Raw genomic sequence first — 112050 nt, 5'->3', positions numbered from 1 at the left:
CTGACCGTGGCGGCCATCGTCATCGGCATCGTGCTGATGATTGCATCCGGCGTGCTGACCATGCGCGCCATCATGCGTCCGCTGTCGCAAGCGCTGAATCATTTCGACGAAATGGCCGCCGGCAATCTGGCCCAGCGCATCCACGTCGAACGCCACGACGAAATGGGCATGCTGATGAAGGGCCTGGAAAAAATGCAGCAACAGCTGGCCGGCACCGTGCGCCGCGTGCGTGAAGGCAGCAGCGCTATTGCCTCGGCCAGCGGCGAAATCGCAGCGGGCAACCTCGATCTGTCCGCGCGCACCGAACAGCAGGCCGCATCGCTGGAAGAAACCGCCGCATCGCTGGAAGAACTGACCGGCACCGTGCGCCAGAACGCGGACAACGCACGCCAGGCCAATCAGCTGGCGGTGTCGGCATCCGACGTGGCGCAGCAAGGCGGCCAGATCGTGTCGCAGGTAGTCGATACCATGGGCGTGATCAACACGTCCTCCGGCCGCATCGTGGACATCATCTCCGTCATCGACAGCATCGCCTTCCAGACCAATATCCTGGCGCTGAATGCGGCAGTGGAAGCGGCGCGCGCCGGTGAACAGGGCCGTGGCTTCGCGGTCGTCGCATCCGAGGTGCGCAACCTGGCGCAGCGCTCGGCCGCCGCGGCAAAAGAAATCAAGGAATTGATTACCGAGTCCGTGAACAACGTAAACGCCGGCGCAGCCCTGGTCGACAAAGCCGGCGCCACCATGAACGAAATCGTGGCCAGCGTCACGCGCGTGACCGACATCATGGGCGAGATCATGGCCGCCGGCGATGAGCAAAGCGCGGGCATCGATCAGATCAACCAGGCCATCGCACAGATGGACCAGGTCACGCAGCAGAACGCGGCCCTGGTTGAAGAAGCCACCGCCGCTGCCGCCGCAATGCAGGAACAGGCGGGCGAACTGGATGAGATGGTGAGCGTATTCCGCGTGTCCAGCACAGATGCAAATCGCCGTGTGGCACACCCGCAACCACTGCGTCTGGCCGCCTGAAGCCAGATTAGAATAGGCGCTTCTCTTGCAGGAGGAGCGCCCAGTGAAAATCTCTGCCACCGTCCGGAACTCATACAAAGTCCACGAAGCGCACGTCAGCACCGACGGCGCAGCCCAGTCGCTTGCAGTCCCGATGAAAGCAGCGGGCAAAGGCTCGGCCGTCAACGGTGGCGAATTCCTGATGCTGGCCCTGGCCACCTGCTACTGCAACGATCTTTATCGGGAAGCCGAGCTTAAACACATCGCCATTAACAGTGTCGAAGTCGAAGCCAGCGCCGACTTTCCCGGTCCCGGCCTCGCCGCCACGAATATCCGCTATTCCGCCCGCGTACTTTCCACCGCACCGGATGATGTTATCGAAGCCCTCCTGCGCCATACCGACGCCATTGCCGAAGTTCATAACACGATTCGCAATGGCGTTCCCGTCCGGATTATCTGACTCATTTCCGAAATAATAATTTTCGATGCGATCGGTCACCGGATATTTACCGAATCGGTAGCCCGTTTTTCATCAAAATATATTAATGCGCCTTTTTAGGACGCTCGCCTATAGTGTTATAGCCGGTACCAAGAAATAATAAACCGGTAATAACATAAAGAAGGGAGTAGCCATGAAAGGGAAAATTGCCCTGCTGGGCTTGTGCGCCTGCGCGCTTGTTCAAACAAGCCAGGCGCAGCAGTCTGACGTCGGACAAGTGATTATTCCGGCACTAAAAAACCTCGAAATCAAACGCGTTTATATGGCCCCGGAGGATTTCAAACCTTACAAGGGAGATTATAATCTCTCCAACGGAAAAACCATGGTGCTGCGGCGATTTAATGCCCGCATGTTTGCCCAGGTTGGAACTCAAAGTGAACACGAAATTGTCCCCACCGGCAATGGGAAATTCTCCGCGCTCGACCGCACCATGCAGATGGAACTGACTGTAGAAAGGGATGGCGATATTACTGGAACCATGAGTTATATTGATGAGGATATCCAGAAAAACGCAGCTGCATTGCCTGAAGCGACGATTATTACTGTCGCAATACGTTAGGAGGCCGCCATGCGACGGCTTTCGACTCTGCTCGCTTGCGGCCTGCTGATCGGCAGCGCCACGGCTCAGGAGACGGGCGGCACCGACCGGGTGCTCGTCCCCGCCGCACGATCCAGTGCGAAACCATACTTTCTCTGGCCTGACGATCTGGCCGATTACAAGGGCGAATACTATTTATCCAACGGCAAGCGGATGTACATCAACCGCATTGGCCGGCGCTTGTATGCACACATCGGCAAGCAGAAAGAACATGAAATCCGGCCGACGGGCGAACACCTGTTCGAAGCCATCGACGGAACCATGTCCCTGAACATCGTCATCTCAAGACAAGGCTACGTTAGTGGGCGTATCGCCTACATCGACGAAGAAGCCTCCCCAACCACGGCGAACTACCCGCCGCTGGTCTTCGTCTCGCTGGCCGCACGCTAGGCGTGGACAAAAGCCGCCAGGGCTTGTGTACTGGCGGCTTTAATTCAGCCGCATCCAGTCAACCGCTTCCATCGCATAGGGCGCGAACAGGAAATCGCGGATTGCGGTGATCTCATTGCCGCGCCAGTCGATCAGCACGAAGGCCGTCGGCTTTTCCGCTGCGCCGTCAAACACCAGCATTGCCGGACGCCCTTCGACCGCGCCCAGGGCAAAGCGCCACCGCGTCTCTTCCGAATAACGCGTGAAGTAGCGCTTGATGCTCTCGCGGCCTTCGAGTTTGAGCCTGTTCACCAGATCGAGTTTCACATCCTCGGCCAGCATGGCGCGGATCGCATCGAAGTCGCCGCTCTGGAACAGTTGAACATAGTTGGTGAGCTTTTCGCGGCTGTCCTGAGGCATCAGCGGCACGCGCGTATCGTCCGGCTGTTTGGCCAGTTCGCGCAAGGCGACCCGGCCGCGCTGCAGCGCCGACTTGGCGGCAGCTGGCGTGCAATCGGCGATGGTGGCGATTTCTTCGACCGAATGTCCCAGCACATCTTTCAGGATGACCGCGCAGCGCTGCAGCTCAGGCAGCTGCAGGAAGGTCTGGAAACCGACCATCAGGATTTCCGCTTCCGGCGGCGTTTCGGCTTCAATGTCCTCGGTGAGCGGAACCACATTGCTGCGGGCGCGCCTGCGCAAGAAGTCGAGGCTGGTGTTATGGGCTATGCGCATCAACCAGCCTCCGATATTCTCCACCTCTGCGCCCTCCTCCCGCGCCTGCAAGGCTTTGATCAGCGCATCCTGCAGCACATCCTCGCCGTCGACGGAAGACCCGGTCATGCGCGCGCAATAGCGGTGCAGCCGTGGCCTCAATTCCTGCAAGCGCTGTTCGAAGTCTTCCATTGCCCCTCACCTCACTTCATTGAAAACGGTCTCGCCCATCATCGACTCAAACTTTGCCAGCTCGGCGATTTGCGGAAAATAGGCCTTCATCCGTGCGTCAGCCCGCATCGCTTCAACCGCGTCCGGCGACTCCCACTCCGAATAAATGACGACACTCGCCCCATCCTTCGCCGCAATCAGGCGGCTCGTCTTCCATCCGCCAAGCGTGCTGACCACGCTCTCGATATTCCGCTTCAACAGCGCCACCAGCGCCGCCTGGTTCGCTGGGTCCACCTTCAGATTATTGATGAGAACAACAGATTGGTTTGCCATGATGTGCCTCCTTTAATGTAGACACAGCTAAGACGAACCAGCGCAGCAAAACGGATCGCGAAGCGCAAAAAAATTTATTCTTTGCCCGGCTTGATGATTTTGGAATGGGTCTGGTTAACGCCCATCAGCGCCGCGGAGCCAAAGTGGGCATGGTATTCGGCTACCATTTCGCCTTTGATGATGACCGGGTCGGTGGCCACAAGCTTTCTGGCCTCGTCGATGCTGTCGACCGCGAAAATGAAAATCCCGCGCGCACCCTCGACGCCATCCAGCGGCCCGGCATAGGCAAGCTTGCCTTCGTTGGCCAGGCGCTGAATATTGGCCATGTGGCCAGCAAACATCTCGGTGCGTTCCTGGCCGGCCGGCACCTTGTTCGGCCCTGTGCGCAGCACAACGAATACATATCGGCGCATGCCGTGATCGTCAGCGCCAAGGGACCTGGCCAGTTCCGCATCATATGCCGGTGGTGTTGGAGTCTGGGCTTGCGCCGAAAAGGCCAGTACCAACAGCGCCAATGCCGCGAAGATCTTTTTCATTGTTATCCCCTTTTTATGGTTGATCCAACAGATGAACGACCGCCTGGGCAAATGCGTCATAGCCGTCGCCATCTCTCGCGCACACAAACTTAACATAGTCGCGCAACACGGCCTTCTGCTCTGGCGAAAGCAGCCCGATCACACGGGGTCCTTGTCCCAACCAATACAGCACCCGCTCGACATTGGTGTCCGACGCCACGGGATCTTCTATGTCAGCGATAAGATAAGCCGGCAGGAAGTATGCAAACGCCTGCTCGGTGAAGACATTCGGCGCAAAGTCCAGGGCGCGCAAGCGCGTTGCACTGTGTCCGTGCCACGACTTTCCCGCGAAGTAAGCGGCGACGCCCTCATCCTCATTTGTAGGGCGCGAGATATTCTGCCGGTCCGGCGGCACAGCGTCTTGCCACGCTGCTTTGATGCGAATGATAAGGTGGTGGGATTCGAGCATTTTCTGCACGGTCATTCCCCTATTGGCTTATGTTGCGATAACTGGGCGACAAGAGAATAGCATGCTATGTCTCGCGCCAGTCCTCAGCCAATAAGGAATACTGCAATAAGTCGTGATGCCTGTTGCCCCAGTATGCAACTTGCCGAAGGCGCCCTTCTTCAACAAAGCCAAGCTTCATCAACAGCGCGAGCGATGGCAGATTCCGCTCGTGAACCTGCGCTTCGACGCGATTGAGCGCCATGGCATTAAAGCCCCAGTCAAGCATCGCTTCCAGTGCCTCACGTATGAGGCCTTGACCGGTTGCAGCGCGGGACAGCTCATAACCAATGCTGCACTTCTTCCAGTTCCGGTTCCAGGCGAAGAGACCGCAAGTACCGATAAGGCCCGGCTGCCCCTTCAGCTCAATCGCCCAACGCGTACCAGGATTCGGCTGCTGGCGCCAACCGGCGAACAATTTGATCAGACCCAGCGCGCCGTCAACATCCTGCAAGGGATCGTTGCCGAACCACTGCATATGCTCGGCGTCGGAATGAATCGCAAACAGCGCCGCTGCATCGCGCTCAGTGATCTCCCGCAGGTAAAGGCGCGGTGTCTCGATAGTTGGAAATTCGGACATTGGTCCTTTCGCTTTAGCCTCGCCGATCAGAGTTTGCTGTTCATGCAGCCTGCGCTCGTGCATTCGCGAAGGCGATCCTGAAGGAAGCGCGAACGTTCAACGGTTGATGTGGTCGCGCAGTCGAGGTTCACATAGAAGCCTTTCGGATCGCGCTTTGAGCAGTTCTGATTCCGCGACTCGATCCACGCAAGCTGGCTGGTCTTCAAGGACTTCTTACCGTTGTCATCCAGCTTGGCGTTCAGCTTTTTGTAGGTATCGTTCAGTTCCTTAGCGGCTTCTTGATAGATTTTAAAAATCCGATTAACAGCGAGAACACCAGGTTCTTCATGTTTGCCCCGTTAAATTATGTCCAAAAAGCCGGCGTATCATAGCCGCCTTAGTGCTGAACAAAACTCTCCAAAAATAACCAGCTGGCCAATCGACCGCGCTGAACAGAGGGCAGCAACCTAACTTGAGGGGCAAGTCTAATTCGCGCTAAGACCTGGTTCGGCGAAAAGATCCATACAACTGGTGTCGCGCCGCATCGGCAATAAAAAAACCGCCAGGCTTGCGCGCTGGCGGTTTTGGGGGAGCGGAGCTCGATTACTGTGCAGCGGCAGCAGCAGCTTCTTCAGCTGCGGCTTTCATCGACAGTTTCAGGCGGCCGCGGTCGTCGGTTTCCAGAACCTTGACGCGTACTTGCTGGCCTTCTTTCAGGTAGTCGGCAACGGCGTTCACGCGCTCGTTGGCGATCTGAGAGATGTGCAGCAGGCCGTCTTTGCCAGGCATAACCTGAACGATGGCGCCGAAGTCCAGCAGCTTCAGGACGGTGCCGTCGTAGCACTTACCCACTTCCACGGAAGCGGTCAGTTCTTCGATGCGGCGCTTGGCTTCCTGGCCAGCGGCTGCGTCAACGGACGCGATGGTCACGATGCCTTCGTCGGTGATGTCGATCTGCGTGCCGGTTTCTTCGGTCAGCGCGCGGATCACGGCGCCGCCCTTGCCGATCACGTCACGGATCTTCTCTGGGTTGATCTTGATGGTGATCAGGCGTGGTGCGAAGTCGGACAGCTCGGTCTTCACAGTCGGCATGGCCTTCTGCATTTCGCCCAGGATGTGCTGGCGGCCTTCTTTAGCCTGTGCCAGTGCAACCTGCATGATTTCCTTGGTGATGCCCTGGATCTTGATGTCCATCTGCAGCGCGGTAATGCCGTTGGCGGTACCAGCTACCTTGAAGTCCATGTCGCCCAGGTGGTCTTCGTCACCCAGAATGTCGGACAGAACGGCGAAGCGGCCGCCTTCCTTGATCAGGCCCATCGCGATACCGGCCACGTGGGCTTTCATCGGCACGCCGGCATCCATCAGCGCCAGGCAGCCGCCGCAGACGGAAGCCATGGAGGAGGAACCGTTGGACTCGGTGATTTCGGATACCAGGCGGATCGAGTAGGAGAACTCTTCCTGCGAAGGCAGCGCAGCAACCAGTGCGCGCTTGGCCAGACGGCCGTGGCCGATTTCACGGCGCTTCGGCGTGCCAACACGGCCGGTTTCGCCGGTGGCGAACGGCGGCATGTTGTAGTGCAGCATGAAGTCGTCGGTGTACTCGCCCATCAGCGCATCGATCTTCTGCGAATCGCGGGCGGTGCCCAGAGTCGCTACGACCAGTGCCTGGGTTTCGCCGCGGGTGAACAGGGCGGAACCGTGGGTACGTGGCAGCACGGAGGAACGGATCGAGATCGGACGCACGGTCTTGGTGTCGCGGCCGTCGATACGTGGCTCGCCTTCCAGGATCTGCGAACGCACAACCTTGGCTTCCATTTCGAACAGGATGTTGCCGACTTCAACCGAGTCAGGCGCTTCAGCGCCGTGGGCGGCAGCTTCGGCAGCCAGGTCAGCCTGCACTTCGGACGACATGGCGCGCAGCTTGTCGGTACGGGCTTGCTTGTCCTTGGTCTGGTAGGCTTCGCGGATCTTGGCTTCAGCGAAGTGCGCCACGCGGCCGATCAGGGCTTCGTTCTTGGCTGGCGCGGTCCACACTTGTTCAGGCTTGCCGCCATCGCGCACCAGTTCATGGATGGCGTCGATCACGACCTTCATCTGCTCGTGGCCGAATACCACGGCGCCCAGCATGATTTCTTCGGACAGTTGCTGTGCTTCGGATTCAACCATCAGCACGGCGGATTCGGTACCAGCCACCACCAGATCCATCTGGGAGGTCTTCAGCTGGGACGCGGTCGGGTTCAGGATGTATTGGCCGTTTTCGAAGCCAACACGGGCGGCGCCGATCGGGCCGTTGAACGGTACGCCAGCCACGCACAGGGCAGCGGAAGCACCGATCATGGAAGCGATGTCCGGATCGATTTCAGGATTCACCGACAGAACGTGCACGATCACCTGCACTTCGTTCATGTAGCCCTCTGGGAACAGAGGACGGATCGGACGGTCGATCAGACGGGAAGTCAGCGTCTCCTTTTCGGAAGGACGGCCCTCACGCTTGAAGAAACCGCCAGGGATTTTGCCCGCTGCGTAGGTCTTTTCCAGGTAGTCAACCGTCAGGGGGAAGAAGTCCTGGCCTGGCTTGGCGTCTTTACGCGCCACCACGGTTGCCAGCACGACGGTGTCGTCAACGGACACCATCACGGCGCCGGAGGCCTGGCGAGCGATTTCACCAGTTTCCAGGGTCACGGTGTGTTGGCCGTACTGGAAGGTCTTCGTTACTTTGTTAAACATGGGTAATCCCTTTCTATTTGCCGACAGATTTTCAGGAGCTGTCGTTGCACCTCACCACGGACGGCTTGTGGCCGTCTTTACTGCAATAAATACAACGTCTTAAAAGGCAAAATGCCTGCGGCAGCAAACTGACGCAGGCATTTTTTTTAAACCGGGTAACGCAAGAATTACTTACGCAGGCCGAGTTTAGCGATCAGGTCGCGATAACGGTTTGCGTCCTTGTTCTTCAGGTAGGACAGCAGGGACTTACGACGGTTCACCATCTTGATCAGGCCACGACGGGAGTGGTGGTCTTTGGTGTGCTCTTTGAAGTGGGTGTTCAGCTCGTTGATACGTGCGGTCAGCAGAGCAACTTGCACTTCTGGGGAGCCGGTGTCGTTTTGAGCACGGGCGTTATCCGCGATGATAGCGGCCTTGTTGATGTTTTCAACAGTCATGATTTACCTTTCACATGCGATGTACGGAGTCGTAACCCTGCACATCGTGAACTACGTTAATAAAGCTCCAGCCGGATGGCCAGACGCGGAAGTATAACCGTATTAGGCTTTCATGGCTACGGTTTATGACTAGAATTAGGCTCATGAAGGCCAAAACCTCCGCTATCGTTGCCATTCTGGCACTTTTACTGGCCGGCTGCGCCACTGCGCCCTCCAATCCCGCCGATTTTTCCCCGCGCACCGACGCCGCCTTCGCCGGCATTGCCCTCGGCAAGGACACGAAGGATACCATCCGCGCCACCTTCGGCCCGCCGGACGAAACCACCTACCTCGCCCTGCGCGACCTGCAAGTCTGGAGCTACCGCTACCGCCAGCAGGACGTGTGGTACTCCATGATGCACATCCACTTCGACCGCAACGGCATCGTCCGCGAACTCCAAAGCGGCCCCGACCCGGAGCGCGACGAACACCACTTCGGCTGGTAAATGGGATGCCACTCCACCCACGACTTGTCCTGCCCGATGTGCCCGCGCATCTGATCCAGCGCGAACATGACAAGCACCAATGCTCTTTCACCGACCGGGAATTCCGCCTTGGCCGCACGTCAGAGCTGGCGGCCCAGCTCTGGCGATCTGTCACGCCGGGTGCACGTGGCCGGCGCGTAAAGCCGCCGGCGCTCCCCTGGCCCATACTCACAAATGTGTTACGTCCCCATTTAAAGGTGGCGGGCCCAGGTCTGGCCGATGAGGTCTTTGCCGAAGCTGTGGTGGGCTTCTTCTTCGATCAATTCGAAGCCGGCTTTTTCATAGATGCGGCGGGCGTCGGTGAGGACGCTGTTGGTCCACAGGATCATCTTTTGGTAGCCGGCCTGGCGTGCGAAGCGCAGGCATTCTTCGACCAGGCGGTGGCCGATGCCGAGGCCGCGCGCGCTGGGTTCCACGTAGAGCAGGCGCAGTTTGGCGGTGTGTTCGTCATGGCGGACCACGAAGATGGAACCGGCTATCTTGCCGTCCTTCTCGGCGATCCAGCAGTGCTCGGATTTCGGATCGTATTCGCGCAGGTATTTGGCGACGATCTCGGCGACCAGCGCTTCAAATTCGGAGGTCCAGCCATACTCCTGCGCGTACAGCGCGCCGTGGCGATGCACGATCCAGCCCATATCGCCCGGCTGCGGATCGCGCAGCAAATAACTCGGCGCGGACTCGTTCAGCAAACTCTGGATCTGCCCCATGGCGTCGATCAGCTGATGCTGCTCCGGCGCCGACAGCCGCGCCAGCATGGCTTGCACTTCCCGCCGCGAGGTGTCGTTCAGCGGCGCAAACGTGTCCCTGCCCTGCTCCGTCAGACGCAGTTCCGCGACGCGCGCGTCGGCGGCCGAGCGCGTCTTGGCGATCAGGCCCTTGCGGACGAAACCGGCAATCACGCGGCTCAAATACCCTGCGTCCAGACCCAGTTCGCGGCAGAGGTCGGTTGCCGTCAGCGATGGGCGGTTCGCCAGCTCGTACAGAATGCGCACCTCCGTCAGCGAAAACTCGCTGCCCAGCAGATGCTCATGGAGCACGCCAATCTGACGGGTGTAGAAACGGTTGAATCGGCGAACGAGTTCAGCGCGGTCATCGAGCATGGCAAACCTCATTAGTAGCTTTAAGCAGATTATTACTTGACTTAAGCAACTAATCAAGCAAAAAAGAAGAAGCCCACCCGTTTTGGAGGCGGGCGGGCTTCAGCACCACTCGAGGAAACTTACTGGGCTGCTACGCGATCATTGTGCTTCTTGTGGGCGATAGCGCGGCTATCGCGGTTCGCCTCTCGCTCCAGGGCGCGGCGCTCTTTCTTGGTCACTTTGCCGTCGGACTTGGCGGCTGCTTCATCGGCATTCAGCTTGGCTTCGCGCTTTTCCAGGTTCTGGGTTTCTTTCGCGGTCAGCTGGCCGGAAGCGGCGCCGTTGGCGATGCGCGCTTGCTGGTTGGCTTCACGTGCATCCAGCTTCGGAGTGTTGGTCTGTGCGAAAACAGGCAGGGCCAGAGCGGAGAAGACGGCGGTCAGGAGCAGCTTTTTCATTTGTTATCCCTTTCAGTCAAAGTGAGCAAATCGCCCATGAGCAATTAACGCACCCAGCACTGCCGAGTTGACTGCAAAAGTGTTGCGAGTGTAAGCAATTGAAACCGCTTCAGGACTGAAGCTCAGGGGCCGCACGAGGTCCACTCACGCGGCGTCAACTGCTGCCCTTCGATCTTCGTCCACTCGCCGGATGCATTCGATAGCAGAAGCCCGCTGCTGGTCACAATCAAAGCGCTGCCATCGGCATTGAACTGGTAGCCGAGCATCGCGCCGTCATCTGCATCACCCGGCACGACACGCCTGTCCAGCGGCCCCTCGCTCTTCACATATACCAGTTCCTGCGGAACAGGAACGGAGGCAATGCGCGTAGCGACTGGCGCCGCGCCAATATACCGCCCCGGTTCACCGGCCGCGGCAGGGATGGCCTGCCAGGTCTTCCCGAAATCGACGCTTTGCTGCATCACCGGCATATCTTCGATCACGCGGACGGTGTACAGCCTGTCCCATCGATCCACCTGGTATTGTTGCTGCCACTCCTGCGACGAAAGCTCTGCGGCCTTCCACGTTTTGCCGCCATTTTTACTGACGTAATTTGCGTCATGCGAAGTTGCGACGATGGTGTCGCCGATAGCGGTCACGCCCTCACATGCGCTGGAACCGCTCCACGTCAGCACGGGTTCTTCGTCCACGACCGCGGAAGTTTTGTGCCCGTTGAAGTCCGTGCGTGTCAGCACGATGTGGCGCTTTCCATTGCGCTTCAGCCGGGACTTGTAGCTGATGAGACGCCGGTCGAGAATCCCCGTAGTCTGCCAGCGCCCATCCCCAGCGAGCCGGTCGACCATCAAGCCGTTGGCGCTACAGGCATACAGCCGCCCTTTGCCATCGATCGCTGGAATCATGTGTTCACCCAGCGACTCCCAGCTCCGTCCCATGTCCGGACTGCGATACAGCATATTGCTGGCGACAGCGTAAATCGATGCACCAACTAGCACCGGCCCTTGCTGCGGCACGATATCGCTGGGCCAGTTCCGGTCATCCCAGGTGGCGCCACCGTCGTCACTACCGCGTGCGCCAAATGTACCGAGGACGAGCAGTTCACCACGCTGACCGGCAACTGCCGAAATGATTTCATGCGAGTTGCAGGCCGTGCCGAATGCAGCGGATGGAATGGCACACGCCATTGCCGCCGCCATTCCGGCGACGCGATTATTGAACCTCATACCTGCGGATTGAGCCTTTCGATTTTTGAGTACAGTTTGTTCAGACCTGCCAGATAAGCTTTCGCGGACGCCACCACAATATCCGGGTCCGCGCCGACGCCATTGACGATGCGGCCCGAATGCGCCAGGCGCATCGTGACTTCGCCCTGGGACTGAGTGCCGGGGCTGATACCGTTAATCGCGAACAGCACCAGTTCCGCCCCACTCTGCGCCTTGCATTCGATGGCGTTGACCATGGCGTCGACCGGTCCATCGCCCGTGCCTTCGCAAGTGTGCTCGATGCCATCGATGGAAAACACCACTTTCGCATGCGGCAGTTCGCCCGTCTCGGAACGCTGGGACAGCGAGACGAAGCGATAGTGCTCGCCTTCCGCCGCAGCCTCTTCGCCCGACACCAGCGCCATGATGTCCTCATCAAAGATCTCGGCCTTGCGGTCGGCCAGGTCTTTGAAACGGCTGAATGCGGAATTGATTTCGGCCTCGGAATCGAGCTCGATGCCCAGCTCCTGCAAGCGCTGTTTGAAAGCGTTGCGGCCGGAGAGTTTGCCGAGCACGATCTTGTTGGCAGTCCAGCCCACGTCTTCAGCGCGCATGATCTCGTAGGTTTCCCGCGCTTTCAAAATGCCGTCCTGGTGAATGCCTGATGCATGCGCAAACGCATTCGCACCAACCACCGCCTTGTTCGGCTGCACCGCAAAGCCCGTAATCTGCGACACCATTTTCGACGCAGGCACAATCTGCGTCGTATCGATGCCGCATTCGAGGTTGTAATAGCCGCCGCGCGTGCGCAGGGCCATCACGACTTCTTCCAGTGCCGTATTCCCGGCCCTTTCGCCCAGGCCATTGATGGTGCACTCGATCTGGCGCGCGCCGCCGATCATCACACCCGCCAGCGAATTCGCCACGGCCAGGCCGAGGTCATTGTGGCAGTGGACCGACCACACGGCCTTGTCCGAATTGGGAATGCGCTCGCGCAGGCGGCGGATGGTTTCGCCAAACAGTTCGGGCACGGCATAGCCCACGGTGTCAGGGAAGTTGATGGTGGTCGCGCCTTCGGCAATCACGTTTTCCAGCACGCGGCACAGGAAGTCTTCTTCCGAACGGCTGCCGTCTTCCGGACTGAACTCGATATCGCCGGTGAATTTGCGGGCAAAGCGGATGGCCTGGATGGCTTGCTCCAGCACCTGGTCAGGCTCCATGCGCAGCTTCATTTTCATGTGCAGCGGCGAAGTGGCGATAAAGGTGTGGATGCGTTTGCGCTCGGCGGGTTCCAGCGCTTCGGCAGCGCGAGAGATGTCGCGGTCGTTGGCGCGCGACAGGGAGCAAACAGTGGATTCGCGAATGGTTGAAGCAATCGCGCGGATCGATTCGAAGTCGCCTTGCGAGGCGGCCGCGAAACCTGCCTCGATCACGTCCACGCGCAACCGTTCGAGCTGCTTGGCGATGCGGACTTTTTCTTCGCGGGTCATCGATGCGCCCGGCGACTGTTCGCCGTCGCGCAGCGTGGTATCGAAGATGATGAGGCGGTTATTCATGGTTGGTTCTCCCGGATGAAAAAGCCGCCTCCTTGAGCGCTAGCGGCGTTCGCTTTGATCCACAGGTTCGCTTGAAGTCTGCACGATGCTGACCGGCTTGCCCTTGGCCAGACGCGAGAAATACACGACGTAGCCGGACAGGCCGTACACCACGAACAGCGGGAACAGCACTTTTGGCGGGTCGATCGAAATCAGCGCAAAGAACAGCGCAATCAGGAACACCGCGATGAAGGGCACGGACTTGCGGAAGTTGATGTCCTTGAAGCTGTAGAACGGCACGTTGGTGACCATGGTCAGGCCGGCGAAGATGGCGATGGCCCAGGCCTGCCATGGATACAGCACGCCCTCCACTTCCATATCCGTCATCAGCAGCACGAAGCCCGCGATCAGCGACGCGGCCGCAGGGCTGGGCAAACCCTGGAAATAGCGCTTGTCCACCACTTCGATATTGGTGTTGAAGCGGGCCAGGCGCAACGCGGCGCCGGCGCAATACACGAATGCTGCGATCCAGCCCAGCTTACCCAGGCCTCGCAAGGAGAACTCATAAATCACCAGCGCCGGAGCGGCGCCGAAGGAAACCATGTCGGACAGCGAGTCGTATTGCGCGCCAAATTCGCTTTGCGTGTTGGTCAGGCGGGCGACGCGGCCATCAAGGCCGTCCAGCAGCATGGCCACGAAGATGGCCCAGGCGGCGTGCTCGAAGCGCTGGTTCATGGCCATGACAATCGCGAAGAAGCCGCAGAACAGTGCGCCGGTGGTGAAGGCGTTGGGCAGCAGATAGATGCCGCGTGAACGGGGACGCGCGCCTTCGCCGTGATGGCGGCGCGCAAATCGGCTGAACAGCGACTTACCTGCAGGGTTCTTGGCTCGGCGACGGGGGAATTTGGCCATACTCATCCATTTCTTATAGGTTTTTGCCCCCGTATTATAGCCGCAGCCCTGCACGGCGGACCGGATGATCCGCCCTACTTGAACTTGACTTTGCCCACGACGCGCATGTCAAGCGTAGTCTCGCCAGGCTCGAAGCTTGGCTCAGCGACTTCCTGGCTGGCGTCCTTGAAGGCGCGCGCGGCCATCATGGGAGCCGGACGGCCTTCGGCGGCGCCGGCGTAATTGCCGCTGCCTTCAAAGTCGATGGTGTCAAGCTGGGCATCGCTCAGCGGACGGCCCATGGCATTGGCAATCGACGCAATGCGCTCGTTCAGGTTCTTGTAGGTGGCGGCGATGCGCTGATCTTCCAGCTTTTTGGTCGCGGCCGGGCTCAGGCCAAAGGCGATGCCGTTCAGGGTCAGGATCTTCTGCGCCGACGACACCGTCTTCGGCAGGCCATCCAGTCTGGTGGTGGTCAGCTGCACATACTGGCCGACGCGCCAGGCGGTCGGCACGCGCGGCTTCTGCGGATTGGTTACAGGACGTGGCGGCTCGTCAGGATAGACCGGATAGGTGTAGTAGCCCTGGGTCTTCAGTTGCGCTTGCGGGTCTTCCTTCTTCAGAATTTCCAGGCCCTGCTTCATCTTCTGGTTCACGCGCGAAGCGGCAGCGGATTTGTCCTTGTCCTGCTCTTCGATGGCGAAGGTGGCCACGGCCTGGTCGTTCGGCGCAATGACTTGTCCATAAGCGGGCACGATCACCAGCGCGCCATTGGTCGGCACGGATTGCGCCATCGCGGCCTGGGCGCCCAGCACCAGTGCGGCAGCGGCTATGCTCTTCAATACGGTCATTATTGTTCTCCTTACAGGGTTTGATGAGCGCACTTTAACCGAAATTACGCGGACCACCAGGAGCAGATAGTGAACGTTTGTAACAGGAATGACATGTTTCCGTAGTAGGCTTACGCGGTTACCATTCCTGCTTTTGAATTCAGCCACTAATCACATGACCAAATATCTCCTGCCAGCGCTGGCACTGACCGCCAGTCTCGGTGCGCATGCCGCGCCAGTCAAACAAGAACCGCAACCGAAACTCGTCCTCGTGATCGCCGTGGACGGCCTGCCGCAGGAGCAGGTCACCCGCTACCGTGGCCAGTTTGGCGAAGGCGGTTTCCGCCGCCTGCTGGATCAGGGTGCGTGGTTCAACAATGCACACCAGGCGCATGGCGTGACCGTGACGGCCGTCGGCCACTCGGCGATCCTGACCGGCGCTTATCCATACGTGCACGGCATCATCGGCAATAACTGGATCGATCCGGTGACGCACGAAAGCGTGTACTGCACCGAAGACCAGAACTACAAATACGTCGGCAATGAAGTGACCGACAAGTCCGACGGTACCTCGCCGGCCAAGCTGCGTGTCGATACGCTGGGCGACGAACTGCGCTACGCCACCGGCCAGAAGGCCAAGGTGATCACGGTGTCCGGCAAGGATCGCGGCGCGATTCTGATGGCGGGCAAGACCGGCACGCCGTATATGTACATGGAAAAGAGCGGCAACTTCGCCAGCTCCACCTTCTACATGAAAGAGCATCCGCAGTGGGTGCAGCAATACCAGGCCGGCAAGCCGCAGGAACGTTATTACGGCAAGACCTGGCGCCCATTGCTGGCCGATTCGGCCTACGCGGGCGACGTGGGTGAACTGCCTAATGTCTCGCTGTACAGCGAAAGCGGCAGCCCGGATGGCCCTTACTACAAGCGCCTGAAGGAAAGCCCGTTCCTCGATGAGATGACGCTGGACTTCGCGCGCGCTGCGGTAGAAGGCGAAAACCTCGGCAAGAATCCGGCCGGCGTGCCGGACCTGCTGGGTGTGAGCCTGTCCGCACATGACCTGGTGAACCACGGCTTCGGTCCGGAGAGCGCGCTGTCGCATGATCACCTGCAGCGCCTGGACCGCATGCTGGCGGGCTTCTTCACCTACCTGGACAAGCGCATCGGCATGGACAATGTGCTGGTGGTGCTGACCGCCGACCACGGCTTCCCGAACGTGCCTGAATTCTCGTCCGGCACCCAGCATATCGAAGCGCAGCGTATCGATCCGAAAAAGCTGATCGGTGACCTGAATGCTTATCTGACGGGCAAATACGGCATCGACCAGATGGTCAACGCTTACGTAATGCCGAACATCCAGCTGAACTACCAGCAGATCGCAGCCGGCAAGCTGTCGCGCGAAGAAGTAGAGAACGTGGCCGCACGCTGGCTGCTGGCCCAGAAAGGCATCGCCGACGTCTACACCCGCACCCAGTTCGAAAACGGCGCAGTCGGCGGCACCCGCATCGCAACCCTGATGCGCCGTGCCTGGAACCGCGAGCGCTCGGGCGACCTGATGGTCGTCACCGATCCATACTGGTACTTCGGCAGCGGCACCAGCGGCACCTCGCACGGCGCGCCATACGCTTACGACACCAACGTGCCGCTGATGGTGATGGGCAAACAGTGGATCAAGCCGGGTGCCTACTCCCAGTACGCCGAAGTGGTCGACATCGCCCCTACCCTGTCCTTCCTGCTGCACGTGCGCCCACCAGCCGGCGCCGAAGGCCGCGTCCTCACCGAAGCCCTCCGCTAATCCCTCATCCCTTGCGCTGCGCCAAAACGCGCAGCGTAAGTCAACGATAAAGTCATTTGCCTGTTCCCTCACAACAGGAGAGGCAAATGGCTTACGTATGCTCAGCCGCCGCCGACTTACAGGCGAAACCCATGGTCGGCAACCACCAATGTGTCGCACTTGTCCGCACCTACGCGGGAGCTCCCGTCACCCTCGCCTGGCATCAAGGCGATGCAGTAGTGGGCAATAGCGCTGTCAAGGTTGGCACTGCAATTGCGACCTTCGTCAACGGACGCTATCCAAACCGGAATCATGGCAATCATGCTGCTCTCTATATGGGTGACGGACTTGGCGGCATTTACGTCATGGACCAATGGAAGGGAAAGAAAAACGGGATAATCACCAAACGATTCATAAAGTCGCTAGGGCGCGACAAGCAAGGTAACTTTATCCGCCCGAGTAACAATGCTGACGCGTTCTCGGTGATCGAATGAACGCACGCTCAGTTTATGCAGGAATTGCATGCCTGGCGCCGGCATTGGCATGGCCAATTCCGGACATCGTTGAGTGCCCTCGTTCGCTGCCCGCGGAGGCGATCAGGTTGGCGCCTCCCGCAGGTTGGCAGTTTTATGCGGAATCACCGCTGTACCTGCACAGCGCGGCACCAATGGTCACTCCACCAGAGGGGATGGGCCACCTGGTGGAAGATGCAGTACGCAAGCGCAAAGGCGAAGAGACATTTGTTTATCGGCTTGATGGCCCTCTTCTGGAAGGCAAGTGGATTCAGTGCGCTTACGGCGAATATGGGCAGTTGACGCTCTCGCGCAGGTTGGATGACGATACGCAGCAATGCAGCGTCACTTATCGCAAGGGAGAAAAGGCCGGGGAGAACCGTATCACGATCCTTTGCGAATAAAAAAAACGGCCCCGAAGGGCCGTTGAAGTTGGTACTTGGGACAATCAGTTCTTGGACTGATCGACCAATTTGTTTTTGGCGATCCACGGCATCATTGCACGCAGTTTGGCGCCAACTTCTTCGATCTGGTGTTCCGCGGTCAGGCGGCGACGGGAAATCAGGGTAGGCGCACCAGCCTTGTTCTCCAGGATGAAGGACTTGGCGTATTCGCCGGTCTGGATGTCGCGCAGGCACTGGCGCATCGCTTCCTTGGTGTCCGCAGTCACCACGCGCGGACCGGTCACGTACTCGCCGTATTCCGCGTTGTTGGAAATCGAGTAGTTCATGTTGGCGATGCCGCCTTCGTAGATCAGGTCCACGATCAGCTTCAGCTCGTGCAGGCACTCGAAGTAAGCCATCTCCGGCGCGTAGCCAGCTTCCACCAGGGTTTCAAAGCCAGCCTTGATCAGTTCAACGGTACCGCCGCACAGCACGGCCTGTTCGCCGAACAGGTCGGTCTCGGTCTCTTCGCGGAAGTTGGTTTCGATGATGCCGGCCTTGCCGCCGCCGTTTGCAGATGCATACGACAGAGCGATATCACGCGCTGCGCCGGACTTGTCCTGGTACACAGCCACCAGGTGCGGCACGCCGCCACCCTGGGTGTAGGTGTTGCGCACGGTGTGGCCTGGGGCCTTCGGCGCCACCATGATCACGTCCAGGTCGGCGCGCGGCACAACCTGGCCGTAGTGCACGTTGAAGCCGTGCGCGAAGGCCAGCACCGCGCCCTGCTTGATGTTCGGCTCGACATTCTCCTTGTACACCTGGGCGATGTTCTCGTCCGGCAGCAGGATCATCACAACGTCGGCGGTCTTCACTGCCTCGTTCACTTCGGCGACCTTCAGGCCGGCCTTCTCCACCTTCTGCCAGGAGGCGCCACCGCGGCGCAGGCCGACGGTCACGTTGACGCCGGAGTCGGTCAGGTTCTGTGCGTGGGCGTGGCCCTGCGAACCGTAGCCGATGATGGCAACGTTCTTGCCTTTGATGAGGGAGAGGTCAGCGTCTTTGTCGTAGAAAACTTTCATGGTCATTCCTTGGTGTGAATTCGTCTAATTAAACTTTGAGGATGCGTTCGCCGCGGCCGATGCCCGAGCCGCCGGTACGGACGGTCTCCAGGATCGCAGCACGGTCAATCGCATCGATGAAGGCGTCCAGCTTCGATTTGGCGCCCGTCAGCTCGATGGTGTAGGTCTTTTCGGTCACGTCGATGATGCGGCCGCGGAAGATGTCGGCGGTGCGCTTCATTTCTTCGCGCTCCTTGCCGACCGCCCTCACCTTGATCAGCATCAGTTCGCGCTCGATGTGCTGGCCTTCGGTCAGGTCCACCACCTTCACCACTTCAATCAGGCGGTTCAGGTGCTTGGTGATCTGCTCGATGATGTCATCGGAACCGGTGGTCACGATGGTCATGCGGGACAGGGTCGCATCTTCGGTCGGCGCCACGGTCAGCGTCTCGATGTTATAGCCGCGAGCCGAGAACAGGCCTACCACGCGAGACAGTGCACCGGCTTCGTTTTCCAGCAGTACAGAGATAATGTGTCGCATGATTACAGGTCCTCCGAGCCAAGCAGCATTTCGGAGAGGCCCTTGCCAGCCTTCACCATCGGCCACACGTTTTCACTCTGGTCGGTAATGAAGTTCATGAAGACCAGGCGGTCCTTCATGCCGAACGCTTCTTTCAAAGCGCCTTCCACATCGCCCGGTTTCTCGATGCGCATGCCCACGTGGCCATAGGCTTCGGCCAGTTTCTCGAAGTCCGGCAGCGAATCCATATAGGACTCGGAGTAGCGCGAACCATAGTCGATCTGCTGCCACTGGCGAACCATGCCAAGGAAGCGGTTGTTCAGCAGGATGATCTTTGGCGTCAGGTGGTACTGCTTGCAGGTGGCCAGTTCCTGAATGTTCATCTGGATCGAGCCTTCACCCGTGATGCAGGCCACGGTGGCGCCAGGGTTAGCCATCTGCACACCCATGGCATACGGCAGGCCGACACCCATGGTGCCCAGGCCACCGGAGTTGATCCAGCGGCGCGGCTTGTCGAACTTGTAGTATTGCGCTGCCCACATCTGGTGCTGGCCCACGTCCGAAGTGATGAAGGCGTCGCCCTTGGTGATGTCGAACAGCGACTCGACCACCTGCTGCGGCTTGATCACCAGATCCGAGGTCGCATAGGCCAGACAATTGCGGCCGCGCCATTCGTCGATCTGCGCCCACCACTTTTTCAGTGCCGGTGCATTCGGCTTGGCGTCGCCTGCGTCCAACTGGGACAGCAGTTCGATCAGCACATCCTTCACATTGCCGACGATAGGAATGTCGACCTTGACGCGCTTCGAAATGGAAGACGGGTCGATGTCGATGTGGATGATCTTGCGCGGGTTGGTGCTGAAGTGTTTCGGATTGCCGATCACGCGGTCGTCGAAGCGCGCGCCGATAGCGATCAGGACGTCGCAGTTCTGCATCGCCATATTCGCTTCATACGTGCCGTGCATGCCCGGCATGCCGACGAAGTTCGGATCGGAAGCGCGCGAACCGCCCAGGCCCATCAGGGTGTTGGTGACCGGGAAGCCCAGCTTCTCGACCATGCGGTTCAGTTCATTCGATGCATGCGCCAGGATCACGCCGCCGCCGGTGTAGATCATCGGACGTTCGGCGGCCAGCAGCAGCTGGACGGCCTTGCGGATCTGGCCCGCGTGTCCCTTGTCCACCGGACGGTAGGAACGCATCTCGATGTCTTTGGGGTAGTTATAGACGTGCTTGTGCATGGAGATATCCTTCGGGATATCGACCAGCACCGGACCAGGACGACCGGTCCTGGCAATGTAGAAGGCCTTCTTGATGGTCTCGGCCAGGTCTTTCACATCCTTCACCAGGAAGTTGTGCTTGACCACCGGACGCGTGATGCCGACGGTATCGCATTCCTGGAAGGCGTCCTGGCCAATGGCGTGGCTCGGCACCTGGCCGGAAATCACAACCATCGGAACGGAGTCCATGTAAGCGGTGGACAGGCCAGTCACGGCATTGGTCACGCCCGGACCGGAGGTCACGAGGGCCACGCCAACCTTGTTCGAGCTGCGCGAATAGGCATCGGCGGCATGGATAGCGGCCTGCTCATGGCGAACCAGGATGTGCTGGAATTTGTCCTGCTTGAAGATGGCGTCGTAGATATACAGCACGGCGCCGCCGGGATAGCCAAAGACGTGTTCTACGCCTTCCTCAGCGAGGCAGCGGACAACGATCTCGGCGCCCGTGATGGGAGCTTCGGTATTCATGAAACATTCCTTTCAAGGTCCATAGGAGATTGATCGGATGCTCTTGCCTATCGAAGTGGGCGTAACCCTGCACGTCCCCAAGCTTCCCTTCTTTCTGCGGTCACCACAACCCTTCCCCCATGCGTAGCTGGAGTACAAGCCATGGCTAAACGCAACTCGTTTGGCCGGAGTTTATGCAGCGGTTTCATCGCCTACCTCTCGCGCTTGTGGCACGGGTTAGAGCAAACTGCTGACAAATGAAAGCTGGTTCTTCAGTACGGCTTTGTGTGCCTGTGCCGAATAACCGGGGAGCTTCGTGGTGTGCAAAGCGTTCTATACGGTACTGCGTTGCACCATTTTGGTCAAGGACAATTATTCAAAAAGTATATTTACGGTGCAATTCTTTACAAAAACCTGCGAAATACTGCAATTTTTGTTACGATGGCGGACTGTCCAAACAGCTATCATCCGCGCAGTACCGTCCTTAAACGCATGGCCACAGACAAAGAACTATCGGATTTTCTCGAGAACGTCGAGCGGCGTGCTTTCAAACAAGCCGTCTATGCGGTGAGGCGGGACGAAGCGGCTTTGGACATCGTTCAAGATGCAATGATCAAGCTCGCCGAGAAATACGGTGATAAACCCGCGGCCGAGCTGCCCCTGCTGTTCCAGCGGATTCTGCAAACCACCATCCTGGACTTTTTCCGCCGCGAGAAAGTTCGCAATACCTGGGTTTCCCTCTTTTCGGGCCTCGGTCCGTCGAATGAGGACCATGAGGATTTTGATATACTTGAGTCTTACGAGGCCGAAGAAGGTTCCCAGGCTGCTGAGTCGAGCGCCGATCAGGTCGAGCGTGCACAAATCTTGCAATTAATTGAAGATGAAGTGCAAAAGCTTCCGGCGCGTCAACGAGAAGCCTTCCTCATGCGTTACTGGCAGGATATGGATGTGGCTGAAACCGCCGAAGCAATGGGATGTTCCGAAGGGAGCGTGAAAACACATTGCTCACGAGCAACTCACGCACTCGCCGAAGCGCTCAAAGCCAAGGGAATTAAACTATGAACACCGAAGACATCAACTTTGCCTACCGGGTGCGCCACGCGCTCAACGAAAAGCTCGACGATCTGCCGGCCTCGACGACCGATCGCCTGGCTGCCGCGCGCAAAGCTGCGCTGGCCCGGAAAAGGGCCGACGCACCGGCACGCGTGCGCGTGACCCGTACCGCCCCCGCCCTGGCTGGCGGCGCAAGCTTCTTTAGCAATCCGTTTACCTGGGTCCGAAATATGGGTGTAGCCCTGCCGCTGCTGCTGATTGTTGGCGGCATGGTCGGTGTCTACCAGTATGAGCAGCAGCAATCGATCGCCGAGCTGGCCGAAATGGACGCCGCCGTGCTGTCGGATGAGCTGCCGCTGTCCGCTTACCTGGATCACGGTTTTAACGCCTACCTCGAGACCCGCGAGCAATAAATGGCGCGTGTGAGCGGTCGGACAATTCGGATTGCAGCTGCCGTCGGCCTGACTTTGGCCGTGGCGGCTTGCACACGCCAGGACACCGTGCCGCCGCCGGCCGCGTCGTCCACGACCGCTGCCTCGGCGTCCGCCGCCGTTGGCGAAAAACCCCATTGGACCGACCTCACCCCTGCTCAACAGCAAGCCCTCGAACCGCTGAAAGACAGCTGGGAAGAGCTGGGTCCGGTACGCAAGCAAAAATGGATCGAGATCGGCAACCGCCTGAACTCGATGAAACCGGACGACAAGAAGCGCGTCCAGGAACGCATGGCCGAGTGGATCAAGCTGAGCCCGGCCGAGCGCAAGGCTGTGCGCGAAAACTACGCGCGTTTCCAGAAGATCACCCCAGGCCAGAAATCGGCGCAGTGGGAAGAGTATCAGCAGCTGCCAGAAGAGCAGAAAAAGAAACTGGCTGAAGCCGCTGCCGGCAAGAAGCAGCAGCTGGTCAAGCCGCCGACCCCGGCGCAAGCCAAGGTCAAGATGCCTGAACCGATCCGCCCGCATGGCGAAGGCCTGGTGCCTGCGCCGGGCTCGGTGCCGCCCGGCACTGTCGCCCCTGGCCTGACCGGTATCGCAGTGCAGGGCACGGCTATTCCAGCCGCGCAAGGCGGTCCGGTTCCTGCGGCGGGCGCACCTGCGGCGGGCGCCGCCGGCGCCGCGGGCGCGACGACTGCCGCGCCGGGCGCAGCCCCAACAGCTGCGCCGGCGCCAACCGCACCAACCGATCCGGCTGCTGCGGCGCCCGTGTCCGGCACCGTTCCAACGGCCGCACCGGCCCAGACCGCACAACCGAATGTCAGCAAATAACGCAACACCTTCCAGCGTTACCGTTCCCACTGTCAAACGCCGCCTGATCTCGATGATTTACGAGATCCTGCTGGCGTTTGCCGTTTTGTTCCTGCCCTTCCTGGTGTTCGAGATCGCCAGCAAGGCGAGCCACACGCCGGTGGCCGAACATATGCGCCAGGCGTTGTTCTTCCTGATCCTGGGCGCCTACTTTATCCATGCCTGGACCAAGAAGGGCCAGACCCTGGCCATGCAGACCTGGCGCATCAAGCTGGTGGTGCCGGGCCAGCACCATGTGCCGCTGTATGTGGCCGCCGTGCGCTATCTGCTCAGCTGGTTGTGGATCGTGCCGGCGCTGCTGGTGTCGTTCGCCCTCAAGCTGGAGCACTGGCATGCGCTGTATGCCCTGCTCGCCGGCGCGCTGCTGTGGTCCCTGACGGCCTTCATCGACAAGGACCGCCAGTTCCTGCATGACCGTCTGGCCGGCACCCGCCTGATCCAGCTGCCCAAGCCTGAGAAAAAGAAAAAGGCTGCGTAACAAGCGCGCGCTTCCCGACAGGCCTATACTCTGAGTAGGCTTCGACTCGGGGAGACGATCATGACTGCTGCAGATGCTGCATTCTCTGGTTCCGTTCCTGAACTGTATGAGCGCTTCATGGTGCCGCTCATATTCGATCCCTATTCCGAAGACCTGATCAAGCGCATTGTGCAGCGCACACCTGCCCGCGTGCTGGAGCTGGCCGCAGGCACCGGCGCCGTAACGCGCAAGATGATGCTGAAGCTGCCGTCCGACACGGTCATCATCGCCACCGATCTGAATCAGGCCATGATCGACCAGGCGCGCAAGCAGTGCAAGGCGGCGAACATCGAATGGCAGCAGTGCAATGCGATGGACCTGCCATTCCCCGGCGCCAGCTTCGACGTGGTGGTCTGCCAGTTCGGCGTGATGTTCTTCCCAGACAAAGCGCACGCCTTTGCCGAAGCACGGCGCGTGCTCAAGCCAGGCGGCACTTTCCTGTTCAATGTGTGGGACACACTGCAAGCCAACGAATTCGCCTGCACCATCAACGAGGCTTTGGCCAAGCTGTTCCCTTTCGATCCGCCAGGCTTCATGGCGCGTACGCCGCACGGCTATAACGATCCGGCCGTTATCCGGCGCGATCTCGAAGCGGCTGGATTCAGGAACATCGAGCACACCGTGCTGGCTGCACGCAGCCACGCGCCGTCCGCACGCATTCCGGCGACAGCTTACTGCCAGGGCACGCCATGGCGGGGCGAGATCGAAGCAAGGGGAGATTTGACGGAAGCCACGACGGCCGCCGAATGCGCGCTGCAGCGGCGCTATGGCAACGGGATTATCGAGGGCCAGATCCAGGCCCTGGTGTTCACTTGCGTGGCGTGAAGGGCACCACGTTCGGCTTGCCCACATCGGCATCATCGCCCAGCGCCAGGTCGCCACGCTCAAACGCTTCCAGCACTTCCTGCGCCAGCGGCAGATCGCGCTCCGGCACCAGCACCCGCACGCCGCCGATCGCCGGCGCCAGCAGCAGGTTGCTCTGGACGTACTGGTCATCCACCACGACCGCCGCAATGCCCGCCGCCTTCAGACAGCCGCAGACGACATGCGCCTCAGTCGGTATCAGATAGCGCGCCACGGTGCAGAATTCGCTGTGCATACTGTTTCCCCTCCTGAGGACACGATATCACAAGCGGCGATCAACCATAGGGGATGTAGTCGATCCCGTCTTTCATGCTGCCGATCAGGTTCACAAAATTTTCCTGGCTTTCGCTGAAGCCGATCAGCACTGCCGCGAGCGAAGCCTGTTTGTTATTGAGTATATTGACCCAGTAATCCAGGCCTGCCTGCTCCGGTTCACGGTGCAGCACATTCTCGTAGAAGTGCGTAATGATGGCCGTATTGCTCGGATTCGTGCCGTAGATCGAGCGGAATTCCGGCGAGTTGACAAAGCCATTCGCCACCGATTCCAGCGACATGCCCTGGTCCAGATAGTGAATGTAGAAGCCCAGTCCACCAAGATCCGGCGTGCGGTTGAACGCAGCCTGGTAGAGACGGTAAGCTTCACCTGCGGAACCGTTGAAGTCGAAGGCGACGCTCATGTCTTTGAAGCTGACACGCTCGATATTGGACAGCACATCCGCGCCGTCATTCCCATACAGATCCGTCACCAGGAAACGGTCGCCATAAGCGTGCACAGAGTATTCGGAGCGGTTGCCGTTGTAAAAGGCTTCGTCCAGACCCGCGCCGCCATCGAGATAGTCGTCGCCGCGGCCTCCGAACAGTGAGTCGTTCCCGCCGTAACCGAATATATTGTCGTTGCCCGAAGTGCCGTCGATGTTTTCACTAGCCGGACCGCCGTCGATATTGAAGCCGCGCAGCGTCGCCAGGTCTTCCAGAATACTCAAGCCCACGGCTTGCTGGTCGCTGTAATCGCCTTGCACCCACGATGCATCAACATAGAAAGTGCCCGTGTACGGCGCGACGAAGCTCACATGGTCTTCGCCCCAACTACCGGTGTGATCGTCTTCCGCAATCGCGCTGCCATGGTCATCGAACGCGAGCAGCGTTGTGGGATCGTTATAGCTGGTGGAGTGCAGCGAATAGACTGCGCCCGCAACCGCAGTAAAGCTGAACACCGCGTGGTTCTCGGCGCCGAAGTAGTTTGCACTGTACTGCGCAATGTTGTCGTAGCCGGGTGTGCTGCCGTAATACGCCGTCAGTGGCAAACGCGTCGCGTTCGCCATCTCATTGAAGGTCAGGTCGGCGTATGACGGAATCGTGCTGTAGCTCATGGCATTCTCCTGGTTGGCGAATTCATAGTAGCCAGCCGCACACCGCCGAATTGGAAGAATTACATTTTGTTTCGCGGCTTACAGCGTGTTCAGAATCGCTCGTACGGCAGCAGAAAGCGCCACTGCCCTTCCGGCAGGCCGGACATGGCGATGCGTCCAATGCGCAGACGCTTTTGCGAGATGGCGCGCAAGCCAACGTCGGCGCACAGCTTCGCGATCAGCGCCGGTTTCGGTGGCTTTACCGCGAAACGCAAGCGCCGTTCGTTTTGCCAGCTGACTTTGCCCGCACCCTGATTGAGCCGCTGCAAACCGCCTTCCGCGATCTGGCCTTCCACGTCGACGATGATTTCCTGCTCCATCGTTGCCCCTTCCTGCACCAGCTTGCGCTGCACGCGGAAGTCCTGCGTAAACACGAACAGGCCACTCGCGCTGGCATCCAGCGGCAAGCAGGCACTCAGGTTGTGCACGTGCCGCTTGAGGAAGCGTCCGCGCTGTGCATCGGCGCTGCGGTTCTCCGGCACGAGCAGGCTTAGCGCGTCAACGTTCGCTGGCTTGTGCAACAAAATCGTGACTGGCGCAATGTCGAGCAGCGTCGCGTCAGGCGCCAGCGTGACTTGCTGGTGCGGAGCGACGCGCGCACCGGGTTCTTCGACCACGACGCCGTCCACGCTGACGAAAGCGCCAGCAATATAAGTCTCTGCCTCACTGCGCGAGCAAGGAACCATTTCCGCCACGCGCTTGGCGAGGCGGATTGTTGCGTCTTCGGTCATTTGAAGTATTCGGTAATTACAGCAGCAACGCGCTGGAGATCCTGGCGGTTGACGTCGAGGTGGGTCACGATGCGCAGGGTGGGCGCCATCGAGACACGAATCCGCTCAGCGGCCAGCGCCTTGTTGAGGCCTTCGCCGGCTTCGCGCGGCAGCGTCACGAAGAGGATATTCGTTTGCGGCTGGCTGACCTGGATGGCGCCGGTCTTCGCCAGCTCGGCGGCGAGCCAGGCGGCGTTGTCGTGGTCTTCAGCGAGGCGCTGCACATTGTTCTGCAGCGCGTACAGCCCCGCCGCCGCGATCACGCCGGCCTGGCGCATGCCGCCGCCGACCATCTTGCGCCAGCGCTTGGCGTCTTCGATCAGTTCCTTGCTGCCGCACAGCACGGAGCCAACCGGCGCGCCAAGGCCTTTGGACAGGCAGACGCTGACGCTGTCGAAACCTTGCACGGCTTCGCGCAGGCTGATGCCCTGCTTCACGGCCGCGTTGCAGATGCGGGCGCCGTCGAGGTGGGTGTTCAGACCACGATCATGAGCCAGCGTCGTTGCCCGCGCCACGTAGTCGCGCGGCAACACGCGGCCGCCAATGGTGTTTTCCAGCGCCAGCAATTTACTGCGTGCGAAGTGCACATCGCGCGGCTTGATGGCCGCTTCGATGTCTTCCAGCGCGATGCTGCCATCGGCGCGGTTGAGCAATGGTTGCGGCTGGATGCTGCCCAGCACGGCAGCGCCGCCGCCTTCGTATTTGTAGGTATGCGCTTCCTGGCCGACGATGTACTCGTCACCGCGTCCGCAGTGGGCCAGCAGCGCGATCAGATTAGTTTGCGTGCCGGATGCCGCGAACAAGGCGGCTTCGTAGCCGAATTGCGCGGCGGCGTAGTCTTGCAGGGCGTTGACCGTTGGGTCGTCGCCGTAGACGTCATCGCCTACCGGCGCGGCGTACATGGCGTCGCGCATGGCGGCACTGGGTTGCGTGACCGTGTCGCTGCGCAAGTCGATCCAGCGCTCGCCGGGGACGGCCTGCGCGGATGCGCCGGCGGTAGGGTAGCTGGTGCTCATGGCGCTACCTCCGGGATTGCTGAAGCGCCCGCGGCGTCCTCCAAAACCAACGGCGAAGAGCCGGTGGCAGCCACGATGTGGCTGCCACCAGGTTCACGCTTCTGGTTTTCATCAGCGCCCGTGTAAAAGCGGCCGGACATCTCCTCCAGGCCGACGGTAGCCAGCACTTCGGCCAGGCGCTCGGCCGGGCGGCGGCGCGGCAAGTTCTTGTAGGTCGCGACGATCAATTCATTTTTCATCGAATGCTCCCACCCAACCAGCTCGGTCACAGTGACCTGATAGCCGTGCGCCTCAAGCTGCAGGCAGCGCAGGACGTTGGTGATCTGGCTGCCGAATTCGCGCGTATGGATCGGATGTCGCCACAACTCGGTCAGCACGTTCTTGCCTAAAGACTGGCCTTTATTCTTGCGCAGCACAGACGCCACTTCCGCCTGGCAGCAAGGCACCAGCACAATATGCTTGGCCTTCTTCTTCAGCGCAAAGTCGATCGCATCATCGGTCGCGGTATTGCAAGCGTGGAGCGCAGTGACGATGTCGATCTGCTCCGGCAGCTTGTCCGATGAAGTCGACTCCGCGACCGACAGCGGCAGGAAGCTCATGCCCGGGAAATCAAACTTGCGCGCCAGTTCCTGCGAGCGCGCCACCAGTTCCTCGCGGGTTTCGATGCCGTAGATATGCGACGCGTCGGACAGCGCCTTGAAGAACAGGTCGTAGATAATAAAGCCGAGGTAGGACTTCCCTGCCCCGTGATCGACCAGCGACACCGTCCCCTTCTCCGCACGCACATCATTCAGCAAAGGTTCGATGAACTGGTACAGGTGATAAACCTGCTTCAGCTTGCGGCGCGAATCCTGATTCAGCTTGCCATCGCGCGTAAGGATGTGCAACTCCTGCAGCAGCGCGACCGACTGGCCGGGCTTCACTTCAGGGATATCGGTCACGGTAGCGGGCAATGCACCGCGCGGCGCGGCCGCCTTGGTAGCCGCAGAAGCGGCAGCGGCGCCTTTCGCGCCGCCGTTCTTACTCTGCTTCATCGATCCACGCCTGCTGGATCGCTTCCAGCACCTTCTCTCCGCCACGCTTGTGGTCATCGTCGAAATCCTCCAGCTCGACGACCTTGTTGTGCAGGTCAGTGAAGCGGATCGTGGTCGGATCGACGTCCGGGAATTTGTCGTACAGGGCCTCGGCGATGGCCGTGATATCAGTCCATTTCAGCATGGTGAACTCCGTAATCAGTGGCCGCCTTCGCTGGCGTGGTTGATGGTGTACTTCGGAATCTCGACCACCAGGTCTTCATCCGCCACGACGGATTGGCAGGACAGGCGCGATTGCGCTTCCAGGCCCCAGGCCTTGTCCAGCAAGTCTTCTTCCGTTTCCGACGCTTCGTTCAGCGAGTCGAAACCTTCGCGCACCAGCACGTGGCAAGTGGTGCAGGCGCAGGACTTCTCGCAGGCGTGCTCGATGTGGATGTCGTTGTCCAGCAGGACATCGCAAATGGACTTGCCGGATTCGGTTTCGATCACGGCGCCTTCGGGGCACAGCTTGGCGTGCGGCAGGATGACGATTTGTGGCACTTCTCTTCCTCAGTTTATGTTGCTGGCCGCTCGCGGCGGATCGATGATCCGCCCTACGATACGGACCGGATTGCCCAAGTGGCCCATTCAGCTTGGTGTTATACGACCTGGTCCAGCGACTTGCCGGCCAAGGCCTTGCGCACGCTGCGGTCCATGCGGCGCGATGCAAATTCTTCGGTGCCGCGTGCCAGCGATTCGTACGCAGCTTTCACGGCGAGATGGTCGGCTTCACCGCTGCCGGATTTCACCAGCATATCCATGGTGGCCGCCATCAGCGCGTCGATCGCTGCGCGTTCCTCATCGGACAGCAGCGCCGCATCTTCTTCCAGCGCAGACTGGGTGGCCAGCATGATGCGCTCAGCCTCAACCTGCTCTTCGCGCAGGGCGCGGGCTTTCATATCGTCTTCAGCGGAGGCATACGATTCCTGCAGCATGCGCGCCACTTCGTCATCGCCCAGCCCATACGAAGGCTTGACGGTGATCGACGCTTCCACGTTCGAGCGCAGCTCGCGGGCGGAAACGGACAGCAGGCCATCTGCATCCACCTGATACGTAATGCGAATACGCGCAGCGCCAGCAGCCATCGGCGGAATGCCGCGCAGTTCAAAGCGCGCCAGCGAGCGGCAATCGCTCACCAGTTCACGCTCGCCTTGCAGCACGTGCACCGCCAGCGCGGTCTGGCCATCCTTGAAGGTGGTGAACTCCTGCGCGCGGGCGCAAGGAATGGTCGAATTGCGCGGGATGATTTTCTCAACCAGGCCGCCCATGGTTTCAATGCCCAGGGACAGCGGGATCACATCCAGCAGCAGCCAGTCGTCGCCCGCTGCGCGGTTGCCCGCCAGCAGATTGGCCTGAATGGCCGCGCCTAGCGCCACCACCTTGTCCGGATCAATGTTGGCGTGCGGGATGGTGTGGAAGTATTCGCCCACCGCGCGCTGCACATGCGGCATGCGCGTGGCGCCGCCGACCATCACCACGCCGTCGATATCGTCGGCATCGATCTCTGCGTCGCGCAGGGCTTTCTTCACGGCGTTCATGGTCTTGGCGACGAGGTGCTTGGTGATCTCGGCGAACTTCTCCGGCGTGATCTTGATGTGCACTTCCTCACCGGAGCTCAATTTGGCGTCCACGGTCACTTCGCACTTGGTGGACAGCAGCTCCTTCGCTTCGCGTGCTTTCACCATCAGCACGGCCGTGTCGACGTCGTTCAGCGGAGACAGCTTTTCCTGTTCGTGGATGTAGCAGAACAGGCGGTGGTCGAAGTCGTCGCCGCCCAGCGCGGAATCGCCGCCGGTGGACAGCACTTCGAACACGCCCTTGGTCAGCTTCAGAATCGAGATATCGAAGGTGCCGCCGCCCAGGTCATACACGGCGAACACGCCTTCCGACCCGTTATCCAGGCCGTAGGCGATGGCCGCAGCAGTCGGCTCGCTCAGCAGGCGCAGCACGTTCAGGCCAGCCAATTGGGCCGCGTCCTTGGTCGCCTGGCGCTGCGCTTCATCGAAGTAGGCAGGCACGGTGATCACGGCGCCGACCAGGTCGTCGCCCAGCGAATCTTCCGCGCGCTGGCGCAAGGTGGCCAGGATTTGCGCCGAGACTTCGACTGGCGACTTCACGCCAGCGACCGTGTTCAGCTGCACCATGCCGGGACCATCAACAAAATCGTAGGGCAGGTTCTCGGCGTAAGCGACGTCCTTCAGGCCACGGCCCATGAAGCGCTTCACGGAAACGACGGTGTTTTTCGGATCGGTGGTCTGGTGAGCCTGGGCCTTGTAGCCGATGTTGGCATGGCCATTCGGCAGATAGCGCACCACGGAAGGCAGCAGCGGGCGGCCGTCTTCATCGTTCAGCACTTCGGGAATGCTGTTACGTACGGTCGCAACCAGCGAATTGGTGGTGCCAAGGTCAATGCCTACCGCCAGGCGATGCTGGTGCGGGGCGGTGGACATGCCCGGTTCGGAAATCTGCAGAAGAGCCATTGTGAAACCTGTCTTGTTCTTTTACGCTTCTAGCGCGTCGTAGGCGAAACGCACTTCTTCGCCGAATTTTTCGAGGAACATCAGCGCGCGCACGCCGGTGGCGGCCGGGTGGAAGTCTTTCTCGTTGAGATGCTGCTCAATCTCGTGCAACTGCTGCTTGCGCGCCGCGCGCAGCTGGCCATCCAGCTTGTCGAGCAGCTCTTCGTTCTTCGTCGCGCGCGCTTCTTCCAGCTCTTCGCGCCACTCCATCTGCTGCATCAGGAAGTCCATCGGCATCGCCGTGTTGGACTCGACCTTCAGGTCCACGCCATTCAGCTCGCACAGGTAATGTGCGCGCTTCTGCGGGTTCTTCAGCGTCTGGTAAGCCTCGTTGGCACGGGTGGCCCATTGCATGGCGACGCGCTTTTCGGCGTCGGTCGAGTTCACGAAGCGGTCGGGATGGACTTGCGCCTGCACGTCGCGGTAGGCCGCGTCGAGCGCGGCCTGTTCGACGGCAAACTGCTGGGGAAGATGGAAAAGGTCGAAGTGGTTCTGCACGATCTTATACGCGGAAGCTTTCGCCGCAGCCGCAGGCGTCTTTCTCGTTCGGGTTGTTGAACTTGAAGCCTTCATTCAGGCCTTCGCGGGCGAAGTCCAGCTCCGTGCCGTCGATGTACGGCAGGCTTTTCGGATCAACGAACACTTTCACGCCGTGCGACTCGAAGACCGAATCCTCGGCCGCCGCTTCGTCCACGTATTCCAGTTTGTAGGCCAGACCCGAGCAGCCAGTGGTACGCACGCCAAAACGCAGCCCGACGCCCTTGCCGCGGCGCTCGATGTAGCGGTTGATATGCTTGGCTGCTCTTTCGGTCAATGTAATTGCCATAATTCCTCCGCGGCGACGCTGTACAAATTAAGCGCCGTGCTTTGCCTTGTAGTCGTTCACTGCGGCCTTGATGGCGTCTTCCGCCAGGATGGAGCAGTGGATCTTCACTGGCGGCAGCGCCAGTTCTTCAGCGATCTGGGTGTTCTTGATGGCCAGCGCTTCATCCAGCGACTTGCCCTTCACCCATTCGGTGACCAGCGAGCTGGAGGCGATAGCCGAACCGCAGCCGTAGGTCTTGAATTTTGCGTCTTCGATCTTGCCGTCTGCGCCGACCTTGATCTGCAGCTTCATCACGTCGCCGCAAGCCGGTGCGCCGACCATGCCGGTGCCGACCGTTTCATCGCCCTTTTCGAAGGAGCCCACATTGCGTGGGTTTTCGTAGTGGTCGAGGACTTTTTCCGAGTAAGACATTTCGATGCTCCTGTATCTTGAAAAATTCGTTGGCGCTTAGTGCGCGGCCCACTGGATGGAGTTCAGATCGACGCCATCCTTGTACATTTCCCACAGCGGGGACAGCTCGCGCAGTTTGCCCACTTTGGACTTCAGCAAATTCACGGCGAAGTCGATGTCTTCTTCGGTGGTGAAGCGGCCGATGGTGAAGCGGATCGAGCTGTGCGCCAGTTCGTCGCTGCGGCCCAGGGCGCGCAGCACATAAGATGGTTCCAGGGAAGCCGAAGTGCAAGCGGAGCCGGACGATACTGCGATGTCCTTCACCGCCATGATCAGCGATTCGCCTTCCACAAAGTTGAAGCTCACGTTCAGATTGTGCGGCACGCGGTGGTCCATGTCGCCGTTGACGTAGGTTTCTTCGATTTCCTGCAGGCCAGTGGCCAGGCGGTCACGCAGTGCCTTGATGCGGGAAATTTCGCTGTCCATCTCCTCTTTCGCGAGACGGAAGGCTTCGCCCATGCCGACGATCTGGTGCACCGGCAGCGTGCCGGAACGCAGGCCGCGCTCGTGGCCACCGCCATGCATCTGCGCTTCGATACGCACGCGCGGCTTGCGGCAGACGTACAGGGCGCCGATACCTTTCGGGCCGTAGGTCTTGTGGGCGGTAAAGGTCATCAGGTCAACCTTCAGGTCTTGCAGGTCGATCTTCATCTTGCCGGTCGCTTGCGCAGCGTCGCAGTGGAAGATGATGCCTTTGCTGCGGCAGAAGGCGGCGATTTCCTTGATCGGCTGGATCACGCCGATTTCGTTATTCACCATCATCACGGAAACCAGGATGGTGTCCGGGCGCACGGCAGCAGCGATCTGCTCGACGCTGACCAGGCCATTGTCCTGCGGGTCCAGGTAGGTAGCGTCGAAGCCCTGGCGTTCCAGTTCACGTACCGTGTCCAGCACAGCCTTGTGCTCGGTCTTCACGGTGATGATGTGCTTGCCCTTGGTCTTGTAGAAGTTGGCCGCGCCCTTGATGGCGAGGTTGTTCGATTCGGTCGCGCCGGAGGTCCAGATGATCTCGCGCGGATCGGCATTGATCAGGGCCGCAACGTGGCCGCGCGCCTCTTCCACGGCCGCTTCCGCGGTCCAGCCGTACATGTGGCTGCGGGAGGCCGGGTTGCCGAATTGTTCGCGCAGGTAAGGGATCATCTTGTCCGCAACGCGGGGATCGATCGGCGTGGTGGCCGAGTAGTCCATGTAGATCGGGAAGTGCGGTGCAGTATGGAACTCAACCGGTGCTACCTGCGAAACTTTCTTTTCAGGGGCGTTCATCTAATTACTCCAATTCGGTTAACCGAGGGCTGCCTGATTGTTGCCGTGCATGACCACGACGTTCTGTTCAGCGTTCTTTGCTTTCTGCTGGTCGACCAGGTCCTGCAGGGACACGGAGTCCAGATAGTCGACCATTTTTTCATTCAGCGTGGCCCACAGCTCGTGGGTCATGCAGCGGGCGCCGTTCGCATGATCGGCGCCGTGGCAGTTTTCCTTGCCGCCGCACTGGGTTGCATCGAGCGGCTCATCGACGGCGATGATGATGTCGGCCACAGTCACCTTGTCGGCGCGGCGCGCCAGGCTGTAACCACCGCCCGGGCCGCGGATCGATTCCACGATCTCGTGGCGGCGCAGCTTGCCGAACAGCTGTTCCAGATAGGACAGGGAAATCGACTGGCGCTGGCTGATGCCAGAAAGCGTCACAGGACCTTTGCCCTGGCGCATAGCCAGATCAATCATCGCAGTCACAGCAAAACGGCCTTTGGTAGTCAGACGCATCACAACCTCGGTTCAACTCAGTTAAAATATCGTTCTGCTCTCGCGATGACTCCCCGATTACTTGAACGATTTAGTCAAGTATAACAGAGTTGCGAAAAGCTTGCCGGACGCCCCTCAGGCGCCTGTGGGAAGGCTTGCTTTCGGCGGATCACTGATCCGCCCTACGTCGTCACGCCTTCAGCAGCCTCATCGGACCGAACAGGGCTTGCATTTCCTTATTGGCAATAAACGAGATGTTATACGGGTGCTCGCACACGATCTGCGGCAGCGCCTGCACCACCGCCAGCTTGTTCAGTTGCTCGGCGATCTTGCCCCACAGCACCAGCGTCGGCTTACGCTCGGCCAGCGCGCGCATCACGGTTTCGAAGAAAGGCAGCCAGGCTTTGGCATCTTTCACCGGGGCAATATGGGGACGGAACACCAGAGAGGCGTTCAGCAACAGGAAACCGTGGGTGGTCAGGCGTTCCTGCACCTCAGCCAATGTCTGGACCGCCGCGCCGGCACGCGCTTGCGCCGACACGGCCGCCAAGGCTTCGCCGTTAGTCTGGGCTTCGCTCAGCTGGCCATCTGCCACCAGCAGCATTTTCATGAAGTTGCGCAGGGAAGTTGCCTTATTGACCGGCTTGGACAGGCCGCCGCCCTCCTCCTCCGACCATAGCCCTTTCACAGCGCCGTCCATGAAGCAGACGCCGGTGGCGCTTTCGGCACGCGGGTAAGGGCCTTCGCCCACCAGCACGTAGCGCACCTTGTCCAGCGGCTGAGTGAAGGCAGCAAACAAGCGCAGCTCCGTCGGCAAATAGCTATCCACCGCCAGCTCCGGCAGATACGCCGGATTTGCCTTCTCCATCGCTTCCAGGCCCTCTTTCAGAACGGCGTGCCAGGACGAATCGGCGCGTTCAAGCGCCTGCAGGATTTGCGATGGGATGGTCATGAGAACAGCTTTGCCTTCAGGGAAAGGCGGGATTGTAGCGCAAACCAGCAGCGCAACCCTGGTGGCTGCCACATCGTGGCGGCCACCTGCTTCACGTCCCTGGTTTTGGCTGGCTATTTCGGCTTCTCATTGCCGTAGGTTTTCACGAGATAGTCGACCAGCGCCGGAATATCCTCATCCGGGAACTGGGCGCCAAAAGGCTTCTTCATCTTCTTGACGGTCGCCTCCCAGTAGGCGCGTGGCGACGTTGGCGGCTGCATCTGGGCATACTGCGCCGAGTGGCACAGCAGGCAATGTGCCTGCACCAGCTGGAAGCCGGGCAGCGCGCTCTGTTTGTAGGCTGCCGTCTCGGGCGGCAGCACAATCTCGGTTGCAGCAGCCGCGCCGCATGCGAAGGCCAGCACGCCGGCGGCGATGGCGATGAATGCTTTCATTGTCATCTCCCCTTAAGCTGCCACGATGCGCGTGGTTTCGACCGTATTGCGCATATAGCCCGCCGCATTCCACAGTCCCGTCATCGGCTGGCTCTGCCCGATGCGATTGACCGCGCGCACCATCAGCTCATGCGTGCCCTTGCCCGGCTTGAACGCCGCGCTCCACTCGCGGAAGGAATACTTGCCCAGGTCCTTGCCCAGCGTCGCCGACTGCCACGACTTGCCGCCGTCGGCCGAGAACGCCACCTCGGTGACGCCCTGTCCGCCATCGAAGGCTATGCCCTTGACCACGATCTGCTGGCCCGCCTTCACCCGCGCCCCATCCTGCAGGCTGGTGATGAAGGAGCGCACATTGAAGCGCCCGATCGGCACCGTGCGCGCCGGCGCCGTACCCGGCTGCACGCAGGCGCAGGCGTTGTCCGGAATGCGGTAGGCCGACGCCATCCAGAAACCATCAAACGGTTTATCCAGCACCGTGATATCGGACAAATGCTTGACCCAATAGGTACCGTAATAGCCCGGCACTACCAGCCGCAGCGGGTAGCCGTTCAGCACCGGCAGATCCGCGTCATTCATCTGCCACGCCAGCATCACTTCGCCGTCCAGCGCATGATCGATATTCAGGGCTTTGACAAAATCCGGCCCGTCGCCAGCGGGCGGAGTATCCAGCCCGTTGAAGGCCACCTGCACTGCGCCCGCCTTCACACCGGCCTTTTCCAGCACCGTCTTCAGCGGCACACCGGTCCATTTCGCATTGCCCATCGCACCGTTGGACAACTGCCCGCCATTGGCACGCGGCGAGAAATGGCCGCGGCTATTGCCCGAGCATTGATTGACCGCCACCAGCTCGACGGCGTCGCCCATCTGCTTGATGTCGGCCAGCGACAGCTCCAGCGCCGTGTTCACGTGGCCACCGATTTTCAGCCGGTAGGCCGCCGGGTCGATGGAAGTGGGAATCGCGCTCCAGTGATAGCGCACGAAGAAGGCATCGTTTGGCGTCAGCGCGCCTTCATTGAATACGGAGAAAGGTGTTTCCAGCTGGGGTGGCCGGCTGGTCAGCACAATCATTGGGCGTTTCTGCGGAAACGCCACCAGCTCTCGTTCGCCGTTGTCGAACGGCAATTTCACCGACGCTGAAGCCGCCAGCGCCGACAGCCCATGTCCGCTCAGGACCGAAGCTGCGCCGGCCCAGCCGGCATGTTTGAGGAAGTCCCGCCTGCGATACGCAACCATGTCCGCCTCCCCTTTGGTAAAAAACCAGAGGCGCAACCCCGGTGCCTGCCACGGCGTGGCAGACACCCGCTTTTGCCCCTGGTTTAAATAGGATCAGGCAACTTTATCACAGCCCGGACAACAAATCGTTGGCATTTAGAATCGCAAAGGCAATATCCGGATGGGCGTTCAGGCAACGGCGAATGGCGGCGGGAATCGATTCGCGCGTCTTGCGGCACAGGCCCGGCCGCTGCGCCAGCTCGATCTGGAAGCCGCGTACCGTGCGCACCTCATTCGGACCCGGCAGTATGCTGACGGTGATGCCCAACTGTTCCTGCAAGCGCTGCCCGACGCGCATCAATTCCGCGTAGCTGGCAATGGCTTCGATGCGTTCGATCAGCCGCTTCTCCTCGTCTTTCGTCAGACGCAGGATGCGCAGGTCGGCTTGCGGGTCGTCCAGCAGCAACTCGCGCTCGCATACACAGGCGCCAGGCGGACATTCTTTGCGGATTGGAAAAGCAGGCGGTTGCAGCATGACTTCACGGTTGGTCGCAGATTCAAGTAAGTATCCGTTGCAGGAACGGGAACTGTCAAACGCGCTCTCCTTGTGCCCCACGCCAACCTGTCTTAGAGTGCGTGTTCGATTATTGGTTACATCGGAAACAACGTGAGCCGACTTCCCCAGTTTCTCGCATCACCCGGTGAGCTAGGGCGACTAATCGCCGAATTCGACTGGTCCACCACGCCGCTCGGCCCGTTGGAGAACTGGCCGCAGAGCCTGCGCACCAGCGTCAGCCTGATGCTCAACACGACGCATCCGATCTGGATCGGCTGGGGTCCGCAAGCCACGTTTCTGTACAACGACGCCTATATCGCCGTGCTGGGCGAAGCCAAGCACCAGTGGGCATTAGGCCGTCCCGCCAGCGAGGTATGGGCCGAGATCTGGGATTACTGCACGCCGCTGGTCGATAAAGTCTTCAATAAGGCCGAAGCCACCTTCGTCGAAGCCGAGCAGCTGTTCATGGACCGCGCCGGCTGGCTGGAAGAAAAATGGTTCACCTTTTCCTACAGTCCGATTGCAGATGAGTCGGGCGGGGTCGGCGGCCTGTTCTGTCCTTCCGCCGACGTCACCACCAGCAAGCTGAATGCGCGCCGGCTGGCAACGTTATCGGCGCTGTCGGCCGCCGCGCTGGGCGAGCACACGGTGGCCAGCGCCTGCGCCGGCGCCATGTCCGCCATCGCGCAAAACCCGAACGACATTCCTTTTGCCGCGCTCTACCTCGCCGAGGCGGAATCCGACCGCCTGCAGCTGCGGCAGACTATTCACCTGTCCAACCCGCCGCCCCTGCCTGCCGATATGGCGCCGGGCCGCGATGCCGAATTGCTGCCCGTCGATCACATGCCCGGCTTGCCGCTTGGGCTGGCAGACCGGCCGTTGACGGAAGCCCTGGTCCTGCCGCTGGAAATTCCCGGCCAGCAGCGCCCCGCAGGCCTGCTCATGCTGGGCATCAGCCCTGTCACCAGACTGGATGCGCAGTATTACAGCTTCCTCGAACTGGTGGCAGGCCAGGTCTCAGCCGCGCTGCAGAATGCCACCGCCGCGGAAGAGCAGCGCCGGCGCGCGGAAGCTTTGGCGGAACTGGACCGTGCCAAGACCACTTTCTTCAGCAATGTCAGCCACGAATTCCGCACGCCGTTGACGCTGATGCTGGGCCCCATTGAGGACGCCATCAACGACAGTGCGAACCGCCTCGGCCCGGTGCAGCACGAACGCCTGCAGGTCGCGCACCGCAACGCCCTGCGCCTGCAAAAGCTGGTCAATACCCTGCTCGACTTCTCGCGTGTGCAAGCCAACCGCATGCAGGCCCATTACACCGAAACCGACCTGGCCGCGCAGACCGCCGACCTGGCCAGCTGCTTCCGCTCCGTGGTGGAAAGCGCGGGCCTGACGCTCAGCGTGGATTGCCAGCCGCTATCCTCGCCCGCCTGGGTCGATGCTGGGCTGTGGGAAAAGATTGTGCTCAACCTGCTGTCCAATGCCTTCAAGTTTACTTTCGAAGGCCGCATCGGCCTCAGCCTGCGCGAGCAGGATGGCCATGCCATGCTGGAAGTCAGCGACACCGGCGTCGGCATCGCGGCCCAGCACCTGGGCCGCATCTTCGAACGCTTTCAGCGCGTGGAAGGCACGCGTTCGCGTACCCATGAGGGTTCCGGCATCGGCCTGGCCCTGGTGCGCGACCTGGTCGAACTGCACCGCGGCACCATCGCCGTGCGCAGCGAGCCTGGCGTAGGCACCGCTTTTACCATCACCCTGCCACTGGGCCATGCCCACATCGCGGACGAGCAGATCGGCGAAGCGCCAGCCGCCACCGATCATGGTGCACGTGAAGCCTACACCCTGGAAGCCACGCGCTGGCTGCCCGAATCCCTGCCCGACCAGTCCTTCCTCGACCTTGCCGACGAAAGCAGCGTGCTCACGGTCGGGGCACGCGTGCTGGTAGCCGACGACAACACCGACATGCGCGAATACCTGGTACGCCTGCTGCGCCAGCGCTGGCATGTCACGGCTGTCAGCAACGGCCGCGAAGCCCTGGCCGAGGCGGCACGCCAGCGGCCCGACCTGATCATTTCCGACGTGATGATGCCGGAACTGGACGGCTTCGGCCTGCTGGCTGCCCTGCGCGACAGCGAGACCCTGCACGACATTCCAGTGATGCTGCTATCCGCCCGGGCCGGCGAAGAGGCGCGCATCGAGGGCCTGCGTGCCGGCGCTGACGACTACCTGGTCAAACCCTTCTCCGCCCGCGAGCTGATGACCCGCGTCGATTCCCATCTGGTACGCGCGCGCATCCGCCAGATCGAACGCGCCGATGCCGCGCGCATGGCAACGGTGTTCATGCAGGTGCCTGCGGCGATTGCCATCCTGCGCGGTCCAAGCCTGGTGTATGAACTGCTGAATGAGCGCTACAGCGAAATCATCGGCGGCCGCGACGTCATGGGCATGCCGCTGCGGCAGGCATTCCCTGAACTGGAAAGCCAGGGCCTGATCAACGAACTGGAACACGTCATGCGCACGGGGCACGCCGTACAAGGCCGCGCGCGCCGCGTGCTGCTGGCGCGCGGTCCATTAGGCGAAAGCGAAGAGTGCTACTTCGACTACGTGCACCAGCCGGTCCGCAATGCACACGGCCAGGTGGACCGCGTCGCCCTGGTCGCCTTCGAAGTGACGGAGCTGGTGCGGGCGCGGCGCGAAGCGGAAATCGCCAACCGCACCAAGGACGACTTTCTTGCCATGCTGGGCCACGAACTGCGCAATCCGCTCTCGCCTATCCTGATCGCGCTGGAGCTGATGCGCCTGAAAGGCATTGGCGCACTGCAGAAAGAGCATGCGGTGATCGAGCGTCAGGCCCAGCACATGGTGCGCATGGTGGATGACCTGCTCGACGTGGCCCGCATCGCCCAGGGCAAGATCACGCTGCGCAAGGAACGCGTGGAGTTGGCGCGGCTGGTCGCTCAGGCAGTGGAAACCGTCAGCCCATTGCTGGAGGAGCGCCACCACTATTTGCGGGTGGACGTGCCGGTCAGCGGCATGGAAGTCCAGGCCGATCCCGCACGCTTCACCCAGGTGCTGGTCAATCTTCTGACCAACGCCGCCAAGTACACCAACAGCGGCGGCCAGATCTCGCTGCAAGCCGGGGGCGAAGACGGCCTGGCCGTCGTGCAGGTGCGCGACAACGGAATCGGCATTGCGCCGGAAATGCTGCCCCAGCTCTTCGACAAATTCGTACAGGAACGCCAGGCGCTGGACCGTTCGCGCGGCGGACTGGGACTGGGCCTGGCCATCGCACGCAGCATCGCCAGCCTGCATGGCGGCAGCGTGAGCGCCAGCAGCGAAGGCATCGGCACAGGCAGCGAATTTACCGTGCGCATGCCGCTCGCTCCCGCGCAGGCGGGACAGCCGCAGCAGGCGCCTGCGGCCCGCGTCGACAATCCCGGCGGCTGCCCGCGCCGCCGCGTGCTGCTGGTGGATGACAATCCCGACGTGCTGGACGGCTTGCGTACCCTGCTTGAAGTGCACGGCCATCAGGTCGAAACGGCAGCCGATCCTGTCAGCGCCCTGCGCGCCAGCCAGAGCTTCACGCCCGATATCGCCATCCTCGACATCGGCCTGCCTGGCATGGACGGCTACGAACTGGCGGCCGAACTGCGCCAGCAGCCCGGCTTCGCCGAAACCCATCTGGTCGCCTTGACGGGCTACGGCCAGCCTGCCGACCGGGTACGCTCCCATGCAGCAGGATTTGCGGCCCATCTGGTCAAGCCGGTCAGCGCCAGCCAGCTGTATGCCCTGCTGAACGAGCCGGACTAGCACTTGCGGAGTGCCACAATGTGTAGCACTATTGGCAACCATGGCAACTTCACTGCGAGGTGCGTGTGGCGGCTCCGGATATTTCAAAACTGAAGATCGAGCGTGGCAGCCCCTCCGCTGCCCCGATACGGCGCCCACGGCGCTGGAAATGGCTGATCATCGGCGCCGTCGTGCTGATCGCGATCGGCGCTGTCGTGGCGCGCGGTGGCGGCGGCAAGGCCGATGTGGACGTGGTCACCGTGGCCCAGGCCTGGCCCTCCCAGAACTACACCCTGCTGAATGCCACCGGCTATGTGGTGGCACAGCGCAAGGCTGCGCTGTCGTCCAAGGCCACCGGCCGCCTGGAGTGGCTGGGCGTGCTGGAAGGCAGCCGCGTCAAGCAGGATGAAGTGGTGGCGAGGCTGGAAAACCGCGACGTCAGCGCCGCGCTGGGCCAGGCCCAGGCCAACGTCAAGGTGGCGCAAGCCAATCTGGAACAGGGCCAGGCGGAGTTGATGGACGCCCGCAACGCCAACCAGCGTGCGCAGGACCTGCTCCAGCAAAAATTCATTGCGGCTTCGGCTGCCGATGCGGCGCTGGCCCGCTACAACAAGGCCAAAGCCTCCATCAGTGCCGACCGCGCCTCCATCGCTGCCGCCCAGGCCAATGCCCGCGCCGCGCAAGTGGCGGTGGACCAGACCCTGATCCGCGCGCCTTTCGATGGCGTGATCCTGACCAAGAACGCCAACGTGGGCGATAACATCACGCCCTTCTCTTCCGCCGCCGACAGCAAGGGCGCGGTGGTCACCATCGCCGATATGGACACGCTGGAAGTGGAAGCCGATGTATCCGAATCCAGCCTGGCCAAGATCCGCGTCGATCAGCCGGCCGAAATCCAGCTCGATGCCTTCCCTGAACTGCGCTTGTCCGGCACTGTCTCGCGCATGGTGCCCACGCTGGACCGCAGCAAGGCAACCTTGCTGGTGAAGGTGCGCTTCAACGACCGCGATCCGCGCATCCTGCCCGATATGAGCGCCAAGGTGGCTTTCCTGTCCAAGCCGGTGCCGCCTGAAGACCGTGTGGCCGTGACCGCCGTGCAGCCGTCCGCCATCGTGCAGCGCGATGGCAAGTCGGTGGCTTTCGTGATCGTGGATGATAAAGCGCACGTGACGCCTGTCGCGGCCGGCCGCAAAGTTGGCGAGCTGGTCGAAGTCAGGGGCCTGAAGCCGGGTGATAAGGTGGTGCTCAAGCCATCCGAAAAACTGCAGAACGGCCAGCCGGTTGCCGCCACCAAGAAATGAGCGTCCTGGTCCAGATCGAACATCTGGTGAAGTCCTACCGGCGCGGTGGACAGACCGTGCCTGTGCTGACCGATATCACGCTCGATATCCAGCGCGGGGACTTTACGGCGCTGATGGGACCATCCGGTTCCGGCAAAAGCACCCTGCTCAACCTGATCGCGGGCATCGACAAGCCGGATAGCGGCGTGCTGCGCGTCGACGGCCTGGATATCGCGAACATGTCCGAGAGCGCGCTCGCGGCCTGGCGCGCTTCCAATGTGGGATTCATCTTCCAGTTCTACAATCTGATGCCGGTGCTGACGGCTTACGAAAATGTGGAACTGCCGCTGCTGCTGACTTCCTTGAGCCGGCGCGAACGGCGGGAGCGCGTGGAGCTGACCTTATCCATGGTAGGCCTCTCCGACCGCATGGACCACACGCCAAATGAGCTGTCCGGCGGCCAGCAGCAGCGCGTGGCGATCGCGCGTGCCATCGTCACCGATCCCGTGCTGCTGGTGGCCGACGAACCCACCGGCGATCTGGATCGCCAGTCCGCCACCGATGTACTCGCGCTGCTCAATCAGTTGAACCGGGAACTGGACAAGACCATCATCATGGTCACCCATGACGCCCACGCCGCGCAGCAGGCGCGCAAGCTGGTCCACCTGGAAAAGGGCGAGCTGCTGGACGCCGCCGCCTGACATCATGTATCTGCTCAAGCTGATCGCCCGCAACGCCTTCCGCCACAAGCTGCGCACGGTGCTCACGGTGCTCGGCCTGATGGTGGCGACGATCTCGTTCGGCTTTTTGCAGACCGTGGTCGATGCCTGGTACGCGGGCGCGGAAGGCGCGGCCGCCACCACGCTCGTCACCCGCAACGCCACCTCGCTGGTGTTTCCCCTGCCCTTGTCCTACGAAGCCCGTATCCGCGCCGTGGATGGCGTATCCGGCGTCGGCTACGCCAACTGGTTTGGCGGGGTTTATCAGGACCCGAAAAACTTCTTCGCCCAGTTCGCGATCTCCGGCAAGAGCTATCTGGACATCTATCCCGACTATCTGATGCCCGAAGCCGACCGCGCCGCCTTCCTGCGCGACCGCAAAGGCGCTATCGTCGGCCGCAAACTCGCCGAGCAGTATGGCTTCAAGGTGGGCGACATCATTCCGATCAAGGGCACCATTTATCCCGGCACCTGGGAATTCGTGGTGCGCGCCATCTACGACGGCGCCAAGACCACCACCAACACCGCCACCATGTTCTTCCACTGGGACTACATCAACGAAGCCATCAAGCGACAGGCGCCGCGCCGGGCCAACCAGATTGGCGTTTACGTGGTGGAGATCCGCCAGCCGGAAGATGCGGCTTCCATTTCTGCCGCCATCGACGCCACATTCCGCAACTCGCTGGCCGAAACCCTGACCGAGACGGAGAAAGCTTTCCAGCTGGGCTTTGTGTCGATGTCGGAAGCGATTGTGGTGGCGATCCGCGTAGTGTCCTTCGTGGTGATCGTGATCATCATGGCCGTGATGGCGAACACCATGGCGATGAGCGCCCGCGAACGGCTGGCCGAATACGCCACGCTCAAGGTGCTGGGCTTTGGTCCGGGCTTCCTGACCATGCTGATTTTCGGCGAATCGCTGCTACTGGCCATGGTCGGCTGCCTGCTGGGCGTTGCGCTGCTGTTCCCGCTCGCCGCCGGCTTCGCAAAACTGATGGGCACCATGTTCCCCGTGTTTGAAGTCGCGCCGCTGACGGTGCTGCAGCAGATCCTTGCTGCGCTGGCGGTCGGCGCCATTGCCGCCATCGCGCCCACACTGCGCGCCACGCGCGTGAACATCGTTGAAGGCTTGCGGAGCATAGGCTGATGAAAGTCCCCTTCTCCTACATCGCCCGCAATCTCTGGACGCGCCGCCTGACCACGATTCTCACGGCAGGCGGCCTGGCGCTGGTGGTCTTCGTATTCGCCACGGTGCTGATGCTGGATGAAGGCTTGCGCACCACGCTCGTCACCACGGGCGAATACAACAACGTCGTCGTGATCCGCCGTTCCGCCGAAACGGAAGTGCAGAGTGGCGTGGACCGCAAGCAGGCATCCGTAGTCGCCAGCCACCCCGCCATTGGCCTCGGCCCGGACGGCCAGCCCATGCTGTCGAAAGAAACCGTGGTGCTGATTTCCCTGCCCAAGCGCGGCTCGGACAAGCCCTCCAATATCGTGATCCGCGGCGTCAGCGAACGTGGCTCCGCCATGCGTCCGCAAGTGAAGCTGACGGAGGGCCGCATGTTCCGGCCCGGCGCATCCGAGGTGATTGCGGGCGCCAGCATCGCGCGCCGCTTCGTTGGCGCAGGCATCGGAGAAACCCTGCGCTTCGGCCAGCGCGAGTGGACCGTGGTTGGCCTGTTCGACGCCGGCAACAGCGGTTTCGATTCCGAGATCTGGGGCGATGCCGATCAGCTGATGCAGGCCTTCCGCCGCTCGGCGTATTCCTCCGTGATCGTACGGCTGGCCGACAGCAATGACTTCGAGCGCTTCAAGAAGGACATCGAATCCGACCCACGGCTGACGCTGGAAGCCAAGCGCGAACAGACTTTTTATGCCGACCAGTCCAAGGCCCTGTCCAACTTCATCAGCATTCTGGGGCTGGCGCTGTCCATCATCTTCTCGATCGGCGCCATGATCGGCGCCACCATCACCATGTATGCCTCAGTAGCCAACCGCGTCGGCGAAATCGGCACCCTGCGCGCACTCGGCTTCCAGCGCCGCAGCATCCTCGCCGCCTTCCTGACCGAAGCCATGCTGCTGGCACTGGTGGGCGGTGCGGCGGGGCTGTTCTGCGCGTCCTTCATGCAATTCCTGTCATTCTCGACTACCAACTTCCAGTCCTTTTCCGAGCTGGCCTTCGGCTTCAAACTCAGTCCCGCCATCGTCTCCAAGACCCTGATGTTTTCCCTGTTCATGGGCTTCATCGGCGGCTTCCTGCCCGCCGTGCGCGCGGCCCGCCTGAAGATCGTCGATGCCCTGCGCGCGGCCTGATACTACATTTTTGAATTGTTGTTTTGTTGCCACTAAGATTGCATTCTGGGAAATTACCCATGGTACACTTTCCGCCGGGCAAATGAATGCCCGTGCTTTTTGGAATTTATGCCACCTTCGCCCCTGCGCACTGCTGTTCTTCGCCTTCTGGCTTGCTGCTGGCTCGCGTTCGCGTGGCTGGGCTCCGCTGCCGCCGCCGATGAGGAGCGCCAGGTCCTGATCCTGTATTCCCTGGGCTCGGATTCCGTCTCGACCTGGCAGAAGCTGGTCCACAAAGGCCTGTACGATGAGCTGGGCCGCAGCACCCTGAGCAGCACGCCCGCCATTTTCGAAGAACGCTTCGACGCCAATCTGGTCGGCGAATCGCAGGCGCTGGAAGGCATGGCGCCCTACCTGCGCACCAAATATGCCGCCGTCAAATTCGACGCCATCGTCACCGAGAATTCCATCGCGGCCAGCTTCCTGGCCGCCCATCCCGAACTTTTCCCCGGTGTGCCGCGCCATTACGTGAACCATGGCCGGGAAGGCTGGCGGCCCACGGACGGCACGGGCTATGAAGTGCGCTCCGACTTCGCGCGCGCCATCGGCGTGATACCGGTCATCGCACCGGGCGTGCGGCGCATCGCGGTGGTGGGCGATCAGTCGCCGCGTTGCCAGGAATGGATCGCCGCCATCCGCAGCGTGGCCCAGGGCTTCAACAAACGCCTCTCTTTTGAATACTGGGACAACCAGACCTTCGACGACTTGCGCCGCGCCGCGCAAAGCCTGGACCGCAGCACCGCCGTCTTCCTGCTGACGACGAGCCGCGACAGCACGGGCGCGCAGATATCGTCCGGCGAACTGGCGCGCACACTGGCAGCCATCAGCCCTGCTCCCGTGTTCACCCATTCGGAATCGCTGGTGCAGCCCGGCGTGGTGGGCGGTTATGTCGTCAGCGGCGAAAGCGTGGGTCGCATGATTGCCCATATCCTGCTCGGCGAACCCGCCTCGCAAGAGCACGTGCAAGGCTACCTGTTCGACTATTCGGCCGCACAGCGCTTCCACTTGCGTAATTTGCCGGCCGATGCCGTGGTGCGCAATCGTCCACAGGATGTGTGGGCCTTATACCGCTGGCAGATCATCAGCGCCATCGCCCTGATCGTGCTGGAGGGCGTGCTGATTACCTCACTGTATATCGCCCTGCGCGACCGCCGCCGCACCAACGCCGCGCTGGCGGACGAACGCAACAACCTGGAAGACCGCGTGCTTCAGCGCACGCTGGAGCTGCTGATGGCCAACCAGAAGCTGGAACAGCTGGCCACCACCGATCCCCTGACCGGTATCGCCAACCGCCGCAAGATGACCGACCAGGTCTCGCATGAACTGGAACGTGCGCGGCGCTTCAAACATCCGCTGTCGCTGCTGATGATCGACATCGACCATTTCAAGCGCATCAACGATACCTTCGGCCATGAAGTGGGCGACAAAGCCATTGTCGCCGTGGCCAGGCTGCTGACGGAATCCATGCGCAGCACCGACCTGGCGGCGCGCTTTGGCGGTGAGGAATTCGTGCTGCTGATGTCGGAAACGAATATCGAAGTCGCGATGCGCGCGGCCGAGCGCTTGCGTTCAGCAGTATCAATGATACACGTGAACGCGGAAGACGGCGCGCCGGTGGCGCTGACGATCAGCGTTGGCGTAGCGTCCGCCGATCCTACCGGCATTCAAGACTCGCCGTCTTCGCTGCTGGTGCGCGCGGACAAAGCCTTGTACCGCGCCAAGAAGGATGGCCGCAACCTGGTGGTCGCGGGCCAGTAATTACGCTTCGGTGTCCGGCTGGTTGGACGGGTGCGCGGCAATGAAGGCTGGCAGATTTTCGCAGTTGGCCGCGATGCGCGAGATCAGCGGGAACTGCGCCATATCGATTTCGAAGCGGCGCGCGTTGAACACCTGCGGCATCAGGAAGCAATCCGCCATGGTTGGCGTATCGCCATAGCAGAAGCGGCCCACATCGCCATCGCGGTCCAGATGCGCCTCCAGCGACTGCATGCCCAGCACATTCCAATGCTTCCACCATTCGGTCTTGGCTTCTTCCGTAAAGCCAAGCGGGCCTTTGAGGTGCTTCAGCACGCGCAGATTGGTCAGGGGATGGGTGTCGCAGCCGATGATCTGCGACAGCGCGCGCACGCGGGCGCGGCCCACCGCATCCTGCGGCAGCAATGGCACCATGGGATGCACTTCTTCCAGATACTCGATGATGGCCATCGATTGCGTCAGCACCACGCCATTGTCTTCCAGCGCAGGAATCAGGGCGCTGGGATTAACGCTGGTGAAGGCTTCCTTGCGCTGCTCGCCGCCATCGCGCAGCAGGTGCACGGGAACGGCGTCGTACTCCAGCCCCTTCAGATTCAGCGCAATGCGCACGCGGTAGGCGGCCGAACTGCGGAAGTAGGTGTACAGCTTCATGCACGCTCTCCATAAGGACGGACGGTCTGTTCGATGGCGCCAAAGATAGTTTTGCCTTGCTGGTCATGCATCTCGATGCGCACCTGGTCGCCGAACTGCAGGAAGCCGGTCTGCGGCTTGCCCGATTCGATGGTTTCGTACATGCGCACCTCGGCCAAGCAGCAGTAGCCGACGCCGCCGTTGGCGATGCTGGAACCGTGCAGGCTGCCCTGCTTGTTGGACACCGTGCCCGAGCCAATAATCGTACCGGCACACAGCTCGCGCGTCTGCGCCGCATGCGCCACCAGCTGGGCGAAGTTGAAGGTCATGTCCTCGCCTGCATTCGGCTTGCCAAAAGGCTGGCGATTGATCTGCACTAGCAGCGGCAGGCGTACTTTGGCATCGTCCCAGGCCTTGCCCAGTTCATCGGGCGTAACGGCCACCGGCGAGAAAGCGCTGGCCGGTTTGGACGTGAAAAAGCCGAAGCCCTTGGCCAGTTCGTTCGGAATCAGGTTACGCAGCGAGACATCGTTCACCAGCATGACCAGACGGATCGCCTGCCCTGCTTCTTCAAGGGATGCGCCCATCTTCACATCGCCCGTCACCACCGCCACTTCCGCTTCCAGGTCGATGCCCCACTCTTCGCTCAGCGCATACACCGGATCGCGCGGACCGACGAAAGAATCGGAGCCACCCTGGTACATCAGCGGATCGGTGTAGAAGGACTCCGGCACTTCCGCTTTACGCGCCTTGCGCACCAGCTCCACGTGATTGATGTAGGCCGAACCGTCCGCCCACTGGTAGGCACGCGGCAGCGGCGAGTGGCATTGCTTTTCGTCGAAAGGCTTGGCGCCGGATGCGCTGCCCTGGTTCAGCAAGGCGTAAATCTGTTTCAGTTGCGGTGCGGCGGTGTTCCAGTTGTCCAGTGCGGCTTGCATGGTTGGTGCGATATTGGGAACGGCCTGGCACATTTTCAGGTCGCGCGATACGACGACCAGGCGGCCGTCGCGGCTGCCATCTTTCAGGGTTGCGAGCTTCATTTTATTTTTCCTGCGGGGCGTGCATCCAGGCGGCGTGCTTGGGCGCTTTTTTCGTTTTAGACCATTCTTCCAGCATTTCCCACTTCACGTCGTCCAGCTTTTTCATCATTTCCGGCGTGCCGACGTTGGCCGCCAGTTCCAGGCGGTGGCCGTTCGGATCGAAGAAATAGATCGACTTGAAGATGGTGTGATTGACGGGACCCAGCACGTCGATGCCGCCGGCGACCAGGCGCTCTTTGGCGGCCAGCAGCTCGTCCATCGAGTCCACTTCCAGCGCCAGGTGCTGCACCCAGGCCGGAGTGTTTTCATCGCGGCCCATGGTGGGCTGGGTCGGCAGTTCGAAGAAGGCCAGCACGTTGCCGTGGCCAGCGTCCAGGAACACGTGCATGTAAGGGTCCGGCGCCTTGGTCGATGGCACCTCGTCTTCGGCGATGGCCAGCACGAAGTTCATGTTCAGGTGCTTCACGTACCAGTCCACGGTCTCCTTTGCGTCCTTGCAGCGGTAGGCGACGTGGTGGATTTGCTTGATTTTCATGGCGGGGTCTCCTCAGTATTCCGACATTAAACTCCCGTTTCAGCTATCATACAAACGATATTTTCATGGCAATTTATTAGATTTCCTGATGAGTCCAACCGTTCGCCAGATGCGCGCCCTCGTTGCGCTGGCCCGCACCGGCAGCTTCACCCTTGCTGCCGAGCTGCTGCACGTAACCCAGTCCGCCCTGTCCGGCCAGATCAAGGAGCTGGAACAGTTGCTGGGCGTGAAAGCGGTGGAGCGCAATACGCGCCGCGTGCAGCTGTCGGAAGTGGGCCGCGAGCTGTATCCCCTGTTCGACAAGATGCTGCAGGACCTGGACGGCGCCATGGCCGATATCGCCAGCCGCAAGGCGCTGAAGAAAGGCATCGTGCGCGTGGCCGCGCCGCAGATGCTGAGCTGCACCCTGCTGCCGGAGGTGATTGCTTCTTATCGCGAGGCCTATCCGGGCGTGCAGGTGCAGCTGATCGACTGCCCGGTCGACAATGTCTCGCCGCGCGTTTCCAGCGGCGAGGTGGACGTGGGCATTGGTCCCGAGCGCGACCTGCTGGGCGATGTGGATGCGCAGCTGCTGTTCGAAATGCCCTTCATGGCGGTGTTCCCGGCCGGCCATCCGCTGGCCGCCCAGGATTGCGTGCGCTGGTCCGAACTGAATGCCCATCCTTTGATTGCACTGCAGGGCCAGTTCACCGAGCGCCTGCTGCGCGAGATGCACTCGCTCAGCCCTTATAACGAAGTGACCTTCATGACGACGGCCCTGGCCATGGTCGCCGCCGGCCTTGGTGTGACGGCCTGCCTGCCGTACGCCGCGACCATGGTGCGCCGCTACGGACTGGAAATGCGTCCGCTCACCGAACCCGAATTGATGCGCAAGTTCTTCATTTACACCAAGGCCTCGCGCACGCCTTCGCCCGCTGCGGAACGCTTCATCAGCTTCCTCGGCGAACACGCCCTATAATGATCGCCATGACTCACGACACCAGTGCAATCAACAAAACGATGGATATGTTCGACGGCCACCATAGCGTGTGGCTGTTCGGATATGGGTCCCTGATCTACAAAGCCGACTTCCCCTTCATCGACCGCCGCCCCGCCAGCATCACCGGCTGGACGCGCCGCTTCTGGCAAGGCTCGCACGATCACCGCGGCACGCCCGAGTCGCCCGGCCGCGTGGCGACCTTGATCCCGGAAGAAGGCGCGGTCTGCCACGGTGTGGCTTACCTCGTCACGCCCGAAGAATTCGCCCATCTCGACCACCGCGAGAAAAACGGCTACCTGCGCCTGGCCATCGACATCCGTTTCGACAATGACGGCAGCGTCGAAGAAGGCCTGGTCTACATCGCCACCGCCGACAACGCCGCCTACCTCGGCGACGCCCCTGTCGAAGAAATTGCCCGCCACATCGCGGCAGCCTCCGGCCCCAGCGGCCCCAACATCGAATATCTCCTCCGCCTGGCCGAATCCCTGCGCGACATGGGCCACCACGACGAGCACGTCCACGCCATCGAAGAACACCTGGCCGCGCTGAACAAGGCTTAAAACAGATCCATCTGCCCCGCTGCTGCGGCGGCTTTGGCGCGCGGACTGAGCGCGGGAACGATCAGAGGGCGCTTGAATTGGGTGCAGTCGAGCTGGCGGAAGCGAGTGCCGCGGCCAAGCATGCCGAGGCGCTTGGTGGCTTTGGCGATGCGCTGGTCGATCAGGTCGGCCCAGATACCTTCACCGTGCATGCGGTTGCCGAAGGTCGCGTCGTAATCCTTCCCGCCGCGCATATCGCGAACGCGGTTCATCACGCGCGCCGCGCGGTCGGGGAAATGGGCCTCCAGCCATTCCTTGAACAGCGGACTCACTTCCCATGGCAGGCGCAGCACCACATAGCTCGCCATCACCGCCCCGGCATCACGCGCGGCCTTCATCACTTTCTCGATATCCGGCTCGGTCACAAACGGAATGATGGGCGCGATACTCACGCCGACGGGGATGCCCGCCTTGGCCAGCGTTTCGACGGTGCGCAGGCGGCGTGAAGGTGCGGCGGCGCGCGGCTCCAGGGTACGCGAGATCTTGCTGTCCAGCGTAGTGATGGTGATCGACGCTGCGGCCAGATTTTTGGCCGCCATCGCGCCGAGAATGTCCACATCGCGCTCGATCAAGGAAGACTTGGTAATCAGGCCCACCGGATGATCGCACTCCTGCAGCACTTCCAGCACGCGGCGCGTAATCCTGTACTGGCGCTCGCAGGGCTGATAAGCGTCCGTGTTGACGCCCAGCGCGATGGGTTCCGGAACGTAGCTCGCCTTGGCCAGCTCACTGCTCAGCAGCTCGGGCGCATTGGTCTTGGCGAACAGGCGCGTTTCGAAGTCCAGCCCCGGCGACAAGCCCAGATAGCTGTGCGAGGGACGCGCGAAACAATAAATGCAGCCGTGTTCGCAGCCACGGTAGGGATTCAGCGATACATTGAAAGGAATGTCCGGCGACTGGTTGCGCGTCAAAATCGACTTGGCCGTTTCGTCGGTGACGTGGGTGCGCCAGGCCTTGGGCTCCTCTTCCTCGCGCTCCCAGCCATCGTCATACAGCTCGCGCCCGAACACCTCATAGCGCCCCTGCAGGTTGGACACCGCCCCGCGCCCTTTTTGCGCCTTCAGCGACTGCGGCGGCAGCATGACCTGCCCCTCGAATTCTTCGTCCTGCATGAGCTGCCTCGGATACTGTATATATATCCAGTATTTTAAGCCTCACAGCGGCCAGCCGCAAGCGCGGCGGCAGACAGCCCCGCCGGAGATGTGGTCGAACTGGTATCATTCGCACTCCTCCTGGGATGTCCCCCACCTTCAAAGAGCAATAAATGAACAAACCAACAACGCTGCCCTCCTTCGGGAGCCGGATTTCCCTCGCCATCGGTGCTTTTTTCAAGATCCTTGGCGACGCCGAATTCGCTGCCCGCGTGCGCGATGACCAGGTTGGCCCCGTCGCGGCCCCTGTTCCCGCACCGGCCCCTGCGCCAGCCCCTGCTCCAGCACCAGCCGCCGCGCCACTGCGCGAAGCCACGCCGGACGCAGCCCTGCAGCTTCTCAGCCTGCTGCAACGCGAAGCGCGCCTGATCGATTTCACGCAAGAGAATCTGTCCGGCTATGCCGACGCAGACATTGGCGCCGCGGCGCGCGTGGTGCACGAAGGCTGCGCCAAAGTGCTGCGCGAGCACTTCAGCATCGAATCCGTGCGCAACGAAGCCGAAGGCAGCCGCATTACGCTGCCGGAGGGCTTCGACGCGGCCGCCGTGCGCCTGACCGGCAACGTGGTCGGCAAGGCCCCCTTCACCGGTACGCTGAGCCACCGTGGCTGGCGCGCCACCAGCGTGCATCTGCCGAAACTGGCGGAAGCACATGACGCAAAAATCCTGGCGCCGGCCGAGGTGGAACTGTGAGCGATTCCCGTTACGCCATTGGCATCGACCTTGGCACCACGCACAGCGCCCTGTCCTATGTGGACCTGGGCGGCAGCGACGGCGAGAAAACCCAGCACGGCGTGTTGCCGATTCCGCAGCTGACCGGCCCCGGCACCGTCGAAGACTTGCCGCTGCTACCGTCCTTCCTTTATCTGCCGCACGCCGATGAACTGGCGCCCGGCGATCTGCAAATGCCATGGGCCGCTCAAGCGGGCCAGGTGACGGGCGAAATGGCGCGCAGCCGCGGCGCCACCACGCCGATCCGCCTGGTGTCGAGCGCCAAGAGCTGGCTGTGCCACCCTGGCGTGGACCGCCGCGCCGCCATCCTGCCGAACGATGCGCCGGAAGAAGTGCAGCGCGTGTCGCCACTGGAAGCATCCACGCGCTACCTGCAGCACCTGCGCAGCGCCTGGGACAAGGCGCATCCGGAAGCGCCTTTCAACGAGCAGGCCATCACGGTCACGATTCCCGCATCCTTCGATCCGGCCGCGCGCGAACTGACGGCCGAAGCCGCGAAGGCCGCCGGCTACGAAGCCATGACGCTGCTGGAAGAACCACAGGCTGCCCTGTACAGCTGGATTCAGGGCAGCGATGGCCGCTGGCGCAAGGAAGTGAAGCCGGGCGACATCATCCTGGTGGTCGACGTGGGCGGCGGCACCAGCGACTTCTCGCTGATCGCCATCCTGGAACGCGACGGCAAGCTGGAACCGCACCGCGTGGCCGTGGGCGACCATATCCTGCTGGGCGGCGACAATATGGACCTGGCCCTGGCCCATCTCGTGGCGCGCAAGCTGGCCGCGAATGGCACGCAGCTGGACGCCTGGCAGCTGCGCGCCCTGACCTACGGCTGCCGCGCCGCCAAGGAAAACCTGCTGGCCAATGCCCAAGCCGAGACCTGGCCTATCGTGGTGCCAAGCCGCGGCTCGAAACTGATTGGCGGCTCGATCCGCACCGAACTGACGCGCGCTGAAGTGACCACCTTCATCACCGACGGTTTCTTCCCGCTTGTTGAGGCATCGGCGCGTCCGGCTGTGCGACCTCGCGCGGGCCTGACCCAGCTTGGCCTGCCTTACGCGCAGGACGCCGCCATCACCCGCCACCTGGCCGCCTTCCTTGGCCGCCAGGTGGGCGCAACGGCTGAACTGGAAGGCTTCACGCCAAATCCGGCCCACACCTTCCTGCATCCGAGCGCGGTGCTGTTCAACGGCGGCGTGTTCAAGTCCGAGCTGCTGTCGCAGCGCGTGATGGATACTATCAACGGTTGGCTATCCACCGAAGGCGCCGAACCGGCGCGTATGCTGGGTGGCGCCGACCTGGATCTGGCCGTAGCACGCGGCGCGGCTTACTACAGCTATGTGCGTCGCGGCGCCGGTGTGCGCATCCGTGGCGGCACGGCGCGTTCCTACTATGTGGCGGTCGAATCCTCGATGCCGGCGATTCCGGGCATGGAGCCGCCAATCCAGGCGCTGTGCGTGGCGCCGTTCGGCATGGAAGAAGGTAGCGAGTTGGAACTGCCGGGCCAGGAATTCGGTCTGGTGGTCGGCGAGCCGGTGCACTTCCGCTTCTTCGGTTCCTCCGTGCGCCGTCAGGACCAGATCGGCGATGTGCTCGATTCCTGGAGCCCCGATGAACTGATCGAGCTGAATGAAATCCAGGCCACGCTGTCGCCGGAAGGCCGTCAGTCGGGCGATGTAGTGCAGGTGCGCCTGCATGCTTATGCCAGCGAAGCGGGTACGCTCGAACTGCTGGCGGTGGCCCGCGATGGCCAGCGCTGGAAGGTGGAGTTCGACGTGCGCGGCGCCGCTGAGGGGCAATGACCTATTTAGTCGGCATCGACCTGGGCACCACGAATACGGTGCTCGCTTATGCGGCGCCTGGCGCCGCCATTGAACTCTTCCCCATCGAGCAGCTGATCGCGCCCGGCGAAGTCGCGGCGCAGACGCTGCTCCCTTCTCTGCGTTACCATCCCGCTCCAGGCGAACTTCCCGGCAGCACTGGCGCGGCCGGCGATGCCGTGATCGGCGCCCTCGCGCGCAAGCTTGGCGCTCAGGTGCCGGGCCGCCTCGTCGCCAGCGCCAAGAGCTGGCTCTCGCATCCCGACGTCGACCGCACCGCCCCCATCCTGCCGTGGGGCGCCGACGCCGATGTGCCGAAAGTCTCGCCGGTCGAGGCCAGCGCAAGCTATCTCACCCACCTGCGCCATGCCTGGAATGCGCGCTTCCCCAAGCAGCCGCTGGAACGCCAGCAGATTGTGCTGACCATTCCGGCGTCCTTCGATGAAGGCGCGCGTGCCCTCACGCTGCAAGCGGCGCGCATGGCCGGATTGTCCGTGCGCCTGCTGGAAGAGCCGCAGGCGGCCTTCTACGATTGGTTGCATCGGCATCGCGATACGCTGGCTTCCGAGCTGGCCGGCGCTAAACTCGTGCTGGTTGCCGACGTCGGCGGCGGTACCACGGACTTCAGTCTGATCAGCGTCGCACTGCGCGATGGCCAGCCGGAGCTGACGCGCATTGGCGTCGGCAACCACCTGATCCTGGGTGGCGACAATATGGACCTGGCGCTGGCACGGCTGGCCGAATCGCGGCTGCCCGGCGGCGGCGGCGCGGCCGGGACGCGCCTGTCCGCCGGCCAGCTCGCGCAGCTCACCGAGCGCGCCCGCTCCGCCAAAGAACTGCTGCTGGCGCCGGACGCGCCCGAGCAGACCACGATCACCCTGCTGGGTTCGGGCTCGCGCCTGATCGGCGGCAGCCGCAGCGCCACGCTGACGCGCACCGAGGTCGAACAGATTGTCGTCGACGGCTTCTTCCCGCGCAACGAACAGCAGGAAAGCGCCAGGCGCTCGCGCGGCGGCATCGTCGAATTCGGCCTGCCCTATGCCAGCGATCCCGCAGTGACACGCCACCTGGCCAGCTTCCTGCGCCAGCACGCGACCGCCGCCCGCGCGGCACTCGGCCTGCCGGACGATGGCAAGCTGCCCGTGCCCGACACGCTGCTGCTGAACGGCGGCGTGTTCCACGCTGAAGCGCTGGCCAGGCGACTGGCCGATACGCTGTCCAACTGGCGCGGTGCGCCGGTGCGCGTGCTACACAACGATAATCCGGACGTGGCCGTGGCGCGCGGCGGCGTGGCCTACACCTTGGGCAAGCAAGGACTGTCGCCCACCATCGGCGGCGGTTCGCCGCGCAGCTATTACCTGTTGCTGGACAGCGCCCGCGCGCCTGGCGTATCGCGCCGCGCAGTATGCATCCTGCCGCGCGGTGCCGAGACGGGCCGTGAGATCCGGCTGGAAGACCGCAGCTTCGCACTGCGCCTGGGGCGCCCGGTGCGCTTCCACATTGTCTCGACCATCGCCGACGAGCGTCAGCCGCTGGCGGGCGAACTGGCCGATTTGAGGCCGGACGATTTCGTCCAGCTGCCGGTCGTCGCCACCGTTCTGCGCGACAGCGGCAACGCGTCGGCACGCAAGGAAATTCCCGTGCAGCTGGCCGCCTCGCTCAGCGAAGTCGGCACGCTTGAAGTGCATTGCGTGTCTGCCGACGAGCAGCGCTGGCTGCTGGAATTCGACCTGCGCGCCGGCGCCGCAGATGCCGCCGACAGCGAGTCCGGCGTAGCGGACAATGAACCTGCGCTGCCGGCACGCTTTGGCGAAGCGGTCGAGAGAATCGACCGCATCTTCGGCACCCGCGCGCAGCAAGTCGACATCAAGGAAGTGCGCCAGCTGCGCAGCCAGCTTGAACACCTGCTGAGCAGCCGCGAGAAATGGGAAACGCATTTGCTGCGTGGCCTGTTCGACGCGCTGGTCGAACGCGCCAAAGGCCGCCGCCGTTCACCCGAACACGAGCGCGCGTGGCTGAATCTGAGCGGATTCTGCCTGCGTCCCGGCTTCGGTCACCCGCTGGACGAGTATCGCATCGAACAGCTGTGGGCACTGTTCGAGCAAGGCGTGCAGCACCACAAAGACACCCAAGTCGCGGCCGAATGGTGGACGCTTTGGCGCCGGGTGTCCGGAGGTCTGTCCCCAGAAGCGCAACTGCGCTTGCTGGACGATTTCGCCTTCAACTTGCAAGCCGACGCCGCCGAGCGCGGGCGCCGTCCCATCACGCTGGTCAACGGCAGCGAAGACGATATGCTGCGTCTCGGTGCATCGCTGGAACGCATCCCGTCCGCGTACAAGGCCGAAATCGGCGACTGGATGATGGGGGAACTGGCCAAGGCGCCCAAGCTGGCCCTGAAGGCCGAGGCCAAAGCTGCCGCGCTGTACACCCGCTACCTGTGGGCGCTAGGACGTGTCGGCGCGCGCCGCCCCTTCCATGGCAGCGCGCACGACGTGGCACCGATTGCAACGGTCGAAAAGTGGCTGAGCGAGTTGCTGAAACTGGACTGGCGCAAGATCGAACCGGCCGGTTTTGCAGCTGCTCATCTCGCACGCATGACAGGTGACCGCACACGCGACATCAATGAAACGCTGCGTGCCGAAATCGTCCGCCGCCTTGAGACTGCGGGCGCTCCGCCAAGCTGGCCGGCACTGGTGCGCGAAGTCGTGCAGCTGGATCAGGCCAGCGAACAGCGCATGCTTGGTGAAGCACTGCCGCCAGGACTCAAGCTCCTGAGCTGATTGTGCCGCGCGCGGCCAGCGCCTGCTGCTGCGCGACGAACTGATCGAAAGCAGCGATCAAAGAATCGTATTTGTGCTCATCGCCTTCCAGCTGCGCCAGCGCGTAAGCTGTAGCTTCCAGCGTAGACAACTGATCGGGCTTGTGCGCTTTGCGGATCAGGTAATGCGAAGGCGGCGTATCGCGCAGCGGCAAGCGCGGCATGGCTTGCAACTGCGGGTTCAGGTAAAGCATCTTGCGGCTCTTGCGCCAGGTAGCGTCCAGCACCACCAGCGTCAACTCTTCCGCGCGCCAGGCCGGATCGAACGGAGGTGGTGGCGCGAGGCCAAGCGAGCGGTCGCCAGGCGTCTCAGGATAAAGCAATACCGCCCGGCGCGGCATCGGCAGCACATCAAACTGCTCGCCAACCATCAGCGTGCTGCCTTTCAGGCACATATGCAGCAAGCGGCCGCTGTTCTTGGCGTTCGCGACTTCCATTGGATGCTGCAGAATCAGCACGTCAGCCGCGCTCTGCACCGGCATCACGCAGCCGCAAATGCATGTTGTCGATGGCCGCAGACAGGCCGCGCATACTGCCCGCTTCATGCCTTCTCTGAGATCTCGATCAGGTTCAGATCCGGATCGCGCAGGTAGATGGAGCGGATCGGCCAGTTGGCGCCGGTCCGCATCACCGGACCCTCTTCGATCGCCACATGGGCCGCATTGAGGCGCTCGATGACCTCGTCCAATGGTATGGAAGCGATGAAGCACAGGTCCAGCGAACCGGGCGTCGGTACGTCAGCTTTCGGCAGGAATTCCTTGCCGTATTCGTGCAGATTGATCTTCTGCGAACCGAATTTGAAGGCCATGCGGCCTGCACCGAAAGTCTCCAGCTGCATGCCCAGCAGGCGCGTGTAGAAATCGACGCAGCGCTCCTTGTCGCGCGTGGTCAGGACGAGGTGGTCGAGATGATCGATCATGCGGAGGCTCCCGGTTACGGATGTCCCGCCATTGTAGCGGCTTGCGCTAGCCCGCGCCGAGCAGTTCGTCCAGCTGCGCTGCAAGCGCTGGGTCTTTGACCACGGAATGCAGCCATTCGTGCAGCGGCATATCGCCCCAGGCGGCGGCTTTTTGGGCCAGGTAAGCCACGGGGCTGTGCGGTTCCGTTCTGCGGAAGAAGTCAGCGATCTGCCGCAACTGCGCCAGGGCCTGGGTGCGCGTGCAGAGCGCGCCGCTGTGCGCGGAGGGCCTGCCGCCGGTTTCTTCGCCATCAACAAGTGCCACGTCGGGTTCCGGCGCCAGCAAGCCGATAAAATCGATCGCATGCTGCACAGCCTCGCGCGCCGCCGCGAACGAGGGGCCATCCGCGCCTAAGCGCGTATCTACGGCCTGCTCCAGCGCACGCAAGGCGGACAGGCAGTAATCGGCATCTTCCAGCAGCGCCACGTTGAACGCTTCGGAATTGCCACGTCGCCGCGCGTCCAGCTCCGCAATCGTGGGCTGGCCGGGCTGCTCCGCGCGCGACGCACTCTGGCGCGCGCGTTCGAAGTCGAGCATCGTGATGCTGCCATCCTCCGACACCGGCATGTCCTTGACCAGCTGCGGCGTTTGTGACAGCAGCCAGCTTAGATTGCCGATGCGCTGCTCGAAATCGTCCTCGCCGAGCGGGTGTACGCGCTCCCAGTAGCGATCGCACAAGGCGGCCAACAGTCCGAATCCATCCGCCAGCCCGCGGAACTGCTGCGTGCGCGCTTGCGCCTCTGTCAGCCACACGGCGAGCTTGAGGTCCTTGCTGCGCGTCTGGATCAGCGCCGCGCAATGGCTGGCCACGAAAGGCCAGTCGGCTTCCTTCAGCGCCACGGTCCACTCGCCCTGCTCCAGGCTCGGATCGTCATGCTGGCGCGCACGGGCGATGGCGTCCACTTCGGCACTGAACGACAAATCCTCACCACACGGCTCGGTCACGCTGATGGGAACCAGAAGCTGTTCGATGCTGAGCATGCGGCCTCCTTATTTGATGGTGAGCTTGAACTGGCCGTGGCGATTGGCGCTGGCCTTGATCTTCGAGACGGGCGCGCCTTCCGCGATACGCGCGAGCACCACGTCCGCGATATCCGGCAGCAGCGTGCCGTTCAGGATATTGTCGATATTGCGCGCGCCGGAATCGACTTCCGTGCAGCGCGCCAGCACCGTTTCGAGCAGTGCTTCATCCCAGCTGAACTCCGCATGGTAGTTGTCGCTGACACGCTGGCCAATGCGCCCCAGTTTCAGTGCAATGATCTGCGTCAGCACATCATCGGCAACCGGATAGAAAGGCACGACTTCCAAGCGGCCGAGGAAGGCGGGCTTGAAGTGGCGCACCAGCAGTGGCCGCACCAGCGCATCAAGCTGCTCCGGCGCCGGTAACTCGGCCCTGGTCTTATTGAGGCAAGCCTGCATGATCGCCGCCGAGCCCAGATTGGAGGTCATGATTATCACCGCGTTGCGGAAATCGATTAGCCGGCCTTCAGCATCCTCCATAAATCCCTTGTCAAAAACCTGAAAGAATAATTCAGCAACGTCTGCGTGCGCCTTGTCGATTTCATCCAGCAGCACCACGCTGTATGGCGCGCGGCGTACAGCCTCCGTCAGCACACCGCCTTCGCCAAAGCCCACATACCCCGGCGGAGATCCTTTCAGGCCCGATATGCTGTGCGCCTCCTGATACTCGCTCATATTGATTGTGATGAGTTTGCGCTCGCCACCAAACAGCACGTCCGCCAGTGCCAGCGCTGTTTCAGTCTTGCCCACACCGGAGGGACCAGTGAACAGGAACACGCCCTTCGGCCTGGACGTATCCTCCAGATTGGCGCGCGCAATACGCATGCGCCGCGTGACGGTTTCAATGGCATGCGCCTGACCCAGCACGCGCGATTCCAGCGCGGGGCGCAGCTGCTGCACGGTGCGTACCTCGTCGCGCACCATTTTTCCGAGCGGGATGCCGGTCCATGCTGCGATCACCGCGGCCACCGTGTGTCCATCCACTTCAAGCGGCACCATCGGCGCATCGGCCTGCATTGCACGCAGCTCCTGCATCAATGGTGCGACCTGGGCGGTGCCGCCGTTGTCACGCGAAGCTGCGATTTGAGCACAAAGCGCTTTCTCGCGTTCCCAACGAGCAGCCAATTCGCCATGCCAGGCCAGCAGGGTGCCACGTTCGTCGCGCAAAGCAGACATCCGCGCCTCGGGTCCGGCAACGCGGTGCGATCCGCTCCGGCCATTGTGCGATGGGACCAGCGACACGGCGCCCTCGGCGATATCACGCTCCAGCGCAGCGATCTGCGACGACAGCCGCTCGATCTGGCGCGCAGCATCCTCCAGTAAAGCCGGCGCCGAAGTTTGGCCCAATGCGACACGAGCGCAGGCTGTGTCCAGAACACTGACCGCTTTGTCGGGCAACTGGCGGCCGGTGATATAGCGATGCGACAGGCGCACCGCTTCCGTCACGGCCTCGTCGCGCACACGAACGCCGAAATGATTTTCCATCAGCGGCACCATGGCGCGCAGCATTGACGCTGTAGTCTGCTCGTCCGGTTCATCCACTTTCACCACCTGGAAGCGTCGCGCCAGGGCCGCATCCTTCTCGAAGTATTTCTTGTATTCGCTCCACGTTGTTGCCGCAATCGTGCGCAGCTCGCCGCGTGCCAGCGCAGGTTTCAGCAAGTTGGCAGCATCGCCCTGTCCAGCCGGACCTCCGGCGCCGATCATCGAATGGGCCTCATCGATGAACAGGATAATGGCGTGCGGGCTGCGTTTCACTTCATCGATGACGTTCTTCAGGCGGCTCTCGAACTCGCCCTTTACGCTGGCGCCGGCCTGCAGCAGGCCCATATCCAGCACGTGAATCGCCACACCTTGCAGGCTTGGCGGCACATCATTCGCCGCGATGCGCAGGGCCAAACCTTCTACGATCGCCGTCTTGCCAACGCCCGCTTCGCCGGTCAGAATAGGATTGTTCTGGCGCCGGCGAGTCAGAATATCGATTACCTGCCGGATTTCGGCATCGCGTCCAACAACAGGATCAAGCTTGCCCTCTCTTGCCTGCCGCGTGAGGTTGGCGGTGAACTGGTCCAGTGCCTGGGTAGGCCGCAGCAGCTGTCCCGCGGCGTCCCCCGCACGCTCGCTGTCCGGCGTCGCCGCCATCGATTCGCCTGAGCCGCGCAAATATTTCTGTGGCTTGTGTTTGAGTTCATCCACCGGGAACTGCCCGAAAAGCTGAGAGGCACGGGCGGCGTACTGCGCCAGCGAAGGCTCCGTCAGCAGCGCAAGCAGCAAATGCAGGCTGCGGATTTCACCCGGCTGCGGCAAGCCGAGCGACGCGATCAGCCAGGCATGCTCCAGCAACAGCTGCAGGCGCCGCGAGAAAACCGGGACTCGCTCATTACCGGTTTTGAAGGTGCCAAGCTCGCGCCGCAAGTCCGCTTCCAGCGTGGTCAGACTGATACTGCATTTGCGCGCCACGGTGCAGATATCGCAATCCTGCTGGCCCAGCAAGGCCACGAACAGATGCTCGATATCGACCTCGCCATGTCCCATGCCCATGCAAAGATTGGCGGCACGCGTTGCCGCGCCGCGCGCCGTTTCATTCAACTTTCCGATCAGTGTTTTCAGGTTGATGCTCATGCTCGGGCTCCGCGTTTGATCGAGTAATGCAACGAAGATGGCTGCAGCAAGGCGTTGAAGCTGACGGGTTCACGCGCGCCGGGTGCTTGCAGCACGGCGCTGATGGAAAAGTCCACGCGGTTCACCGTGCCCGGCCGCGTCTCCAGGCGGACCCGCACATTGCGCAGCCGCGGTTCGTGACGTTCGACTGCCATACGCAGACTGGCGCAAATGCGCGCCCGGTCCTCGCTGCTGCCGAGACACATGGCGGCAAAATCGGCCAGCCCGTAATTCAGCACCGAGGCTGCGCATTCGGGATAAGCGCACTGCAGATGCGCGGGCAACACGCTGCGTGTATTCAGCAGGTCTTCCAGATCGCGGCCGACCGCATCCTTCAAATGCGTGACGTCGCGATCGCCCAACAGCCGGTCGAACAGGCTCATTGCCGCGTCCTTTCAGGGAAAAAAAGGGCCGCGGGGCCTTTTCTGCCGCCGCGGCCAATGCCGCCAGCTCAAATGATGCGGTTGGTCGCCAGGTCCCAGCCGCCGGAGGTGTTACCGCCCGCGCCGCCAGAAATCTTCTGCTGCGTGTATTTCCAGCGCACGCGCGAGAATTTGAAGCCGACTTCCTCCAGCAGAATGTCGCCCTCTTCCACACCCGGGCTGATGCCACTGACCAGCACATTGTCGATCTCGATTTCAAAATACTTCACGCGCTCTCCTTGCGCATCAGCGCGCATGAACTCGAACTTCGCTTTCGGAATGGTGCGGCCCGCGGCGCAGGTCTGCAGCAGAATCGGCGAAGACAGGTCGGCCAGCTTGGAGATCACGATATCGCGATGCTCGCAGCGTTCAGCGGTGTGGCCGCCACTCGTCGACGAAGTGGCGGAACGCGGCTGCTCCACGCCCCAGTTGACCGATTTGCATTCGATCCAGTCCTTGTGGCGGTCATCGGCGGATTCGCCCTTGATGCCATCGATATACAGGTAGACGTCAATTGCCATTGCATGCTCCTCTTCTCTGGTGGGTTATCAGTAGTTGGTCGTTTGCGGCAGCTCCGCGACCAAACGGAGAGACACGGTCAGTTCGTCCAGCTGGAAATGCGGCCGCAGGAAGCTCACGGCGCGGAACACGCCGGGCCGCCCAGGCACCTCGTGCACCTGCACCGAGGCCTCTCTCAGCGGGAACTGCGCCTTCTGCTCCTGGCTCGCGTTATCGTCCAGCAGGACATACTTCATCAGCCAGCGATTCAGAAAGTCTTCGACGCTGGAGGCGGAACTGAAGCTGCCTACTTTGTCGCGCATCATGGCCTTCATGTAATGCGCGATGCGCGAAACGGCGAAGATGTATTGCAGCTGGGATGACAGTACAGCGTTGGCATTGGCCGCTTCCGAGCTGTACCTGCGGGCCTTCTGCGCCGATTGCGCGCCAAAGAAGGCCGCATAGGCCGTGTTTTTGCAGTGGACGAGAGCGATGAATCCGAGATCGCTCAACTCCTTTTCGCGGCGGTCGGTAATGGCCACTTCGGTCGGGCATTTGAGCGCCACTTCGCCCTCGTCCGTCTTAAAGGTGTGAGTCGGCAGATCGTCGACCAGTCCCCCGCCTTCCACACCACGGATGGCGGCGCACCATCCGAATTCCTCAAACGCTTTGGTCAGTTTCGCCCCGAAGGCATAGGCTGCGTTGCACCACAGGTAGCGTTCATGGTCCGTGCCGTCGACGTCCTCCACAAAGTTGAAGCCTTCGACCGTGGTGCCATCGACCGGATTGAATGGCAGGCGGCCAAGAAAGCGCGGCAAGGCCAGGCCCACATAGCGCGAGTCCTCCGAATCGCGGAAAGCCTTCCATTTGGCGTATTCGACGGTATCGAGCACCTTGGCGAGATCGCGCGGCTTGCCGAGTTCACCGAAGCTCTCCAATCCGAACAGGCCCGGCGCTGCCGCCGTGATGAAGGGTGCATGCGATGCTGCGGCCACATGGGACATCTGCTCGATGAAGTACATGTCCTCCGGCTGGCGTGTGATCTCGAAGTCGCCCAGCAGCGCCGCGTACGGCGCACCACCGAAAGTGCCGAACTCCTCTTCGTACACTTTCTTGAACATCACGCTCTGATCGAACTCCAGCGCGCTCTGAAAGTCGCGCACCAGTTCACGTTTGGTGGCGTTCAGCATGCGCACTTTCAGGCCAGGGCCGGTGGCGCTATTGCGGACAAGGTAGTGCAGGCCCGTCCAGCTTTGCTCCAGCTTCTGGAATGCCGGTGCGTGCATGATGGCGCTCAGTTGCGCGGATATCAGGCGATCCAGTTCCGCCACCCGTGCGTCCAGCGTGGCGGAAAGATTATGCGACACCGTCACCGTTCCCTGCACCACCTGATTCACCAGCTCCGCGATGATGTCACGCGCGCGTTCATGCTCGGCACTGGATTTGGCCACCTTGCTTTCTTCGACGATGCGATCCAGCAAGTCCAGCGATTCGGCCGCAGCGGCAGGCATTGCTTGCAATTGGGCGGACATATTATTTCCCCTCGTCCGTCAGCGAGGAAAGCTGCTCGGTGTTTTGCAACACGTCCGTCAGCAAGTCTTCCAGCTTGTCGTTGCCGGCCAGCTTGTTGCGCAAATCGGCCAGCTTGCTACGGGTATCCAGCAGTTTGCTGAGTGGCTCGACCTGCCGCACCACGGACTCCGGCCGGAAGTCCGCCATCGACCGAAAGCGCAATTCGACTGGGAATTCGCCCTCTCCAGTCAGGGTGTTCTTGACCTGGAAGCGCGCCACCGGTTCAACGCCGCATAGAACTTCGTCGAAATTGCCGTTGTCGATGCCGACGAATTTACGGTCCTTCAGGCGTTTCTGCTCCACGTCCGAGTTGCCGCCAAAGTCGCCCACCACGCCCACCACGAAGGGCAGCTCCTTGTTTTCCATCGCGTCGCCAATCTCGACGTCGTAGGTCATTTGCACACGCGGCGCCCGAACTTTGGTCAGCCGCTTTTGCACGCTATCGCCATTTGCCATGGTCTTCTCCTATTTGAGTGCGCCGAAGGGATCGGCGCTGTTGGACGGTGATGGGACGAGCGTCTTGCCCTGCACAGGAACACTGCGCGGCAGCGCCGGTGCACTGCGCTTGGCCGTTCTGTTGGCTCCCTGTTGCGGCACCAGGACGTCCTCGCCCAGACTTGAGCGCAGCAGCTTCGCCAGTTCCTGGGCCTCGCTGCGCACGGGACCACCAAGATTGTTTTGCTGGCTCAGGTCCGCCAATGCCTTGGTGGACAGGCGCAGGCCGCTGACGGCAATGATGCTATTTCCCGTGCGGTCGGTGGGATCGCGCTGCAATGCCTCCAGCGCATTCGAGATGGCTTCGCCATAGCTGCCGCGATCGAACTTCATTTGCGCCATCTGCACCCAGGGCGTCTTGTCGGCGGGCCAGCTGGCACCGGCATTCTTCAAAATGGCGTAAGCCTTGTCATGCTGGCCGCTTGCAGCTGCGCGGTCGGCATCGGCCACCATGGACTCCAGCGACGCGGCCGGCGAGTGATCGAGCCGCATCTGTTGGCCGTCCGAGGCGCAGGCAGAGAGCAGCGCAGCACCTGCCAGAACGGGTATCGACATTAGTCTCATCGTGAGTCTCCTTGTTCGCGGTGTCGCCCATTATTGGTGGGATGTGCACATCAGCGATTGCGTTGTCTCAAAGTCCGGAGCGCGTCTCTTTCACGCTTTGCGCCGCCGCAAAAGCCCGCAGCTGTGGTGAAGATTTAATTGACACCTGACCAGAAGGAGTCGTAATGAAGAAATCATTTGCCCTCATGCCGTTGCTGGCCTTATGCGCCTGCGGTGGCTTGCGCATCGCGGAACCGCCTCAGCGCCAGGTGGCGCTGCGTCTGCAGGCCGCTCCTGGTCTGAATTTTGGACCGCAGGACCAGCCGCTGGCACTTGTCACCAGAATCTATAAGCTGCGGCAGCTGGCGGCCTTCCAGCGCGCATCGTTCGACTCCCTGCTGAACGGGTCCGACCTCGGTCCGGATCTGATCGAAATGCGCGAAGTCACGCTGGTGCCCGGACAACACTACGATGCCCTCGAAAAGCTCGATCGCGATGCGGCCTATATCGGCGTCGTGGGCCTGTTCAATGCACCGTGTCCGCAACAATGGCGGCTCGCCTTTCCAGCCAGGGAAGCTGAAAGATCCGGTATCTCGGTTGGCCTGAATAGCTGCGCGATCAGCGCGGGTGCGGGCGCAAGCCCCGTCAGATAAGGAGCTTTCAATGAGTGCAGCATCAAAACTGCTATGGGCGGAAGGCCTGTTCCTCCGTCCTCAGCACTTCCAGCAGCAGGACCGCTATCACGAAGCGCGCTTGCATCAGACGGCGCAAGCGATCCATCCATACTTGTGGGGCGTTCAGTCACTCGAATGGGATATGCCGGCGCTGAAGAACAACCTGCTGCGGCTGGACGCCTTGTCCGCCATATTCCGCGACGGTGAGCTGATCGAAGCGCCCGACTGTGTGCCCTTGCCGCCAGCACTCGACCTGAGCGGCGTTCCCGCCAATGTGCAGGAGCTGACCTGCTACGCATCGCTGCCCCTGATGTCGCCGGACAGCAGCAATTACGAAGCGCCGGGCACGCGCTTCGTGCGCCATGACCGGGACACGCCTGACCTTTACTCCGAAGCCATGGCGGCCGAAATCACCTATCTGAAACCCGCCGTGCGCTTGTTGACCGATCTCGAGCCGCGCAGCGCATCCGACTGCATTCCTGTTGCGCGGTTGCGGCGCGTGGTGTCCGGCGGCTTCGAGCACGATCCCTCATTCCTGCCGCCGGCCTTGTCGCTATCCGCTGCACCGCGCCTCAAACAGCGACTTGAACAGCTCCTCGACGCGCTGCAGGCCAAGGTCAATGCCCTGCAAGGCCATATGCGGGAGCCCAGCCGTAATGTGATCGAATTCCGCTCGGGTGACGTGTCCAGTTTCTGGCTGCTGCATACGGCCAGCACCTCGGCGGCCATGCTGATGCACTATCTGCGTCATCCGCAACTGCACCCGGAACGCTTGTTCGAGGCCATGCTGGGTCTCGCCGGCGCCTTGATGACCTACTCAAAAAGCTATCAGCTCAATCAGCTCCCGGTCTACGAGCATTCATCGCCGGCCGACGGCTTCCAGCGCCTGGACGCCATCATCCGCGACTTGCTGGACACCGTGATCTCGGCCCGCTACTTCGCCATCGCGCTCACCGAGGACAAGCCCTGCTACCACCTCGGCAAACTCGATTCCGGAAAAATCGGTACCGATACGACGCTCTATCTGGCGATCGGCGCCGCACTGCCCGCGCTGGAGCTGGTGGAAGTTGTGCCTTTGCGGGTCAAGGTTGGGGCACCGGACGACGTGGAAAAATGCGTGCTCTCCGCCATGCCGGGTGTCAAACTGGCGCACGCTCCACAGGTACCCGCCGCCATCCCGGTCCGTCCCGACACCTACTACTTCGCGCTGGAGAACCGCGGCGTGCTGTATGAGCAGATGCTGAAGGCTCAGTCCATTTCCATCTACGCGCCCGCAGGAATCAAGGATCTGCGGCTCGAACTGATCGCGGTGACGGCATGACTCCCCAAATCGAACGGCGCGCCGCGCCGTCCCTGTTCGGCGCCGCAGCGAGCGCCGACGGCGTGCGCATTCAGTCGCTGCTGGACTTGATGCACGAGGGCTTCCACATGCTTTTCCTGCTGCGGAACGGCAGCGAGCCTCCCGCCTGCGAGGAATTTCTGGAAAAGGTCGGCAACTTTCTTAAGGACTTCGACCGCGACGCCCGCAACCTGCGGGCACACGGCGACGACATCGATGCTGCGAAGTACGCCTTCTGTGCAGCCCTCGACGAAATCGTGCTGGCATCGCATTTTCCGCTGCGCGACGCCTGGGAACAACGCCCCTTGCAGCTGGTGGAGTTCGGCGACCAGCTGGCGGGTGAGCATTTCTTCGATCGGCTCGAAGCGCTGCGCACCAGCGGCGGCGCACGGCTACAGGCGCTGCAGGTCTTCCATATGTGCCTGCTGCTCGGCTTCAAAGGAAAATACGCGCTCGACGGCGGCGATCGTCTTGCCTACATGACCGCGCGTCTGGGCGACGAAATCGCCCATATCAAGGGCAAGAGCAAAGGCTTTGCGCCGCGCGCCGACCGGCCCGACCAGGTGGTTCACACATTGCGGACTGGCCTGCCGCTGTGGGCACTTTGCTCCGTGTTTGCCTTGCTTGGCATAGGGGTCTTCATCGGTCTGAAGTCATCGCTGGACAGCAGTGCGCAATCGGCGCTGGCGCCCTACGCTGGCATCGTCAAGCTGGCGCCACGCCCGGCCAACCTGACGATCACCCTGCCCTAATCGGCAACGCGGAATTCGATGCGGCGGTTGCGCGCGCGGCCTTCCGCCGTCGAATTCTCTGCCACTGGACGATCCGGGCCCTGGCCGGAAACGGAGATCAGCGCGGTGTTGATGCCTTTCGCCGCGAGATAAGAGCGTACTGCTTCGGCACGGGCCAGACTGAGTGCCAGATTCGTTTCGCGCAAGCCTGTATTGTCGGTATGGCCAATGACTTCGACTTTCTTGCCCTTCACCTTCTGCAGCGCTGCCGCCATCTCGTCCAGAATCGCCTGCCCCGAAGGCCGGATCGCCGCCTGGCCACTCTCGAACTCGATGATGCGCCTGGCCAGCGCCGCGTCCAGCACTTCCTGCTCGGCGGCGCTGACGCGCAGGCCATTGTTGACGGTATAGCTGGGATTGAGGCTGGTCGCCATATCGCTGGCAATCTGCTGCCGTTGCGCCTCGTTAGCGACCTCGCCGCGGATACTGATTGTGCTGCCGTCGATGCGCAGTTGGCCTTTAGTCACTTGTTTCAGATTTGACGTAATCAGCTTCTGCACATGGCTGGTCCAGTCGGGCGGCATAGCCACCGTGCCGATGGCGATCTGGTCGACCACCAGATCGGTGCCGTACATATCGCGTACCTTTTGCAGCAACGCTGCCTTGGCTGCTTCGTCGGGCACAGTCCCGCTGACCAGAACCTGACCGGGATGCGGCGCTGGGACCTGCGCATGCACAATGAATGGAACCGCAAATAGAAGCAACAGGCGGCGCATATCGCACTCTCTCAGGAAAAGGTTTCACGGAAAAGCCGCAAGGCGGCGGCCAGCGGCAACTGGGGCTGCGCCAGGCAGGCAGCCAGGTGTTCGGCCTCCGGCATCGCTGCCAGCTCGCTTTCCAGCCAGTTGTTGTCCGCTACGACAATCTGCTGCTCGGCCGCGAATTCCGGATCGATGATCGCTTGCAGCGTGGCCGCATTGGCGCCGTTAAAACCTGCAACCAGCGTGTGCCGGCCTTCACGTTCGCACAGAAACAGCGCCAGTTCCATGTCTACGCCGCGCAGGAACACGCTGCCCAGCTGCAGCCAGAATGCACAACTCAGCATGCGCTCGCGCAAAGCGGCGGGCAGCGGCAGCACAAGGCTCTTCGACAGCCGCGCGCCTGAGTGGGCATGCATGGGCCATAGCAGCAGGCCAAGCGTGAGGACCAGGCGACGTGCACCACCCTTCATTTCCAGCATCGCATCCAGGTCGGCCAGCGTGGCCTGAGTCAGGAAATTATTCAGCTTTTGTATGCAGTCCTGGCCCGTCGCATCCACGTCTATCGCGCTCCCGGCAAGCCGCTGAAGCGCGGCGGCGGGATCGTGAGCGGATTGAGCATCCGCCGTGTGTTCCTCCAGCTCCTGCCAGAACGGCGCCAACACCAGCGGGCTGCCAGGCAGAAAGGCCAGCGGATCTTCCAACTTCATCGCGCTCATCGTCACGAAGGGAAAGCGCCGCTCGGACTGGTCCCGGCTGGCCGCGAGATGGCCCGCTATCGCCACCTTATTGCGTGTGCCGATGAAGGCGAAGTGCACCGGACGCATGGCATCGTAGTGCTGACGCCAGCGTGGATTGGGTGTCAGCTGATTCATCACATCCGCCAGCCACTGATCCAGCAGTTCCAGCAGCCGCCGGTCGCCGGCCGATTTTACGAAATCGCTGCGCGCTGGCAGCTTGCCAAAGTAGCTTATCGCGAGCTGCGTCATTGGTGTTCTCCGGTGATGGTCGCGACGGCAGTGATGGGCGGAGCGCCGACTATGGTTTCCGGCAGACGCAGGCCACGGAAGCCCTGTTCCTGCGGCGCCTGCGCAGTAGGCGACGCTTCGGGGCTGCTAATGATCCGCAGATCAACCGCCACACTGACGCCTCCTGCCGACCAGCGCAACTCGTGCACGCCGCCCTCCTTGCGCGTGCGCGTCGCCGCCTCAATCATGCGGCGCAGGCCGAACTGGCCAGGCTCGTTGAGAATCTCTACATTGCGTCCATCGAAGGTCACTGCCGTGATGTGCGCGCCCGGCACACCTTGCGGCCCCGGATGGACCATATTTGCCCACTGCGCCGGCGTGTTCCGGTAGCGCAGCTGCTGGCCATCGATGTCGATCGTGTACTCCAGCGTTCCCGGCGCGGGCGACGGCAGGATCTGGAACACCGTTTGCGCAGCCGCCGATGCCGCCACCCCGCCCGCACCGATTGGAGCGATCCATCCGGCAAAGCGCTGCACGGCTTGTGGCGCCAGCGTGATGCCCATGTCAGCCCAGGTGCGTGGCGCGATTACATCTCCGCGCCGCACAACCAGCGGCCCCATGGCAGTGTTGACGAATTTTGCAACCAGCCCATCCGGGCCGAAGAACTGCGCAATCTCCGCCTGACTGGCTTCGATATGCGCATTGGGCGTAAAGGGATATTTGCCCGCCAGCGAACGGTTGAAAGGCTCATAAACCTGCGCCAGCCAGGTCTTGTTGATTTCGGCCTCCGCCGGGCCGATGATGATGGAAAAGGTCTGAATCAGCGGCCGTACAAGGATGGGCCGGATCGCCTGTTTCTGCACATCGTTCATCCCCATCAGCATTTGTTCATCGACCAGGCGCAAGGCGTCGGCCAGTTCGGAGCCCGATCCCTCCAGCGTTTGCTGCATGAATTGGCGCGCGCCGGGACCGGGATCGCCCTGATTCTTCAGGCTATTCAGCCGCGTACGCAAGCGCGACAGCGCATCGAGATACGCGCGGATCGGTGACGCATCCTTGTCGCGCGGCGCGACCAGCTTGCCCAAGGCGGCGAATTCGCGGCCGACCGCGCCCACCGCTCGTTCGCCGGGCGTCAGGTTCACCTGAATATTCACGCCGGACGGCGCGCGCTGGAAGAGCCGCGACCGCAGCCAGTAGATCACGCCCGTTTGCGCCTGTGCCATCTGCGCGTTGAGTTCCGCCGGGTTATCCCAGGCAGTCTGCTCATAGACGGTGTTGAGCACCTTCGCGATAGGCGAAGTTTGCGGGTCGCCCAGCCGGTTCATCGCACCCACCGCGCCATTGAAATTGCCCATGTCGGCGATCGCGATGCCCTGCACGAAGGCTCGCCATTCTTTTACGTATTCACTTTTGTACATCTCCACCAGGTTCTTCTGAATTTGCTCCGGGCTTCCTTCCAACGACAGATCGTCTTTGCTGGAAGTCTTCAACACCCAATCCGTGCTTTGCAGCTCGTGACCGGCGGCCTCTTTGAACGCGCCCTCAACATACTTTTCCCATGCCTCGCGGGTGAAGGCGCCGGGAATCGCGTGGCTGCCGGCGATCACGGTCAGATCCTGTTCGCCAGCGATGCGCGCCACCGACATGCTCTGGAAACGCGTATTGGCGCGCGCCTTCACCTCGGCATAAACCCGGTCGCGTGCCGGCATGCCGCGCACGACATGGCGTAGATGCTCGCGCGCCGCGTCGACCAGCGTCAGCTTCTGTTCGATGCGCGGCCATGAGGAATCGCCCATCCGGCTCAGATAGAAGTTCAGCAATCGTTCAGCGCTGCGAATCATTTGCTCACGCGGCATACTGGCGCGGTTCGACTCCAGCCAGCCGCGCCAGTGCCGTGTGAGCTGGTCAGTCATATGCGTAGCTTCCGCGCGCGCGGGCTCGCACAGCATCAGATAGGTCTTCAAAGCGTTATAGACATCTTCCGGCACGCCGTTGGCATGGTCATATAACAGCGCTTCAAGGCTGGCGGCAACCGGCTTGACCAGAACTTCTTTCATGCCGGCGAAGTATTCCTCACGCAGCTTTGCTTCGAGTAGCGCCCCCTGGTACAGCCCCATGTCCAGCAGCCACGGACGCTCTTTGCGCAGTTTTTCCAGCTGGGCCATACGATCCTGCAGGATCTCCAGCGCCTGCAGGCGCGATTGCAAGTCCAGACGACCGTTCTGTACACGCACGGCTTTGTCGAGATCCGCCTGCACGGCGCGTACCAGTTCGCGATTGCCGGAGTAGGACCAGCTCCAGCCACCTAGCGCACCGCCAAGCAGCAGCGCCGCGGCGGCAAAGCCCGCATACTTCAGACGCATCCGCGTGCGGCTTGTGTATTGCGATACAAGTTGCTTATCCGCGAAGATCACCTTACGAAACAGATCCAACAGGAAGAAGCCCGACTGCGCACCATGCGGCACTGGCTGCATCGCGGTGGCCAGCGCGAAACGACGTGCCACACGCCGCGTCTGAGCACCCGATGGAGCGCCTTCCTGCAAGGCGCTGGTGAAGTAGAAGCCTCGAAACACCGGCTTGAACTGAAAAGGATTTTCCTCGAACAGGGTGGCGAGGAAGGCGCGCAACGGCACGCGTGCGGCGGCGAACTCCAGCGGGAAGGTATAAACGCCGGGCAGCACGCGATCACGCCGTTGCTGCGCCATATTGGCGACACCCATATCCTTCAGGCCTTCGCACAGCTCATCGAAGCTTTGATCGAAGAAGGAAAGCATTTCCTTGCTGCCCGCCTTGCGCTTGTAAGGCATGGTCGCGCCCCAGACACGGTCGCGCTCATTGCGTTCCGTGTGGGCGAAGAATTCGGAGAAGCCAGCGATCAGATCGGCTTTGGTGAACAGCACGTAGACGGGAGCGAAGACTTCCAGCTGTTCGATCAGGTCCTGCACACGTTTGCGCAAGCTGCGTGCGAGCTTGATGGCAGCTTCAGGATCGTCGCCGCGCAGCTCGGCAACGCTGATGGCAATCAGAATGCCATTGATTGGCGCGCGCGAGCGGTGCTTCTTCAATAGTTCCAGAAAGCCCACCCACTCGCCACGGTGTTCGTCTTCTACTGCGTAACGGCCTGCGGTATCGAGCAGTATGCCTTCGGTCGTGAAGAACCAGTCGCAATTGCGCGTGCCGCCAACGCCCTGCACCACTTTGCTGTCTGCGAAGGGGAACTGCAGGCCGGATTGCGTAATCGCGCTGCTCTTGCCGGCAGCTGGATTCCCAATGATCATGTACCACGGCAGTTCATACAGCGCCCGTGTGCCGGACGCTATACCCAGTTTCGAGTGCCTGATCGTGCCGATCGCCTTCAGCATCTCGTCGTGGATGGCATTGACGTCGTCACGCTGCTGCTGGTTCGGATCGGGCGGCGGCGGCTCCATCGCTCTGGCGAGGCGCTCGGCCTTGTGCGCGGCCAGAACGCGCCGCAGCCACCATACCGCAAGCCACAACAGCAGACAGACGGCCGTGGCCACGATAGCCCAGATCAGCGCCAGTTCCAGCACTTCGGCGCCAAGGCAGAAGAAGCCTGCCAATGCGGCGAAGCCTATGATGGTGAGATTGCGCGTGTCGGTCAGAAAGTACCAGATTCGTCGCAGCATGGTCGCTCGCATTAGGTTGGGCAGCCGGTCGATGGTGCCATCAACACGGCACAGCCTTTTTGAGCGAGCTCAATGCTCCTTGCGTGGTTTGCGCAGCTCGATATGACCGAAATCCATCATCGTCCAGCGTCCGCCCCAATTCAGGCCGACTGATTCGGCCACCTCGCCATACAGCTGATAGCCGCGCATGGCCCAGGGATCGCGCTCGGAGATCACCAGATGGCCGTCGCGCATGAAGGCGCAATCGGCAGCCAGGCCGTATTGGTGATAGCTCTGGAATGCACGGGCGCTGGTGACGTTATTGCCAGCGTCGGCGAGCTGGTTCTGGCGTTCGGGACTTCGATAGCCTTCCAGCAGGGCCATTTCATAACCGTGCTGCTCGCGCATGATCTTGAATACCACCAGCAGGCGCTGGGAAAACTCGGAGTCAAGCAGTGTCCAGTTGCGATTGGCCGTGTCAAGCATCGGCCGCACGACTGTCACTTCGGCCGACGTGAATACCATCGGCGGCAGCGGCGGTGGCGGCACCAGATGCTCGCCGCGCAGCAGGCTTTCCAACTGTGGATTGATGCTTCGTGCGCCGGATTCAGGGAGAGCGACTTTGCCGCCTGCCAGCCAGACTGCCAACGGCGGCAGCACCACCAGCGCGCACGCGACAGTCAGCAGAATCCAATGCCGCCGAAGCAGCGCCGCAAGCAGCTGCATGCCCGCCCTTCCATCCTCGGCCACACTGGGCGCCTGGCGCGAGATGTTTGCGGTGACGGCACCCAGAAGGCGCGTCATCTGCGCCAACAATGCGCTCACGCCACGCTGCACGGCCTCGCCGGCGTCAGGAAACAGCAACACCCAGCCTACGCCGCAGACCAGCAGGAATAACATGACCACGAAAATTGGCAACATGGTGCGCTCCATCAAAACGGGACGCCGCGCCGCACGCGACACTTGCTCATCGTAGGGCAGCGGCGCACCTGCCGTTTCGGCCCAGATCAAGCCGAGGAGGTGTACAGTGGATTCGTCAAAGCGCATTCTCAATCAGCTGGAGCACGGCCGCAGCGAGCCTCCACCGCCCGCATCACGTCCGCCGCGCAAGCAGCTTGTGTATGCGGCCGGCATTGCGCTCTGCGTTGCGGCACTGGCGGCGGCCATCACTGAATGGGGAACGGACGTTGCGCTTCATCCGGCGCTTCATCCGGCGCTCAAGCCGGCGCCGCCACCGCCAATCGTCAAGAGTGAGGAAGAAGCGCAACAGCTGGCAGCTGCGATTGTGAATGAACCCTTGCAGAAGCACGTCGCCGCTTCGGCGCCTGGTGCAGCGCTGTCGGCCGCAGCATCAATGGCGGCGCACGCCACTACGCCATCCGCGCGGGCACATGCTGCGAAGCCGCCGGTACAGAGCCCGGCGTTGCCGATCAAGCCCTCGGAACGCGATAGCGACGTCGCCCTGCTCGCCGCGTTGATGGCCCATGCGAACGGCCTGGATGCGGCGGACGGCCAGCAAAGCACGGCCACCCTGCTGCGCCGCTGCGCCAGGCTGGCCGGAGAAGAGGCAGCCTTATGTCATGCCCGCACCTGCGCCGGGCGCTGGACCTATGACAGTGCCTGCCGCGTCACAGGGAGCGAATGAACTCCGCCATATAATCCACCACCGCATCCGGCTGTTCGATGTGTGGACTGTGGCCACAGTCATCAACCACCAGCTTGCGCGCATTGACCGCTTTCGCAGCGATCGAATCGAGCTGCGCGCCCGATCCATATTGGTCATCGCGGCCTTGCATCGCCAGCAAGGGGCAAGCGACCGACGGCAGCAGGTACTCGATATTCCAGTGTACGAAGGCGGGGTCCAGCCAGGTGTCGGCCCAGGCGAAGAAGATGGTCTCCGCCTTATCGCCGTGGTAGCGCGACAGTCCGCGCATCTTGCCCGCGCCATGCGAATCGCGCGCCACGCGCACGCCTTCCAGCGTCAACGGTTCAACAAAGACATGCGCCGCTGCCGAGATCACGCCGCGCAAACCGGCCGGCTGGTCCGCCGCGTGGATGAGCGCAATGCTGGCGCCATCCGAATGGCCGACGATCACATACTCGCGCCCATCGGCCAGCCGTGCCAGCACTTCCGGCAACTCAAGCAGCGCATATTCGTGGAGATAGTTGATACCGCGGCGCTTTCTCAGCGGTGAAGACTGGCCATAACCCAGCCGGTCGTAGACCAGCCCCGCGCGTCCCGTCGCCTCGCACAAATGACGCGGGAAATCCTTCCACATGGCCGTGCAGCCGAGTCCTTCGTGCAGAAACACCAGCAACGGCCGCGTGTCGTCACCGGCTATCAATTCGTAGTACAGAGAGTTCTCACCCAATTGCAATTGCATATGGCCTCCCTCGGCAATAAAGGCCCATTGTCGCACGGCTGCTGTTCGCGTGCGCACATCCGCGCATACACCGCAGGGTGACGAAATTCAGGGCGTGCCGCCAAATGCAGCCGGCTGGATCGACGAGCAGGTGGTCGTAGACGGCAAACTGCTCACCCGCCGCAAGGCGGACGACCAGCCCGCCGTCAACGAAGCCATCCTGCGTGAGTTGAGCGGCAAACAGGCGCAGGGAACCCGCGCCTGACGGACCTTAGTGCAGGGCGAAATCGACGCGGCTCACCGAGCCTTTATCGTCTTTCGATGCCGGCTTGGCGCCAATGATGAAAATGCGCTCGCCTGGCACCTGTCCCGTGTTGATCAGCCAATCCTTCGCCGCCTGCGCGCGGCGATTACCCAGCGCGAGCAAATCATCATCCTCGATGGTGATATTGGCGAGGATGAGTTTTTCCATCTCTTCCGGCGGCAGGGACTTCTGAAGACCCAGCACATTGCGCGGCTTGTTGAACGTCTCGTCCTTGTACGCCTTGGCCAGCAAGCCCGCGCGCTCGTCCTTGCTCACGGTGACGCCGCCTTCCGGCAGTGTACCGCCGCGTGCCAGCAGATCCTTGGTTTTCGCTGCGCGCAGCTTGCGTTCCAGCGCTGCCTGTTTCATCGCATCCAGTTCGCTCGCATCGTAACGGCCCGTGATATCGAGCTTCAGGCCTGGACGCTCAGTCAGCGCCTTGGCGATCGATTTCAGCTTGCTTTCGCTCGCAGGTAGCACAGCCGCGCGCCCGGCATCGAATTCGAGCATGGACAGCTCTTCGCTGCCACCACCGCCAAACAGCGAACCAATCAGCGAGAACGGCGCCGTCACCGTCTTCATGATCGCATTGCCGATGATCTTGAGGATGATGCCGCCAATCGAGAATTGCGGATCGTCCAGCGAACCGCCGATCGGCACATTGATATCGATGACGCCATTGCGGTCGCTCAGCAGCGCCACGGCCAGCTGCACCGGCATGCGCGGCGCATCCGGATTCGTGCTCTCCTTGCCGAAGGTGAGCTGGTCCAGCACCAGGCGGTTTTCGGCCTTCAGCTGGCGGTGTTCCAGCTGGTAAGCCACTTCAAACGTCAGCTTGCCTTTCTCAATGCCGTAGCCGACGTACTTGTCCGAGTATGCAGACAACTGCGCCAGTTCCATGCCGCGTACGTCCGCTCGCAAATCCAGTGACAGATCGCGCTTCAAGGGATTCACGCGTCCCGCGATCGACAGCGGCGCGCTGTTCACATTGCCCTTCAGGCTCACGTTCGCGCTGCTCTTATCATCCGATGACAGCCCCGTCACCGTGCCGCCCAGGTCCTTCAGATTGGCCGTGTAGTTCGGCTTGATGAAGTTGTCCGTGAAGCGTACGCGCCCGCCGGTCAGTTCCAGCTTGCCGATGCGGATGGGTGGCAGCGGTTCGGATGATTGCGCCGTCGCTTCGGGCTTCGGCGCCGCCTTGGCGGCAGCGGCAGTCTTCGCACGCGTGCCTGCTTCCGTCAGGCTTTTCTCTTCTTCGCCTTCCTTGCGCGTCACGTCCTGCACATTGATGCGGCCATTGGGGTCGATAATCACACGGGCAAAGAAGTCCGCGAGTGCTACCCGGTCAACGCTCAGCGAGAAGGGACTGAAGTTCATGTCCATGCCATCGAAGGCCAGCGATTTCCAGCTCAGGAAATCATTGGCGCTGGCTTTGTCCACGGTCGCCAGACGGCTCACGCTGACATCACCTTTCAAACTGCCCTTGCCGCCACCGAGTTTGAGCTGGGTCTTGCCGGAGATGGCCGCCTGCGTCAGGCGCAGATTCACGTAGTCGGTCACGTAGGGCTGCAGCGGCAACAGGTCGAAGTTTTTCACGTCCAGCGCCAGATCGCCCTCGAACGGCGATAGCGCGAGCTTGCCCTTGATATTTAGCTGGCCCGATTTATTCACGGTCGCTTTCAGGTCTACCGTGCTGCTGCTCTCCGCCGCGGTGGAGTAACCCTGCATCGACAGGCTTACCGGCGACAGATTGAAGACCACCGGCAGCGCATGGCTGCTGCCGTCTTCCACATGACCGGTCCAGTTGTTCAGATCGATATCGCCGATCGTGACCAGCATCTGCGCGCCCTCTTCCTTCGCTTTCGCAGCGGCAGACGTAGACGCAGGTGCGGGCGCAGCAGCCGCAGTGCGGCGGCCCTGGCGATAGTCGATCTCCGCGCTGTCGGAGGCGATGGCGCCGACAGCGATGGTGTTTTTGCCGATGTCGGCGGCGAGGTCGCGCACGGTCAGATTCAGTTTGCGCACGCCGGCTTGCATTGGATCGTCCACATAGCGCACGGCGGCATCGTGTACTGCCAACTCCTTCAGGGCCACTTGTACGGCGGACGGCGCGGCTTTCGGAGCAGGCGCGGGCGCAGCGGCAGGCGCCGGAACTGCGGCCGCGGGCGGCGACAACAGCTCCGCCAGATCCAGCTTGCCATTGCGCCCGCGCTGCATCGCCAGTTCCAGACCGTCGATGCCTACGCGCGTGATGTCGAAGCGCTTGGCCAGCAAATCCAGCTTGCCCAATTGCGTGGAAAGCTCGTCAACCTTCAGCAACTGCTTGCCGTCCGAATCCGCCAATGCCAACGACTTCAGCGAGGCCCGGCCATCAAGGACGATGGTTGCTGGCTTATCCTTCGGCCGAACGAAAGCCAGATGCAGCGCCGTATTCAGGCGCGCACCGCTCATCTTGAAGCGCGGTTTATAAGGCAGATAGCCGAGATAGCCGGTGACATCAACGTCATCCAGCGTCAGATCCAGCGCATAATCCTTCGGCTCCGCGAATGGACGCGCTTTGCCCTTCAGCTGCAGCGGCGCACCATTCACCTTCGCGCTAAACAGCGGTTCGACGAATACCGTCACATCGGCAGGCAGCGAGGACACAAACGGCAGCCCAAGCTTCAAGTCCGCCACTTTATGCGTCACGCCCGCCGGACGGTCCTCGAACTCGCCCCGCCCCTGCTCCACCTGGATGTTATTCACCGAGAAGCGCGCCGGCTCCGGCGACGGCGGCTGGGCCGCAATCAGGGCCAGGATATCGTCGATGCTGTAGTGGTTTTCGTCCTTGCGGACCAGGTGGACATAAGGGCCTGTCAGGCGTGTCTCCTGCACCACAGGCGCCAGCTTGGACAGCGACTGCCAGGACAGGTCCACGCCAAGCCGATCAAAGCTGGCAAAGACGGCGCCGCCCTCCGGCTCCATCATCTTCACTCCCTGTATCGACGCCGACAAAGTAAAGGGATTGAACTCCACTTTGTCGATAGTCAGCTGGCGATGCAGCTTTTCCATCGCCATGCTTTCGGCCTGCGACTTGACGATGGCCGGAACGGCCAGGAACCCCAGACCGGTGTAGGCCAGTGCAACCCCGGCGACGCCGCCGGGGATCAAAAATTTAAGCGGTAACTTCTTCATACCGAAATTATCACTCAATCAAGCGACCGTGGGGTATATTGAACCAAAAATCATTACAGGGGAGATAGGAAGAATGAACAACGTGAAGATCTCTGTTCGTCTGTTTCTGCTCGTTGGCTTCATGTCAATCTTGCTCGCCATCCTAGGCGGGATCGGCCTGTATGGCACGAAGACGTCCAACGAAGCCCTGCGCTCAGTCTACGAAGACCGCACCGTCCCTACCGCCTATCTGGCCTCCGTCAACCGCCAGAATCTGCGCAACCGCATCGCCCTCGCCTACGCCGTGCTGGATGCAAAACCCGAGTCCATTCCCGCCACGCTGAAACAGATTGGCGAGAATATGGCCGTCATCGACAAGGCCTGGAAGGACTACCGCGACAGCGACCTGACCACCGAAGAAGGCGAACTGGCAAAAAAATTCGAGCAAACTTACGGCAAACTGCTGGATGAAGGCATCAATCCCGCGGTCGCCGCATTGCAGGCGGGCGATTTGGACAAGACGCGCGACATCGTCGTGCAAAAGCTGCGCAAGCTGAATACGCCGGTCGCCGACACGCTGGACTCCCTGATCAAGCTACAGACTTCCGTCGCCAAGCAGCAGTACGACGAGGCGGCGGCTCGCGGTGCGACGCTGCGCAGCATCTCCATCGCGTCGATCTTAATCGGCATTGCCCTGGCCTGCTTCGTCGGCTATCACCTGGTGCAGAACATCACGCGCTCGATGGGCATGGCGGTCAGCGCGGCGGAAGCCGTGGCCAAAGGAGATTTGGCACGTCCCATCCAGGTCAACGGGAAGGACGAAATCGCCCAGCTGCTGGATGCGCTGCAGCGCATGCAGACAGCGCTGGCGGGCGTCGTGCGCCAGGTGCGCGATGGATCGGATGCCGTGCTGGGCGCCTCCACTGAAATCGCCCAAGGCAATCAGGACCTGAGCGCCCGTACCGAAACCCAGGCCAGTGCGCTGGAAGAAACAGCAGCCTCAATGGAAGAGCTCAACACAACCGTGAAGCAGAACGCCGACAACGCACGCCAGGCCAACAAGCTGGCGCAGGACGCCAGCGCGGTCGCGGCCGAAGGCGGCAACGTCGTTTCGCAAGTGGTCGACACCATGCGTGGCATCAGCGATTCGAGCCGCCGCATTGCGGACATCATTAACGTCATCGACGGCATCGCCTTCCAGACCAATATCCTGGCCTTGAACGCCGCGGTTGAAGCAGCGCGTGCAGGTGAACAGGGACGCGGCTTTGCCGTTGTCGCAGGCGAAGTGCGCTCGCTGGCCAGCCGCAGCGCGGAAGCCGCGCGCGAAATCAAAGGCCTGATTACGGACAGCGTACAGCGCGTGGAATCCGGCGCCGGGCTGGTGGACAAGGCCGGCGCCACCATGGGCGAAGTGGTCGCCAGCATCCGCCGCGTGACGGAAATCGTCGGTGAAATCAGCGTCGCCAGCGGCGAGCAAAGCACGGGCGTCAGTCAGGTGGGCGAAGCTATCACGCAAATGGACAATGCCACCCAGCAGAATGCTGCGCTGGTCGAAGAGATGGCCGCCGCCGCAAGCGTGCTGCGCGACCGCGCCGACGAACTGGCGCAGTCGGTACGCGTGTTTAAACTGGCCTGAATTCGGCGCGGCCTTGCGCGTTCAGCGTCAGCGTCGTCGTTCGGCCTGCGTGACGGACCACAACGCTGGCGCCAGGATTGCCACGCAAGGCCAGCCGCCGTAGGCGACCGGCAGACCACTCGACATCGGCCTCGATGCCGCCGCGTGCGCGCACGCCGCGTACGTAACCGTCCGGCCACGCCTTCGGCAGCGCCGGCAACACGTGAATCTCACCGCCCCAGGACTGCAGCACCATCTCCAGAATACCTGCCGTGCCGCCGAAATTGCCATCGATCTGGAATGGCGGATGCGCGTCGAACATATTCGGATAAGTGCGCTCTGGTCCCAGCAAGCCAAGCAGGATCGAATGCGCGCGCTCGCTATCGCCCATGCGCGCCCACAACGCCAGCCGCCATGCCGTCGCCCAGCCGGTCGACTTGTCGCCACGTGTATTGAGCGTCACCCTGGCGGCGGCAATCAATTCCGGGTTAGCGCGCACATTGATCTGCTCCGACGGATAGATGGCGTAAAGATGCGATACGTGCCGATGCTGCTGCTCAGGAGCACCGGCATCCCAGTCCTCCAGCCATTCCTGCAACTGGCCCTGCGCGCCGATGCGGTCGGCGGGAAGCCGTTCCCGCGCCGTCGCCACGCTCCGCGCAAATTCGCTGTCGCTATCCTTTAATAGCGCGTGCGCTGCCAGGGTATTGCTGAACAGATCGCGCAGAATCTGGCGGTCCATCGCCGGGCCGGCGCAAATCGCCACGCCTTTGTGATGCTGATTCTCTGGCGAGATCGATGGTGACGTCACCAGTCCCCGGCCTTGCGGATCTTCGACCAGCGTGTCGACAAAGAACAGCGATGCCCCCTTCAGCAAAGGATAAACGCGGCGCAGCCATGCCTCGTCCTGGTGATATTCGTAGTGGTCCCACAAGTTCTTGCACAGCCACGCTCCGCCACTTGGCCAGATGCCCCACAGCGGCCCGTCGATCGGCGCCGTGGCGCGCCAGAGATCCGTGTTGTGATGGGCCACCCAACCGCGCGCGCCATAACACTTGCGTGCGGTGATGGCGCCGTTGACAGCCATGCCTTCGACCATGCGCAGCAGCGGCTCCATGCATTCGCCGATATTAGCCGCGTCGGCGGGCCAGTAGTTCATCTGCGTGTTGATGTTGATGGTGTACTTGCCGCCCCATGGCGGATTGGTGCCCTCGTTCCAGAGACCCTGCAGATTGGCCGGCTCGCTGTCGCGTGAAGAGGACAGCAGCAGATAGCGCGCGTATTGCACGTACAGGGCCGCCAACGCTGGATCGGGCCGCGTCTCCGCACTCGCAATCCGTTCATTGGTCGGACGGGCGTCGCCATCGCCCAGGCGAATGGACAGGCGCCGGAACAGCGCCTGATGCGCCTTCACGTGGCCGGCGCGAAGCTGCGCGTATGGCTTGCGCGCGGCAGCGGTAGTCTGAGCACGGACTTTCGCGACCGGATCGCCGCTCACGTCGGCGTAGTTCACATGGCTGGTCGCAGCACCGATCAGCAGCGTAATATTGCGCGCGCCACGCACCAGGAGGCGATCCCCATCGACCTTTACTTTGCCATCGCCGACGACTTGCACACGCACGGCGTAGCGCAGCGCCCCCGGCACTCCGGACGATTCGATATTGCGCCCCTCGATCAGAAGCGCGTTCTCTCCGTCCGCACGCAGCGACAAATCAGCCGGACGCTGGCCGGCCCGCAGGTCCTCTTTATCGGTGGACGCTGTCGTGCCATACTTTGCCGTATCCGGATGCCGATAGCCGATGTCAAAATCCAGCACGCCTGCGCCGGAGGCGGTCAAGTGCATCACAATCACCTGATCCGGATGGCTGGCAAACACTTCACGTGAGAAGCGTGCAGCACCGGCAGCAAAGCGTGTGGTCGTGATGGCCGTATCCAGACTGAGCGAGCGCCGATACCCTTTGGCCTCGGCTGGCCGCAGGAAATCGATCAGCAAATCACCCGCAGCACCATACGGCATCTGCTGGTGTGCAATCATGGTCGAACCACACAGATCGTTCGCTTCCTTGAACTTGCCTTCGTCGATCAGCGCGCGCACTTTTGGCAGCGCTTCAAGGGAGCCTGGCGGAGTGGGATCATTCGGACCGCCGGCGTACAAGGTGTCCTCATTCAGCTGCAGGCGCTCCTGACCAACACGGCCAAACACCATCGCACCAAGCCGCCCATTCCCGACCGGCAGCGCCTCTACCCACTGGCCAGCGGGCTTGTCGTACCAGAGTTCGAGATCCTCGCGCCCAGCACGCGTAGTGGCGGTTACCGCCGCCCCGGCAAGGCCGGGAAATGCCGTCGCCAATCCCAGAGACACCATCAACTGCCGCCGCGTCGCATTCACGCCCATCCGACCTCCTGTTCGAAATGGAAAAATTATCCTTCCGCCAGCGCCGCGCGGAGCTATAACTTATTTCGATAAAGGTATGCCAATTTGCCTGGAATGGCCGTTATAGCTGATTCGGCGAGCGCTTGGGATGGTGAACGGAGCCCGGCGGATGCGACAGCCCCTGCTGTTGAATGAGCTTTCTGGTCAGGCGCAAATCCAGCTCATGATCGCTGTGATGAGCAAACGATTTGCCACCATAGACGAGCTCCGAGCCGCCGGCAACTGCCTTTGCGCTCACGGAATATGCTCGGCGTCGGGAGGCGGAACGACCCAGCTATGCATTCGCTCCTCGAAAATTGAAATACCAGGCGGCGGAAAGTCTGGATCAGCAAATGCCCCGACAGGAATCCCGAGGAATTTGTCCATGCCTTCCAGCTCGTAGAACACGGTCGATCCGCATTTTGGACAAAAGTGGAATTTCGCCTGGCGTCCTTCGTCGCCGACACGAGCGTACTCCGTTGAATCACCCGCGATCGAAACATGCTCGCGGCGAAATCGCGCTTGTTCGCCAAACGCGCTGCCAGTCCGGCGCTGGCACGCCAGGCAATGGCAAAGCGAGATCCGCACCGGCTCTCCGGTGACTTGGGCCGTCAGCTGGCCGCAGCTGCATGAAGCTAAGCGATTCGTCATATGGTGTTCACTGAAGCATGAATGAGGTTTTGAGCGGCAGTTCCGTCCCGCGCAGACGATCTTTAAGCGTGACCGACACCGTCCACTTACCCGCCGGATCTGCCGCTTCGCCAACAAAGCCTATCACGGGCGCCGACAGATAAAGATTCGTCGGCGCGCCTTTGAACGCGCCCTGGTAGCACACGGTGTCCCGCTGATCCATCGGGATGGAACCGTCAGGGCCGGTAATTCGAATATCACAGCCAACGTCCGCCCGTCCTTCAGTCGAGACCTTCGGGTTCGAAAAGAATATCAGCACGAAGGCCTTTTCGTTTTTCGGCAGCGTGCGGACTTCTTTAAACTCCGGCACAACGTTCGGCGGCGTCGCCCACTTCTCTTCCCAATTTGCGTCGGATGTGACGATGACCATGCCCGCAAAGTCGTCCTTCGACTTCAGCGAGTCGGTTTCAGCAATCGGCTTGCCGGAGCGGTCCTTCCAAAAGTTCGCCTGCGCGCCCGCGCCGCAGGAAATCGCCGCCGCGATAATCAGTAATACCAGACGCTTCATATTTTCGATGCCTCGCAGGAGTGAATGACCGTCGCATACTCGCCGTGAAGATTGGCCAGCGCCATCGCGTGCACATCTTCAGCCGAGCGCTTCACACCATTGAAATCGTCCATCGCGTAGGCGTAAGTCCCATCCGATACCACGTAGGTTTTGAAGCCGAGATTGCCCGCAGTCCGCGCCGTGGACTCCACCGAGTTATTGGTGCTGACACCAACGATCACCACCGACGACTCCCCGCGCGCATGGAGCCAGCGCTCCAGTCCCGTGTTGATGAAAGCATCCGGCACATTCTTCTCGACGACATGTTCATGCGGCAGCGGCGCCAATTCAAGCTGGAACTCAACGCCCGGCTGCCCCGGCCAGAACGGCGAGCCCGGTGTGCGCGACATATGGCGCACATGTACGATCGGTGCCTTACGCTCACGCCATGCTTTCAGAAGGCCAGCTACGACCACCTCCGCCCCGTGATTATTCCGGACCTCAGCCTCAGGCCAGGTCATCCCCACTTGCATATCAATGATCAATAACGTGGTCATAGAGCCTCATAATTTTGATCACATCATTGTACAATGGCGCGCATCGACTCATAACCAGCGACTGGAGCGCAAGGCGTGCAGGACGTCCGGTTTATTAAATCAGGCACTTGCCAGCAGCACTACCGACAGAGCCAGGCTAGCGATTTAAGATGGTAGCCACGGCATCGACAACCGGATTACCGGGGCCATTGTCGGTCACAAATAGCCGAGCAATTAACCCACAAAGAAGCATTGCGGCGATCGCAGTGAGAAAGATGGGTATGAACCAAGAGGCGGGGAAGATAAAGACTACGCTCCTCATGCAACAACCGCGCACGCAAGCCAGCTTCCCAGGAATTTCGATTTCATAAGCCTAACGTGAAGGATAATCGGCGACTGGAGCGGGCAACGCGCAAGCCGTCCGGTTGATATGTTCGCGCATCCTCAGGCACTTCGGGGCCATTTCCAAGCGGTCCAGGCGACGAATGCGGTTAGCGCCGCCTCGAGTCCGCCCATCCCGATGTAAAAGGCCCAGCCGCTGCCGGAGATAACTAACACTTCGATGACTGTGTAGATGATGCCAACGATGATATTCAACCAGCGGCACGCGACTGGCTTGAGAAGCATGGACAGCATGATCATCAGGCTCGGCAGTGCAAGCATTGCAGCGGTGCCGGCCAGAACACCTTGAGTTACCGGCCCAAGCGGGGCCATCTGCCCGGCCAGCATACCTTGCAGTTTGTTGGGGACATAGAGCTCGAAGTAATCGGCGTAGATGTAGCAGAACATCACCGAAGTCCATATCGCGGCCAGCTTATAGCGCGTTGGAACTTGCACGTCCTCAAAAGCCTTTATCTCTGCCATAGCATAGTCCAATGTTTTCAAAACAATAACATGCCAGAAAATAAAGAACGGAGCAACTGCGAGGACAGAAAAGTAAAAAGGCCTTGTGTTCGCACACAAGGCCTTTTTGAATTCTGGCTCCCCGACCTGGACTCGAACCAGGGACCTGCGGATTAACAGTCCGTCGCTCTACCGACTGAGCTATCAGGGAAAAGAGGCCGTATTATATACAGCCCGTAGCAGCCTGTCCAGTATCAGGCTGCAACTTGTTTAGAAGCCGCCTTTGAACTGAACGCCCCAGACGCGTGGCTCGTTGATGAAGCCGGTCAGGTTGTTGAAGTCGATGGCGCCGGTGATGCGGCGCTGGTCGGTGATGTTGCGGCCGAACACAGCCACTTCATACTTGCCGCCTTGCCAGTTGTAGCCCACGCGCACGCCGCCTTCGGTCAGAGGCTTGCCGGTGAACTCGGTCGCTTCGTACAGGAAGAAGTTGACCTTCGAGCGGTAGGACCAGTCGGTCAGCACGAACAGGTTGCCGTCAGCCAGCGGATAGTTGTAGCGCGCGGTGGCGTTCAGAATCCACTTCGGAGCCTGTGGCAGTGCGTTGCCGTCGATGACGACGCGGCCAGCAGCGTTGATCGGGTCCAGCACGGTGCAGGTCGGGCACTTGTTCACGGACAGGGACGGGTCCTTGATCTCGGTGAAGTTGTACGAGGCCGATGCAGACACCTTGAAGTCGTTGGTGATGAAGCCTTCGATTTCGCCTTCCACGCCGCGGCCCTTGGTCTTGGCAGCGTTGATCAGCTTGGTCACGTTGGTGTTACCGCCCACCACGGTCAGCTGCTGGTTCTTCACGTCGTAGTCGTACACGCTCAGGGATGCGCGGGCACGGCGGTTCCACAGGTCGGCCTTCACACCCGCTTCGTAGGAAGTGATGGTTTCAGCGTCAGCCACGGTGATCGGCACGGAGGTCGATGCAGCAGCGATGGAAGGAGCGCGGAAGCCGGTTGCAATGCGGGCGTACAGGCTGACGTCGTTGTTCAGCTTGTAGTTACCGGACAGGTCCCAGTTCAGCTTATGCTTGCTTTCGTCCACGCCATTCGGGCCAACCAGAACGATGTTGGTGGCTTCCAGGGTGTTGAACTCTTTCTGGTCGTGGGTGAAGCGCAAGCCGCCACGCACGGTGAAGGCGTCGGTCACGTTGTAGTTCACGGAACCGAAGGCCGCCCAGGCCTTATTCTTCTGCTGGGACACGACGCGGCTGGTGCGGTCGCCGGCAACGTTGTAGTTGTCCTGGCCGGCCTGGCCATCTTCGTCGAAATAGTACATACCGGCTTGCCAGTTCAGCGGACCAGCGTACTTCGACTCAATACGGAATTCCTGGGAATACTGCTTCAGGTCCGGGATGAAGGAAGCGGTCTCAACCTGGAACGGAACGGCTGGGAAATTGGTCGGATTGCCACCGTCGATGTCGCCGCGCGAGTTATAGCGGGAGATGGTTTCGTAGCCGGTGATCGAGAACAGCTTGTACTGGCCGATATCCCAGCTCAGACGCACGTTGGCGCCGCGGGTGGTCAGCTCCTGGCCTTCCTTGCCGTTGATGGCGATCTGCTCAGGATCGAAGCCATCCACGAAGTCGTTGGTACCCTTCTTGATGATGTTGGCGCGGAACAGGCGGGAGTCGCCGGTAGTGGTGCGCTGGTGCACGTTGAACAGGGCGTTGAACGCGCCGTTCGGCTGGTACAGCACCTGCACGCGCTCGGCGTGTTCGTTGTAGCCTTCGTACGCGTCCTTCTGGCCAGTGAAGCTGTTGTTCACGTAGTCGTCGCGGTGTGCACGCAGGGTGGATGCGCGCAGTGCCCATTCGTTCGACAGCGGAATGTTGGCAGCCGCTTCGATGTTGGCGGTGGCGTTGGTACCGTAGGACAGGTTGTAGTAACCCTCGATGCCCTTCAGGCTTGGCTTGGCGGATTCAAACTTGACCACACCGGCCGGGGTGTTGCGGCCGAACAGGGTGCCCTGCGGACCACGCAGCACTTCCACGTTGGCCAGGTCGTACATCGGGTAACCCTTCAGGATCGGGTTTTCCTGCACGATGTCGTCATAAATCAGGGAAACTGGCTGCGATGCGAACACGCTGAAGTCTGCGTTACCGTAACCGCGGATGTAGAAACGCGGGAACACACGGCCGGTGGACGATTCCACGTTCAGCGATGGGGTCTTACCTGCCAGCACGCGAATGTCCTGGCCGCCGGAGATCAGGATGTCCAGCTTTTCGCCCTTGATGGTCGAAACGGAAACAGGAACATCTTTAACGTTTTCAGCGCGGCGCTGGGCGGTCACGGTGACCACTTCCATCTTGCCGGCTTCGGTTGGCTGGGATTCTTGTGCCAGGGCGGCCATCGGCATGACTGCGCTCAGGGCCAGGAGACGCTTGTGCATCTTGGACAGTTTGATCATTTATCTTTCCTAGTTGTTCATCGAGGTGTGCAACGCAGTCTCCGCGTCCCTCCCTGGTCTTAACGCCTGGGCAATGTAGTTGTTTTGATCTTTTGATGCTGCCTTGCTAAGGCGACTCAAAAAAAGAGCCGAGATTATATACCCTCTATAAGATTTCAGCTATACCAACACCTTGCCGCTATGCTAGGAACGCACTTTAGACATAGCGCAAAGAGCCGCATTTTCAGGCTCCTAGACTGGCCTGATCCCCTCGCGGGGAGATAACCAGTCAAGGAGCTTTCCATGAAAAACTTTCCAACAGAGATGTCCCACACTTCGGGCGCGCCCTTGGCGCTCGAACGCACCCGCATGCTGATCGCGTTCAAGCAGCCTCGCGAACGGGCCGAGGTCGAACAATTCCTGCACAGCCAGGAACTGTTTCTGGAAGATGAACCGGAAGCCGGCGGCATTCCGGGCGAGCGCGTCAACCACACCAAAACGCGCTACTTCGTGCAGGGCCGCAAACCGCTGAGCGACGCAGCCGTCGCCCGTGTCGAAGCCGAAGGCGCCAGGCTGGGACTGGACTGGATCGGTCCCGTCTATCGCCAGGCCGGCGAAGATGGCCGCCGCGGCCTGCTCGCTCCCCTGCCCCATGCCGGCGTGCTGAAGGTGCGCGGCCAGACCGACACCGGCGCCGGCAATGTCCCGCTGCTGCCCGACACGCTGAAGCTCACCGGTCCTGAGGGAGCGGCGCCGCTGCTGCAGGAAGTACCGGAAAAATCGCGCTATCTGAACGGCTATCGCTACTTCCAGATCACCAATCCGAAGGAAATAAACTCCTTTCAACTGCGCGATATGGTGTTGGCTTCACCCAACGCGGCCATGGTGGACTTCCAGTTCGAGACCATGCCCTTGCTGACGCCAACTTCGATCGCGCCCAGCGATACCCTGTTCCCGCAGCAGTGGGATATGACGCGCATCCAGGCCGGCGGCGCGGGCACTACCGGCTGGGACATCACGACCGGCTCAGCCACCGTCGTCGTGTGCATACTTGATGAAGGCTGCGACCTCAATCACGCCGACCTGAAACCTCGCTTCATTTCCAGCGGCATCAACCTGGGCAGCATGTCCGGCGACGGCTCGCCCACCGGCCCGCACGGTACGGCGTGCGCTGGCATCGTGGCGGCCACCTTCAACAATGGCACCGGCATCAGCGGCGTGGCCGGCACGGCGAAGTTGCTGCCGGTCGCTTTCGACGCCTGGACCGATGTGGAAGTGGCGGCGGGCATCAACTACGCGTCATCGCATGGCGCACATGTGATCAGCATGAGCTTTGGCTGGAATGCGTGGAGCCACGCCATCATCGACCCGGCCATCCAGGCTGCCTACAACAACGACGTGGTGATGTGCGTCGCCACGCATAACTACAATGGCCCGATCACCTACCCGGCCACCAACCCGCTGGTGATCGCGGTCGGTGCCTCCGACGAAGTCGACAACCGCAAGACGCCATCCAGCCCCGATGGCGAACCGTGGGGCTCGAATTTCGGCCCGCAGATTTCGGTCGTATCGCCCGGCGTGCATATTCCGACTACGGACATCTCCGGCACCGGCGGCTACAACTCCACCGCAGGTGCTGCGGGCGATTACGACCTGGTGTTCAATGGCACCTCGTCCGCAACGCCGCACGTGGCTGGCCTGGCGGCACTGATCCGCAGCGCTTATCCCATGCTGACCAGTGCCCAGGTGCGCGCCCATATCGAGCGCACCGCCCAGAAAGTCGGTTCGGTGGCCTATGCCGAAACGGTTGGCAAGTCCAATGGCAGCTGGAATCAGGAGATGGGCTATGGCCGCATCAACGTGCTGCGCGCCCTCGATGAAGCGGATGTGCTGATCAAGGATGCGCCCAACGACACTGGCGCCGAGCCTTACACCGGCAGTAATTTCTGGGACTTCTCGGACATCGTCGTGCGCATCACGGACGACAATGTCTTCGTGCCCGCCGATCCGGCCAAGTCGAAGAACGTGGAGCGCGGCCAGGCCAACTACATCTACGTGCGCGTGACGAACAACGGCTCCCGCGCCGCACGCAACGTCACAGTCCACACCCGCATCACGCCTTATGTCGGCCTGCAATTCGTCTACCCTCCCGACTGGACGCTGGTGGACGGCATGCACGTCAGCCCAACGCCGGTCACGGCGACCTTCGCCAATGTTCCGGCGGGCGGCACGGTGATGGCCAAGTTCCGAATCGAGTCGGCGCAGACGGACACGCTGTACGGCTGGGAAGCCAATCATCCATGGCATCCCTGCCTGCTGGCCGTGGTCAATTCGGACAACGATTACGCCTTCTCCACCGTGCCGCTGTCCGCGAATCCGATCACGCCGCGCCTGAATAATCTGGCGCAGCGCAATCTGTCGGTGATCGATGTCATCGGCAATGCCAGCGTCGCCTTCCCTTTCGTGGTGGCCAGCCGCTATAACCTGGAACGCAAAGTGTCCATCGTGATCGACCGCAGCCGCCTGCCGGTTGCGATGCCGCTCACGTTGTCGCTCGACGAAGACGGCGCCGCCTTCCCTGCCGTTGACTTCGCCAACCAGGCCGCACCGACGCCAGGGCCGGACCAGGAAATGGACGAAACCATGTGCGAGAACAGCCTGATCTTCCTGCAGGACACCAAGGTCAAGACACGCTTCGGCTGCTGCTGCGGCATCCTCACGCTGAACAAGGGCTCGCGTTTCGATTGCATTCCGAAGCACACGCTGGGCAACGTGAGCGTGCAAGGCGGAGACGTAGTCCTGCGCAACGGCAAACGCTATGTGGAACTGAAACAGCCGATCGTGCAGATCACCATGGAAAAGGACGCGGGCATCATGTATCCGATGTCCATGCAGACCACGATTCCGGACGGCGCGCAATCGGGTGAACAGTTCGTGATCAACGTTTCCCAGCTTGATAGCCAGGGCGTGGCGGTAGGCGGCGCGGCCATGGTCTACCAGGTGAAGTAAGCCTTATGGCAGCTGGTAGTCCATCTTGTAGAAGTGCTGTCCGCCCTTGATCTCAATCGTCATCGAGCCGGACAAACCAGTCAGCTCGCCGCTACCCGAATCCGGCACCACCGTCAGCACCAATGACGGGGTGCCGCGATTCATCGTCCCGCTATGCTGCAGCACGAAGCTGCCTTTGCGGCCATGCAGGCTGCCGTCCACGCGCTCCATTGCCACATAGCCCGCCGATCCCGCCGTCTCGGCGCGCACGGACAGCATCTCGCCCAGTCCATGCGCCACCAGGTCGCCTTGATACTGCTTATCCAGCGTCATACGTCCCAGGCCGGCCTGCTCGATGCCCGGCGACGGTGTCTGCGGCGTCATCTTCACTTCGAACTGGCCCGCCGCGTGGGACATCGCCAGCGCAAGCGCCAAAGTTCCAACCATCATTGCTCTCCTCCTTCATTCGATAGAATCTGCACTTTACGGCTGCCACACCGGCAATGATTGGAAAAACGCGACAATGACTAATGTTCCCGGCAAGGCCCGCGGCGTGCTGCGCCCGCACTTCGCGCAAGGCGAGTTCCGCCACGAACGCCTAATGCCACCGGCCGCGCTGGCCGATCACATCGAACACTTCTGGTTCGTGCAATGGGATTTGCGCGGACTGCCAGCCCAGCAGCAAGCCACGCTGCCGCATCCGAACGTGCATCTGGTCGTTGAGCGCGGCGATGCGCGCATCTACGGCGTGCATACGGACCGTTTCGACCGCAGGCTGGAGGGCTACGACTTCGCCTTCGGCATCAAATTCAAACCGGCCGGTTTCCAGCCCTTCCTGCGCTCGCCCGTGGCCGCGCTGGCCAACGACAGCATCGCCGCCAGCCAGGTCTTCGCCTCCGCCGCTGACCTCATCCGATGCGCTCAAGTGGACGACATGCCCGCCGCTGCGGAAGCCATGCTGCTGGCCGCCCTGCCCGCGCCGGACCCGAACGTCGCGCGAATCAATAACATCGTGGCCGCCATCGCCAGCGACCTCACGCTGACCTCCGTCGAGCAAGTCGAAACGCTGGCCGGACTGGACAAGCGCACCCTCCAGCGCCTGTTCCAGAAATACGTGGGCATCGGTCCCAAATGGACCATCAAGCGCTACCGCCTGCATGAAGCCATTGCCCAGGTGCAATCCGGCGCCGTCATCAACTGGGCCGATCTGGCCCTGCAATTAGGCTATTTCGACCAGGCCCACTTCGTCCGCGACTTTCGCGCGCTGATCGGGCAATCCCCCGCCGAATACGCGCGATCCATTGCAATTTCGCAAACGACATCAAACGAAAGTAACTAAGTAGACCAAGTTTCGTTTACCGTTTGTGAACGCAAAAAAACAACGTTTCTACGAAAACAATTAATGAAACCTTAATAGTTGTTTCTAAATGTAAGAATTGTCATGCGATAGTTACATTTGCCTCGAAGAAGGCAAAGAGAGAAATGTTCAAGTAAAAATCGCATGGAGTGAGATTTGATCAAGCAGCCGACTTTGAAAACCGCTGCCCTCGCCATTACCCTGGCGTTCGGTGCAGCCGACCTGGCACTTGCCCAACAGGCAGCCAACCAACCCACCACCACCGTCTACGTTACCGGTTCCAACCTGAAGCGCACCGCCAAGGAAACCACCAGCGTGGTACAGGTAATCACCGCGCAAGACATCAAGGACACCGGTGCCACCTCCGTCCAGGATCTGCTGAAGTTCATCCCTGCCATGGGCAGTGACGGTAATTTCGATTCTTCCGATGGCGGCTTCGCTCGCGGCGCGTCTACCGCCTCCCTGCGCGGCCTGACCTCGACCTCCACCCTGATCCTGTTGAACGGCCGCCGCATGACGCCGGGCGCTTACGCCGATCCGAACAACGGCAACTCCACGATGTATGACCTGAACAGCATTCCGGTCTCCGCCATCGAGCGCGTGGAAGTGCTGAAGGAAGGCGCATCGGCCATTTACGGTTCCGACGCCATCGCCGGCGTGATCAACTTCATCACCAAAACCAGCTACAAAGGCGTGGAAGTCTCGGCTCGTTACAGCGGCAACGACGACAACGAATTCCGCCGCAAGGGCTTCAGCTTGTTGGCCGGCAAAGGCGATCTGGATACCGACGGCTACACCGTCTTCGCCACTCTGGATGTACAAAAACGCGACCGCACAGCGCGTATCGATGCCAAGGACGTGGAATGGGATCTGTACAAGACCCTGAACGGCCGCTTCGCCACGCCTTACGGCAGCACCGTCTCTGCCTCGCCAGTGTTCTATCGCGAGAGCGCACCGGGCTCGAAGAACTTCGGCGTAACCCAGGCCACGCGCGACCAGCGGCTGGTGATCTCGCTGAACTGCGATCCGTCGCGCCAGCTGGTAGGCAGCCGCACCATGGGCCTGTCCGCATCGTCCGTTTTCATCGACCGCAAGTTCTGTAACTACGATCTGCCGTCGACCACCGAGGCGCAATCGGCAGGCAAGGATTACAACTTCCTGTCGCACGGGGAACTGAAACTGGGCGGCGACTTCCAGGCTTACTCCGAGCTGTCCTATAACCGCACCGAGCGCGATTACACCGGCGCTCCGCGCACACTGGCCCAGAGCCAGACCACCAACTTCACCGCTGATGGCGTGGGCGATCCATTCCAGGTCATCCTGCCGATCGGCCATCCGGACAACCCATTCCCGAATGCGCGCGCCTCCGTCGGCTACCGCTTTGAGAACCTGCGCGGCGGTAACAGGAACGTCAACGACAATCTGCGCGCCCTGGTCGGCGTACGCGGCAGCCTGGGCGGCTGGGATATCGACAGCGCCTTGCTGTGGAACGAAGCGCACCGCAAGGACACCTCTTACGGCCAGCTTTATCTGCCAACCCTGCGCAAGCTGAACACCGGCACCACGCTGGCGCAGCTGGCGGCCGATCCGACGCTGGGACGCGACGTCACTTCCGATAACAAGGCCTCCATCACCCAGCTGGACTTCAAAGCCAATCGCGAGTTCGGCCAACTGCCAGGCGGCGCGATGGGCGTGGCACTGGGCGGCGAATTCCGTCAGGAGAAAATCGACCTCACGCCGGACGACCTGGTTGCCACCGGAAATATTCTCGGCCTGGCCAATACCGTCCTGCACGGCCGTCGCAATGTGAAGTCGGCCTTCGCTGAATTCCGCGCTCCGGTGCTGAAGAGCGTCGAGCTGTCCGCGGCGGGCCGCATCGACAAATACGATGGTCTGGAAACCAACTTCGTCCCACAGCTGGGCGCGAAGTGGACCCCGGTTGAATCGTTCTCGGTTCGTGCGTCCTACAGCCGCGGCTTCCGTGCTCCGGCACTGAATCAGACCACGCCGGGTGGCGCTCAGTTCTTCCTGCAAAATCTGTACGATCCGAAGCGCTGCAACACCGACGAAGAAACACCACGTCCGGGTGCAACGGAACAGGACTGCAATAAGTCCGCAGCCGGCACCGGCGGCGCCAATCCGGATCTGAAGCCTGAGAAGTCCCGCAGCTACAGCTTCGGCTTCGTGCTGGCGCCAGCCTCCAACATCGGCATGACGATCGACTGGTACCGCATCCGCAAAGAAGGCGAAGTGATCCTGGGTTCGGCCTTCGACGCGCTGAAGAACGAAGACAAGAATCCGGGCAACGTGGTGCGCGACACCAACCCGGTCAACTTCGTCACCGACGTAAATGGCAAGCCGATTCCAGGCACCGGACCGCTGCTGATGGTGCGCGAGCCCTGGCTGAACCAGGGCGCGACTGAAACCAGCGGTATTGACTTCGACGGCTCCATGCGCAACAGCCTGGGTGCTTACGGTGCCCTGAGCACCAAGCTGTCGGCAACCTACGTGATCTCCTACAAGATCGCTCAGAACCCTGGCGACATCGAGCACAATACGGTGGGTCACGATCCGGGCCTGTGGGACTGGAACCTGTCCAACAACACTCGCATCCCACGCTTCAAGTTCAACCTGTCGTCCAGCTGGAGCTTCGGCGACCACGCTGTGAACGCCTCGGTGAACTATGTTGGTCCGATCTCGCTGATGCGTGGCTATAACGGCGACGTGACTTACGCGCAGCCGTTCTGCCACTACGGCACTCGCAAGCCGACCGATGCAGAACAGAATCGCGACACCACCACGCCGCTGTACGAGGAATACTTCCCGGATTGCGCGATCAAGAGCTGGACCACGGCCGGCCTGGGCTACACCTACACCGGCTTCAAGAACGTGACGCTGAGCCTGAACATCAAGAACCTGTTCGACAAGGCTGCACCATACGCTCCGAGCCAGGGTGTGAACACCTCGGCGACGCCGCTGCCAGGTTACCTGGAAGGTCTGCACGACAACAAGGGCCGTTACTTCACCGCGACCGCACGTTACGTGTTCTAAGCGAGTGCTTGCCCGCCGCCCCGGTGGCGGGCCAAATGACAAGGGCCGCGTTATTCGACGCGGCCCTTTTTTCGCTAACTCTTCAGCGCTGCTTTCGCTGCCATTGCATAGCGCTCGCTGACTGGCAGGTTCTGCCCGCATTTCAAGGTTAAGGTCATGCCATCCGGCGTCAGACGTAGCGCGGCCATCTGGCTGCGCCGCACCAGCATGCGCCGGTGAATGCGCAGGAAGTGGGACGGATCGAGATAGCGCTCCAGCTCCGTCAGCGTACTGCGATGAAGCAGGGAACGCTCTGCCAGATGCAGCTCCACGTAATTGCCCGCCGTATCGATCCACAACACGTCGTCCAGGTTGACCCGTTCAATTCGTCCCACTGAGCGCACCGTCAGCTCGCGCCAATAGCCCGGCGCGGGATCGGTAAAGTGCCGCAAGGCCTGGGTATAGGCTGCGCGCTGCCCGAGCAGTGCGCTGGCGCGTTCGAGCGCCCGCTGCAACCGCCGCTCGTCGACCGGCTTCACGATATAGTCCAGCGCATGCGCGTCGAAGGCTTCCAGGGCGTGGCCGCGATGCGCGGTCACGAAGATGACCAGCGGCGGCGTCTCCTGCCGGCTCAACTCGCGCGCCAGCTCCAATCCGGACTCCACCGGCATTTGCACGTCCAGCAGCAGCACATCCACGCCGCCCTCTGCCAGCCGCGTGCGCGCCAGCATGGCACTTGCGCACTCTCCCACCACCACCCAACCCGGCAACGCCGCCAGCGCCAGTCTCAGATTGGTGCGCGCATGCGCCTCATCGTCGACAATCAGCACCTTCAGCGGCGCGCTCATTCGTCCGCCTCCACTGGAACGCGTAACACTGCTTCGAAGCGGCCAGCCACCTGCGCAGTGTCCAGTGACGCCGCCCCACCATAAGCGAGTTGCAAACGCGCCCTGATGCCGCGCAAGCCAATGCCCAGCCCTGCCGACGGCGCAGTATGCGGCCGAATCGGATTGCTGACCGTCACCCGCAGCGTGCTGCCCTCGCGCGCAAAACCAATCGCAATATCGCTGGCCTCATCATGGCTTTCGAGATCGTGGCGCAGCGCGTTTTCGACCAGTGGCTGCAGCAGCATGGGCGGACACTCGATGCCATCATCCAGTATGCCTGCGCCTTCCACGCGCACTTGCAGGCGCGGCCCAAAGCGCAGCCGCTGTAAATCCAGATAGTCCTGAACGAACCGCAGCTCCTGTTCCATATCCACCCAATCGCGCTCGCTGCTCGACAAAGCGTATTGCAGCAGATCGCCCAGGCGGGAAAGGCCATCCAGCGCCAGCGGTTTATCGTCCATGCGTACCATGGCGCTGATCGCGCTCAGCGTGTTGAACATGAAGTGCGGCTCCAGCTGCCCGCGCAGCGCGGCCAGCCGCTGGCGCTCCAGCGACAAGCGCGCCTGCGCCAACTCGGACGCATGCTGCTGCCGCTGGCGCCACAGCAGAATCGCCGCCACCGCACCGAACGCCATCGTCAGCAGAACAAAGACCACGAACCACTCGAACTTGTCCATCGTGGTCCAGTAATGCCAGGCATTGGCCAGCGTCGGCGCCAGGTCGAATTTGAAGCAGCGCCGGAACGCGAGTCCCAGCATCGCGCTCGGCCAGCACAGCACCATGAACGCCGCATACCCGGCTGCGATCCGGCGCGGAGTCGACAACCAGCCGGGATGGCGGCGATAAATCATATAGAGTGCAAAGCTCTGCACCATCATCGCCACATAGCCGCACCACCAGCCCGCCGTCATGCGCCAGTAGCTGCGGGTGTCGCCATCGTGCGCGGCATCGCCCAGCGTGGTCATGCCCGCGACCGCGCACAATGCAGTCCATAGCGCAAAGTTGATCAGCAAGGCGCGCAACCAGGCGGGAATGGGAGTCGAGGTTCTCATCGCGGCGCAGTATAGCAGTCCAAAATCCGCGTTCATCCCTATCGCGGCGGCTTTCGTCACTCTCCATATTGGCAAGGCATCGCGCTTGCACGACAATGCGCTCCGTCCTCACTTATTGTCATGTGCAATGCGCCCAGCCCTGCTGATTGTTCCCCTGCTCACGACCGCCCTTGCGGCGAATGCGGAAGAAGACATCGCCCGCGTGGAAATCAAGGCCGACAGCGGCCTCCAACTGCGCAGACAGGATATGGCGGGCCGCATCGTGGTCTCACGCGACGAGCTGACGCGCTACGGTGATGCCAGCGTGGCCGATGCGCTGCGCCGCCAGCCGGGCATCGTGATCAACGGCAGCAAAGTCCAGCTGCGCGGACTGGGTGGCGGACGCACGCAATTCCTGATCAACGGCGATCCGGCGCCACCGGGCTTTTCTCCGGACAGCCTGGCGCCGGAGCTGATCGAGCGCGTCGAAATCCTGCGCAGCGCCAGCGCGGACAGCAGCACGCAGGGCATTGCAGGGAGCATCAACATCGTCCTGCGCAAGTCGGCCGCGCGTGCGCAAACGCTGGCCACCCTGGCCGGCACGCACGGATCGGCAGGCTGGTCGCCGGAAGCGGCGCTGGATCTCTCCCGCCCCGGCGACATCATGTCCGGCACGCTGGCCGCCCGCGCGACGCGCTCGCACCGCAGCACCAGCAACACGACCACGGAAATCAATCCTGATGCCAGCCGTGTCACCAGCGATGCTGAAGGCGGCACCATCGACCGGCTCGGCCTCACGCCGCGCCTGAACTGGAAATGGAAGGATGGCGCCACGCTATCCTGGCAAAGCCTGCTGGATATTGCGAACAGCGACAATCACGACAAAGCCCAGGAAACTATCCTGGCCGGCGCATCCAGCGACTACCCGCACAACGGCTTCGCATCCAGCGCCCACACCGTCACCGCGCGCAGCGACGTCGAAGGCGGCCAGCGCCTTGGCGAAAATGGGCGCTTCGAATGGAAAGCCGGACTGGCCCACAGCCGCCGCAACAGCGACTACCGCTTTATCGGCAGCAGTGCCGCAGACGAGGAACTGTGGCAGCGCCACGTGCTCTCGAACGCCATCGACGATGGCGCCAGCAGCAGCGGTAAACTGCGCATCGGCGGCGATAGCGGACACGCCATGTCCGTGGGTTGGGATGGCACGCTGGCCCGCCGCTCCGAATGGCGGCGCCAGGAAGACGCCGACGCCACGGGCATTCCCCTCGGCGTACTTGATCAGCGCTACGTCGCCCGCGTCTCGCGCCTGGCCATGTACGCGCAGGATGAGTGGTCGCCGCTCCCGCAGCTGGACGTTTATATTGGCTTGCGCTGGGAGGGCCTGCGCACGCGCACCACGGGCCGCGACATCGACGCTGTCGCCAACCATTCCAGCGTCTGGAGTCCCGTCGCTCATTTGTTATGGCGGCTGCCCGGAAAGCGCGATCAATTCCGGCTTGCGCTGGCGCGCAGCTACAAGGCCCCCGCCACGCGCGACCTGGTGCCGCGCCGCTACACGGTGAATAACGATAACGGCCCGACCAATCCGCATTACCAGGGCAATCCCGACTTGCGTCCGGAACTGGCGTGGGGCGCGGATCTGGCGTACGAAAGCTATTTCAAAGGCGACAGCATGGTCAGCGTTTCGGCCTACCAGCGCCGCATCAGCGATGTGATCCTGCCCTGGTTATTCCAGGACCGCGGAGAATGGGTCAACACGCCGCGCAACAGCGGCCGCGCGGTGACCAATGGCATTGAAATGGATGGGCGCCTGTCGTTTGGCGCAAGCGGCGCGACGGCGCGATTGACTGTATCGCGCAACTGGTCGCGGGTAGACTCGGTGCCGGGACCGGACAACCGGCTCGGGGAACAAACGCCGCTGGTCGTCAACGCCGGACTGGATTACCGCCTGAGCGCCGCCACGACTGCGGGATTCAACTGGAATATAAAAACAGGCGGCATCGCGCGCACGTCGGCGACGCAATGGTCCGAGCGCGGCATCGAACGCCGCCTGGACTTGCGCGCCAGCTGGCAACTGAAGCCGGGCGTCACCCTGAAATTCGCAGCCAATAACGTGCTTGCGCCGGACGCACGCAGCGCGCAGCGCTACGACGACGGCAGCAGCAACTACTGGCGCGGTATCGCGAGCAGCAGCGAGCGCACCATCCGCATCGCCGCCGAATGCGCGCTTTAAAGAATCAGGCCAGGGCTTCCTTGGCCGCTTCTTCCGGTGTCAGGCCCTCGTAGAACATATCCGTGAACCATTCCACCTGTTCCTCGATATGCTCCTGCGCCTGCTCCACCGTGGCGCCGCCTTTGACCAGGTAGCCTTCCACCTCGATGCACCACTGGATCAGCTCCAGTGTTTCCGGATCGAGTTCATCTTTCTTTTTTGCCATCTCAAAACTCCGCTACAAAGCAAAAAGCCCAACCTCGGAAGGCTGGGCTTTTCTAATTCTGGCTCCCCGACCTGGACTCGAACCAGGGACCTGCGGATTAACAGTCCGTCGCTCTACCGACTGAGCTATCAGGGAAAGGAGGCCGAATTATATACATGCAGGGAACTTCTGCAAAGCCCTTTTTTCGAATACGTCCATTATGTCGCTTGACGCCCCCGTCTGGAACAGTGACAATGAAATGATAGCGCTATTCATTTAGCGTTTAAGTCATGTTAATACCATGAAAACAGCCGTGGAGACCGGCTTTAAAATGAGAGACACAATGACCCCTGCCAACCAGAGCGCGACGGAGAAGCTCTCTGTCGTGGAAAAGATCGGCTATAGCCTGGGCGACCTGGCTGCCAACCTGATCTTCCAGACACTGTTGACGTTTATTGCCTTCTTCTACACGGACGTCTACAAGATCCCGGCCAATGCCGCCGCCACCATTATCTTCATCGGCGGTCTGACCGGCGCCTGCTTCAATCCGCTGATGGGCTTGCTGGCCGACCGCACCGTCACCCGCTGGGGCAAATTCCGCCCATGGCTGCTGTGGACTGCAGTGCCCTTCGGCCTGATCGCCATCCTCGCTTTCAGCACGCCTAACCTGGGCGACAACGGCAAGATCATCTACGCCACGCTGACCTATATTATGCTGATGCTGGTCTATTCGGCCAACAACCTGCCCTACTCCGCCTTGAGCGGCGTACTGACCGGCAGCATGGAAGAGCGCAACAGCCTGTCGTCCTACCGCTTTGTGGCGGTGATGATCGCGCAACTGATCATCCAGGTGCTGCTGCTGCCGCTGGTGCTGATCCTCGGCGGCGGCGACAAGGTGGCGGGCTTCCGCAACACGATGATCATTTTCGCTGTCGCAGGCACCATCTTCTTCCTGATCGCCTTCGTCACCACCCGTGAACGTATCGTGCCGACGGCGGCCCAGCGTTCCAGCATCCGCCAGGACATCACTGACCTGATCGGCAACAAGCCCTGGGTGGTGATGCTGCTGCTGACCATCCTGGTCTTTATTACGCTGGCTCTGAAGGGCGGCCTGTACATCTATTACTTCAAGAACTACCTGAGCCAGGATGCGCTGACCGCCTTCCTGAAAGACATCGGCTTCGTCAGCTTCATCGATCACCTGAACAATGCGCTGATCAGCATCGGGCTGACCCGCTTCCAGTGGCCGGAAGACCCTGCCACCTCGGCCTTCAGCCTGTTCAACGGCGGCGGCATTGTCTGCATGATCATCGGTATCGGTTTCTCCAAGCCGCTGGCGGACCGCTTCGGCAAACGCGACGTGTTCGGCGCGGCGCTGCTGGTGTCCACGCTGTTCATGCTGGCCTTCTTTTTCTACGGCCCTGCCTCGATCGGCCTGGTGTTCGCCTCGCAGATCATGCACGGCTTCTTCTACGGCATCACCATCCCGCTGCTGTGGGCGATGATCGCCGACGTGGCCGACTACTCCGAATGGAAGAACAACCGCCGCGCCACCGCCCTGATGTTCTCGGCGATGATCTTCGGCCTCAAGGCTGGCCTGAGCATCGGCAGCGCGCTGGTCGCGGGACTGCTGTCCGGCTATGGCTATGACGGCGCGCAAGCGGTGCAACCGGAATCGGTGGCCAATGGTATCCGCCTGTCGATCAGCGTCTACGCGTCGATTCCATTCCTGCTGGGCGTGGCCCTGCTGTGCTGGTACGAAATCAACAAGGCCACCGAGCGCCGGATCGAACTCGATCTGCTGGCGCGCCGCGCCGCAACGAACTAAAAGGTACGCAATGTCCGAACAACTGACTCCGGCCGAAGAACTGGCCTTGACGCGCGCCATCTCGCAGCCACTGGTAAGTCACATCTACACCGCCGACCCGTCGGCCCACGTGTTTGAAGGAAAGCTGTATATCTACCCGTCGCACGATATCGAAGCAGGCATTCCGTTCAACGACAACGGCGATCATTTCGGCATGGAGGACTACCATATCCTGTCGATGGATAGCCCGGACGGCGCCGCCACCGATCACGGCGTCGCCCTGCATGTGAAAGACGTGCCATGGGCCGAGCGCCAGATGTGGGCACCGGACGCCGCCCACAAGGACGGCAAATACTACCTGTACTTCCCTGCCAAGCGCGCTGACGGCATCTTCCAGATCGGCGTGGCGGTTGGCGATAAGCCGGCCGGCCCTTTCAAGCCAGAGCCGACGGCAATCGAAGGCAGCTATTCGATCGATCCTGCGGTCTTTGAGGACAACGACGGCGCCTACTACATGTACTTCGGCGGCATCTGGGGCGGCCAGCTGCAAAAGTACCGTGACAACGTCTACGCTGCCAACAATGAGGAACCAGCGGACGACCAGCCGGCGCTGACCGCACGCGTGGCGCGTCTGAACGCGGACATGAAGAACTTTTCCGAGGCGCCGCGCGCCGTCGTCGTTCTGGACGAAGAAGGCAAGCCGCTGCTGGCCGGCGACCATGACCGCCGCTACTTCGAGGCGCCGTGGCTGCACAAGCACAATGGCAAATACTATTTCTCCTATTCGACCGGCGACACTCACCTGCTGTGCTACGCGGTTGGCGACAACCCATATGGCCCCTTCACCTACCAGGGCCAGATCATGACGCCGGTGATCGGCTGGACCACCCACCACTCGATCGTCGAATTCGAAGGCCGCTCCTACCTGTACTACCACGACAGCAGCCTGTCGAAAGGCATCACCCACCTGCGTTCGGTGAAAGTGACCGAGCTGCATTACGACGCCGATGGCCGCATCAAGACCATTGACCCGTACGGCAAGTAAGCCTTAATTGGCAGGGCGGCCCACGTCGCCCTTGCTGTAATCGCACACGCCTTGCGGGAAGATGCGCGCCAGCCAGGCGCGTTGCGTCGGCGTGAAATCAGCCTTGTAGGTGCCGTCGCCCAGCGCGGCGGTTACTGGCTTCAGCGCGCATTTGAAGATGTCGCCCCTGATCGAATCGCCTGCCACCATGCGCGGACTGCTGTAGATCGGGAAAGCCCGCGTGCAGGCGCCTTGCGGTTTGGCGTCCAGAATGCCGTCCCACACCGATGGCCCCGCCGCGATCACCGCACCATTCGCGTCAAAGCACTTATCCGCAAATCCCTGCGGAGCCGCGCCACTCGTCTGGTAGACATCGAGCACCGACAGCGCCTGCATCACCGCATCGGCCAACCCCGCCTCGCCTGCCGTGAACCAGATCACCTGCCGTGAAGCCTCGGCCGGTGCGCCAGCCTGCAAACGCGCCCGCACCGAGAACGACTGCCGCGCATTATGCATATTCAGCTCCGGCTCCAGATACGGCCGCAGATCGATCATCGGGATGCTCAGTTTACGTCCCGTGAACACCTGGCCGGACGTATAAGCCTTGCGCATCGCATCCACACTACCCTGCCGCCGCTGCGCCGGCGTGCCTGACGGCTCACGGCAGGACGCGCTGCGCCGCATATTGCGCGAGTCGAATGGGTCATCATTGCCAGCCCAGGTGACGAATTCCGGCTGCTCCTTCCAGCCACCCACGCAGGCATTGATGCGCAAAAATTCGCCGGCGCCGATGCGACCATCGTTCAGTGCCGACAGGCCGTATTGAACGCCGACGTTATCGATGGAGATAGGCGCGAAGCCTGCGCTGTCGGTGCCGTAGATGTCCGCCAGGTCATTCCAGTGCGTCCACTTCACCTTGGCGAAAACGCCATCGGGATAACCGTAGGCCTGGGCGGCCTTGTCGAAGCGCGGGTCTTTGTAGGTGGGATTCAGCACGTTCAGGATCGCCATGCGCCAGCCGTTGATGCATTCAGTCGAACCGCTGGCGCCAGTGATGGGATTGCGTGCGGTGTCGCTGGCATTCGTGCCTTCGATCCAGGCTTGCCTGCTCCACTGCGTCCATGGCGACGACGGATCGCGCGCGACCTCGTCGCGGAAGTATTGGCCCAGCAGCGGACAGTCCGCGACGGGAATCGTTTGCGTGATCATGTCGGGATAGGACTGGATCGGAATGCCCGCATCCAGCAAGCCCGGATGATTTTGCGCGAACATATACTGCTGCACGGCGCCGCCCGAACCGCCAATGCCCACCGTGTATATCGGCTTGCCGTATTGGTCGATGAAGTGCTGCTTGGTCAGCGCAGCCGTTTCTTCGGCCAGGCGCATGTTGTAGTGGACACCCGTCTCATTGCCGGACGACGTGACCACCGCATAACCCTGCCCCAGCAAACGCGGCATCATGCGGCGCTCGGCGCTGCCCAGGCTCTCGTTGAACCACATGGCCGTGCCCTGCTGGTGTCCGATGCCCACACCGCCGCGCAGCCAGTACACCAGCTTGTGATTCCACGCGGCCGGCTCCAGCATCGCGATCGTGTACAGGAAGCGGTTGATCGTGCCGACTTCCACCCGCACCACAAAGGGCACGGCGGCGCCGTTCCAGACCGTCGTTTTCAGGTCCGGCGGCGCAGCTGCCTGATCATAAGGCTTGAAGGTCGTGCCGTTGTAGTAGAAGTAGCGGACTTGCGTCGCGATGGCGCAATTGCGGCTGTAGCCGACTGGCCTGCCCTCCGCATCCAGTACGGGATGGCCGATGCCGTCCTGATTATCGACCAGCGGCTGGCCGAGACCGGACTCCTGCGTCCGGCACAAAAAGGGCTGCTGCTGCGCCCACGTCTGGCCGCATATCAGCGCCATGGCTACAACAAAGAACCATCGTCTCATCGCCCGATCCTCCCCGGCTCAAGTGTAGCCGAACCACCTGAAGCGGCCTCGTGACAATTGGCGATATTTCGGCCGAAAAATTCCTCTAGTATCAGCAGATCGCGCCATAGAAGCCGCCGTACGCTTTCAACGGAATGATGACGATGACTGCGAAAACCACAGTGGAGCATGTCTGCGAGCACTGCCACCATTTCAACGTATGGCCGTTGAGTAAGAAAGCGACTTTCCCCTGCGCGTCCTGTGGCCGCCTCTACTGCCAGTCGACACACGCTCACGTGATCGATACCGGACAGATGCAGGAAAAGTTCTACAACGCTTCGACCAGAGCCTGGGAGCGCTTTCCAAAGCAACGCAGCGCAGCAGCGCCGACTGCCTTGGCGCCTGCTCCGAAAGCCGAAGCAACGCCTCCGCCGCAAGTCAATCTGCCTGAAAATCTCGCCCCTGTCCTGGCGCAGCTCGAAGCGCAAATCGGCCTGCGCAACGTGAAGCAGCAAGTCATCGAACTCACCCAGTTCTGCCTGATCCAGCAAGCACGCGCCAGGATGGGGTTGACGAACGCCAGCATCTCCAACCACCTTGTTTTCACCGGCGGCCCCGGCACCGGCAAAACAACCGTCGCCCGCATCATTGGCGAGATCTACCACCGCATCGGGGTGACACGTCTGCCCCGGATCGTTGAGACCGACCGCGCCGGACTGGTCGCACCCTACGTCGGCCAAACCGCCATCAAGACGCTGGAGCGCGTCACGGAAGCCCTGGGCGGAATCCTGTTCATCGACGAGGCCTACAGCCTGCTCGGCCAAGGCAACGACTACGGCAAAGAAGCCGTCGACACCCTGCTGAAGGCCATGGAGGACAAGCGCGGCGACCTGTGCGTGATTGTCGCCGGCTACCCGGACGAAATGTCACGCTTCATCAAATCCAACCCTGGTCTGGAATCGCGCTTCAACAACCACCTGCACTTCGACAACTACTCGGCCAAGGAACTCTACGACATCCTGAAAAAACTCGCCGCCGATTCCCAATACAAGCTCGAAGAAGGCACGACGGCACTGCTGCTCAGCCACTTCAACGAAGAAATCATCAAACAAGGCGTTCGATTTTCCAATGGACGGTTCGTGCGCAATCTCTTCGAAAAAATGATCAAGTCCCAAGCCATCCGTCTCGGCCGCCGCACCGGCGATCTCGACACCAGCAGCCTCAGCGCCGTCACCCTCGAAGACGCCCGCAGCGCCCTCAACAAAAACGGCCCTTGAAATGTAAAAATTCGCCGAGAAATATTACTTCCCTCGTGACAATTGGTGAATTTTTTCCAGGCAGCAAGATGCTATTCTGGGACCCGCATTCTTCAAAAAAAATTCATCGCACCAGCCCCATGTACCAAGTCTCCTCGCTGTTTAATTCACGCCTCGCGAATCTGATCGGAAGCCTGGCACTGGCTGCGCTGTGGTGCCTCTTTGCGCTGACCCATATCAAAACCTGGCACATCTTTGGCGATTGGACCTATTTGGTCTTCTGCGGCGCCGAAACCTTGACCGCCTTGTTTTTCCTGTTTCGAAGCAGTCCTAAAGCCGTATCCAGCAATCCCTGGGACTGGCTGGCTGGCGTCGCGGGCACGTTCGCTCCCCTGCTATTCGAACCCGCCGAGTGGGGACTGCTGCCCGAGGCGAAGCATTTCCTGGTGTTTGGCTGTGTGCTTCAGATTGCCGGCATGCTATCGCTGAATCGCAGCTTCGGCCTGATTGCGGCACGCCGCGCCATCAAGACTGAAGGCCTGTATCGCATCGTGCGCCATCCGCTGTATTCCAGTTATCTGCTGGGCGGTATCGCCTATGCGCTATCGAACAGCAGCTGGCGCAATCTGGCCGTAGCCTGCACTGTGATCATGCTGCTCCTGCGCATCTTGCGCGAGGAGCGCGTGCTTCGCCAGGATGAGGCCTATCACAGCTACATCAAGCAAGTGCCGTATCGGCTGATTCCTCTGGTTTATTGAGCGATCCGGGTTTCCGGCACCGGGCCATAACCTTTGCTGGCGCCGACAAAGCGGACCTCGAAGCGGTCAAGTGTCACTGCCGGGTCGAGGGCGTAGACTTCCAGCGTGTGGTTGCCCGGCTTGATCGGCAGGTTCGGAATCTCCGCGGCGACTTCGTTATCGAGCACATTCTGGCGCCAGGTGGCGGCGTAATACTCGCGGCCGAAGTCCAGCACGTGTGGTGGCGCGCCGTCAATCGATACCGCGATGCGCATCTTGCCATCAATGGTGGCAGGGAATAGCGGCAAGGCCACCGCACGCAGCGACACGATCTCGTCGAACACATAATTGGGGAAGCTGTAATCGCGTTCCGGCTTCAGCGTGTGGAAGCGGTACAGCATGCGCGGCGCCTTTGCCAGTGCAGCCGGATTGGCCGGATCAATCGGTTGCAGGTCCAGCGCCGCCTGCACGTCCGCGCCCGTGTGTCCCACCCCATCCAGAATCTGCCACGCTCCAGTTATACGGTCGGCATGCGCGGCATACATCGATACGACGCCTTGCGAATCGATGAAGGACGCCGTGCGGTCCGTGATCGGCGGCGCCACGCGCACGTGGACGTCGATCGGCTGCTGACCGACGCTGCAGCTGATGTGCACCAGGCCATCCTTCGCCTGCTTCGGCGCTTTCGCCCAGTCAATCGACACCTCCAGCCGCTGCTCATAGCCATCCGCCTGCGAGAAGCGGCCCGCTGTCTTGTCGACGCGAATCCATGGCACGCTTGGCGTCGCACTCCAGGTGGCGTCCAGCGGCTGGCTGGTGAAGACGTCGAGGTAGTAGCTGCGGTCGCCCAGTTCGGGGCTGAAGGTCGGCAGCGTCGGGAAGAACCAATCCTTGTCGTCAAAGAAGCCGCCGCCTTCGACCTGCACCGGACAGCGCTTGGCATCCGTCGGAATCGACCACGCCGGAATCGCCGGCGGCAGATAATTGGTCAGCGACTGCGGATAGCTGTTGGAAATGTAGCGCCATTTGCCGCCTTCGATATCCTCGCCATAGCGGCGCACGTTCGCCAGGATCGCATCGTGCGCGCGTTGCGCTTCCTGCGCATAAGCATTGGCACTGGCACGGCGCTGCAGGCCGTAGGCAATCGACTTGTCCATGGCCAGCTGCTGCAGATTCATATTCCCGCCCACCGCGACCGGATAGCCGACCAGCTCATAGAACGCCGACTTGCGGTCGGCAGGCAGCGCTGCTTCCAGATCCTTCGAGGCGTCCATGATCGTCTTGTAAGCGTCGGCGCGCCGCGCATTCTCGTCGCCGAAATCGGTGATGGAGAAGCGCGACTGCTGCACGGACGTCATCGGGAAGGTAGTGTTGAAGGCCATGAACTCGGGGTTCCGGCCGAAAGCGAGCTTGTAGTAGCGCCACATCACATCGGCCACCCTGGCGCCCTGCTCTGCGCCGAAATTCCTCACAGCCCAATTATCCATGTAGGCGTGAGCGGAACCTGGCTTGGCGAAGCTCTCCATATCGAATGCCATCGCCAGATAAAAATCGAGCAGGTATTCGACCGGCTTGATATTTCCCACGTTGAGCATCCACACGCTCCGCGCATTGCCGTGATACGCGCGCGTCATTTCCTCCCACATCAGATTGGGATCGGTCGAAGGCAGTAGCAGGTAATTGCCCGGCGCGCCCCAGAACGTCGCGTGATAGTAAATACCGGAGCCGCCGGAGCGCTTGCGTTCACGCGCGTCGTTCAGGCGCAGGAGGTAGCCGTAATTGTCATCGGGCCAGATGATGGTGACATCGTCAGGCACCTGGATGCGGCCTGTGTTGTAGGCAGCAGTCACTTCTTTGTAGGGCGTGAATGCCTGCGGTATCTGCGCCGCCGGCTTGCCGAGCGAGGTGCTGAGTATCTTGCGCTGCGCCTGGATCACGTCACGCAGAATGTCGCCCATTTTCGCAGCGGAGTCGGCGCCTTCCATCGGGAAGTCGTCCACGCCACGCATGCCAACGGTATAGAGATTATCGTACTTGCCCCACTTATCCACCGCGCCGCGCCAGTATTCGATCAGGCGCTGCTTGTTGGTGGTCCAGTTGTAGGGTCCCATCGTCTTCTCGTCCCACTCGACGCCATTATTCCGCAACAGCATTTCGACATGTGACGAGCCGCGAATCACCGCGTAGTCGGCAGCCGTGTCATAGTTTTCGGGCTTGAGATTGAAGGCAGGATCGGTGCTGTTCATCGCCGGCCAGATCAGGTTGGCCTTCAGGCGCCACATCAACTCGAATACGCGCTCATAGGTCCTGGGACCGATGCCGTGCGCCTCCTGGTCAAAGGTCTTCCCCGCCCACTCCCTGAGGAAGGATGCGTTGATGAAGAAGCCCCGGTACTTAACCGAAGGCGGCCTGGAAAAACTGCTGGCAGCCGAGACGTTGATCCGGTCGCGGGTTCGCGTCTTGACGTCAGCCCACCACTCCCAGGCGGACACTCCCATCTCGCGCGTCAGGTCGACCACACCCCACACTGCGCCGCGTGTGTCGGAGCCGAAGATGAGGAGCGCGCGCGCCTTGGGGTCCCAGGGCGCGGGAATGACGGCGCGGCCATAGCTTTCCCATTTGCCGTCGATCGCTGAGGACGACAGTCCATTCTTGCGCAGCAGTTCGGCAATGCGCGGGGACGAGGCCAAGCCGACAATGACACCCGTGCCGTGGCCGGCCGCGACGCCTGCCTCGATGTCCGGCTTGCGGTCACTGATTTGCTGCAGATCGTGCGACAGCAATTCCGCAGCCTTGCGAATCGGCGCCCCGCCGTCCGGATCATAGGCGACGCTGGCCAGCGTCTGCCCATCGTACAAAGCCAGCTGCGCTGGGACATCCGTTGCAGCATGCGCCGAAGCGGCCAGCGCTACAAACGCAAATAGCGACACCAAAGAACGACCACCCATGTCTCCCCCTCATGTTATTTACCATAAGGGTACACGACATTGGTAGCGCAAACATTACAAAATGTAGCCGCTAGAACGCCTTGGGCCGGGTCAAGAAGTCGAACAAGCGATCTTCGACATTCTGTGTCAATGGCTGAAACCGGGCGCCACAGCGGTACTGGTTTGTTTCGCCGATCGGCGCACAGTAGACGATTTCGAGCCGGATTTCGCACGGATCGGCTTCACCAGGCAAAACGAAGTGCAAGATGTGCTGCGACCCTGATTGCAAACGGTCGCCATGGACGATGCCTGCTCCAGAGCGGGAGATATCCAGCAAGCGCGTTGGCATGCTCTCCATTCCGTCAATCGGATGCAGGCTCGCCGGGAGAGACAGCATCAAGCGCGCATGTTCGCGCCGGGATGCCATTGCATTTTGTTCTTCTTCGCTGAGGTCCATGAGCCATTTTAAGGCTTAACGCATTTGATCCAGAATTGTTTTGATCTTGCTCTCCTCTTCGGGCGCCAAATTGACAAACATGCAGCCGAGATGCAGCTGCTCGCCGAGCAGGAAGGAACGGATGCTGCGTGTGTGGCGGATTTCCAGCTCAGCGACTTCGACGGTTTCCGATCCCAGATCGAGCACCACATCGCGCACCTTGCGTCCCTTGAACAAGCCCTTCGCATCTCGCTTCGCGCACCGCATAGAGATGCCGCTCAGTGAAAGATCGAATACCTGCAGCTCGAACGGACTTGTCCCATTCATCACGAACGAGGCCGTAAAACTGGCCCCAAGCGGTGCTTCCATGCGCTCCGAGGAGCGACGGTTCAGCACCTCGCAGTTCTCAGGGAAAATCATCGGAATGTGCTGCGGTTTGCCGGGAACCGAGCTCCATTCAGTATTAGTCAGGCGAAACTGCAGCTTCGCAGCCCGTACACAGGCCACGAAGGTGACTTTGCCGGGCTGCAGGGCGGCCCCTTCGTTCAACTCCATCACGAAATGCGGCAACTGGGGATCGACCGACAAAATGCGTCCCAGCACCACGTCGCGGCTGCCAGTCGCGTACATGGAGATCGCATCGCCGCTCTCTGACAGGAAGGTCAGCATATCGCCAATATCGTCCTCGCTCGTCATCAAAAACGGAGTGGCGGCGGCCGGTATCGGGGCGATCGCATCTTGTGGCCGTGGTGGTCCTTTACGGATCAGGCCGGTAAGGGGCTCGTTGAGCTGCATATTATGATAAGTACAACTTTAGACGTTGTTTGGGTCTCGCTGTACTTTCATCTTAGTCCGATAATTTCCAAAAGCAAACTTTATTTTTATTGTGGAAATTATGTGACAAAGCGTGACTCTTCCCCCTTGGCAAAATGCTATTCTGAGTGATATCGGCCGAGTTCGGCCAATATCGGTCATTGAGATTTCAAGAGGCTGCAGATGACATTTATTCTTCGAGCAGTGATTGCTGGAATTGTGGGAGGCATATCCTATCTGTTCGCTCACGCGGCATTACGACCTCGTGGCTGGAACATGCAATCCTCATTGACTGACTCGGAGAATTACTTTGCCCTCGGGATTGCCGTGATTGCTTTCGGAGTCGTCCTCTGTGTTCGTTTGCTCGCAGAATTGACCCACTCCGATTGACCCACCTTCCACTGCCTGGCAAATGCCGCCACGCGGTCATATGATCCTTCGTAGCCCAACTCCTTAAGTTCCAAATGGAGCTGCTTCAAGTTGCGCCGCTGCTTGCGGGGTT

Annotated in this window: 106 protein-coding genes and 2 tRNA genes (1 of these 108 only partly in view); 38 read left to right on the top strand and 70 right to left on the bottom strand. The window is 61.4% G+C overall.

The window, feature by feature from the left end:
- The 4 genes from AB4Z19_RS00540 to AB4Z19_RS00525 form a co-directional block, all read left to right on the top strand.
- Positions 1-1029, top strand: partial view of a methyl-accepting chemotaxis protein gene (locus AB4Z19_RS00540; RefSeq protein WP_442034435.1) — the 3' portion only. Its footprint begins 570 nt before the window's first position; the window shows 1029 of its 1599 coding nt (coding positions 571-1599); its start codon lies off the left edge, out of view; it ends in the stop codon at positions 1027-1029.
- Between the two features lie 43 nt (positions 1030-1072).
- Complete coding sequence (locus tag AB4Z19_RS00535) at positions 1073-1468, top strand: OsmC family protein (RefSeq protein WP_442030241.1); 396 nt, start codon at positions 1073-1075, stop codon at positions 1466-1468.
- A gap of 172 nt (positions 1469-1640) precedes the next feature.
- Positions 1641-2066, top strand: a complete 426-nt coding sequence (locus AB4Z19_RS00530; RefSeq protein WP_442033883.1) for a hypothetical protein — start codon at positions 1641-1643, stop codon at positions 2064-2066.
- A 9-nt stretch (positions 2067-2075) separates the two neighbouring features.
- Positions 2076-2495, top strand: coding sequence for a hypothetical protein (locus AB4Z19_RS00525; protein ID WP_442026652.1), 420 nt, complete (start codon positions 2076-2078; stop codon positions 2493-2495).
- 39 nt (positions 2496-2534) lie between these two features.
- On the opposite strand, the gene AB4Z19_RS00520 is transcribed toward AB4Z19_RS00525, so the two are convergent.
- From AB4Z19_RS00520 to rpsO, 8 genes are all read right to left on the bottom strand, one after another.
- Complete coding sequence (locus tag AB4Z19_RS00520) at positions 2535-3380, bottom strand: sigma-70 family RNA polymerase sigma factor (protein WP_442033882.1); 846 nt, start codon at positions 3378-3380, stop codon at positions 2535-2537.
- A gap of 6 nt (positions 3381-3386) precedes the next feature.
- The gene (locus AB4Z19_RS00515) at positions 3387-3692 is read right to left on the bottom strand and encodes a putative quinol monooxygenase (protein WP_442033880.1); all 306 of its coding nucleotides are present in this window, start codon (positions 3690-3692) and stop codon (positions 3387-3389) included.
- Between the two features lie 74 nt (positions 3693-3766).
- The gene (locus tag AB4Z19_RS00510; RefSeq protein WP_442026655.1) at positions 3767-4228 is read right to left on the bottom strand and encodes a YciI family protein; all 462 of its coding nucleotides are present in this window, start codon (positions 4226-4228) and stop codon (positions 3767-3769) included.
- A gap of 13 nt (positions 4229-4241) precedes the next feature.
- Entirely contained in the window at positions 4242-4685 is a 444-nt protein-coding gene (locus AB4Z19_RS00505; RefSeq protein ID WP_442026656.1) for a hypothetical protein, read from the bottom strand.
- 55 nt (positions 4686-4740) lie between these two features.
- Positions 4741-5355, bottom strand: coding sequence for a GNAT family N-acetyltransferase (locus AB4Z19_RS00500; RefSeq protein WP_442026657.1), 615 nt, complete (start codon positions 5353-5355; stop codon positions 4741-4743).
- Positions 5319-5579: a lysozyme inhibitor LprI family protein gene (locus AB4Z19_RS00495; protein WP_442034433.1), complete on the bottom strand. Its 261-nt coding sequence runs from the start codon at positions 5577-5579 to the stop codon at positions 5319-5321. Before AB4Z19_RS00495 ends, AB4Z19_RS00500 begins: the two co-directional genes overlap by 37 nt.
- Before the next feature lie 295 nt (positions 5580-5874).
- Positions 5875-7998, bottom strand: a complete 2124-nt coding sequence (pnp, locus tag AB4Z19_RS00490; RefSeq protein ID WP_442033878.1) for a polyribonucleotide nucleotidyltransferase — start codon at positions 7996-7998, stop codon at positions 5875-5877.
- 167 nt (positions 7999-8165) lie between these two features.
- Positions 8166-8435 carry a 30S ribosomal protein S15 gene (gene rpsO, locus AB4Z19_RS00485; protein ID WP_442026659.1) on the bottom strand — a complete coding sequence of 90 codons (270 nt, stop codon included), beginning with the start codon at positions 8433-8435 and terminating at the stop codon, positions 8166-8168.
- Positions 8436-8578: 143 nt separating this feature from the next.
- On the opposite strand from rpsO, the gene AB4Z19_RS00480 reads away from it, so the two are divergent.
- Positions 8579-8920: a hypothetical protein gene (locus tag AB4Z19_RS00480; protein ID WP_442033876.1), complete on the top strand. Its 342-nt coding sequence runs from the start codon at positions 8579-8581 to the stop codon at positions 8918-8920.
- Between the two features lie 230 nt (positions 8921-9150).
- On the opposite strand, the gene AB4Z19_RS00475 is transcribed toward AB4Z19_RS00480, so the two are convergent.
- From AB4Z19_RS00475 to AB4Z19_RS00450, 6 genes are all read right to left on the bottom strand, one after another.
- Positions 9151-10059 carry a bifunctional helix-turn-helix transcriptional regulator/GNAT family N-acetyltransferase gene (locus tag AB4Z19_RS00475; RefSeq protein WP_442026661.1) on the bottom strand — a complete coding sequence of 303 codons (909 nt, stop codon included), beginning with the start codon at positions 10057-10059 and terminating at the stop codon, positions 9151-9153.
- 119 nt (positions 10060-10178) lie between these two features.
- The gene (locus AB4Z19_RS00470) at positions 10179-10496 is read right to left on the bottom strand and encodes a hypothetical protein (protein ID WP_442029862.1); all 318 of its coding nucleotides are present in this window, start codon (positions 10494-10496) and stop codon (positions 10179-10181) included.
- A 122-nt stretch (positions 10497-10618) separates the two neighbouring features.
- A complete protein-coding gene (locus tag AB4Z19_RS00465; protein ID WP_442033874.1) occupies positions 10619-11716 on the bottom strand; it encodes a hypothetical protein in 1098 nt (365 codons plus the stop codon).
- The gene (locus tag AB4Z19_RS00460) at positions 11713-13251 is read right to left on the bottom strand and encodes a 2-isopropylmalate synthase (protein WP_442033872.1); all 1539 of its coding nucleotides are present in this window, start codon (positions 13249-13251) and stop codon (positions 11713-11715) included. Before AB4Z19_RS00460 ends, AB4Z19_RS00465 begins: the two co-directional genes overlap by 4 nt.
- A gap of 39 nt (positions 13252-13290) precedes the next feature.
- Positions 13291-14142: a CDP-diacylglycerol--serine O-phosphatidyltransferase gene (gene pssA / locus AB4Z19_RS00455; RefSeq protein ID WP_442033870.1), complete on the bottom strand. Its 852-nt coding sequence runs from the start codon at positions 14140-14142 to the stop codon at positions 13291-13293.
- Positions 14143-14216: 74 nt separating this feature from the next.
- Positions 14217-14972 (bottom strand): SIMPL domain-containing protein, encoded by a 756-nt coding sequence (locus tag AB4Z19_RS00450; protein WP_442029535.1) that lies wholly within the window; start codon positions 14970-14972, stop codon positions 14217-14219.
- Between the two features lie 154 nt (positions 14973-15126).
- Here AB4Z19_RS00450 and AB4Z19_RS00445 point away from each other — a divergent pair, with 154 nt between their 5' ends.
- The 3 genes from AB4Z19_RS00445 (at position 15127) to AB4Z19_RS00435 (ending at position 17641) form a co-directional block, all read left to right on the top strand.
- The gene (locus tag AB4Z19_RS00445; protein ID WP_442033868.1) at positions 15127-16746 is read left to right on the top strand and encodes an alkaline phosphatase family protein; all 1620 of its coding nucleotides are present in this window, start codon (positions 15127-15129) and stop codon (positions 16744-16746) included.
- An 86-nt stretch (positions 16747-16832) separates the two neighbouring features.
- Positions 16833-17219, top strand: a complete 387-nt coding sequence (locus tag AB4Z19_RS00440; protein WP_442028552.1) for a BPSL0067 family protein — start codon at positions 16833-16835, stop codon at positions 17217-17219.
- Positions 17216-17641 (top strand): STY0301 family protein, encoded by a 426-nt coding sequence (locus AB4Z19_RS00435; protein ID WP_442028553.1) that lies wholly within the window; start codon positions 17216-17218, stop codon positions 17639-17641. Before AB4Z19_RS00440 ends, AB4Z19_RS00435 begins: the two co-directional genes overlap by 4 nt.
- A gap of 44 nt (positions 17642-17685) precedes the next feature.
- On the opposite strand, the gene ilvC is transcribed toward AB4Z19_RS00435, so the two are convergent.
- From ilvC to AB4Z19_RS00420, 3 genes are read right to left on the bottom strand one after another with little or no spacing between them, the layout of a single operon-like run.
- Entirely contained in the window at positions 17686-18702 is a 1017-nt protein-coding gene (gene ilvC, locus AB4Z19_RS00430; protein WP_442033866.1) for a ketol-acid reductoisomerase, read from the bottom strand.
- A gap of 28 nt (positions 18703-18730) precedes the next feature.
- Positions 18731-19222 carry an acetolactate synthase small subunit gene (gene ilvN / locus AB4Z19_RS00425; RefSeq protein WP_395400386.1) on the bottom strand — a complete coding sequence of 164 codons (492 nt, stop codon included), beginning with the start codon at positions 19220-19222 and terminating at the stop codon, positions 18731-18733.
- 2 nt (positions 19223-19224) lie between these two features.
- Positions 19225-20946: an acetolactate synthase 3 catalytic subunit gene (locus tag AB4Z19_RS00420; RefSeq protein WP_442033864.1), complete on the bottom strand. Its 1722-nt coding sequence runs from the start codon at positions 20944-20946 to the stop codon at positions 19225-19227.
- A gap of 471 nt (positions 20947-21417) precedes the next feature.
- Here AB4Z19_RS00420 and AB4Z19_RS00415 point away from each other — a divergent pair, with 471 nt between their 5' ends.
- From AB4Z19_RS00415 to AB4Z19_RS00395, 5 genes are read left to right on the top strand one after another with little or no spacing between them, the layout of a single operon-like run.
- A complete protein-coding gene (locus tag AB4Z19_RS00415) occupies positions 21418-21987 on the top strand; it encodes an RNA polymerase sigma factor (protein WP_442034431.1) in 570 nt (189 codons plus the stop codon).
- The gene (locus AB4Z19_RS00410) at positions 21984-22391 is read left to right on the top strand and encodes a DUF3619 family protein (RefSeq protein WP_442029130.1); all 408 of its coding nucleotides are present in this window, start codon (positions 21984-21986) and stop codon (positions 22389-22391) included. The genes AB4Z19_RS00415 and AB4Z19_RS00410 overlap by 4 nt, the downstream gene beginning before the upstream one ends.
- Positions 22392-23240 carry a DUF3106 domain-containing protein gene (locus tag AB4Z19_RS00405; RefSeq protein ID WP_442033862.1) on the top strand — a complete coding sequence of 283 codons (849 nt, stop codon included), beginning with the start codon at positions 22392-22394 and terminating at the stop codon, positions 23238-23240.
- The gene (locus AB4Z19_RS00400) at positions 23227-23757 is read left to right on the top strand and encodes an RDD family protein (RefSeq protein WP_442033860.1); all 531 of its coding nucleotides are present in this window, start codon (positions 23227-23229) and stop codon (positions 23755-23757) included. The genes AB4Z19_RS00405 and AB4Z19_RS00400 overlap by 14 nt, the downstream gene beginning before the upstream one ends.
- A 60-nt stretch (positions 23758-23817) precedes the next feature.
- Positions 23818-24621, top strand: coding sequence for a class I SAM-dependent methyltransferase (locus AB4Z19_RS00395; protein WP_442033858.1), 804 nt, complete (start codon positions 23818-23820; stop codon positions 24619-24621).
- Here the strand turns inward: AB4Z19_RS00395 and AB4Z19_RS00390 are convergent.
- From AB4Z19_RS00390 to AB4Z19_RS00310, 17 genes are all read right to left on the bottom strand, one after another.
- The gene (locus AB4Z19_RS00390; protein WP_442025414.1) at positions 24605-24895 is read right to left on the bottom strand and encodes a putative signal transducing protein; all 291 of its coding nucleotides are present in this window, start codon (positions 24893-24895) and stop codon (positions 24605-24607) included. The genes AB4Z19_RS00395 and AB4Z19_RS00390 overlap by 17 nt on opposite strands.
- A gap of 40 nt (positions 24896-24935) precedes the next feature.
- A complete protein-coding gene (locus tag AB4Z19_RS00385; protein ID WP_442025415.1) occupies positions 24936-26030 on the bottom strand; it encodes a DUF4214 domain-containing protein in 1095 nt (364 codons plus the stop codon).
- Between the two features lie 89 nt (positions 26031-26119).
- Positions 26120-26800, bottom strand: a complete 681-nt coding sequence (locus tag AB4Z19_RS00380; RefSeq protein WP_442025416.1) for an RNA pseudouridine synthase — start codon at positions 26798-26800, stop codon at positions 26120-26122.
- The gene (gene ltaE, locus AB4Z19_RS00375) at positions 26797-27855 is read right to left on the bottom strand and encodes a low-specificity L-threonine aldolase (protein ID WP_442033856.1); all 1059 of its coding nucleotides are present in this window, start codon (positions 27853-27855) and stop codon (positions 26797-26799) included. Before ltaE ends, AB4Z19_RS00380 begins: the two co-directional genes overlap by 4 nt.
- A complete protein-coding gene (locus tag AB4Z19_RS00370; RefSeq protein ID WP_442025418.1) occupies positions 27852-28889 on the bottom strand; it encodes a class I SAM-dependent methyltransferase in 1038 nt (345 codons plus the stop codon). Before AB4Z19_RS00370 ends, ltaE begins: the two co-directional genes overlap by 4 nt.
- Positions 28876-29070 (bottom strand): Fe-S cluster assembly protein IscX, encoded by a 195-nt coding sequence (gene iscX / locus AB4Z19_RS00365; RefSeq protein WP_442025425.1) that lies wholly within the window; start codon positions 29068-29070, stop codon positions 28876-28878. The genes AB4Z19_RS00370 and iscX overlap by 14 nt, the downstream gene beginning before the upstream one ends.
- Before the next feature lie 17 nt (positions 29071-29087).
- The gene (gene fdx, locus AB4Z19_RS00360; protein WP_442025419.1) at positions 29088-29429 is read right to left on the bottom strand and encodes an ISC system 2Fe-2S type ferredoxin; all 342 of its coding nucleotides are present in this window, start codon (positions 29427-29429) and stop codon (positions 29088-29090) included.
- A gap of 98 nt (positions 29430-29527) precedes the next feature.
- Complete coding sequence (gene hscA / locus AB4Z19_RS00355) at positions 29528-31408, bottom strand: Fe-S protein assembly chaperone HscA (protein WP_442025420.1); 1881 nt, start codon at positions 31406-31408, stop codon at positions 29528-29530.
- Between the two features lie 21 nt (positions 31409-31429).
- Positions 31430-31945, bottom strand: coding sequence for a Fe-S protein assembly co-chaperone HscB (gene hscB / locus AB4Z19_RS00350; protein ID WP_442025421.1), 516 nt, complete (start codon positions 31943-31945; stop codon positions 31430-31432).
- Between the two features lie 4 nt (positions 31946-31949).
- Complete coding sequence (iscA, locus tag AB4Z19_RS00345) at positions 31950-32273, bottom strand: iron-sulfur cluster assembly protein IscA (RefSeq protein ID WP_442025422.1); 324 nt, start codon at positions 32271-32273, stop codon at positions 31950-31952.
- A gap of 27 nt (positions 32274-32300) precedes the next feature.
- Positions 32301-32684: a Fe-S cluster assembly scaffold IscU gene (iscU, locus tag AB4Z19_RS00340; protein ID WP_442025423.1), complete on the bottom strand. Its 384-nt coding sequence runs from the start codon at positions 32682-32684 to the stop codon at positions 32301-32303.
- Between the two features lie 36 nt (positions 32685-32720).
- Entirely contained in the window at positions 32721-33986 is a 1266-nt protein-coding gene (locus tag AB4Z19_RS00335) for an IscS subfamily cysteine desulfurase (RefSeq protein ID WP_442033854.1), read from the bottom strand.
- An 18-nt stretch (positions 33987-34004) separates the two neighbouring features.
- Positions 34005-34484 (bottom strand): Fe-S cluster assembly transcriptional regulator IscR, encoded by a 480-nt coding sequence (gene iscR / locus AB4Z19_RS00330; RefSeq protein ID WP_442030232.1) that lies wholly within the window; start codon positions 34482-34484, stop codon positions 34005-34007.
- Positions 34485-34653: 169 nt separating this feature from the next.
- Positions 34654-35415 carry a uracil-DNA glycosylase gene (locus tag AB4Z19_RS00325; RefSeq protein WP_442033852.1) on the bottom strand — a complete coding sequence of 254 codons (762 nt, stop codon included), beginning with the start codon at positions 35413-35415 and terminating at the stop codon, positions 34654-34656.
- 113 nt (positions 35416-35528) lie between these two features.
- A complete protein-coding gene (sorB, locus tag AB4Z19_RS00320) occupies positions 35529-35849 on the bottom strand; it encodes a SorB family sulfite dehydrogenase c-type cytochrome subunit (RefSeq protein WP_442025889.1) in 321 nt (106 codons plus the stop codon).
- A 12-nt stretch (positions 35850-35861) separates the two neighbouring features.
- The gene (gene sorA / locus AB4Z19_RS00315) at positions 35862-37082 is read right to left on the bottom strand and encodes a SorA family sulfite dehydrogenase catalytic subunit (RefSeq protein WP_442025888.1); all 1221 of its coding nucleotides are present in this window, start codon (positions 37080-37082) and stop codon (positions 35862-35864) included.
- A gap of 106 nt (positions 37083-37188) precedes the next feature.
- Entirely contained in the window at positions 37189-37596 is a 408-nt protein-coding gene (locus AB4Z19_RS00310) for a hypothetical protein (protein ID WP_442025887.1), read from the bottom strand.
- Between the two features lie 132 nt (positions 37597-37728).
- Between AB4Z19_RS00310 and AB4Z19_RS00305 the strand changes: the two genes are divergently transcribed.
- From AB4Z19_RS00305 to AB4Z19_RS00280, 6 genes are all read left to right on the top strand, one after another.
- Entirely contained in the window at positions 37729-41427 is a 3699-nt protein-coding gene (locus AB4Z19_RS00305) for an ATP-binding protein (protein ID WP_442025886.1), read from the top strand.
- Between the two features lie 65 nt (positions 41428-41492).
- On the top strand, positions 41493-42707 hold the full coding sequence (locus AB4Z19_RS00300) for an efflux RND transporter periplasmic adaptor subunit (protein WP_442025885.1): 1215 nt from the start codon (positions 41493-41495) through the stop codon (positions 42705-42707).
- Positions 42704-43387 carry an ABC transporter ATP-binding protein gene (locus tag AB4Z19_RS00295; protein ID WP_442025884.1) on the top strand — a complete coding sequence of 228 codons (684 nt, stop codon included), beginning with the start codon at positions 42704-42706 and terminating at the stop codon, positions 43385-43387. The genes AB4Z19_RS00300 and AB4Z19_RS00295 overlap by 4 nt, the downstream gene beginning before the upstream one ends.
- 4 nt (positions 43388-43391) lie before the next feature.
- The gene (locus tag AB4Z19_RS00290; RefSeq protein ID WP_442033850.1) at positions 43392-44549 is read left to right on the top strand and encodes an ABC transporter permease; all 1158 of its coding nucleotides are present in this window, start codon (positions 43392-43394) and stop codon (positions 44547-44549) included.
- Positions 44549-45715 (top strand): ABC transporter permease, encoded by a 1167-nt coding sequence (locus AB4Z19_RS00285; protein ID WP_442026487.1) that lies wholly within the window; start codon positions 44549-44551, stop codon positions 45713-45715. Before AB4Z19_RS00290 ends, AB4Z19_RS00285 begins: the two co-directional genes overlap by 1 nt.
- A gap of 108 nt (positions 45716-45823) precedes the next feature.
- Positions 45824-47512, top strand: a complete 1689-nt coding sequence (locus AB4Z19_RS00280; protein WP_442033848.1) for a diguanylate cyclase — start codon at positions 45824-45826, stop codon at positions 47510-47512.
- Here the strand turns inward: AB4Z19_RS00280 and maiA are convergent, their stop codons facing one another.
- Genes maiA through AB4Z19_RS00265 form a run of 3 tightly spaced genes read right to left on the bottom strand, consistent with a single transcriptional unit; the run spans position 47513 to position 49714 of the window.
- Positions 47513-48160 carry a maleylacetoacetate isomerase gene (gene maiA / locus AB4Z19_RS00275; protein WP_442026485.1) on the bottom strand — a complete coding sequence of 216 codons (648 nt, stop codon included), beginning with the start codon at positions 48158-48160 and terminating at the stop codon, positions 47513-47515.
- The gene (locus AB4Z19_RS00270) at positions 48157-49179 is read right to left on the bottom strand and encodes a fumarylacetoacetate hydrolase family protein (RefSeq protein WP_442033846.1); all 1023 of its coding nucleotides are present in this window, start codon (positions 49177-49179) and stop codon (positions 48157-48159) included. Before AB4Z19_RS00270 ends, maiA begins: the two co-directional genes overlap by 4 nt.
- Position 49180: 1 nt before the next feature.
- Positions 49181-49714 (bottom strand): VOC family protein, encoded by a 534-nt coding sequence (locus AB4Z19_RS00265; RefSeq protein ID WP_442026483.1) that lies wholly within the window; start codon positions 49712-49714, stop codon positions 49181-49183.
- 88 nt (positions 49715-49802) lie between these two features.
- Between AB4Z19_RS00265 and AB4Z19_RS00260 the strand changes: the two genes are divergently transcribed.
- Both AB4Z19_RS00260 and AB4Z19_RS00255 read left to right on the top strand, forming a co-directional pair.
- Positions 49803-50672, top strand: coding sequence for a LysR family transcriptional regulator (locus AB4Z19_RS00260; protein WP_442026482.1), 870 nt, complete (start codon positions 49803-49805; stop codon positions 50670-50672).
- An 8-nt stretch (positions 50673-50680) separates the two neighbouring features.
- The gene (locus AB4Z19_RS00255) at positions 50681-51253 is read left to right on the top strand and encodes a gamma-glutamylcyclotransferase (protein ID WP_442034429.1); all 573 of its coding nucleotides are present in this window, start codon (positions 50681-50683) and stop codon (positions 51251-51253) included.
- Here the strand turns inward: AB4Z19_RS00255 and AB4Z19_RS00250 are convergent.
- Entirely contained in the window at positions 51250-52404 is a 1155-nt protein-coding gene (locus tag AB4Z19_RS00250; protein ID WP_442033844.1) for a PA0069 family radical SAM protein, read from the bottom strand. The two genes, AB4Z19_RS00255 and AB4Z19_RS00250, sit on opposite strands and share 4 nt — an antisense overlap.
- Positions 52405-52556: 152 nt before the next feature.
- On the opposite strand from AB4Z19_RS00250, the gene AB4Z19_RS00245 reads away from it, so the two are divergent.
- The 3 genes from AB4Z19_RS00245 to AB4Z19_RS00235 are packed head-to-tail and all read left to right on the top strand — an operon-like array spanning position 52557 to position 57771.
- Positions 52557-53135 (top strand): DUF2760 domain-containing protein, encoded by a 579-nt coding sequence (locus tag AB4Z19_RS00245; RefSeq protein ID WP_442023080.1) that lies wholly within the window; start codon positions 52557-52559, stop codon positions 53133-53135.
- Positions 53132-54973 carry an Hsp70 family protein gene (locus AB4Z19_RS00240; RefSeq protein ID WP_442023079.1) on the top strand — a complete coding sequence of 614 codons (1842 nt, stop codon included), beginning with the start codon at positions 53132-53134 and terminating at the stop codon, positions 54971-54973. Before AB4Z19_RS00245 ends, AB4Z19_RS00240 begins: the two co-directional genes overlap by 4 nt.
- Positions 54970-57771: an Hsp70 family protein gene (locus tag AB4Z19_RS00235; protein ID WP_442023078.1), complete on the top strand. Its 2802-nt coding sequence runs from the start codon at positions 54970-54972 to the stop codon at positions 57769-57771. Before AB4Z19_RS00240 ends, AB4Z19_RS00235 begins: the two co-directional genes overlap by 4 nt.
- Here AB4Z19_RS00235 and AB4Z19_RS00230 read toward each other — a convergent pair.
- The 9 genes from AB4Z19_RS00230 to AB4Z19_RS00190 form a co-directional block, all read right to left on the bottom strand.
- Positions 57755-58354 (bottom strand): tRNA-uridine aminocarboxypropyltransferase, encoded by a 600-nt coding sequence (locus tag AB4Z19_RS00230; RefSeq protein WP_442033842.1) that lies wholly within the window; start codon positions 58352-58354, stop codon positions 57755-57757. The two genes, AB4Z19_RS00235 and AB4Z19_RS00230, sit on opposite strands and share 17 nt — an antisense overlap.
- On the bottom strand, positions 58351-58728 hold the full coding sequence (locus tag AB4Z19_RS00225) for a VOC family protein (RefSeq protein ID WP_442033840.1): 378 nt from the start codon (positions 58726-58728) through the stop codon (positions 58351-58353). Before AB4Z19_RS00225 ends, AB4Z19_RS00230 begins: the two co-directional genes overlap by 4 nt.
- A gap of 46 nt (positions 58729-58774) precedes the next feature.
- The gene (tssA, locus tag AB4Z19_RS00220) at positions 58775-59749 is read right to left on the bottom strand and encodes a type VI secretion system protein TssA (protein ID WP_442023075.1); all 975 of its coding nucleotides are present in this window, start codon (positions 59747-59749) and stop codon (positions 58775-58777) included.
- A gap of 9 nt (positions 59750-59758) precedes the next feature.
- Positions 59759-62410: a type VI secretion system ATPase TssH gene (gene tssH, locus AB4Z19_RS00215; RefSeq protein ID WP_442033838.1), complete on the bottom strand. Its 2652-nt coding sequence runs from the start codon at positions 62408-62410 to the stop codon at positions 59759-59761.
- Positions 62407-62832, bottom strand: coding sequence for a type VI secretion system baseplate subunit TssE (tssE, locus tag AB4Z19_RS00210; protein WP_442033836.1), 426 nt, complete (start codon positions 62830-62832; stop codon positions 62407-62409). Before tssE ends, tssH begins: the two co-directional genes overlap by 4 nt.
- Positions 62833-62900: 68 nt before the next feature.
- Positions 62901-63392, bottom strand: a complete 492-nt coding sequence (locus tag AB4Z19_RS00205; RefSeq protein WP_442023072.1) for an Hcp family type VI secretion system effector — start codon at positions 63390-63392, stop codon at positions 62901-62903.
- Between the two features lie 27 nt (positions 63393-63419).
- Complete coding sequence (tssC, locus tag AB4Z19_RS00200; protein ID WP_442023071.1) at positions 63420-64901, bottom strand: type VI secretion system contractile sheath large subunit; 1482 nt, start codon at positions 64899-64901, stop codon at positions 63420-63422.
- A gap of 1 nt (position 64902) precedes the next feature.
- Positions 64903-65397, bottom strand: coding sequence for a type VI secretion system contractile sheath small subunit (gene tssB / locus AB4Z19_RS00195; RefSeq protein WP_442023070.1), 495 nt, complete (start codon positions 65395-65397; stop codon positions 64903-64905).
- A 9-nt stretch (positions 65398-65406) separates the two neighbouring features.
- Positions 65407-65991 (bottom strand): tetratricopeptide repeat protein, encoded by a 585-nt coding sequence (locus AB4Z19_RS00190; RefSeq protein ID WP_442023069.1) that lies wholly within the window; start codon positions 65989-65991, stop codon positions 65407-65409.
- Positions 65992-66164: 173 nt separating this feature from the next.
- On the opposite strand from AB4Z19_RS00190, the gene tssJ reads away from it, so the two are divergent.
- Genes tssJ through icmH form a run of 3 tightly spaced genes read left to right on the top strand, consistent with a single transcriptional unit; the run spans position 66165 to position 68744 of the window.
- The gene (gene tssJ, locus AB4Z19_RS00185; protein ID WP_442023068.1) at positions 66165-66632 is read left to right on the top strand and encodes a type VI secretion system lipoprotein TssJ; all 468 of its coding nucleotides are present in this window, start codon (positions 66165-66167) and stop codon (positions 66630-66632) included.
- 10 nt (positions 66633-66642) lie between these two features.
- Positions 66643-67974 (top strand): type VI secretion system baseplate subunit TssK, encoded by a 1332-nt coding sequence (gene tssK, locus AB4Z19_RS00180; RefSeq protein WP_442033834.1) that lies wholly within the window; start codon positions 66643-66645, stop codon positions 67972-67974.
- A complete protein-coding gene (icmH, locus tag AB4Z19_RS00175) occupies positions 67971-68744 on the top strand; it encodes a type IVB secretion system protein IcmH/DotU (protein WP_442022885.1) in 774 nt (257 codons plus the stop codon). Before tssK ends, icmH begins: the two co-directional genes overlap by 4 nt.
- On the opposite strand, the gene AB4Z19_RS00170 is transcribed toward icmH, so the two are convergent.
- The 4 genes from AB4Z19_RS00170 to AB4Z19_RS00155 all read right to left on the bottom strand — a co-directional run bounded on the left by AB4Z19_RS00170 (position 68741) and on the right by AB4Z19_RS00155 (position 74996).
- Positions 68741-69499: an OmpA family protein gene (locus tag AB4Z19_RS00170; RefSeq protein WP_442022886.1), complete on the bottom strand. Its 759-nt coding sequence runs from the start codon at positions 69497-69499 to the stop codon at positions 68741-68743. The two genes, icmH and AB4Z19_RS00170, sit on opposite strands and share 4 nt — an antisense overlap.
- Positions 69500-69510: 11 nt before the next feature.
- Complete coding sequence (tagF, locus tag AB4Z19_RS00165) at positions 69511-70470, bottom strand: type VI secretion system-associated protein TagF (protein ID WP_442022887.1); 960 nt, start codon at positions 70468-70470, stop codon at positions 69511-69513.
- Entirely contained in the window at positions 70467-74096 is a 3630-nt protein-coding gene (gene tssM, locus AB4Z19_RS00160; protein ID WP_442022888.1) for a type VI secretion system membrane subunit TssM, read from the bottom strand. Before tssM ends, tagF begins: the two co-directional genes overlap by 4 nt.
- A gap of 69 nt (positions 74097-74165) precedes the next feature.
- Positions 74166-74996 carry a M15 family metallopeptidase gene (locus tag AB4Z19_RS00155; RefSeq protein WP_442022897.1) on the bottom strand — a complete coding sequence of 277 codons (831 nt, stop codon included), beginning with the start codon at positions 74994-74996 and terminating at the stop codon, positions 74166-74168.
- A gap of 106 nt (positions 74997-75102) precedes the next feature.
- Here AB4Z19_RS00155 and AB4Z19_RS00150 point away from each other — a divergent pair, with 106 nt between their 5' ends.
- Entirely contained in the window at positions 75103-75720 is a 618-nt protein-coding gene (locus tag AB4Z19_RS00150; protein WP_442022889.1) for a hypothetical protein, read from the top strand.
- Here the strand turns inward: AB4Z19_RS00150 and AB4Z19_RS00145 are convergent.
- A complete protein-coding gene (locus tag AB4Z19_RS00145) occupies positions 75704-76459 on the bottom strand; it encodes an alpha/beta fold hydrolase (RefSeq protein WP_442022890.1) in 756 nt (251 codons plus the stop codon). The two genes, AB4Z19_RS00150 and AB4Z19_RS00145, sit on opposite strands and share 17 nt — an antisense overlap.
- Before the next feature lie 49 nt (positions 76460-76508).
- Between AB4Z19_RS00145 and AB4Z19_RS00140 the strand changes: the two genes are divergently transcribed.
- The gene (locus AB4Z19_RS00140) at positions 76509-76703 is read left to right on the top strand and encodes a hypothetical protein (RefSeq protein ID WP_442022891.1); all 195 of its coding nucleotides are present in this window, start codon (positions 76509-76511) and stop codon (positions 76701-76703) included.
- A gap of 6 nt (positions 76704-76709) precedes the next feature.
- Here the strand turns inward: AB4Z19_RS00140 and AB4Z19_RS00135 are convergent, their stop codons facing one another.
- Positions 76710-79916 (bottom strand): DUF748 domain-containing protein, encoded by a 3207-nt coding sequence (locus AB4Z19_RS00135; protein WP_442033832.1) that lies wholly within the window; start codon positions 79914-79916, stop codon positions 76710-76712.
- A 73-nt stretch (positions 79917-79989) separates the two neighbouring features.
- Here AB4Z19_RS00135 and AB4Z19_RS00130 point away from each other — a divergent pair, with 73 nt between their 5' ends.
- Complete coding sequence (locus AB4Z19_RS00130; RefSeq protein WP_442022893.1) at positions 79990-81531, top strand: methyl-accepting chemotaxis protein; 1542 nt, start codon at positions 79990-79992, stop codon at positions 81529-81531.
- Here the strand turns inward: AB4Z19_RS00130 and AB4Z19_RS00125 are convergent.
- From AB4Z19_RS00125 to AB4Z19_RS00090, 8 genes are all read right to left on the bottom strand, one after another.
- The gene (locus tag AB4Z19_RS00125; RefSeq protein WP_442022894.1) at positions 81518-83905 is read right to left on the bottom strand and encodes a glycoside hydrolase family 95 protein; all 2388 of its coding nucleotides are present in this window, start codon (positions 83903-83905) and stop codon (positions 81518-81520) included. The genes AB4Z19_RS00130 and AB4Z19_RS00125 overlap by 14 nt on opposite strands.
- A gap of 100 nt (positions 83906-84005) precedes the next feature.
- Positions 84006-84182: a hypothetical protein gene (locus tag AB4Z19_RS00120; RefSeq protein WP_442033831.1), complete on the bottom strand. Its 177-nt coding sequence runs from the start codon at positions 84180-84182 to the stop codon at positions 84006-84008.
- A complete protein-coding gene (locus AB4Z19_RS00115) occupies positions 84179-84574 on the bottom strand; it encodes a GFA family protein (RefSeq protein ID WP_442022895.1) in 396 nt (131 codons plus the stop codon). The genes AB4Z19_RS00120 and AB4Z19_RS00115 overlap by 4 nt, the downstream gene beginning before the upstream one ends.
- Before the next feature lie 7 nt (positions 84575-84581).
- Positions 84582-85121 carry a hypothetical protein gene (locus AB4Z19_RS00110; RefSeq protein ID WP_442033829.1) on the bottom strand — a complete coding sequence of 180 codons (540 nt, stop codon included), beginning with the start codon at positions 85119-85121 and terminating at the stop codon, positions 84582-84584.
- The gene (locus tag AB4Z19_RS00105) at positions 85118-85657 is read right to left on the bottom strand and encodes a cysteine hydrolase family protein (RefSeq protein ID WP_442022478.1); all 540 of its coding nucleotides are present in this window, start codon (positions 85655-85657) and stop codon (positions 85118-85120) included. Before AB4Z19_RS00105 ends, AB4Z19_RS00110 begins: the two co-directional genes overlap by 4 nt.
- 423 nt (positions 85658-86080) lie before the next feature.
- On the bottom strand, positions 86081-86500 hold the full coding sequence (locus tag AB4Z19_RS00100; protein ID WP_442022477.1) for a DUF6326 family protein: 420 nt from the start codon (positions 86498-86500) through the stop codon (positions 86081-86083).
- A gap of 114 nt (positions 86501-86614) precedes the next feature.
- Positions 86615-86690: transfer RNA gene (locus AB4Z19_RS00095), tRNA-Asn, on the bottom strand.
- Between the two features lie 59 nt (positions 86691-86749).
- Entirely contained in the window at positions 86750-88939 is a 2190-nt protein-coding gene (locus AB4Z19_RS00090) for a TonB-dependent receptor (protein WP_442033827.1), read from the bottom strand.
- Positions 88940-89221: 282 nt separating this feature from the next.
- Between AB4Z19_RS00090 and AB4Z19_RS00085 the strand changes: the two genes are divergently transcribed.
- Positions 89222-91927: a S8 family serine peptidase gene (locus AB4Z19_RS00085; RefSeq protein ID WP_442033825.1), complete on the top strand. Its 2706-nt coding sequence runs from the start codon at positions 89222-89224 to the stop codon at positions 91925-91927.
- A gap of 3 nt (positions 91928-91930) precedes the next feature.
- On the opposite strand, the gene AB4Z19_RS00080 is transcribed toward AB4Z19_RS00085, so the two are convergent.
- Positions 91931-92356 carry a DUF3224 domain-containing protein gene (locus tag AB4Z19_RS00080; RefSeq protein ID WP_442022471.1) on the bottom strand — a complete coding sequence of 142 codons (426 nt, stop codon included), beginning with the start codon at positions 92354-92356 and terminating at the stop codon, positions 91931-91933.
- Positions 92357-92429: 73 nt separating this feature from the next.
- Here AB4Z19_RS00080 and AB4Z19_RS00075 point away from each other — a divergent pair, with 73 nt between their 5' ends.
- Together AB4Z19_RS00075 and AB4Z19_RS00070 are read left to right on the top strand one after the other, a co-directional pair.
- A complete protein-coding gene (locus AB4Z19_RS00075) occupies positions 92430-93245 on the top strand; it encodes an AraC family transcriptional regulator (protein ID WP_442022469.1) in 816 nt (271 codons plus the stop codon).
- 192 nt (positions 93246-93437) lie between these two features.
- Positions 93438-96314, top strand: coding sequence for a TonB-dependent receptor plug domain-containing protein (locus tag AB4Z19_RS00070; RefSeq protein ID WP_442022467.1), 2877 nt, complete (start codon positions 93438-93440; stop codon positions 96312-96314).
- Positions 96315-96388: 74 nt separating this feature from the next.
- Here AB4Z19_RS00070 and AB4Z19_RS00065 read toward each other — a convergent pair whose 3' ends face one another.
- Positions 96389-97141, bottom strand: coding sequence for a LytR/AlgR family response regulator transcription factor (locus AB4Z19_RS00065; RefSeq protein WP_442022465.1), 753 nt, complete (start codon positions 97139-97141; stop codon positions 96389-96391).
- Positions 97138-98232, bottom strand: a complete 1095-nt coding sequence (locus AB4Z19_RS00060) for a sensor histidine kinase (protein ID WP_442022463.1) — start codon at positions 98230-98232, stop codon at positions 97138-97140. The genes AB4Z19_RS00065 and AB4Z19_RS00060 overlap by 4 nt, the downstream gene beginning before the upstream one ends.
- A gap of 127 nt (positions 98233-98359) precedes the next feature.
- On the opposite strand from AB4Z19_RS00060, the gene AB4Z19_RS00055 reads away from it, so the two are divergent.
- Positions 98360-100444, top strand: coding sequence for a TonB-dependent receptor plug domain-containing protein (locus AB4Z19_RS00055; protein ID WP_442033823.1), 2085 nt, complete (start codon positions 98360-98362; stop codon positions 100442-100444).
- A 4-nt stretch (positions 100445-100448) separates the two neighbouring features.
- On the opposite strand, the gene AB4Z19_RS00050 is transcribed toward AB4Z19_RS00055, so the two are convergent.
- Both AB4Z19_RS00050 and AB4Z19_RS00045 read right to left on the bottom strand, forming a co-directional pair.
- Entirely contained in the window at positions 100449-100649 is a 201-nt protein-coding gene (locus AB4Z19_RS00050; RefSeq protein ID WP_442022460.1) for a hypothetical protein, read from the bottom strand.
- A gap of 59 nt (positions 100650-100708) precedes the next feature.
- Positions 100709-100784: transfer RNA gene (locus AB4Z19_RS00045), tRNA-Asn, on the bottom strand.
- A 187-nt stretch (positions 100785-100971) separates the two neighbouring features.
- Between AB4Z19_RS00045 and AB4Z19_RS00040 the strand changes: the two genes are divergently transcribed.
- Positions 100972-102456 carry an MFS transporter gene (locus AB4Z19_RS00040; RefSeq protein WP_442033821.1) on the top strand — a complete coding sequence of 495 codons (1485 nt, stop codon included), beginning with the start codon at positions 100972-100974 and terminating at the stop codon, positions 102454-102456.
- A 10-nt stretch (positions 102457-102466) separates the two neighbouring features.
- Entirely contained in the window at positions 102467-103480 is a 1014-nt protein-coding gene (locus tag AB4Z19_RS00035; RefSeq protein WP_442022456.1) for a glycoside hydrolase family 43 protein, read from the top strand.
- Positions 103481-103483: 3 nt separating this feature from the next.
- Here the strand turns inward: AB4Z19_RS00035 and AB4Z19_RS00030 are convergent, their stop codons facing one another.
- Positions 103484-105400 (bottom strand): DUF6351 family protein, encoded by a 1917-nt coding sequence (locus AB4Z19_RS00030; RefSeq protein WP_442022455.1) that lies wholly within the window; start codon positions 105398-105400, stop codon positions 103484-103486.
- Positions 105401-105543: 143 nt separating this feature from the next.
- Here AB4Z19_RS00030 and AB4Z19_RS00025 point away from each other — a divergent pair, with 143 nt between their 5' ends.
- Positions 105544-106656 carry an AAA family ATPase gene (locus AB4Z19_RS00025; protein WP_442033819.1) on the top strand — a complete coding sequence of 371 codons (1113 nt, stop codon included), beginning with the start codon at positions 105544-105546 and terminating at the stop codon, positions 106654-106656.
- Between the two features lie 119 nt (positions 106657-106775).
- A complete protein-coding gene (locus AB4Z19_RS00020; protein WP_442027464.1) occupies positions 106776-107393 on the top strand; it encodes a methyltransferase family protein in 618 nt (205 codons plus the stop codon).
- Here the strand turns inward: AB4Z19_RS00020 and AB4Z19_RS00015 are convergent.
- The 3 genes from AB4Z19_RS00015 to AB4Z19_RS00005 form a co-directional block, all read right to left on the bottom strand.
- Positions 107387-110320: a glycosyl hydrolase 115 family protein gene (locus AB4Z19_RS00015; RefSeq protein ID WP_442027466.1), complete on the bottom strand. Its 2934-nt coding sequence runs from the start codon at positions 110318-110320 to the stop codon at positions 107387-107389. The two genes, AB4Z19_RS00020 and AB4Z19_RS00015, sit on opposite strands and share 7 nt — an antisense overlap.
- A 70-nt stretch (positions 110321-110390) precedes the next feature.
- Positions 110391-110756, bottom strand: coding sequence for a PilZ domain-containing protein (locus AB4Z19_RS00010; protein ID WP_442027468.1), 366 nt, complete (start codon positions 110754-110756; stop codon positions 110391-110393).
- A gap of 15 nt (positions 110757-110771) precedes the next feature.
- A complete protein-coding gene (locus AB4Z19_RS00005; RefSeq protein ID WP_442027469.1) occupies positions 110772-111530 on the bottom strand; it encodes a PilZ domain-containing protein in 759 nt (252 codons plus the stop codon).
- Positions 111531-112050 lie beyond the last annotated feature (520 nt).

The sequence above is a fragment of the Pseudoduganella sp. RAF19 genome (assembly GCF_052114165.1).
GTDB lineage: Bacteria > Pseudomonadota > Gammaproteobacteria > Burkholderiales > Burkholderiaceae_D > Rugamonas.
The sequence above is the reverse complement of the archived record's forward strand: the minus strand, read 5'-3'. Positions and strand labels throughout refer to the sequence as shown.

Excerpts from the sequence above, each read along its gene's own strand:
- AB4Z19_RS00115 (WP_442022895.1), bottom strand. The coding sequence starts at position 84,574 with ATGACGAATCGCTTAGCTTCATGCAGCTGCGGCCAGCTGACGGCCCAA.
- tssH (WP_442033838.1), bottom strand. The coding sequence starts at position 62,410 with ATGAGCATCAACCTGAAAACACTGATCGGAAAGTTGAATGAAACGGCG.
- tagF (WP_442022887.1), bottom strand. The coding sequence starts at position 70,470 with ATGACGCAGCTCGCGATAAGCTACTTTGGCAAGCTGCCAGCGCGCAGC.
- AB4Z19_RS00260 (WP_442026482.1), top strand. The coding sequence starts at position 49,803 with ATGAGTCCAACCGTTCGCCAGATGCGCGCCCTCGTTGCGCTGGCCCGC.
- AB4Z19_RS00310 (WP_442025887.1), bottom strand. The coding sequence starts at position 37,596 with ATGCTGCAACCGCCTGCTTTTCCAATCCGCAAAGAATGTCCGCCTGGC.
- AB4Z19_RS00520 (WP_442033882.1), bottom strand. The coding sequence starts at position 3,380 with ATGGAAGACTTCGAACAGCGCTTGCAGGAATTGAGGCCACGGCTGCAC.
- AB4Z19_RS00465 (WP_442033874.1), bottom strand. The coding sequence starts at position 11,716 with ATGAGGTTCAATAATCGCGTCGCCGGAATGGCGGCGGCAATGGCGTGT.
- AB4Z19_RS00385 (WP_442025415.1), bottom strand. The coding sequence starts at position 26,030 with ATGAGCTACAGCACGATTCCGTCATACGCCGACCTGACCTTCAATGAG.
- AB4Z19_RS00060 (WP_442022463.1), bottom strand. The coding sequence starts at position 98,232 with ATGAGAACCTCGACTCCCATTCCCGCCTGGTTGCGCGCCTTGCTGATC.
- AB4Z19_RS00190 (WP_442023069.1), bottom strand. The coding sequence starts at position 65,991 with ATGTCGATACCCGTTCTGGCAGGTGCTGCGCTGCTCTCTGCCTGCGCC.
- sorB (WP_442025889.1), bottom strand. The coding sequence starts at position 35,849 with ATGAAAGCATTCATCGCCATCGCCGCCGGCGTGCTGGCCTTCGCATGC.
- AB4Z19_RS00445 (WP_442033868.1), top strand. The coding sequence starts at position 15,127 with ATGACCAAATATCTCCTGCCAGCGCTGGCACTGACCGCCAGTCTCGGT.
- AB4Z19_RS00475 (WP_442026661.1), bottom strand. The coding sequence starts at position 10,059 with ATGCTCGATGACCGCGCTGAACTCGTTCGCCGATTCAACCGTTTCTAC.
- ltaE (WP_442033856.1), bottom strand. The coding sequence starts at position 27,855 with ATGAGCACCAGCTACCCTACCGCCGGCGCATCCGCGCAGGCCGTCCCC.
- AB4Z19_RS00055 (WP_442033823.1), top strand. The coding sequence starts at position 98,360 with ATGCGCCCAGCCCTGCTGATTGTTCCCCTGCTCACGACCGCCCTTGCG.
- iscA (WP_442025422.1), bottom strand. The coding sequence starts at position 32,273 with ATGGCAATTACATTGACCGAAAGAGCAGCCAAGCATATCAACCGCTAC.
- AB4Z19_RS00525 (WP_442026652.1), top strand. The coding sequence starts at position 2,076 with ATGCGACGGCTTTCGACTCTGCTCGCTTGCGGCCTGCTGATCGGCAGC.
- AB4Z19_RS00065 (WP_442022465.1), bottom strand. The coding sequence starts at position 97,141 with ATGAGCGCGCCGCTGAAGGTGCTGATTGTCGACGATGAGGCGCATGCG.
- ilvN (WP_395400386.1), bottom strand. The coding sequence starts at position 19,222 with ATGCGACACATTATCTCTGTACTGCTGGAAAACGAAGCCGGTGCACTG.
- AB4Z19_RS00015 (WP_442027466.1), bottom strand. The coding sequence starts at position 110,320 with ATGGGTGGTCGTTCTTTGGTGTCGCTATTTGCGTTTGTAGCGCTGGCC.
- AB4Z19_RS00265 (WP_442026483.1), bottom strand. The coding sequence starts at position 49,714 with ATGAAAATCAAGCAAATCCACCACGTCGCCTACCGCTGCAAGGACGCA.
- AB4Z19_RS00085 (WP_442033825.1), top strand. The coding sequence starts at position 89,222 with ATGAAAAACTTTCCAACAGAGATGTCCCACACTTCGGGCGCGCCCTTG.
- AB4Z19_RS00470 (WP_442029862.1), bottom strand. The coding sequence starts at position 10,496 with ATGAAAAAGCTGCTCCTGACCGCCGTCTTCTCCGCTCTGGCCCTGCCT.
- AB4Z19_RS00380 (WP_442025416.1), bottom strand. The coding sequence starts at position 26,800 with ATGACCGAAGACGCAACAATCCGCCTCGCCAAGCGCGTGGCGGAAATG.
- maiA (WP_442026485.1), bottom strand. The coding sequence starts at position 48,160 with ATGAAGCTGTACACCTACTTCCGCAGTTCGGCCGCCTACCGCGTGCGC.
- AB4Z19_RS00025 (WP_442033819.1), top strand. The coding sequence starts at position 105,544 with ATGACTGCGAAAACCACAGTGGAGCATGTCTGCGAGCACTGCCACCAT.
- AB4Z19_RS00225 (WP_442033840.1), bottom strand. The coding sequence starts at position 58,728 with ATGATCGATCATCTCGACCACCTCGTCCTGACCACGCGCGACAAGGAG.
- AB4Z19_RS00405 (WP_442033862.1), top strand. The coding sequence starts at position 22,392 with ATGGCGCGTGTGAGCGGTCGGACAATTCGGATTGCAGCTGCCGTCGGC.
- AB4Z19_RS00170 (WP_442022886.1), bottom strand. The coding sequence starts at position 69,499 with ATGCGCCGCCTGTTGCTTCTATTTGCGGTTCCATTCATTGTGCATGCG.
- AB4Z19_RS00040 (WP_442033821.1), top strand. The coding sequence starts at position 100,972 with ATGACCCCTGCCAACCAGAGCGCGACGGAGAAGCTCTCTGTCGTGGAA.
- AB4Z19_RS00110 (WP_442033829.1), bottom strand. The coding sequence starts at position 85,121 with ATGAAGCGTCTGGTATTACTGATTATCGCGGCGGCGATTTCCTGCGGC.
- AB4Z19_RS00080 (WP_442022471.1), bottom strand. The coding sequence starts at position 92,356 with ATGATGGTTGGAACTTTGGCGCTTGCGCTGGCGATGTCCCACGCGGCG.
- tssJ (WP_442023068.1), top strand. The coding sequence starts at position 66,165 with ATGAAGAAATCATTTGCCCTCATGCCGTTGCTGGCCTTATGCGCCTGC.
- AB4Z19_RS00245 (WP_442023080.1), top strand. The coding sequence starts at position 52,557 with ATGAACAAACCAACAACGCTGCCCTCCTTCGGGAGCCGGATTTCCCTC.
- iscU (WP_442025423.1), bottom strand. The coding sequence starts at position 32,684 with ATGTCTTACTCGGAAAAAGTCCTCGACCACTACGAAAACCCACGCAAT.
- tssK (WP_442033834.1), top strand. The coding sequence starts at position 66,643 with ATGAGTGCAGCATCAAAACTGCTATGGGCGGAAGGCCTGTTCCTCCGT.
- AB4Z19_RS00290 (WP_442033850.1), top strand. The coding sequence starts at position 43,392 with ATGTATCTGCTCAAGCTGATCGCCCGCAACGCCTTCCGCCACAAGCTG.
- AB4Z19_RS00530 (WP_442033883.1), top strand. The coding sequence starts at position 1,641 with ATGAAAGGGAAAATTGCCCTGCTGGGCTTGTGCGCCTGCGCGCTTGTT.
- AB4Z19_RS00050 (WP_442022460.1), bottom strand. The coding sequence starts at position 100,649 with ATGGCAAAAAAGAAAGATGAACTCGATCCGGAAACACTGGAGCTGATC.
- AB4Z19_RS00075 (WP_442022469.1), top strand. The coding sequence starts at position 92,430 with ATGACTAATGTTCCCGGCAAGGCCCGCGGCGTGCTGCGCCCGCACTTC.
- rpsO (WP_442026659.1), bottom strand. The coding sequence starts at position 8,435 with ATGACTGTTGAAAACATCAACAAGGCCGCTATCATCGCGGATAACGCC.
- AB4Z19_RS00500 (WP_442026657.1), bottom strand. The coding sequence starts at position 5,355 with ATGCACGAGCGCAGGCTGCATGAACAGCAAACTCTGATCGGCGAGGCT.
- AB4Z19_RS00235 (WP_442023078.1), top strand. The coding sequence starts at position 54,970 with ATGACCTATTTAGTCGGCATCGACCTGGGCACCACGAATACGGTGCTC.
- AB4Z19_RS00035 (WP_442022456.1), top strand. The coding sequence starts at position 102,467 with ATGTCCGAACAACTGACTCCGGCCGAAGAACTGGCCTTGACGCGCGCC.
- AB4Z19_RS00335 (WP_442033854.1), bottom strand. The coding sequence starts at position 33,986 with ATGAACGCCCCTGAAAAGAAAGTTTCGCAGGTAGCACCGGTTGAGTTC.
- AB4Z19_RS00105 (WP_442022478.1), bottom strand. The coding sequence starts at position 85,657 with ATGACCACGTTATTGATCATTGATATGCAAGTGGGGATGACCTGGCCT.
- AB4Z19_RS00515 (WP_442033880.1), bottom strand. The coding sequence starts at position 3,692 with ATGGCAAACCAATCTGTTGTTCTCATCAATAATCTGAAGGTGGACCCA.
- AB4Z19_RS00370 (WP_442025418.1), bottom strand. The coding sequence starts at position 28,889 with ATGAAGCAGAGTAAGAACGGCGGCGCGAAAGGCGCCGCTGCCGCTTCT.
- AB4Z19_RS00415 (WP_442034431.1), top strand. The coding sequence starts at position 21,418 with ATGGCCACAGACAAAGAACTATCGGATTTTCTCGAGAACGTCGAGCGG.
- AB4Z19_RS00005 (WP_442027469.1), bottom strand. The coding sequence starts at position 111,530 with ATGCAGCTCAACGAGCCCCTTACCGGCCTGATCCGTAAAGGACCACCA.
- AB4Z19_RS00020 (WP_442027464.1), top strand. The coding sequence starts at position 106,776 with ATGTACCAAGTCTCCTCGCTGTTTAATTCACGCCTCGCGAATCTGATC.
- pnp (WP_442033878.1), bottom strand. The coding sequence starts at position 7,998 with ATGTTTAACAAAGTAACGAAGACCTTCCAGTACGGCCAACACACCGTG.
- AB4Z19_RS00440 (WP_442028552.1), top strand. The coding sequence starts at position 16,833 with ATGGCTTACGTATGCTCAGCCGCCGCCGACTTACAGGCGAAACCCATG.
- tssC (WP_442023071.1), bottom strand. The coding sequence starts at position 64,901 with ATGTCCGCCCAATTGCAAGCAATGCCTGCCGCTGCGGCCGAATCGCTG.
- pssA (WP_442033870.1), bottom strand. The coding sequence starts at position 14,142 with ATGGCCAAATTCCCCCGTCGCCGAGCCAAGAACCCTGCAGGTAAGTCG.
- AB4Z19_RS00420 (WP_442033864.1), bottom strand. The coding sequence starts at position 20,946 with ATGAATACCGAAGCTCCCATCACGGGCGCCGAGATCGTTGTCCGCTGC.
- AB4Z19_RS00125 (WP_442022894.1), bottom strand. The coding sequence starts at position 83,905 with ATGGGCGTGAATGCGACGCGGCGGCAGTTGATGGTGTCTCTGGGATTG.
- sorA (WP_442025888.1), bottom strand. The coding sequence starts at position 37,082 with ATGGTTGCGTATCGCAGGCGGGACTTCCTCAAACATGCCGGCTGGGCC.
- AB4Z19_RS00230 (WP_442033842.1), bottom strand. The coding sequence starts at position 58,354 with ATGAAGCGGGCAGTATGCGCGGCCTGTCTGCGGCCATCGACAACATGC.
- icmH (WP_442022885.1), top strand. The coding sequence starts at position 67,971 with ATGACTCCCCAAATCGAACGGCGCGCCGCGCCGTCCCTGTTCGGCGCC.
- AB4Z19_RS00395 (WP_442033858.1), top strand. The coding sequence starts at position 23,818 with ATGACTGCTGCAGATGCTGCATTCTCTGGTTCCGTTCCTGAACTGTAT.
- AB4Z19_RS00450 (WP_442029535.1), bottom strand. The coding sequence starts at position 14,972 with ATGACCGTATTGAAGAGCATAGCCGCTGCCGCACTGGTGCTGGGCGCC.
- tssE (WP_442033836.1), bottom strand. The coding sequence starts at position 62,832 with ATGAGCCTGTTCGACCGGCTGTTGGGCGATCGCGACGTCACGCATTTG.
- tssM (WP_442022888.1), bottom strand. The coding sequence starts at position 74,096 with ATGCTGCGACGAATCTGGTACTTTCTGACCGACACGCGCAATCTCACC.
- AB4Z19_RS00400 (WP_442033860.1), top strand. The coding sequence starts at position 23,227 with ATGTCAGCAAATAACGCAACACCTTCCAGCGTTACCGTTCCCACTGTC.
- AB4Z19_RS00480 (WP_442033876.1), top strand. The coding sequence starts at position 8,579 with ATGAAGGCCAAAACCTCCGCTATCGTTGCCATTCTGGCACTTTTACTG.
- iscR (WP_442030232.1), bottom strand. The coding sequence starts at position 34,484 with ATGCGTCTGACTACCAAAGGCCGTTTTGCTGTGACTGCGATGATTGAT.
- AB4Z19_RS00410 (WP_442029130.1), top strand. The coding sequence starts at position 21,984 with ATGAACACCGAAGACATCAACTTTGCCTACCGGGTGCGCCACGCGCTC.
- tssA (WP_442023075.1), bottom strand. The coding sequence starts at position 59,749 with ATGCTCAGCATCGAACAGCTTCTGGTTCCCATCAGCGTGACCGAGCCG.
- AB4Z19_RS00130 (WP_442022893.1), top strand. The coding sequence starts at position 79,990 with ATGAACAACGTGAAGATCTCTGTTCGTCTGTTTCTGCTCGTTGGCTTC.
- AB4Z19_RS00155 (WP_442022897.1), bottom strand. The coding sequence starts at position 74,996 with ATGTTGCCAATTTTCGTGGTCATGTTATTCCTGCTGGTCTGCGGCGTA.
- AB4Z19_RS00510 (WP_442026655.1), bottom strand. The coding sequence starts at position 4,228 with ATGAAAAAGATCTTCGCGGCATTGGCGCTGTTGGTACTGGCCTTTTCG.
- AB4Z19_RS00390 (WP_442025414.1), bottom strand. The coding sequence starts at position 24,895 with ATGCACAGCGAATTCTGCACCGTGGCGCGCTATCTGATACCGACTGAG.
- AB4Z19_RS00250 (WP_442033844.1), bottom strand. The coding sequence starts at position 52,404 with ATGCAGGACGAAGAATTCGAGGGGCAGGTCATGCTGCCGCCGCAGTCG.
- ilvC (WP_442033866.1), bottom strand. The coding sequence starts at position 18,702 with ATGAAAGTTTTCTACGACAAAGACGCTGACCTCTCCCTCATCAAAGGC.
- AB4Z19_RS00145 (WP_442022890.1), bottom strand. The coding sequence starts at position 76,459 with ATGCAATTGCAATTGGGTGAGAACTCTCTGTACTACGAATTGATAGCC.
- AB4Z19_RS00090 (WP_442033827.1), bottom strand. The coding sequence starts at position 88,939 with ATGATCAAACTGTCCAAGATGCACAAGCGTCTCCTGGCCCTGAGCGCA.
- AB4Z19_RS00205 (WP_442023072.1), bottom strand. The coding sequence starts at position 63,392 with ATGGCAATTGACGTCTACCTGTATATCGATGGCATCAAGGGCGAATCC.
- AB4Z19_RS00100 (WP_442022477.1), bottom strand. The coding sequence starts at position 86,500 with ATGGCAGAGATAAAGGCTTTTGAGGACGTGCAAGTTCCAACGCGCTAT.
- AB4Z19_RS00030 (WP_442022455.1), bottom strand. The coding sequence starts at position 105,400 with ATGAGACGATGGTTCTTTGTTGTAGCCATGGCGCTGATATGCGGCCAG.
- AB4Z19_RS00255 (WP_442034429.1), top strand. The coding sequence starts at position 50,681 with ATGACTCACGACACCAGTGCAATCAACAAAACGATGGATATGTTCGAC.
- AB4Z19_RS00460 (WP_442033872.1), bottom strand. The coding sequence starts at position 13,251 with ATGAATAACCGCCTCATCATCTTCGATACCACGCTGCGCGACGGCGAA.
- AB4Z19_RS00295 (WP_442025884.1), top strand. The coding sequence starts at position 42,704 with ATGAGCGTCCTGGTCCAGATCGAACATCTGGTGAAGTCCTACCGGCGC.
- AB4Z19_RS00135 (WP_442033832.1), bottom strand. The coding sequence starts at position 79,916 with ATGAAGAAGTTACCGCTTAAATTTTTGATCCCCGGCGGCGTCGCCGGG.
- AB4Z19_RS00325 (WP_442033852.1), bottom strand. The coding sequence starts at position 35,415 with ATGACCATCCCATCGCAAATCCTGCAGGCGCTTGAACGCGCCGATTCG.
- AB4Z19_RS00435 (WP_442028553.1), top strand. The coding sequence starts at position 17,216 with ATGAACGCACGCTCAGTTTATGCAGGAATTGCATGCCTGGCGCCGGCA.
- AB4Z19_RS00010 (WP_442027468.1), bottom strand. The coding sequence starts at position 110,756 with ATGGACCTCAGCGAAGAAGAACAAAATGCAATGGCATCCCGGCGCGAA.
- AB4Z19_RS00285 (WP_442026487.1), top strand. The coding sequence starts at position 44,549 with ATGAAAGTCCCCTTCTCCTACATCGCCCGCAATCTCTGGACGCGCCGC.
- tssB (WP_442023070.1), bottom strand. The coding sequence starts at position 65,397 with ATGGCAAATGGCGATAGCGTGCAAAAGCGGCTGACCAAAGTTCGGGCG.
- AB4Z19_RS00270 (WP_442033846.1), bottom strand. The coding sequence starts at position 49,179 with ATGAAGCTCGCAACCCTGAAAGATGGCAGCCGCGACGGCCGCCTGGTC.
- hscA (WP_442025420.1), bottom strand. The coding sequence starts at position 31,408 with ATGGCTCTTCTGCAGATTTCCGAACCGGGCATGTCCACCGCCCCGCAC.
- AB4Z19_RS00280 (WP_442033848.1), top strand. The coding sequence starts at position 45,824 with ATGCCACCTTCGCCCCTGCGCACTGCTGTTCTTCGCCTTCTGGCTTGC.